The following is a 115343-nucleotide window of genomic DNA, read 5'->3' on the forward strand; positions in this document are numbered from 1 at the left end:
ACAGTATTCAAACCACCGTTGATTTGAAGGATACCAAGCCCGAGCGAAGTGGCGACTCCCATCACGGTCGCAATCACGGCCAGAATATCAATGGTGCTTTTGATTCCTTTGGCTCTCTTGCGGCGCCCAAACATGGGTGACAGGGATGTGGAAATCAAACCGTTTTCCCCTTTTCTGAATTGGAAATACGCAATGATCAGCCCCACTACTGCAAAAACGGACCATTGACTCACTCCCCAGTGAAAGAAGGAATACCCCATTGCAAGCCGGGCAGCCTCCTCTGTTTGAGCCTCCACCCCAGGAATCGGAGTCTTAAAGAAATGACTCATCGGCTCAGCGATTCCCCAGAATACAAGGCCGATCCCGAATCCTGCAGAAAACAACATGCCGATCCAGGTAAAGAACGAATATTCCGGCCTTTCATCGTCCCTGCCCAGCCGAACCTTTCCATATTTACTAATGGCAAGCACAAGTAAAAATAATACAAAAACCAATACAGATAATAAGTAGAACCATCCAAATGCATATGTAGTGAATCCGAATGCTGCCGTTGCCCCTTTAGCAAACATCTTTGGAAATATAGCTCCAAAAACCACTAAAACAGAAATGATAATGGCAGATATCCAAAAAACTTTATTCAAGGATGTCCGATTGTTTTCCATCTAAAAACTCCTCCTCTGATAGCCTTGCACCATTTAAAGCAGACTTTCCTATTATTCTCATACCCCAATCCATTAGAAGATATGCATGAACATGCAAGTATTGTGGATAAAGGGGAATTATTATAAAAATGGATGGTCTTTTGGTACAATGCTAGATAACAAAAGTTCAGGCGGATCTGATTATTGAGGGAAGCCGCCGAAGCTTGGGCAAAAGACCAAACAACAGCAGAAAAATACAGAAATGAAAGGTGACTGACGATGATCACAAGCATTACCAGCGATATGGATGGAACATTATTAAATGAACATCAAGAGGTCAGTGAAGCCAATAAAAAGGCGATTCTTAACGCTCAAAATCAAGGGATTGAATTCATGGTGGCAACTGGACGCTCTTACGAAGAAGCGCACTACGTCCTGAAGGATGCCGGTATATCCTGCGATATCATCTGTGTAAATGGCGCAGAGGTCCGAAATAAGGACGGGGAAATCATCCATCAGGCGGGGATACAGTCTGCACACGCCAAAGAAATCGCAGCAGCCCTGAACGAAACGGGCATATATTTCGAAGTCTATACAGACAAAGGCACATATACAGAAAACTATGAGATGGGGATTGAGCTGATCGTCGATATTTTCACGACAGCGAACCCGGAAGTGAGCGAAGAACAAGTAAGGCAGGCAGCACGGGAACGTTTTGAAAAAGGTCATATAAAGCTCGTCGAAGACTATGGGACACTATTCAATGACGAATCTCAGCTCGTTTATAAATTCCTCGTTTTTTCATATGAGGATGATCAGCTGAAGGCAGCGAATGAAAAACTGAAAGACATCGAGGGGATTGCGGTCAGCTCCTCAGGGAAAGAAAACCTGGAAGTGAACAGCATCGACGCGCAGAAAGGTGTGGCCTTGCAGAAGCTATTAAATGATAAAGGTCTTTCTGCGGAGCAGGCGATGGCAATGGGCGATAACCTGAATGATCTGTCCATGATGAAAGTAGTCGGCAGGCCGGTCGCCATGGGGAACGCACTAGATGAGGTCAAGGGATTCTGTGCGTACCAAACAGCCCCTAACCGTGAAGACGGCGTGGCAAAAGCAATCAGGGAGGCCCTTCGCTCACCTGTGAAATAGATTGAACGCTTCACGATTTGTCCATACTGATGAAAAAAATGAAAAGGGAGCCAGTGACCGATGAGATCAATTTTAAAAAAAAGATTGGCTGTGACAATCGGACTTCTGCTCATTCTGGCATCATGTGGAGGACAACAAGAAGAAGAAAGCGAGTCAGTCAGCAAGCGCGGTACAGAACACAAAGTGGTGGCCAAAAATCTTTCCATTCCATGGTCGATTGTAAAGGATGGGGAGGATTTCTACCTGACAGAACGGACCGGAGGCATCGTTGAAATCAAAGACGGCAAGCAGACCGAGATGAACGTGAACCTATCCAAACCGCTTGCCAGTCAGCCCGAAGCAGGATTCATGGGGCTGGTCCTTCATCCGGATTTCAAAGAAAATCAGCAGGCGTTTGCCTACTACACCTATAATGATGAAGACGGGACACCTTATAACAGGGTGGTAGTGCTCCAAAGGTCAGAGGATGCGTGGGATGAAACAGAGGTCCTCCTCGATAACATCCCAAGCGGGGCACAGTATCATCATGGGGGCCGCTTGAATATCGGGCCGGACGTGAAGCTGTATATCACCACGGGAGATGCCACCAAGAAAGAAAAAGCCCAGGAGCTCTCCTTCCTTGGCGGCAAAATCCTGCGGATAAACCTGGACGGCAGCATCCCGGGTGACAATCCGTTCAGGGACTCCCCGGTATATTCATTTGGCCACCGGAACCCTCAAGGCCTCGCCTGGAATGATGAAGGAGAATTGTATGGTACAGAGCACGGTCCGAATGGCTATGATGAAGTGAACCTCCTCCAGGCCGGGAAGAATTATGGCTGGCCGGAAATTACAGGAGACGAAACTGCCGAAGGGATGGTATCGCCCCTTGCCCATTCGGGGGAACCTTCCTGGGCGCCCTCGGGAGCGGATTTTTGGAAAGATAAGCTCTTATTTGCCGCCCTTGGCGGCCAGAGTGTCAAACTCTTTGATCCGGCAACGAGAGAGGTTGCGACTCTGATAGATGGGTTCGGCCGGATCCGGGACGTTCTGGTCGAAGGGGATACCCTCTATTTTGTGTCGAATAACACGGATGGCAGGGGAATCCCTAAGGAAAATGATGATAAGCTTTATGAAGTGGATTTGGAATCTTTGACCATGGAAGAATAGGACGATTTTTCTTTTAATAAATCTATCGCGCAGAAAGACTGGCAGACGGGCCAGTCTTTCTGCGTTTATTTGTGTTCATCTTGCTTCGAAGCATGTAGCGAGTGGATGGCAGCTTCCATTTTTTCTAGTTTCTTTTCCATTTTCACAAGTAGAAAGAGAGTGACGGCAATCGGAAATCCAAAATTCTCGAGTAATTGTACTAGAGCGCAGTAATCCATTACAGGACCTCCTCAGGTTGATTTTTTTTTATGAAATGATTGGTATGGATCAATCATTATTTCATCAAATCAAAAAGTCCAGGCACGTCATCCATTGGATATCCTCTTACATAACTGATTACCTTGATCTTTAATTCCTGCTCCAGATCTTCCCGGTTTTCATGCTTGGTCAGCTGCAGGGATTTTTTTATCTTCGGTTCGAAAGTACGGACCACGTTGGCTTCGTAACTTTTATTATCCTGAGCTTCTTTTACCATGTCGTAAAGAATATTCATAGGTTATCCATCTCCTTTCTGTAAAGCTGATTTGAGTATGCGCAGGGCTTTTCGGTGCGCCTTGGATACAGCTTGCTGAGAAACCCCGACGACTTTTGCGATCTCTGTATTGTTTAATTCATCAACATAAGCCAGATCCAGTATCTTTCTTTGCCTGATCGACAATGCTCTATACGACTTCAATAAGGTCTCGCTGCTTATGGAATCTTCAAGACTTTTTTCCTCAACGGGATCAAATGGTGCAGGGTCTTTAATCAAATCTTTAAACGTCCCGTCTTCATCCCCGCCGAGCGGCTGATCAAGAGTCAGCAGCTGCCTGCCGCGATGAAGGCGGATTTTTTTATCAAAATTGACGCTATGAAAATATAAGGATGAACTTACATAGGAAGTGAACCTGATGCCAAAATAATGGGCCTTGAATGCTTCATTCAGGCAAGCCTCTGCCGCAGCGCTTGGCGACGTCAAAAATTGTTTCAAAAGTTCCTGGTGTTCGGGCCGGGTCATAAATGATTCCACTGCTTTATTTCCTCTTAAATCCGGATAGATACGGTAAAATCTCTCTTTTAATGAATCCATTTTTTCACCACCATTAGAACGTATGTTCGGTTAAATGTTTAAAAAAAAAGCGGCGGATGCTATTCCTGCTTTTAGTATATAAAGAAACCTTCATCAAAAAAATGACAACCTCACTGATTAATATCGTTCCAATGTACTATTCATTAAACCATATAGTGATTTTTTTATGAAGGGAGGAAGGGACTAATTTTTCCTGGAAAGGGAGAAATAGCTAATATAACTTGAATATGAGGGGGAAAAGGGGTGTGTTTGGTTAATTGAAAATAAAATCGTAAAAGTTAAAAATAAATGTTGTGAAGTTGAAAATAAATCTCATGAAGTTGAAAATTAAATGCTTGATAGGGACATATTTAGAAGGAAAAATAGTAGTTTTATCTAAGTCTTGGCTCAAAATATGCACCCGCCGTTTTAAAAACGACGGGTTTTATGAGGAAAATCACCTCATCACGCTGCCGCCCGATATCTTGACCGATTCACCGACGATGTTTTCGGCAGCATCACTCAATAAAAAGATTATCGTGTTCGCCACTTCCTCAGGGGATGTCAGCCGACCGGAAGGGATGCTTTCTTTGGCAAGCTCCAACTGTTCCTCGTAGCTTCGGCCGTGACGCTCACCCTTGGATTTGATTGCGTTACGGCCCATTTCGGTGTCCACATAGCCCGGACAGATTGCATTGAGACGCACGCCATTTTCGATGGCTTCAAGGGCGAACGCCTGCGTGAAGCCGATGACCGCGAACTTGGATGCGCTGTACGCCGAGTTGCCGTGAGTGCCCCGAAGTCCGGAGAGGGAGGAAATATTGACGATCGACCCTTTCCGTTGTTCTTTCATGCCTTTATAAATGAGCTGTGTGAGCTCGACCACAGAAAAGTAGTTCAGTTCCATGATGCTTCGTAAATCGTCTTCCGACAGATTTTCAACGATATCCCCGCCGCCGATGCCAGCCGAGTTGACGAGACCGGTAATCGTGCCGAATTCGTTCGCGGCAAACTCAACCAGCTGGTCACGGGCCTGGGGCTTGGTCAGATCCGCTTTGACCGCGAATACCTTATCCTCGCCGCATTCCTTCCTCAATTCATTCAATTTTTCTTCATTTCTGCCCGTTATTGTCACTCGTGCACCGGCTGCAGCCGCTGCTTTCGCCGCCGCATATCCGATTCCGCCGGTCGCCCCGGTAACCAAAATGTGCTGTCCTTCTAACGTTTTATCATGAAATGGAAAGTTCATTTTTGTCCCTCCTCTTACTATGTAATGTATTGTACCCGTGATAATGGAGAGTAAAACGGCGACATTTTGAAGGCATTATGAAGGCCCGTCCCAGAGTGCTTTAAAGTGTGAAAGTACGTGGGTGTTCATTACCGACCGGCAGAAAACAGAGTTGTAACGGGCAGCGAAGTTTAAATGAGCCTATAAAAAAAGAGCACTGACATCATAATCAGTGCTCTTTCAAGCTGATTTATTCTTTCCCCACACCATTCAAAATCATCTGTACCGTCATCTCGATCTCTTTTTCGTCATCCCAGTCCGCTTCCGGCAGGAAAAGATAGCGAACGAGCAGTAATCCGAATATGCTGGTGGCCGAGAAGCGTACGACTGCCGGCGAAGGAAGGTCGATGATCTGGCCTTTTTCTTTATAGTGATCGACGAGAGCGGTGAATTTTTCAAAGATTTTCTGCGCGATATGTTCTTTGAATTGCTCCTTCAGTTCGGGATGAAACGGGATTTCCTGAATGAGGATTTTAAAAACCGACATATTATCCTTTAAAAACTCCTGGCGGTTCAGGATCATTGCCTTCAGGAAATCTTCATAACGTTCGTATTTGGCGTCCAATACTTTGTTGATATCCCGGATTACGAATGGAGCGATCAATTTTGCGATGGTAGGCGAAACAATCGAAAGAAGCAGGTCCTTCTTTGTTTTATAATGGCGGAAGATGGTGCCTTCCGCTACGCCTGCTTTTTTTGCGATCTGGCTCGTTGACGTCGCAGCGTAGCCTTTTTCGGCAAACATCTCGATCGCTGCTTCCACGATCTTCTGCTGCTTCTCCGTAAACGGTTCTTCCTGATTGAATAATTGTTTAAAGACATCTTTTTCTTCAGACATGCGTAAACCCCTAACGTAGTCGTTGTCCCTTATATTTTACGGTATTTTCTAAGCGCTGCAACATTTAACGTTATAAACAGCAGGGAAAAGCCGGCAAGGACTGCCAGATTGAAAAGCAGATCACTGAACTCAAAGCCTCTGATCATCACATCCCGGAGCGCCCCGGCTGCATAATAGAGCGGGGTGAACGGTCCCACCCAGCTGAGCCATTCCGAGATCGTATCCAGATTGAACAATCCGGAGAAGAAGATTTGCGGTATTACGACAATCGGAATGAACTGCATCATTTGTAACTCATTCTTGGCAAAAGCGGACAGCAATATTCCGAGCGTCAGGGCCGTAAATGAAAGCAGTACGATCACAATCAACACGTTAAAGAAGCTGCCTGCCATCATCATGTCGAGAATATAGATGGAATACCAGGAAATCAGCGCTGCCTGCAGCAGTGTCACAATCCCGAAACCAATGACATAGCTTACAACCATTTCCCAAATCTTGATCGGTGAAGCCAACAGCCTCTCAAGAGTGCCGGTTGTTCTTTCTCTTAAAAACGAAACCCCGCTTACTAAAAATACGAAAAAGAATACAAAGAATCCGAGCAGGACAGGCCCAAATGAGTCAAACATCCCCATGTCTTCGTTTCCATATAAAAATGTCACTCGATCTGATAGATTCGCAGATTGAGAAGGAAACAGAGTTTGGACCTTCTTCATCACGGCTCCGTTTACCGATGGATCGCTTCCTTCCACGACGATATTAGGTGCTGTAGTGTCCTCGAACGTCACATATCCATCCAACTCCCCATCCTTCATCGCTTCCGATGCTTTGTCTTTGTTTTCATAGGAATCAAAACCGTCAAGATCCAGCTTAGCCTCAAGCTGTTCCGGTACGGCGACGACTGCCACCTTTGCCTCATAATCCTTTGAAGAAAATACAAGTGAAAGCATCGTCAATATTAAGAGAGGGGCCATAAACATAAGGGCCAGCGTACGTTTATCCCGGAAAAGCTGTCTGATGATACGAATCACGAATCCACTAATTCTCAAGGGTGACACCTCCATTTTTCAAAAATACATCTTCAATGGAACCTACGCCGTATTGCGTTTTGATGGCATCAGGCGTGTCGCTTGATATGATTTCCCCATGCTGCAGGAGACCAAGCCTGTCGCAGCGTTCTGCTTCATCCATGACGTGTGTCGTGATGATGATCGTCCTGCCATCGTCTTTGAGCGCATGGAACCCATCCCAAATCTCCTTTCTGAGCACTGGGTCGATTCCGACGGTCGGCTCATCGAGAAAAAGAACCTCAGGGTCATGTAAAAGCGCAATGGCTAGCGATAGCCTTCTTTTCATGCCTCCTGAATATTGGTTAACCGGCTTATCGAGGTGAGGGAGGAGGTCGACCATCTCCATCACTTTTTCGATTTGGTATTTACGCTGCCCTTTTTTCAATCCGTAAAGGGAAGCAGTGAAAGCTAGATTCTCCTTCGCCGTCAGTTCTTCATAAAGGGCATCGGACTGAGCCATATAGCCGATGGACGGGTACAATTCTTTCGCTTTCAGCTTGTTTCCTTTGAATGTGACACTGCCGCCTGAAGGCAGCTCAAGGCCGATCATCATTTTGATCAGCGTCGTCTTGCCTGAACCGGACGGACCGAGCAGACCGTAGATTTCACCGGGCTGAATATCTAAAGATACATTTTTCAATACTTGCTGCGTTTTAAATGATTTGGATAGTTCGCTTATTTGAATGATTGAGCTCATGTTTCTCACACCTTTCGAGAGGTTGATATGGGTTAGTGAGTGATTACTCACTTTAAAATATAGTCTATTCGGTCGGATTTGTAAAGTGAGTAATCACTCATTTTTGTATTGAAAAATTATTCTCGCACTTTGAAATAATATCATCCAGTATTGAAAAATTATCACTCGAAACCCGGTTTTCCTGCAACAAAAAAGCATGAACCATCCATCTGATGTTCCATGCTTTAGTAAATGCGTTCAGTTTTTAAAATAGAATGGCTTTTTTGCCTCACTCCACTTTATCGTTTTCCCACTGGTAGCTCCAGAAGTTTTCGGTGGTCACCCATTTTAATGCTTCGGGATCGTTTGCTTCAATGCCTTTTTCAAGGTCTTTCAGCATCCAGGCTGTTTGTGAGATATGGGCTTTCAACGTTTCAATCTTTTGATCCCTTACCGGTGTGATATCGATGACGATATCCGGCTCGCCAAGTTCTTCCCGGCAGTTCTTTGAAAAAGCGAGGCAGTGCAGCTTGGGACGCGATCCTTTAGGAAGGCGGCGAACTGCACGGACGACTGCTCTTGCCGTCGCTTCATGGTCGGGATGTACAGAGTAGTCCGGGTAGAAGCTGATGATCAAAGAGGGATCGAGTTCTTCGATCAGTTCAGTCACCATATTCGCGAGTTTTTCGTCGTTTTCGAACTCAAGTGTTTTATCGCGGTAGCCCATCATGCGAAGGTCCGTGATACCCATCGCTTCAGCTGCCTTTTTTAATTCTTTTTTTCGGATGAGCGGTAGTGATTCACGTGTTGCAAACGGGGGATTCCCGAGATTGCGCCCCATCTCACCGAGTGTGAGGCAGGCGTACGTAACGGGGGTTCCGTTGTTTATATGAGTTGAAATCGTTCCGGACACACCGAATGCTTCATCATCCGGGTGCGGGAAGATGACAAGGACTCTTCTTTCTTTTTCCATTCTGGTCTCTCCTTTCTTAATTAAACGGAGTAGGGCTGATTTCAAGTGCTACGGCAAGCTTTCCGTCGGCACCGTGGCCGGCCATCAGCAGGCGGCCGTGTTCATCCATTTCGTAGTGGGTGAGGCCTTCGGCATAAATCCAGCCGAGCTCGATCTTCAAACCGACACGGAAAGGTCCGTCCCCTATGATTTTCCCGTGTTCGTAATTTACTTTCGCGTTGCGGATATAGGCCCCTGCGTTGAAGAAGCCTTCGTTGAAGTGAGCGGCGTATGCTCCGTTCGTCGTTTCCAAATGTATGTAGACATCCTGACGGGCAAATTGATTGATCAATCCTTGAGCGTCAGCGATCTTGATCGGTTCCATTCCATTTCCTCCTTAGGTACAGAAAATGACTCTTACGTATTATGTTCCATTTTACTAAAGTTTTTCCGTGATTGCGAAAAGTCTGTTTCGAAGGGGGGGCGGCGGATTCGGGTGGGTGAGTCCAGAGCTTCTGAGTCGGTAGATGCAGTGGGTGATGTGGGAACAAAAAAGCTATTCGTCATTTTAAAATGTTTTTGTCAAATTTTCCTTTGTTTTTCAATGAGTTATCTCAGTTTTACTGAGGAAAATGCTCTTTTTTATAAAATCCTTAACTGAGCATGCTTTGAAGACAGACCATATGACTGGAATATTAATATAGTAATATTAATTGCGCTACTTTCGAGTTTATTGCGCCGCATTCAGAATTATTACGCCGGTTATTCATTAATTGCGCCACTTTCATGATAATTGCGCAGGAATCAAATTAATTGAGCCAGTTGTCGAAAAATCTTTATTCCAAGCAAACTCCCCTTCGACCACCCACACCAAAAAAAGGTGCCAGGCACAAATCATCCAATTTGTGCCTGGCACCGCAGTCCTCGAACTTATTTTTCAACACGATTATAAGCACCGTGCATGACAGGGCCTACATATTGGTTCAGCTTAAAGCCGTGCTTAATCGCTGCTGTAACAAATTTCTTAGCGTTTTCAACGGCTTCCTTCACATCTTGTCCGTTTGCAAGGTTCGATGTGATGGCAGCTGCGAACGTACAGCCTGCGCCGTGGTTATATGACGTTTCCACTTTTTCTTCTTCTAACAGGGTGAATTCGCTGCCGTCATAGAAGAGGTCAAGTGCTTTATCATGTTCCAGCTGTTTTCCGCCTTTGATGACAACGTTTTTCGCTCCGAGGTCATGGATTTTCTTAGCGGCTTCCTTCATGCCGTCCACCGTTTTGATCGGACCGGTCTGAGCAAGCTGGCCTGCTTCAAACAGGTTCGGTGTTACAACTGTCGCGCGCTGGAGAAGGTGCTCTCTCATGGCATCCGTTGTTTCAGGATTGAGCACTTCGTCTTCCCCTTTGCACACCATAACGGGATCGATCACAACTTTATCCAAGCCGAATTGATCGATTTTTTTAGCAGCAAGCTCGATGATTTCGACCGTGCCGAGCATGCCAGTTTTCATTGCGTCGATTCCGACGGATACAACCGTCTCTAATTGGGCTTCGAGCGTATCGATTGAAAGCGGGTGAACATGATGGTGCCAGTGGTTATTCGGGTCCATCGTGACGACTGTCGTCAGGGCGGTCATTCCGTATACTCCGTGCTCCTGGAATGTTTTCAGGTCCGCCTGGATACCGGCTCCGCCGCTCGTATCGGATCCTGCGATCGTAAGGGTCTTTTTCAATGTCATGGGTGATTACCTCCTATTGTCGTGTCCAATTTAGTCTGAATAAAGAATATAATACTGCACACGGAATTACAAATGTTCTTTCTTTTCATAAAAAAGAAGGCCCGTCCCTCGCTGCTTTAACGCATCGCGGGACGGGCCTTCCACTCCATTGATTAGAACGGACTTGGGTTATTGGCTTTTGCTTCTTTGCTGGCAACGATGACCAGTTTGCCTTTGTCGAGTTCTTCTTCGTATGTGTCGGCTTCGGTTTGGTTCATGCCGGCAGCTTTCATCTTCGCACGCAGCTCGTCTCCGCGGCTTTTGAACAGATTACCCATGCTTTCGATCATTCCCTGTTCTTTTACCCCGATTGATTCGGTGCCTGTACCTTCAGTGAGATCCTCTGAACGATGTTTGTCGTGTGCGAAGACATAGATATCTTCTTTCGTAAAGCCTTCTGCTGTCAACGTCTCAATTTTTGTTTTTGCTCCCACTACATTTTCAACGACTTCTACTTTATACATACATTCTCAACCTCCTGGAAAATGATTTTCAAACACCGCAGTCTATTTCAGTGGAAGACTTCGTCTTCCACTCCAATAAACTACTGGAACTTGTTAATTAAGAAATTTTAAGTCTAACAAATGATCTTATTCGATCTTATTATTGCTTTTCCCGCTATAAACAGATTAAAACTTCCATAATCTAGTAATTGTTTTTGCGAGAATAATTGTTTCCAAGATTCGACAGATTTTCTTATAATAGAAGGAAGGAAGGTGAAGTGTTTGAGTACACAATATGAAAAGATCAGGCAGATGGAAGGGATTTTGGAAGAGTTAAAAGCGAATGAGAGAGAAGCAAGTGCCACGGCGGCTGTTGATTATAGAAGTAGGAGCAGCAGGAATTCATGGAAGCTGATGACTTCGGTTCTTTCCTTTTGGAAGAATCGGTTACTGCTCATTCTGCTTTTGATCATTGTATTGGTAGGCGGGACCGCCATCGGGATGTACGCTTGGCTGGGGGGCTCTACTTTTACAGAAGAAAAAGGGTCGTTTGTTGAACGCATTCAGGAAATGAGTTCGCTGGCGACGGCTCAAGGGTTTGTGAAAGCGGTCATTGAGCAGGAGGATAATCAGCTATTTGGAAAAGATATCAGTGCTGACATTCCGGGCACCAAACGCAAGCTGTTGATGGTGGTACCGGGGACGGTGCTCGCTGGCGTGGATTTACAGCAGATTGATAAAAGCGATATAGTGGTAGATGAAGAGAAGAAAGAGATTCAGCTGACGCTTCCACAGGCGGAGATCCTTCAGGAGCCATCCATTGATACTGAAAATATTAAAACATTTTCAGTGGAAGGGATTTTCAGAAGTGATGTCGATTGGAATGAAGGCTTTGCCCTTGCTGAAGTGGCGAAGGATCTGATCAGTCAGGAAGCGATCGAACAAGGTCTGCTTCAGGCTGCAGAAAAAAATGCCGAAAAATCCTTAAAGGGATTTTTTGAACAATTAGGCTATAAAGTGACCATCACGTACGAGAGATAGAAAGGATGTCATGCAGTGTCTTCTGCTATTTTTGAAAATGATTGGTCTGAGATTCTGGAGGATGAGCTTCAGAAAGACTATTATCTGAAATTGAGAGAGTGGCTAAAGGGAGAGTATCAATCGTCGGCCACGTATCCATCCATGTTCGATATCTTCAATGCGTTTCATCTTACACCCTATCAGGATGTGAAGGTAGTCCTGCTGGGACAGGACCCCTATCACGGGCCGAATCAGGCGGAGGGACTCAGCTTTTCGGTAAAAAAAGGCATCAAACTGCCTCCGTCCCTGCGCAACATGTATAAGGAGCTTCACGATGATATCGGATGTGACATGCCGCAGCACGGCTCGCTCGTAAAGTGGGCGGAGCAGGGTGTTCTTCTATTGAATACCGTCTTGACGGTCGAGGAGGGGAAGGCTCACTCGCACCGCGGCAAAGGCTGGGAGGAGTTTACCGACAGGGTGATCACTCTATTGAATGAACGTGAAAAGCCGATAGTGTTTCTTCTGTGGGGGAAACCGGCTCAAAGCAAGCGTGCACTGATCGATGAATCCAGGCACAAAATCATTGCCGCCCCTCATCCGAGTCCGCTTTCTGCACACCGCGGTTTTTTCGGAAGCAAGCCCTATTCGAAGGCGAATCAATTTTTAAAAGAGCAAGGCATGGAAGAAATCGACTGGTGCATTGAATAAGGAAGGTTGTTTCACGTGAAACATTCGGAACCCCTCTATTTTTTAAGAGAGGGGTTTTAGTTTTATTCATATTAATTAGAGAATTGTCTAGCTCCAGCGCATGGTTCCTCGAGACGTTTCGGTCAGCCCACTGAAGTCAAAGAGCGGCTTCACCGGTCGGACCAGGAGCGGTTACCGGGCTGAACAAGGCGCTTGCGCTTTTCTTGCAGGAGGCGAGTTTGTTGAAAAATGAAAAGCGGATCAACTGCTTTCAGTGTCGATATTTTTATACCACATGGGAACCCGTCCACCCAAGGGGCTGCAAAGGGTACGGCTTCAAGACGAAAGCGATGCCGTCCATGGTCGTCCTCCAGTCATCGGGCAGTCCGTGTTTGAAGTTTGCGCCTAAATCAAAATAAGAACATATTTGATTATTCTCCAATTTACAATTAGGATTATGATGTAGATAACGAACGCAAGCTTATTGAAGTGAAAGGAGGTCCGGGATGAATATCCCTCATCAAAGCGTCATTAAAAGAATGGAACAAGAACTCGCTAAAGCGAAATCTGCGGAAAAATCCCAGCAGATTAGAGAGCATATAAATTCGATTAAAGTGTTATGCGAAGTCCTGCTTGAAGAGAACAACCAAGGAGGGGGCTTCACTGCACCCGTTCACCCGCAGCAGACAGTCCCTTACATCGCTCAGCCCGAGCGGCCTGCCCAGAGGCCGGTTCAGGTCCAGAAGGAAGCACCGCTGGAGACGGACGACGGGGCAAACGGGGATTCATTATTTGATTTTTGATCAATGCAAGGGGATTCACGGGAAGTTACGACAATCTCCATCACAGGTGTTAAAAAAGTTTTAATATAAGCGGAGGAGTAGAACCATGAAAACATTCATTATCATCGGAGCGCTGAGTGCGTTCTTGTCAGTAGGCCTTGGTGCGTTCGGTGCCCATGCACTCGAAGGCAAGATCGAGAAGAAATACATAGATATCTGGAATACAGGTGTCCTTTATCAAATGTTTCATGCAATCGGAATCATCATCATCGGGGTCTTGATGGGAACCGTTTCCCCAACATCACTCCTGTCATGGTCGGGCTGGCTGATGCTGATCGGGACCATTCTTTTCTCAGGGAGCTTGTACGTCCTGAGCGTATCCGGCATCAAGATCCTTGGAGCGATCACACCGTTCGGAGGAGTGAGCTTCCTTGCCGGATGGATTCTGCTGGTGATTTTTGCTGCAAAGACGATGTAATGATAAGGAAGGCTGACTCTAATGGAGTCGGTCTTTTTTTAATTGGCTGTTTTTTATAAAAGAAGGCCCGTCCCTCGTCGCTTTAACGCGATGAGGGACGGGCCTTCAAAAATAAAAAGTGTTCAAAATTGGATTTTGAACACTTGAAGGTGTGGTTATCGTGGGGAATAGCTTGTCATTCCGGTTCCATTGAACGGATATTCATATTCGATTTCTTCGTCGAAGGTGATGTAGTCTAAGTAAATCATCGGGATCAGATAGCGTGTTCCGGTTTGAGGATCACTTAAGATAAGATGATCGCGGCCTGCGGCTTCAATGACTCCTTTGAAAATTTTCGCATTCCATTCTGTGTTGTTTTCAAATGTTGTATAAACGGTCGCCACTTTTCCTTTGTTCAGCCGAAGGATGTTCTCGATATAGGATTCTTCTACAGGAAGCATGCCTGGAATTTTCTGTGAAGGTGCTTGAGCACTTTGCTGCTGCGGGGGCTGCATTCCGTTATATTGAACCTGGCCTTGCTGGCCCTGCCCCTGCATTGCACCGGAATAGTATTGACGATAAGGATCATACGCTTGATACCCTTGGTAATAAGGGTTAGATTGTTGATTTGACAAGAGATATACCTCCTTGAAAAACATGATTTTTGAGAATTCGTTTAAAAAGAGCCTTGCAGGTTAATAGGCTTGTGGGCAATCTTCTCTGGTCGGGATGAAGAAACAATGTGCCTTGAAGCGGCCGGAATTTGATTGATTATACCATTTGTCTGGACAATTTCCTTCAGGCCGGAAGAACCATAACGAATTTGACGCAGGATGAAACCTTTCTCCTCTTATCGTTCTTCTGGCAAGATTGATGTCTTTCTCCCTTGCCCGCTGATAGAAATAACCCTTTTGTGTGGCTTCGAATCCGCCTGGTTTCTGATACACCATTCGTTGAATCGTATTGATATCCTTGAAGTCCAGACATCTTACCCTTACACGATTGATCCCGGTGTTTCCAACCATCAGCATCCCCAGCTGACCATCACCCTCGGCTTCGGCCCTCATCAATCGAGCGAGGAGCTTCACTTCCTTCTCGTTAAAAGGAACAACAGCCATCTTCCCACCTCACTTTAGAAGATGCTTTCTGTCTCACTATTTCATGTCTATGTCCGGTGGGAAAAAGATATTCTTATTATTGGGCAGAATAAAGAAACAACCTGCTGAAAACCTAAGAAATCAGAAGCCCGGATGAGCGAACTTCATGTATTAAACCCATTAAAATGGGCTCATCTTCATGTAACATGCCATTTTTTCAGACGTCTAATGGAGTGTAGGAAAAGTTAGGAAAAACATCAAGAGACATCATAATGGGGGACTTACTATGAAGAAGAGCAACATGTTCAAATCAGCTGCACTCGCTTTGACCATAACCGCGATGAGTGTATCCAGTGCAGGAGCGTCCGGTTTCCATCTGATCCAGAAAGGGGATACGCTTTGGAGCTTATCGAAAAAGTATGGAATGACAGTGGACCAACTCAAGGAGAGAAACAATCTGGAATCCAACTTGATTTACTCAGGTAATAAACTTCAGGTTGAAAAAGTAATCACCGTCAAAAAAGGTGACACGCTGTGGAGCCTGGCGAAAAAGTATCAAACGACAGTCGGACAATTAAAACACGTAAACGTGCTGAAATCAAATACCATTTATATCGGGCAGAAGCTTGAAATTCCAACCTTCGTATTAGTCAGGCCGGGTGATACGTTATGGGGAATCAGCCGTAAATACGGAATGACGGTAGAAGAACTAAAGAGGAGAAACGGGTTGAAAACCAGCCTAATCTTGACCGGTCAAGTCCTGAAGGTGAATAAGGTAACACCCGACAAATCATCCGGATACGATGCCGATAAGGTCATTCCGGGATTGACTCCCAACATCGGCTACTATTACACGGCGGAAGAACCGCGGAGATTCATCCTTCAATCCGCCAATGATGACTACTATTTTACAAGAGTCGAAGTGATTGATTCGGGTGCTGATATCAGTTTATTAAAGAAGCAGGCACACGATCAGCTTAAGACATTAGGCAAAGTGACCGAACTCCCAACAGAGAATTCACTGCCATTTTACAAAGGGGCTGAATTCTTGCTGCATGCCCACGATTCAAAGATGCAGACAAATGTCGCTGTAAAAAAAGTGGATGGCGTTCTATTGAAGTTTACGATTCATTATCGGAATGCGGAGGAGTCGGAAGGGATTGTTCCGGAGATGTTGAAGATGCTGAATATGATTAAAATAAAGTGAGTGGTGGAAAGTTGTATCTTTGATTAAGTAGCTTTTTATCAAGTTTCAGATTGACCTCTCCCGGTACGCATAACAAAATTTTTAGTGGACCGGGAGAAATCTTTCGGTCTATTTTTTATTGCTTTCCTCAGCCTTTGCAATCAACCATTCTATTTCTTCCACAGTGATGCGGCCTTTTTTAACACGATCCTTAATTGACTCTAGTGTAATGTTGTATTCTTCCATGTTATCCTTCTCCTCTTCATCTCGATATTTCCTGGTAACTAATAAGTCGGCGACTTTTATTAATACCCTGATTTTTTCTATTTAAATCCACTTGCAGAACCAAATATTTATATCGGAATTAATATAAAATTATTAAGTGGTCCACCGGCCGCCCGTGGAAAGCGAAGTCTTGCGAAATCAACAGCGGGGGCCTGCAAAACACAAAAAAACAGTCCAATTTGGCGCGACAGGCACCCAAAATGGACTGCTTAAATATAGGATTATACATGAAGGAACTTCGAAATTCCTTCTTCCTCTAATAGGTTACCGACATAGAATGCACCGAATTCGCCGTAGCGTGCGCTTACCTCATCAAAACGCATTTCGTATACAAGCTTCTTGAATTGAAGAACGTCATCGGCAAATAGCGTAACGCCCCACTCATAATCGTCAAAACCGACAGAACCGGTAATGATTTGCTTTACCTTGCCTGCATATTGGCGGCCGATCATGCCGTGGCTCTTCATCATTTCACGGCGGTCCTCCATCGGAAGCATGTACCAGTTGTCATTGCCCTGGCGGCGCTTGTCCATCGGATAGAAGCAGACATGCTTCGCTTTCGGAAGGATCGGGTAAATGCGCTCCTGAACATAAGGGTTGTCATAAGGGTCGCCTTCAGTCGGCATATAGTTCCCAAGCTCAACGACAGAAACGTATGAGAACGTCGGAATCGTGAATTCAGCAATTTTAAGCTTGTTGAATTCGTTTTCCAATTCGTTTAATTCTTCCATCGTCGGACGAAGGATCATCAGCATGAAGTCCGCTTTCTGCCCCACGATCGTGTAAAGGGCATGGCTTCCTTCTTTTGCAGCCTGAGTCGTGTTCAACTTATCTAAGAAACGGTGGAATTCAGCAATCGCCGTTGCTCTTTCTTCACTCGGAAGCATCTTCCATGAAGTCCAATCCATCGCACGGAAATCATGCAGTGAATACCATCCATCTAATGTTTGTGCTGGTTCTGGCATGTTCAATCACTCCTTAAGGTTCTTATTCCAATTTCACTATATCATAGTTTGGTCAAAGAGTAAGAATGAGAAACCCAAATGTCGTGAAAATGGCACAATTATAGGATAGGAAGCGTTTTTACGGAACACACTAAAAAGTGTTACATAAAGGGTTGTTTACATGGTGTACCGGGTATAGGGATGATGGATGACGAAGGGGAATTTTTTGAAAACAAAGACTTTAAAAATGTAACCGATAACATTTTCCCTTTTCCTTGAATTCCTATATGAGTAGAGTATTCTAAGAATGGATATGTATAAATCAAGGAGGTTCCTCTATTGAGTAACTTATTTACGACACTGACAGATAAAATCAAAGGCAAAGAATTGAAGATCGTTTTTCCAGAAGGTAAGGATGAACGTATTTTACGAGCGGCTTCCCGTCTGGCGAGCGATGGAGTACTGACTCCCATCGTAGTGGGGAATGTCGATGAAGTTCAAGCGGTTGCAAACCAATCAGGCGTGAAGCTTGACGGATGTGAACTGGTTGACCCTGCTTCATTTGAAGGTATGGGCGACCTTGTGAAAAGCTTCGTTGAACGCCGTAAAGGGAAAGCGACGGAAGAAGACGCGAAGAAAATCCTTCTTGACGGGAACTACTTCGGGACGATGCTTGTGTACACTGGACAAGCACACGGGCTTGTAAGCGGTGCTGCCCATTCAACGGCTGACACGGTTCGTCCTGCTCTTCAAATCATCAAGACAAAAGAAGGCATACGCAAGACATCAGGTGTGTTCATCATGGTGCGCGGAGAAGAGAAATACGTATTCGCTGACTGTGCGATCAACATTTCCCCTGACAGTCAGGACCTTGCTGAAATCGCAGTTGAAAGTGCGAAAACAGCAGAAATGTTCGACATCGACCCTCGTGTTGCGATGCTGAGCTTCTCTACAAAAGGATCTGCAAAATCCGCAGAAACAGCAAAAGTAGTCGAAGCTGTGACGATTGCAAAAGAAAAGTCTCCTGAACTTACGGTAGACGGCGAATTCCAATTTGATGCGGCATTCGTTCCATCTGTTGCAGAGAAAAAAGCTCCAGGTGCAGACATTCAAGGGAATGCGAACGTATTTGTTTTCCCGAGCCTCGAAGCTGGTAACATCGGCTACAAAATCGCTCAGCGCCTTGGGAACTTCGAAGCAGTCGGGCCGATCCTTCAAGGATTGAACGCTCCTGTGAACGACCTTTCCCGCGGGTGTAATGAGGAAGATGTGTATAAGTTGGCATTGATTACGGCTGCTCAGGCGCTGTAATGATTGTTGTCCGGAAGCTGGTCTCTTTTATGGGGGGCCGGCTTTTTTTGTGGTGTTGAGTATGTACGAGGTACAATGGCGGTGGTTTTGTACCTGGTACACTCACACCCCTCAACCGGTGGGGGTGTGCCAAATTGGGGAATCTGAGCAAGGCTCGATTTGGCCTGATTGAGCCAGGCTCGGGGACGGCGATGTGTGCCAGGCACAATCGAGGGTCATTGTACCTGGAACAATAGCAGCGGTCTGTGCCAGGAACAAAGCAGCCGTTTTGTGCCAGGCACCGGCACCGAAATAACGATCCCTCATCCAGCCTCAAAACCCGACACTATTTTATGATATAATTAACCCGCATGTTTTCAGTGAAGGAGAAGCGTTATGGATAAGGAAAAAGCATATGCACTGCTCCGTCAGGAACGGTGGAGGGTGATCGATCAGTCGAGTCTAGGGCCGATGTTTGGTGCGCTGCAGTCTTTTGCAATGGATGATACGCTTTGCACGGCTGTGGGAGCGGGCGAGTCCGATCCGGCTGCCCGTTCGTGGGTCCATCATCAGACGGTGGTGCTTGGTATACAGGATACGAAATTGCCGTTTCTTTCCGAGGCGTTAAGTGTGTTGGAGGAAGCGGGTTTTCAATATATTGTGCGGAACTCCGGAGGTTTGGCGGTCGTGCTGGATGAAGGCGTTCTGAACTTGTCTTTGGTATTCCCTGATTCGGAGAAGGGCATCGATATCAATAGAGGCTACGATGCCATGTGGCTGCTTGTTCAGGAGATGTTCAAGGATTTCGATGTAGAGATGGAAGCGAAAGAAATCACGCAGTCGTACTGTCCGGGGAGCTATGATTTGAGCATCCGTGACCGGAAGTTTGCCGGGATTTCGCAGCGACGTATCCGGAACGGTGTGGCGGTTCAAATCTATCTATGCGTCAATGGAAGCGGCTCGGAGCGGGCGGAATTGATCCGTCAGTTTTATGAAACGGGGCTAAAGGGTGAACAAACGAAATTTACGTTTCCGTCCATTCAGCCTGAGGTGATGGCTTCATTATCGGAACTGCTCGGCGTAGAACTATCTGTTCAGGATGTAATGCTCCGGTTCCTGCAGTCGTTGAAGTTCTTCAGCGGTGACATTTACTCCAGTGCCCTGCAGGGTGGGGAGTATGCGATGTATGAAACGTATTATAAAAGAGTTGTAGAGCGGAATGAGAAGGTATTGGGCGAATAAGCAGTGAGAAGATCAAATGGCCGGTTGGGGCGTTTGGTCTTTTTTTATTGCTGGTTTGTTATTTGGCGTGGGTTTCGGGTATACCTCATAGTGTATGTATAAACTGGATGTTTCTGTTTCGCACATATATTCAAAATTTCGCACATAAAATTGGAGGTTGCTTTGAAATGAGCGGCTAATACCCCTGCATAATTTCGTGAAATGAATAAAAGCCAGCACACCTTTTCTTACAAAAGGCATACTGGCTTGGGAACCCTATTAAAAGGGGGGGCTCACTACTAAATTTATTCTGCGACCTTTTCCAAATTCCCGTTGCGGTCCATTTTGAAGCGCGGTGCTTTCGCTTCGCCTTCTTCGTCAAACAGGACAAGCTTGCGGGCGCGGTTCATGATCTGCATAAGTGTTTCGTAGTCTTCCTGCATCGTGACAGAGTTTGTTTCGAGCTCGGCGACTTTCTTTTCAAGCTCTTTGTTTTCTCTTCTAATCTCAGCGATTTCGTGCTTTAATCTCTGATTCTCGATTTTTACGATATCCGAGTTTACGCTGGAATGAGCCATGTTTTGCAGGAATGCGATCACTTTTTCAAGTGTGACTTCACCGCGAAGGCCGGATGGGTTCACCATATGATTGCTGACTGGTGCCTGCGGGGCAACGGTTTGCTCTTCTTCAGCTTCGGAAACCTCCACTTCCTGCTTACCGGAGTTTTGTGAAAGCTGTTCAGTTGCAGGTACATAATCCTCGAATTGGAATTCCATTTCTTCTTCGGCTTCAGCCATTGATAGAGACATAGCATCCAGCTCTTCAAATGAAGGTGTAGGCGGCTTGTAAAGTAGCTTTTTCTTGCCTCCCTGATCTTTCCCCAGCAGTCGGTGGCGCTGTTTGCGCTGTTTTTTTGCTAGTTGAAGAGCTTTCTCGTATTGATGGCGGACCACTGCATTCCAGCGGAACCCGCAGGCTGCGGATGTGCGGTTCAGTTTATCTCCAACCTCTTCAAACGCGTTTAGCTGTGTACTGCCTTCGCGTACATGACGCAAGACGGTTTCGGCTAATAGTAAATCATTTTCATCAGTCCAGGCATCCTGTCTTGTCTTCATCATTCTCATCTCAACTCCCATAATTTACTTAAATGACTCGTTGATAAAAGGATGGGCAGATTTATAGATTTTTATACGAATATGTTAAAAATTTTTTGAAGTTGGTAGTTTCGTTGTTCATGTTTTCAATTGCCGCTTTTTGATTTCCGTGCAAGACTTCGCTTTCCGCGGGCGGACGGTGAGCCTCCTCGTCGCTGCGCTCCTGCGGGGTCTCACCAGTCTCGCTTTTCCCGCAGGAGTCTACGTCTTGCACTCCAATCAAACGCTGGGTTAGGTTAGAACCAAAGCAAACTCCATCTTTTTTATGAAACGCGGCCACCCTTCGCAACTGCATCAATAATCACCGCCTCGTCTCAAGTGAATCACCACAACCTGGAAACTACACTCTCTTGCAAATCCTTGCAGAAAACTGTATTCTATAAATCGATGTTTATTAAAATAAATGATTCAATAGATAGAAAGGGTTGTTGACAGATGGCAAACGAATTCCGGGTTTGCGATGATTGTCAGGCCGTAAACTTAAAGACCTTGATTCCTAAATTAAAAGAGATGGACCCGGACGCGCCGATCGATATCGCCTGTCAGTCCTATTGTGGTCCAGGACGTAAAAAAACATTCGCCTTTGTGAATAATCGTCCGCTAGCGGCATTGACGGAAGAAGAATTAATGGAAAAGATCCAAAAGAAACTAAAGAAATAATTAGGTATCAACAAACTTCCTATAAGGGAGTTTTTTCTTTTCCCCTTTAAACCGCTAAACGCCCGTCCCTCGATGCTTTAATGCGTTGATGGATGAGGGTTGGTTTTGGAGGTTTATGTTTGTTATTTAAAGGAAACTATTTAAGGGATAGAGAATTAGTTAAGAAGGTAAATTTTTTGTCAAGATAGTGTAAATGGCTGAAATTTTTTTGAAGCGGATGGAGTGCCCGGCATGGTTTGTTTAGGAGACATTATTATATTTTTTTCGACAAAATTCGAGATGAAGACCGGGTACAAAGTCGCTATAATAGAAATATGCTAGTTTAGGAAGAGGGTAAAAGATGGAGTATTCCAAGCAGAAATTACATGAAGAAAAAGTATTTAAAGACCCTGTTCATCGGTATGTTCATGTAAGAGATCGCGTGATTTGGGATCTGATTGGAACGAAGGAGTTCCAGCGCCTCAGAAGGGTCAGGCAGCTGGGAACCACGTATCTGACCTTCCATGGTGCGGAGCACAGCCGGTTCAACCATTCCCTCGGAGTTTATGAAATCATTCGCCGCATTGTCGATGATGTCTTTGACGGCAGGCCCGAGTGGGATCAGGAAGAGAGGCTGCTTTCCCTTTGTGCTGCACTGCTTCATGACCTTGGTCACGGACCTTTTTCACATTCGTTTGAAAAGGTGTTCCACCTGGATCATGAGCATTTCACGCAAGCGATCATTTTGGGAGACACAGAAGTGAACCAGGTTCTCTCAAAAGTCGGGAATGATTTTCCGAAGCATGTGGCAGAGGTCATCGCGAAGACGTACGAGAACAAGCTTGTCGTGAGCCTGATATCAAGTCAGATCGATGCCGACCGCATGGATTATCTGCAGCGTGATGCTTATTTTACCGGCGTGAGCTACGGCCACTTTGATATGGAACGGATCATGCGCGTGATGAGGCCGCGTGAAGATCAGGTCGTGATCAAGCAGAGCGGGATGCATGCAGTCGAGGATTACATCATGAGCCGCTATCAGATGTACTGGCAGGTTTATTTCCACCCTGTGACAAGAAGTGCAGAGGTGATACTGACGAAGATTTTACATAGAGCTAAGGAGCTTCATGAAACGGGATACTCTTTCAAGCAGAAGCCCCTTCATTTTTACTCCTTGTTCACCGGGGATGTAGCACTTCAAGACTACTTAAAGCTCGATGAATCGGTTATCATGTATTATTTTCAGATTTGGCAGGAAGAAGAGGATGATATTTTAAGGGACTTATGCGAAAGGTTCATGAACCGCAATCTCTTTAAATACGTCGAATTCGATCCGGCGAAGGAATACAAGAAGCACAGTGAGCTTGAGACTTTATTTAAAAAAGCGGGAATCGATCCTGACTATTATCTGGTCGTGGACTCATCTTCGGACCTTCCATACGATTTCTACCGGCCGGGTGAGGAAGAGGAACGCCTTCCAATCCATCTTTTAATGAAAAATGAAGAACTTCGGGAGCTCTCGAGGGAATCGGATATCGTGGATTCCATTTCGGGTAAGCGCAGAACCGATCATAAATTATACTATCCAGTGGATTTACTATACGACGAATCAACGAAGAAGAAAATAAAGAGACAGATACGTACGATTCTGGAACTATCTTAGAAGAGTGCTGTTTTTAAAGGCGCTGTTTAACGATATGTTGATTGGATGAGGCACCCCTGCGGGAAATTTTGTCCCCATAGTGAGGACGATCGGGCCTTCTTTTTTTAAAATCAACGAAATGTTAATCGGGCCAAAGCAGCCGTGACACCAAAGCCAATGGAGAATCTGCTAAATGCAATACTAGGAGTAGGAGATGACGTACATTGTTGAAAGAACATGCAAAACTGATGAGTGCCTTTTTAGCGTCCGGCGAAGTGGTGGGAAGAAAGAAGCTTCAAAAGATGATCTTCATCGCTAAGAAGCTGGCCTTTCCGTTTCAGGAAAAATTCCAATTTCATTTCTACGGCCCTTATTCAGAAGAGCTGACCCTGCGTGTGGAGGAGCTCTGCAATATGGGCTTCATCTCGGAAGTGCGCGAGAAAAAAGGCGGCTATTACCAGTATCGATACACGGTCACGAAAGAAGGGGAAGACTTCCTTTCCATCTATGAAAAGGATATTCCGTCCCTGAAGGACTGCCTGACGAATATGAACGGCCAGTCTGCACGCTTTTTGGAGCTTGTTTCAACGGTTTTATATTTTGATAACCTTACAAAAGAAGAAGTTTACGAGAAGGTATTTACGCTGAAGAGCAAGCAGAAGTATACGGAAGAAGAAATTGATGAGGCGTTTGCTTATATTGACGGGTTGAAGAAGATTAAGGTTGTTCAATAAGTGGATGAAGGGCTGCTCTTTGTGGGAAGGGCGGTCTTTTTATTTTCTAATGATCTGGAGGAAGAATATATGAATTTAGATTTTACGGAGAGAGAGCTGTTAGTGAACAAGTTAAGAGAAGAGGGGAAAACATATAGAGCCATCGGTGAAATATTGGGAGTAAGTGGCAGTAGAGTGAGTCATAATCACAGGTTATATAAGCGAAAGGAAAAATACCATTCTGTTATCCGTGATTATCAAAATGGCAAAAGTATGGAGTCTATTGCAGAAAAGCATGAATATTCAATTGACACGGTTCAATCATACATATGGTGGGAAAAAAATAAAGCCCTAAAGCGATAACTTCAGAGCCTCATGTACAGAGATTTACTGATCACTCAATCTCTTCCCGCCAACAGCGTAATGACCCTTCGTCATTTCTTCGATGAACACGACGATTTTGTCTTCTGGGGCACCGGTCGTTTCGCTGACGGCCTGTGTGACTTTTTCAACGAGGGCTTTCTTTTGGTCTTCTGAACGTCCTTCTAGCATTTTAACAGTAATGTAGGGCATTTTGATTCGCTCCTTATCTCTGATTTTGATACAATCGTGGGTAGGACCCTGCTTCTTTAATGTAATCGGAGGAGAGCGGGGAAGCAAGCTTGGAATGATGAAAGTCATGAGCAGGACTTTTTCGGTATACTATTGAATAAGAAAGTAAAACATTTTTAAAGGAGTACATATTTTGGATACTTTTCGCAGTTTGTTTGAGTCTATATCGATTTTTTCGCTGGAAGAGCTTCCGTTTGTGGTCATCGCGCTGGTACTGGCGTTTACGGTCCATGAGTTTGCCCATGCGTATGTGGCCTACAAATTCGGGGACACGACAGCGAAGGATCAGGGAAGACTGACGTTGAATCCTGTTCAGCATCTGGATCCGTTCGGGACGATCTTGATTCTGATTGCCGGCTTTGGTTGGGCCCGGCCTGTTCCGGTGATGCGTTCGCGTTTCAAGAATCCGCGGCTGGCGGGCATTCTTGTTTCCGCTGCAGGACCGCTGAGCAACTTCCTGATCGCGTTCATCGCATTCGGATTATTTTATTTCTTTGTCGGGGTGACCGGCGGAGGGATCCCTCCGTTTGCGGTCGATCTTCTTCAGATGATCGTCGAATTGAATATTCTTCTATTTGTCTTTAACTTATTGCCGTTCCCTCCGCTTGACGGGTACCGGATCATCGAGGATCTGTCGCCTGCCCATGTACGGGTGAAAATGAGCCAGTTTGAACAATACGGCATTCTGCTGTTTCTGATCCTGGTAATCACACCGCTTGATCAATATACGATCTGGCCGTTCTTGAATACCGGTATGAGTGCGACAGGTCAGGCATTCAGTACGATTTACGGAACGATTTTTTCAATCTTTAGCTAAAAGGAGTGAAAAACGATGGAAAAGAAAAAGAACATCGGATTTAATATCATAAAAAATGACCCGACTGACGGACACGGAGGCTATGGTGTCGGATCGCTCAGCCTAGATAATGTGTCTCCTGTCATGATCGATGTGGAAGAAGGAGAAGCAACGATCGAGATCGGTGCGATGCATGCGCGGAGCCCGATGGAAAGAGGGATGAAATTCACGAATAACCGGGAGGATTCAGCAGGCGGCAAGCCGTTCTGGCTGATCTGGGTGACGATTGACCGCATGGAGGACGGCCCTTATTATGCAGGGGTGACAGCATGTGAAATGGTCATGAATCGTGAAAAAAGAAGAGGCTACAAGTCGATGCCGGAGCACGTGAATCATATGGATAAATCCATCAAACGGCACATCATCGTCGACCATATGGATGAAAAGTCAAAAGGGATCCTGGCAGACTTCCTCAAAAACCATGACCAAGGTATGTGGGACCGCTCCAAGCCTGAGTTGAAAGAAGCGTTGAAAGCGGAATAAAATCGATGGTGGCCCGTCCCTCACTACGTTAAAGCAGCGAGGGACGGGCCTCCAAATTTCGACATTTGTGAACAAAGTGTGACATTTTTTTGAAAGTGACTTTCACATCTTGTACTTATCTTGGAAAAAAAGTACACTTAAATCACAGTTTGCACATAAACTAGGACATGAAAAACCTCGGGTTCGCACAAGCCCGAGGTTTTTCGTTTTTATAGATTTGTCCAGCTCCGGAGCTTAGAGCACATGTCATAAGTCAAACCGTCCAAGAAGGCAAAGAGCGCCTTCATGGCCGATTCGCCATATGCCACCCGCCTCTTTTCAAAGTCCCTCCGCCTTTCTGGGATAAGTGCTCCTTATGCCTGATCATAATAAACTTCTAATTTCTTTTTGATGGTCCGGTGGATAGGATATTAGTAAAGGCTACGGAAAAGGAGGCACTATGATGAAAGAGCAAGTAACGTTTCGAATGGCAGGAAAAGAGGATCTGGATGCAATCGTGAAAATGCTTGCGGATGATGTACTTGGGAAAGACAGGGAACAGTATACCCATCCACTTCCAGAAGGCTACCTGTTAGCCTTTCAGGCGATTGATGCCGATCCCAATAATGAACTGATTGCTGTTTGTCATGAATCCGAGATCATAGGTGTCTTGCAAATGACGTTTACACCCTATCTGACCCATCAGGGGAGCTGGAGGGCGACGATTGAGGGTGTCAGGACATCTTCATCTGTCCGTGGCCAAGGTGTCGGCACACAGATGATCAACTGGGCGGTCGAACGCGCAAAGGAACGCGGCTGCAGCCTGGTGCAGCTCACAACGGACAAACAGCGCGGTGACGCTTTGCGATTCTACCAGAAGCTTGGATTCAGCGCGACACACGAAGGAATGAAAATGAAACTTTAACGAGATAAAGGCCCGTCCCTCGCCGCTTTAAAGCGATGAGGGACGGGCCTTAAATGATAATTAGAAGATCCAATCCGTCAATTTTTTGTACCATGGTTTTTTGTCATCTTTGGATGGCGCTTTTTCTTTCGGTGTTTCGTGATTTCCGAGGTGCTCTGAACAGTATTCAGTCGGTTCGGTACCCCTTACGAAATAGGTGAAGCGCTGGACGGGGCAATCCTTCGTGGCGAGTTTGCCGTTGTGGGGATTGACCGCAACGCCGACGACGCCCTTGGTCGGTTTGAATGCTTTGACGGGTTCGTCCTTCAAGGCTTCCTCCATGAATTCCACCCATATTTTCTTCGCATAAAGTTTATCGTTTACGAGGGAGATATCTTTTCCTTTGTCGTAACCGGTCCACACCCCGGCTGTCAGCTGCGGTGAAAATCCGATCATCCAGTTGTCGGTGTTGGTTGTACCGGATTTTCCGGCATAGTGCCTTGTCGCGTCTTTTCTGATCTGGATGCCGGTGACGGTCGAGTAATCATTCAGCTTCGGATCGAATATCCCGCTCAGCATATGCGTCATGACGTATGCTGTGTCCGGATCGAGGACCTGCTCTTTTTTCACTTCTTTTTCATAGATGACGTTTCCGGACCAGTCTTCGACGCGGGTGATGAAGACCGGCTTCACCTTGTAGCCGCCGTTGGCAAACATATTGTAGGCGTTCACCATATCGATCACCCTCGCGCCTGATGTTCCGAGAGCGGATGACGGGTATTTTTTGACCGGCGTAGTGACTCCGAATTTCTCTTTTGCCGTTTTCGTCAAGGTGTCCTGACCCATGAACAGGTGGGTCTTCACGGCATAGACGTTATCGGAAAGAGCAATCGCTTGGGCCAGCGTGATATCATCGTTCGCATATTTATTGTTGTAGTTGTGCGGCGCGTATTTTTTATTTTCGTCAAACGTGAAAGCGGTGAGCTCGCTTTTCATCGTCGTTGCTGGCGTAAAACCTTGTTCAAGAGCCGAATAGTAAAGGAGCGGTTTGATTGTCGACCCTGGCTGGCGGATCGCCTGAACGGCGCGGTTGAAAGGACTTTCTTCATAGCTCCGTCCTCCGACCATCGCAGTGACATAGCCGTTCTTAGGATTCATCGCCACAAAGCCGAGCTGGATGTCGGATTCATCTTCAATTTGCTCCTCAACCACTTTCTCAGCGATTTCCTGGTGCTTTGTATTGAGCGTTGTGAAAACCTTGAGGCCTCCCATTTCAATCGTCCGTTCTTCCAGACCCAGTTCGGTGCGAAGGATGTTTTTTACGACATCCTGAAAATAAGGCGCGGTTTCCACGGTTAGATGGGCATGATGCCCGTTGATCTTGATCGGTTTTGCCTTTGTGATTTCACTTTCCGCTTTCGTGATGAAACCATCTTTCTTCATTGAATCAAGAATGAGCTCCTGCCGTTTCTTGGCGTTCTTCATCGATTCGAGAGGGGAATAGTAGGATGGTGCTTTCGGGACCCCGGCAAGCATCGCTGCTTCTTGAAGTGTCAGCCTGTCTGCATCCTTCCCGAAGTAATATTGACTGGCCGCCTGTACGCCGTAGGCACCGTGGCCATAATAGATGGTATTGAGATACCCCTCGAGAATTTCCTTCTTGCTATAGTTCATTTCGATTCGAAGAGTATAAAGTGCCTCAGAAATCTTTCGTTTCCAGGTTTTATCATGTGTTAAAAAAAGATTGCGGGCATACTGCTGGGAAATGGTGCTCGCTCCCTGAACCTTGGCCATTGCCTTGACGTCGGCGAGTGCGGCCCCGGCGATCCGCTTAATATCAAACCCGTAATGCTGGTAGAAATTCTTATCCTCTATTGAAATCGTCGCTTCGATGAGGGTCGGTGAAATTTGGTCCAGATCCACCCAGTAGCGCTTCTCCCCTGTATTCGTCTCCCCGATCACCTTTCCGTCCTCTCCATAAATGAGCGTGGACTGAGGCACCGCGAGCGGTGGAGGACCTTGAATCTTCGCGTAGGTGAGCACCCCGATCAGACCTGCCAGAACAAGGACAGAAAATAATAGAGACAGAATAACGGCCGCTCTGACATATTTTTTTGTTTTCTCCATTCCAGCACGAGTAATCAGTTCCATCCCTTTTCCCGCCTTCTTTATAAAATAGTTTTCTATGAGAATCCGTTCCCGGGTTCCCCAACGCCCGCCCCTCGATGCGTTAAAGCAATGAGGGACGGGCCTTCCCGTAGACTTCTGCTATATATAATCAGTATGAAAGGTTTGAAGAGATTTTAAACGTACTGGAGATAGAAAAAATTTCACTTGAATTTTTGCTAGATTCCACTATACTTTTTCTCATGTTTGTATTTATCATGATAGGGAAGGATAAAAATGACGTCTGTCGATGACGTTTTATTTGATTTTTTGAACCTATGATATTTAGTGTTTTTTCATTTGTAAGTCTAACCATATTTTTAAATTCTTCAGTGAATGGCTTCAGTGAAAAAATGTTTACAACTAGAATGGACTTAAAAAGTATTTTAATGGCTCTTTAAGTTTTTAGCGGATCCAGCGGTTGATTGGAGTGGAAGACGTAGACTCCTATTAGAAAAGCGGAGGGGCTTTGCTCAGAGGCGTGTGGCATAAGGCGAAGCGGCCATGAAGGCGTTCTTTGCCTTCTTGGCCGGTTTGACTTATGACATGTGCCTCTAAGCCCTGCAGCTGGACAGTTCCTCCCCAGTGAAAAAGGCAGGAGGCTCCCAGCTCGCCCGCGGAAAGCGAAGTCTTCCACGGAAATCATAAGCGGCGATAACAGAGCCTATAAAACAAAAAAGAAGGGAAGTAGAAACAATGAGTGGACTTTGGTACACAGAAAAACAAACAGATAACTTTGGAATCACGATGAAAATCAAGAAGACTTTACATACAGAGCAAACGGATTTTCAATACCTTGAAATGGCTGAAACAGAAGAATGGGGCAACATGCTCTTCCTTGACGGAATGGTCATGACAAGCCAAAAAGACGAATTCGTCTATCACGAAATGGTTGCACACGTTCCTTTATTCACGCACCCGAACCCGGAGAAGGTATTGGTTGTAGGAGGCGGGGACGGCGGTGTCATCCGTGAAGTCCTGAAGCACCCAAGCGTGAAAAAAGCTGTATTGGTCGATATCGATGGAAAAGTCATCGAGTACTCAAAGAAATACCTACCGGAAATCGCTGGCGAGCTTGAAAATGAGCGCGTCGATGTCCAGGTGGGCGACGGATTCATGCATATCGCAAAAAGTGAAAATGAATATGACGTCATCATGGTCGATTCCACTGAGCCTGTGGGACCTGCCGTAAACCTATTTACAAAAGGATTCTATGCAGGAATCTCGAAAGCTCTTAAAGAAGACGGGATCTTTGTCGCTCAATGTGATAACCCTTGGTTCAAAGCGGACCTTATCCGCCAGGTACAACGTGATGTGAAGGAAATCTTCCCTGTTACACGCCTGTACACAGCGAATATCCCGACATACCCAAGCGGCATGTGGGCATTCACGATCGGATCGAAAAAACACGACCCAATCGAAGTGCCTCAAGAGCGTTTCCACGAAATCGAAACAAAATACTACACTCCGGAACTGCACAATGCAGCATTCGTGCTTCCTAAATTCGTCAAAGACCTGACGAAATAATTGAAACCGAACCTACAATATGTCACGTTCTTTACTTCTACTTTAACACTCTAAAGGACCGAGGGACGGGCGTTTAACGGATTAATGCTTTAAACAAGCGAGGGACGGACCTGCTAGAGACCGGCCGTCCTCGATAAAGAAAGGTTGAATATGATGCGTTTTGATGAAGCTTATTCAGGTAATGTGTTTATAAAGAGCCATCCTTCTTATGAAGAGAGCTCGGTTGTGCTTTACGGAATGCCGATGGATTGGACGGTCAGCTACCGTCCGGGTTCACGTTTCGGCCCTGCACGCATTCGTGAAGTATCGATCGGACTTGAGGAATACAGTGCATATCTTGACCGTGAGCTTGAAGAAGTGAAATTCTTCGATGCCGGGGATATTCCGCTGCCGTTCGGAAATCCGCAGCGCAGCATCGATATGATCGAGGATTATATCGATCAGCTTTTAGGCGACGGGAAAATCCCGTTCGGCATGGGCGGGGAGCACCTCGTTTCTTGGCCGGTCATGAAGGCTGTTGCGAAGAAATATCCAGACTTGGCGATCATCCATATGGATGCACACACGGATCTTCGTGAAGAGTATGAGGGAGAACCTCTTTCCCACTCGACACCTATCCGCAAAATCGCTGAGCACATCGGACCTGAGAATGTGTATTCTTTCGGAATCCGCTCAGGCATGAAAGAAGAATTCCAATGGGCGAAAGAAAACGGCATGCACATCTCGAAATTCGAAGTGCTCGAGCCGCTTAAGAAAATCCTTCCGACGCTTGCTGGACGACCTGTTTACGTTACGATCGACATCGACGTACTGGATCCAGCCCACGCTCCCGGCACAGGAACCGTGGACTGCGGAGGAATCACATCCAAGGAGCTGCTTGCATCCATCCATGAGATCGCACACTCCGGCGTCAACGTAGTAGGTGCCGACCTCGTCGAAGTAGCACCAATCTACGACCCATCCGAACAAACAGCCAACACAGCCAGCAAACTCATCAGAGAAATGCTACTTGGCTGGGTGAAATAATTTTTGTGAAAATAGGATTGCCTTGTAAAGGTGATCCTATTTCTTTTATTAAAGTTTGGAAGGTATCGGGTAGAAGTTGACCTGCCCCGTCTCTTATAAAAGAAGTAGTTAGGTGAAAATGACAAGTCTGTTGAAGAAATAAATGTGAAGTATTAACCGATCCCAGCAGTTGATTGTAGTGGAAGACGAAGACTCCTGCGGGAAAAGCGAAGCAGGGGAGACCCCGCAGGAGCGCAGCGACGAGGAGGCTCCCCGCTCGCCCGCGGAAAGCGAAGTCTTCCACGGAAATCAACTGCGGTATTAAGAGGGGTAGAACTGTATTTTCAATTTGTGAAGAGATTCGACACTTACTTTCACAAACTTCCAACCCAAAACTCACCCCCATTCATTGCATTTTCACCCAATACTTCTTATACTTAATTAGTTAGAAGGAAGACCGTCCATCAAAAGGGACGGAACTATTCCGCGATCGGACCCTAAAACAGAAAAGGATGTGAGTGGTTTGACAGAATTCAATAGTGAATCCACGCCTGTCAAAATACACTTGAAAACGAATATCACGATCGGTGACGACAGCGACTCATTTGAGCTGGTTTCATTCGGCCAATACTATGAAAAAGGGGATGCCTTTTTTCTGAAGTATGATGAAGTTCAAGAAGAAGGAACCATCCATACGATCGTCAAAATCACCGACACGCAGGCACTGATCTTAAGAAGTGGTGCCGTGAAGATGAGAATGGTGTTCAACGAAGAGGAAGAGATGAACGGCTCCTATGAAAGCGAGCTCGGCACACTCTTGCTGACGACAAAAACAAAAAAACTTTCACATACGAAAAACATGTCCAAGACAGAAGGGGATTTCAACCTTTCATATGAGCTGATCATGCAGGGCAGCTCGGTCGGAGATTATGAGATGTCGATCAATTTTAAGGAGGAAGAATAGGCGCATGAATATCGTCGAAAAAGTACAAGAAAACCTGAAATCCGAAATCAAAGCAGCGGTTCTGAAAGCGAATCTGGCAACAGAGGATCAGATTCCGGACATCATCCTGGAGACACCGAAGGAAAAGTCACACGGGGATTACTCCACAAACATGGCGATGCAGCTTGCGCGTGTGGCAAAAAAAGCGCCGCGCATGATCGCGGAAGACATCATGGCAAACTTTGACCAATCAAAGGCTTCGATTGAAAAAATGGAAATTGCCGGACCGGGATTCATCAACTTCTTCATGAACAATGATTACTTAACGGACCTCATTCCAATGATTCTCGATCAGGACCACGAATATGGCGGATCCGATGCAGGGAAAGGTGAGCGCATCAACGTCGAGTTTGTTTCAGCGAACCCTACAGGTGACCTGCACCTTGGACATGCCCGCGGCGCAGCTGTCGGTGATTCCCTCTGTAATGTGCTTGAAAAGGCAGGTTACAAGGTGACTCGCGAGTACTACATCAATGACGCTGGAAATCAGATTCATAACCTTTCTAAATCAGTGGAAGCACGTTACTTCCAGGCGCTTGGCCAAGATGTGGCGATGCCTGAAGACGGATACCATGGTGCCGACATCATTGAAATCGGAAAACAGCTTGCTGAGGAATTCGGTTCTAAATATGCAGATGTTAGCGAAGATGAACGCTACAAGTTTTTCCGTGAATATGGGTTGAAGGTTGAAATGTCCAAGCTTCAGAAGGATCTTGAAATGTTCCGCGTACCGTTCAATGTGTGGTACTCTGAAACATCCCTATATGAAAATGGGAAAATCGATGCCGCCCTGGCAAAGCTTCGTGAAAACGGACATGTGTACGAAGAAGAAGGCGCGACTTGGTTCCGTTCGACCGAGCTTGGCGACGATAAAAACCGTGTGCTGATCAAGAACGACGGAACGTATACGTATCTGACCCCGGACATTTCCTACCATCAGGATAAATTCGAGCGCGGTCATGACGTGCTGATCAATATCTGGGGAGCGGACCACCACGGGTATATCCCTCGTATGAAGGCGGCGATTGAAGCACTAGGCTTTGAACGCGAGAAGCTTGAAGTAGAAGTGATTCAGCTTGTTCACCTTTATAAAAATGGTGAGAAGATGAAGATGAGTAAACGTACGGGTAAAGCCGTGACGATGCGCGAGCTTGTGGAAGAAGTCGGCCTTGATGCCGTTCGTTATTTCTTCGCGATGAGAAGTGCGGATACACATATGGATTTCGACCTTGACTTAGCAGTGTCCCAGTCAAATGAAAACCCTGTGTACTATGCGCAATATGCACATGCGCGTATCTGTTCCATCCTGCGTCAGGCAGAGGAGTCGGGTCTTGCTTCTGAGGACCGCATCGACCTGAGCCTGATTGGAACGGAAAAAGAAATAGACCTCCTGAAGAAGCTGGGAGAATTCCCGCAAATGATCGCCGATGCAGCAGAGAAGCGCACACCGCACCGTGTCGCGAACTACATCAACGATCTGGCTTCAGCGTTCCACAGCTTCTACAACGCCAACAAAGTACTGGACGCAGAAAACCGCGAGCTGACAACGGCCCGTCTGGCACTTGTTAAATCCGTGCGAGTGACGCTTCAAAACGCACTTGCCCTGATCGGTGTTGAAGCTCCTGAAAAAATGTAACCATTGAAATTCGAAGGCCCGTCCCTCGCCGCTTTAATGTGGTAAAGGACGGGCCTTCTTTTAATATTTTCTACTAGTTGACGTATAATAGTGGGTAGACAGATAGGAATCAGCTTAGGAGGATGTTCATGAAGACTGTTGTGTTGGCCATTGTCACAGGATTTTTGGTAGGATTCATCTTTGCTCTGTTCAAGCTACCGATTCCAGCGCCGCCTGCACTTGCCGGGATCGCCGGGATTGTCGGGATCTATTTGGGATTCCAAGCATTTATGGCGATTCAGCCCTGGATTGAATCGGTTTTTAAATAAGAGATCCCAGTAGAGCAAGACTACATAGAGGACCCGTTCCCCGAGTATTTTTAAGTCGGGGGACGGGTCCTTTTATCATTTTCACCATTCAAGAACACCACCGCTGATGCGCTTGACGCCGCGGATGGAAGAGAGGTCTTCGATCAGCTTCAGCATGGCGAGGTCTTTATGTTTGGCTTCGATCATGAAGTCCACGTCCTGGCCGATTTTCTTTAATGTTTTAAAGAAAGGCTTCACGAAATCCGGGTCCACATAATCGGCGTGAGAACGAAAGGCTTTTTCGGATTTTGGAGAAGAAATATGTATTTTGGGGACAAGATCCCGTCTGTCCCATGTTTTAAAGATGTCCTCAAGGTATGTTTCAAGAGGCTCGCTGCTAAGGTTTGCTTCATGATGGTGAATATCAAGCACCATCGGGATGTCTTCTTTTTGACAAGCGGCAAGCGTCTCCTCCACATTATACGTTTTATCATCGTTTTCCAGCGTCATGATTTCCTTCACCTCGGGCGGAATGGCGTTCAAACTTTCATGAAACCGTTCAAGCGCCGCTTTTTTATCCCCGTAAGTCCCGCCGATATGAAGATTGATCACCGACTCCTTTTCCACCCCCATGTATTCAAGCATCCGGTAATGATACACCATATCTTTCACCGCATTGTCGGTGACATGCTGCTTCGGGCTTGTGAATAATGTAAATTGATTCGGGTGGAAGCTCGCACGTATGCCGAACGCCTTGATCAGAGTACCGAGCTCTTTCCATTCATTTTTAAAAGGGGAATGGAAATCCCATTCGACATCAGGATGTGTCGCCAATGGGACGAGTGAGCTTGAAAGTCTGTACAGCTCGATTTCATGGGCTCTGCAATAATAAAGAAGTCGTTTTGTATGCTCCAGATTCAGCCTCGTCACTTCAATGAGTTGTTCCATGCGTTCATTTTCTGGAAGTTCGGTAAAGCGTCTGTAGGTCATCGTTTTAGATGGACTTGAATCCCACAGGGCAAGGGAATTTGCCACAAATCCCAGTCTCACTTTCATGCTGCAGACCCCCTAAAGCAGAAGTGAAATCGCCGAAGCGACCTTCTCCTTGAATTTTGTATAGAAAGATACTGACTCCAAATCACTGTAAGTCAATCGGTCGGATACCTGTATATCTTTATCGATTTCTTTTTTTGCTATTTTAATAAAATGTTTATCATAGATCAGATTATTCAGTTCAAGATTGAGATAAAAGCTTCGCTGATCAAAGTTCGCTGTTCCTATGTCACAGAAATAGTCATCGATTATAATTACTTTGCCATGATAAAAACCGTTCATGTATTGATACACATGCGCTCCTTTAGCAAGCAGCGGCCTGAAATACGGAAATGCAGCTTCCTTGACCAGCGCATGGTCCGCCTGATCCGGAACGATGATCGTCACCTTGACGCCGCGGTCAAGTGCGTTCATTAATTTATCCATAAGATGTCGGGTCGGAATGAAGTAAGGGCTCCCGATGAAGATGGATTCATCCGCTTCCTCGATGAATTCCCCGAAAAACTGTTCGATGTTGACGCCCTCCGTTGGAAAAATCCGATGCTTCATACTTCCTTTTTCGGATGGGGGGAAGTAGAGGGAATCGTTTTTCAAATTTTTCTGCGTCGCACGGTGCCAGTCGATACAGAACTCGGATTGAAGGTCGAGAACGCCTTCCCCTTCAAATCTCATATGATAATCCCTCCACGGGGACAGCTCCGGCTTGTCATTTTCATCGATGTATTCCTTCCCGACGTTGTATCCCCCGAGATAACCGACTTTTCCATCAATCACGGTGATTTTCCGGTGATTCCGCTGCTGGGAGGAAAAGAAAAGATAAGGGAATTTCACTTTTTGGCAGTATGCGACCTCCACGCCTACAGTCTTCAGCATATGGACTTTAGACCTTGGCACCTGCAGGCTTCCGATTTGATCCATTAGCAGCCGGACCTTCACACCCTGTTTGGCCTTTTCTTTTAAAAGGTCCATGAAACGGTAGCCAAGATGATCGTTCTGCACAATGTAAAAAAGAATGTGAATAGAAGATTCCGCATTTTTGATATCCGTGAACATCTTATCGAATAGTTCCGGTCCGCGTGAAATTAATGTTATATCACTATAACGATCCTCGTAAGTTCGTCTGGTGCGGGTACGGATGAATTTGCTTCGTCCCAGCTTGAAATCAATCACCATCCAGGCAAGGATGATTCCAATAAATAACAGTGTGTAAAATAACCACATTCGAATCACTCTCTCATTAATCAATAAACTTAGTATGTCCGCTAACTTGTATTGTGTTCCACTTTTTTTTATTCCCTGAAAACAGAAGGCTTGAAACCTTTTCTTCATACTTTTTGACTATGGAAGAAAAAGGGTGGAATGAACTACTATAGAGGTGTATACGAGCTGCCAGATAAGAAATGATTTGTAAGTTTCTTTATAAAAAATCGTTGACTGAATGCTCATTCATTATATAATGGACATAAGAACATTTTTCTGAATATTAATTTGGTTTGTAAAAGTTTGAACAAAGGGGGAAGTTCATTTACGAGCCGAAAAAGGGGGAGAGACTTGAGATGAATGTATTACTCATTCTCAATTGGATTGCGTTCATTTTTGTAACCGTTTACGCAGTGAGTCTGTTTGTGTATGTGGTCAAAACGAGAATTGAATATATCAAGCTTGGAAAGAAAGTCGAATTTGATAAACGATTCAAAGAACGCTTCGACAAAATCATGGTCAATGTATTCGGACAGAAAAAGCTCTTGAAGGATAAGAAAAGTGGAGCGATCCACGTCATGTTCTTCTACGGCTTTATTTTAGTACAATTCGGAGCAATCGACTTCATCATTAAAGGACTCGCACCGGGGAACCACTTGCCGCTTGGACCATTGTATCCAGGCTTCACGTTCTTCCAGGAGCTCGTTACATTGATGATTCTGGTCGCTGTCGTATGGGCGTTCCACCGACGTTATGTGGAAAAGCTCGTTCGTTTAAAAAGAGGGTTCAAATCAGGACTCGTTCTTTTATTCATCGGAGGCTTGATGCTTTCTGTCCTTGTCGGAAACGGTATGAGCCTGATCTGGCATGGAGAAGAGCTTGCCTGGACTGAGCCGGTCGCGTCACTGATTGCGGGAGCACTCGGCGCCATTGGTGAGACGGCTTCCATCGTCATTTTCTACATTGCATGGTGGATTCACCTGATTTTCTTACTTGCCTTCTTGGTGTACGTGCCGCAATCAAAGCACGCCCACTTGATCGCAGGACCTGCAAATGTATTTTTTAACCGCTTAGACAACCCTGGAAAACTCAAGCCGATCGACTTTGAAGACGAATCAGCTGAAAGCTTCGGGGTAGGTAAAATAGAAGAGTTCACTCAGCATCAAATGATCGATTTCTACGCTTGTGTGGAATGCGGACGCTGTACGAATATGTGTCCCGCAACCGGAACAGGCAAGATGCTTTCGCCAATGGATCTGATTGTGAAGCTGCGTGACCATCTGACGAATCACGGTGCAGCCGTTACGCAAAAGAAACCTTGGGTGCCGACATTCGCATTCAACGGGACGAAAGGAAACCAGATTGCGATGGCAAGTGCGACACAGGCAGCAGAAGAAGCAGCAGCCGGTGCAGCATACAGCCCGTCATTGATCGGGGACGTCATCACGGAAGAGGAAATCTGGGCGTGTACAACATGCCGTAACTGTGAGGACCAATGTCCGGTCATGAACGAGCACGTCGATAAAATCATCGACCTTCGCCGTTATCTCGTACTGACAGAAGGAAAAATGGATGCCGATGCACAGCGCGCGATGCAAAATATCGAGCGTCAAGGAAATCCATGGGGGCTTAACCGCAAAGAACGTGAAAACTGGCGTGAAGCGAGAGAGGACGTTCACATCCCGACGGTGAAAGAAATGAAAAAAGCAGGGGAAGACTTCGAATATTTATTCTGGGTCGGATCAATGGGTTCATTCGATAACCGAAGCCAAAAAATCGCGCTTTCGTTTGCCAAGCTCATGAATGAAGCAGGCGTGAAATTCGCGATCCTTGGGAACAAGGAAAAGAACTCAGGTGACACACCACGCCGCTTAGGAAATGAATTCTTATTCCAGGAGCTTGCGACGAACAATATCGCTGAGTTCGAAAAGCATGAAATCAAGAAGATCATCACGATAGACCCGCATGCTTATAATATTTTCAAAAATGAATATCCGGACTTCGGATTGGAAGCAGAGGTCTATCACCACACCGAGCTTCTTTATGACCTGGTGAAGGAAGGCCGCCTGAAGCCTCAATATGAAGTCAACGAAACGATCACGTTCCACGACTCCTGCTACCTTGGCCGTTACAATGAAGTGTACGATCCGCCTCGTGAAATCCTTAAAGCGATTTCCGGCGTGAAGCTCGTTGAAATGGAACGCAACCGCGAGAAAGGAATGTGCTGCGGTGCCGGCGGAGGACTCATGTGGATGGAAGAAGACACAGGCCACCGCGTCAACGTGTCACGTACCGAGCAGGCACTTGCCGTCAGCCCATCCGTCATCAGTTCCGGCTGCCCTTACTGCCTGACGATGCTTTCCGATGGAACGAAAGCGAAGGAAGTCGAAGAAAACGTATCAACACTGGACGTTGCCGAACTTCTTGAGAAAGCGGTTTGCGGTGATCAGAAGGATGAGGTTGTAGCTTAAGCCTTACATTTTATAAACGTTATCTGCACAAGGAGTGAAACAACATAATACACATTATGGCGTTTCACTCCTGTTTATTTTTCTAGAATAGTAATTTAAATGAAAAATAAAAACTTTCTAAAAAATCATTACGTTTTACACAAATTTGAAGTACAATGGAAATAGTGGAAAGGGACGGAATCTGTCCCTTACTCTTTTGGGATTTGGTCGAGCGAGCGTTCAGTCACAATGATAGAAGCTGGGCTTGAATGCAGATTCCATATACTGAAAGGACAGTCACCAGGACAATTCCTTGGAGAACGAAAGAACAACCTGATACTTAAAGGATTTTTTGAAAGCGTATACAAAATTGATTCTCAAACTGAAAGAAAAAGGAGAGGGATTTACATGGGAAAAACGGTCATTTTAGATGGAGCCAGAACTCCTTTCGGTAAGTTTGGAGGCGGATTGAGCAGTTTTACAGCTTCCGAACTTGGCGGTTTTGCAGTGAAGGAAGCCTTGAATAGAGCGGTGGTCAGCGGTGAAGACATCGATGAAGTGATCCTAGGTTCGGTCCTGCAGGGAGGACAGGGACAGATCCCTTCCCGCCAGGCATCGCGTCACGCAGGACTGCCTTGGAATGTGAAGACGGAAACGATCAATAAAGTGTGTGCATCAGGGATGAGAAGTGTGACAATGGCGGATCAAATCATCCGCGCCGGTGACGGAGAAGTCATCGTAGCCGGAGGAATGGAATCGATGTCGAATGCGCCATATATTCTGCCTAAAGCACGCTGGGGATTCAAGATGGGTGATTCAAGTGTGAAGGATCTGATGGTTCACGACGGCCTGACTTGCAGTTTCAACAACGTACACATGGGGACGTACGGAAACGCAACCGCGAAGGAATTCGAATTGACGCGTGATGATCAGGACCGCTGGGCGTTAAGAAGCCACGAGCTTGCGGTGAAGGCCACTGAGGAAGGGAAGCTCGGCGAAGAAATCGTGCCGGTTGAAGTTCCGCAGCGCAAAGGGGATCCGGTGATTGTCGATCGAGACGAAGCACCTCGTAAGGAAACTTCCCTTGAAGTATTGGCAAAATTAGGTCCGGTATTCGGATCAGACGGAACGATCACGGCAGGTAACGCACCGGGAGTCAATGACGGAGCGGCAGCGATGATCCTGATGAGTGAAGAACGCGCTGAAAAAGAAGGCAAAAAGCCGTTAGCGACGATCCTTGGTCATACGGCGATTGCAGTGGAAGCAAAGGATTTCCCGCAGACGCCAGGACTTGTCATCAATGAACTGTTGAAGAAAACAGGTAAAACATTAGAGGAAATCGACTTGTTTGAAATAAACGAAGCATTCGCCGCAGTAGCACTGACAAGCGGTAAGATTGCCAGTCTCGATCCTGAAAAAATCAACGTAAACGGTGGCACAGTCGCTCTTGGCCACCCAATCGGGGCAAGCGGAGCACGCATCATCCTGACACTTGCATACGAACTGAAACGCCGCGGCGGCGGAATCGGGATTGCATCGATCTGCTCCGGAGGCGGACAGGGAGATGCGGTCATGATTGAGGTGCCGAAGCAGTAGGTTTCGTAGATTGAGAGAGTTTTAGGTTTGGGTGTGGTGCCTGAGAGAAGGTGGGTGCCGCAGATGGGGCTGGCTCGATTTGGCGGTTTTGAGCCAGGCTCAAAACCGGGTCATCTGGGTCAGGCACCATTCGTAGATTTAGCGGTGCCAGGAACAATCAGGCCGTATTGTGCCAGGAACAATCAATGCACTTTGTGCCAGGCACAAAACAGGGATTCTGTGCCTGGCACTGCACCGGGCACGCCGGTGTACCAGGTACACAAAACTATAAATTTAAATATTACTAGTTCCAGGGTTGATTGAAGTGGAAGACGAAGACTCCTGCAGGAAAAGTGGCCAATGTGAGACCCCGCAGGCAAAGTCGAGGAGGCTCACGGGCTACCCGCGAAAAGTGGAGTCTTCCACGGAAACCAACTGCGGTGTAGAGGAACTATTTTTTAAACAAAGGGGAGAACACACTATGAATATCAAAAAAGTCATGGTCATCGGGGCAGGACAGATGGGCTCGGGGATTGCCCAGGTATGTGCACAGGCAGGATTTGAAGTACTTTTAAATGACCTAAAAGAAGAATTCGTTCAAAAAGGAATGGGTGTCATCACCAAGAACCTTTCCCGTTCAGTCGAAAAAGGAAGAATGAGTGAAGAAGATAAAGTAGCAACACTAAACAGACTGACGGCTTCAACGGATATCAACGACGCAAAAAACGTCGATATCGTCATCGAAGCAGCGGTTGAGAACATGGAAATCAAAACGAAGATCTTCGCTCAGCTGGATGAAATCGCTCCTGAGCATGCGATCCTTGCAACCAATACGTCTTCACTTCCGATCACGGAAATTGCAGCGGCAACGAAGCGTCCGAAGCAGGTGATCGGGATGCACTTCATGAATCCGGTGCCGGTGATGAAGCTTGTTGAAATCATCCGCGGTCTTGCTACAACGGATGAAGTATATCAATCGATCGAAGATATGACGAAATCATTGAGCAAAGTGCCTGTTGAAGTGGAAGACTTCCCTGGATTCGTATCGAACCGCATCCTGATGCCGATGATCAACGAAGCCATCTACACGCTGTATGAAGGTGTGGCAAGCAAGGAAGCAATCGATGAAGTGATGAAGCTTGGCATGAACCATCCGATGGGTCCGCTGACGCTTGCAGATTTCATCGGTCTCGACACATGCCTCTACATCATGGAAACACTCCACGAAGGCTTCGGCGACGACAAATACCGCCCATGCCCGCTTCTTAGAAAATACGTGAAAGCAGGCTGGCTCGGTAAAAAGACAGGAAGAGGTTTCTACTCTTACGAATAAATAGAGTTTGGAGTAATGTACACGAACATCCGGGAGGGGACAATCATGGAATTACGATTCACTGAAGAACAGCAGATGATGCGCAAAATGGTGCGTGATTTTGCAGAAACAGAAATACAGCCTTTTGTGGAAAAAATGGAAGAGGGGCATTTTCCACGTGAGATTTTAAATAAAATGGCAGAGCTGGGCCTAATGGGGATTACAATCCCTGAAAAATACGGCGGCTCGGAGATGGACTTTACATCTTATATCATCGCGATTCACGAGCTTTCAAAAGTAAGCGCAACCATCGGGGTGATTCTCTCGGTTCATACATCGGTCGGGACGAATCCGATTCTTTATTTCGGAAATGAAGAACAGAAGCAGAAGTACATTCCGAAGCTTGCTTCTGGTGAATATCTTGGGGCTTTCTGTTTGACGGAACCAAGTGCAGGCTCCGACGCGAAGAGCTTGAAGTCAAAAGCTGAGAAACGCGGCGACCACTACGTACTGAACGGTTCGAAGGTTTTCATTACAAACGGGGGCGAAGCGGATACATATATCGTGTTCGCTGCGACCGATCCAACAAAGGGAAGCCGCGGGGTATCGGCGTTTATCGTCGAGAAGGATACGCCTGGGCTGATCATCGGGAAAGACGAACACAAAATGGGGCTTCACGGCTCAAGAACGGTTCAGCTGACGTTCGAAGACATGAAGGTACCGGCAGAAAACCTTCTGGGTCAAGAAGGGGAAGGCTTTAAAATCGCGATGGCAAACCTCGATGTCGGCCGCATCGGAATTGCCGCTCAGGCGCTTGGTATCGCAGAAGGAGCGTTCGATTACGCAACCGCTTATGCAAAAGAACGCGTTCAATTCGGCAAGCCGATTGCTGCCCAGCAGGGAATAGGATTCAAGCTGGCCGACATGGCAACCGCCGTTGAAGGGGCAAAGCTCTTGGTCTACAGAGCGGCTGACCTCCGTGCCCAAGGCATCTCCTGCGGAAAAGAAGCCTCCATGGCCAAACTTTTCGCCTCCAAAACAGCCGTCGAAGTCACAACCGAAGCCATCCAAGTCTACGGAGGCTATGGCTACACGAAAGAATACCCAGTCGAGCGCCTGTTCCGCGACGCTAAAGTGACCGAGATTTATGAGGGTACGAGTGAGATTCAGAGAATGGTGATTGGGAAGAACCTGTTGGTTTAAGAAGGTTTTTATAGATAAGGTTTTGTGGGGAATTAGCTTTGATAAAGCTTAAGTTTGAAAATTGACTGGTTCCAGCGTTGGTTGGAGTGCAAGACGAAGACTCCTGCGGGAGAAGTGGCCAATGTGAGACTTGTCTAGCTCCGGCGGCTAGAGGCTCGAGGTCATAAGTCAAGCAAGCCAAAAAGGCAAAGAACGCCTTTCCGACTTGCTCGCCTTATGCTTGTCGCCTCTGAGCAAGCCGCCTCCGCTTTTCTGCCCGCAGGAGCGAAGCGACGAGGAGGCTAACGGGTCACCCGCGGAAAGCGAAGTCTTGCACGGAAACCAAAAGCGGAGTCTAACCCGCCAGCCTCTGCCTGAAAACTACGTTTAAAAAATACTATCAAAATAGATTCCAACAAAGATGGGAGAAGAGATCATGAATTTTAAGTTGTCTGAAGAGCATGAAATGATTCGTAAAATGGTACGCGATTTTGCACGCAATGAGGTTGCACCGACTGCTGCAGAGCGCGATGAGGAAGAACGCTTCGATATGGATATTTTCCACAAAATGGCGGAGCTCGGCTTGACAGGTATTCCTTGGCCGGAAGAATACGGCGGAATCGGAAGCGACTATCTTGCATACTGCATCGCGGTCGAGGAGCTTTCAAGAGTATGTGCATCGACGGGTGTAACATTATCTGCCCACACATCTTTGGCGGGGTGGCCGGTTTACAAATTCGGTACGGAAGAACAGAAGCAGAAGTATCTTCGTCCGATGGCACAAGGGGAGAAAATCGGTGCGTACGGCTTGACTGAGCCAGGTTCAGGTTCGGATGCAGGCGGAATGAAAACGACAGCCCGCTTAGAAGGCGATCACTACGTATTGAACGGCTCCAAGATCTTCATCACGAACGGCGGCATCGCTGATACGTACATCGTATTTGCATTGACAGATCCATCTTCCCGCCAACGTGGAACAAGTGCGTTCATCGTGGAAAAAGATTTCGAAGGCTTCTCTGTCGGGAAGAAAGAGAAGAAGCTCGGTATCCGTTCATCTCCAACGACGGAAATCGTATTTGAAGAGTGTAAGGTGCCGAAAGAAAACCTTCTTGGTAAAGAAGGGGAAGGATTCAAGATTGCGATGATGACACTTGACGGCGGCCGTAACGGAATTGCCGCGCAGGCAGTCGGGATTGCGCAAGGGGCACTTGATGCGTCCATCGACTACGCGAAAGAGCGCGAGCAGTTCGGCAAACCGATCGCTGCGAATCAGGGGATTTCTTTTAAAATCGCTGACATGGCTACATCCATCGAGGCTTCCCGTCTATTAACCTATCAAGCTGCGTGGCTTGAGTCGGAAGGTCTTCCTTACGGTAAAGAATCTGCGATGTCGAAGCTGATGGCAGGGGATACGGCAATGAAGGTAACGACAGAAGCGGTCCAAATCTTCGGCGGATACGGCTACACGAAGGATTATCCGGTGGAACGCTACATGCGTGACGCGAAGATCACTCAAATTTATGAGGGCACGCAGGAAATCCAGCGTTTGGTTATTTCTCGTATGGTGACGAAATAAATAGAAGTTTGATTGGAGTTGATGGTGCCGTCCTGCGGGGCGTTAGAAAAACTGCCCAGCTCACTGCCGGCATCTGACGTGGCAATGGCAATCAACACTCTAATCTGCGATACGTATTAAAGGGGTATGTTTCCATATATAAACCGCACGCTTCGTTGGGGGACGAAGCAGGCGGCTCTAAGAGGGGTCAATGGGAGAATGTGATAAAGGCGGTCGGTACTAGTGGATAAAAAAAGGGAAGTGCATGCTTCTGTCAAAGATGAACGGTTAGTGGAAAAAAGGCGCGATCAGATGATTCGGGGAGCCGTCTCTCTATTTAAACAGAAGGGGTTTCACCGCACCACGACGAGAGAGATTGCCAAGGCCGCCGGATTCAGCATCGGAACGCTTTATGAGTATATACGAACAAAGGAAGATGTTTTGTATTTAGTCTGTGACAGCATTTATGAGCAGGTTCGATTGGAGCTTGAGGAGCTCGATATCGGCCAGGGGACGCTGGACGGTCTCAAGCTCGGCATCGCCCATTATTTTCAGGTGATGGACCGGATGCAGGATGAAGTCCTCGTCATGTATCAGGAAGCGAAATCATTATCGAAGGACGCTTTGCCTTATGTCCTAAGAAAAGAGCTTGAAATGGTGGCAATGGTCGAGAAGCTGATCGTCCGCTGCGTCGAGACGGGCGAGCTTGAGCTTGATGACAATCAGATCCACATGCTCGCGCAGAATGTATTCGTCCAGGGGCAGATGTGGGGATTCCGCCGCTGGGCACTGCAAAAGAGGTTTTCACTCGAAGAATACATCGATCTGCAAATCGAACTGCTTTTTGCTGGTGTCATAGGTTTTGAAAAACAAAGGAGAACAGGGGGAGTAATATGAGCACGGTTGAAGTTTACAAGCCAAAGCACCATGTCCGTTTCGTGACGGCATCGAGCCTTTTCGACGGACATGATGCATCGATCAACATTATGCGTCGGATTATTCAGGCAAGCGGATCAGAGGTTATTCACTTAGGTCATAACCGCTCCGTGGAAGAAGTGGTGAACGCTGCGATCCAGGAGGACGTTCAGGGGATTGCGATTTCCTCTTATCAAGGCGGACACGTGGAATATTTTAAATATATGTATGATTTGTTAAAAGAAAAAGGGGCTTCCCACATCCGTATTTACGGCGGTGGCGGTGGGGTTATCATCCCGCGCGAAATCAAGGAGCTCCATGAGTACGGGATCGCCCGCATCTTTTCACCAGAAGACGGACGCCAGCACGGACTGCAGGGGATGATCAACCAGATGATAGAGGAATGTGATTTCCCAACGATTGAAGGAAGCGTTAATTCCGAGGTTGAAAAGCTCTCGACTGGTGACGTGAATGCCGTTTCCAAGCTGATTTCACTTGCTGAGTATCAGGTTGGGGCGAATGAAGAAGTAGCGGCAACGGCTCAGACGGTTTTCTCTGAAATTAAGACTCTTGCGAAAAAGGTTCCGGTACTCGGGATTACAGGAACCGGGGGCGCGGGGAAAAGTTCATTGACGGATGAACTGATCCGCCGTTTCATCAACGAGCTTCCTGAGAAAAAGATTGCGATTTTATCCATCGATCCGACGAAGCAGAAGACAGGCGGTGCGCTTCTTGGTGACCGTATCCGCATGAACGCGATCTTCAATCCTCGCGTTTATATGCGCAGCCTTGCCACGCGTGGTTCGAAGACTGAGCTTTCGCTTGCGATCAAGGATGCCATCAATGTGGTGAAAGCGGCAGGCTACGATCTTGTTGTCGTTGAAACGAGCGGTATCGGGCAGGGGGATGCGGAAATCGCAGAAATCTGTGATATGTCCATGTATGTGATGACAAGCGAATTCGGTGCGCCGTCACAGCTTGAGAAAATCGACATGATCGATTTTGCCGACCTGATCGTCATCAACAAATTCGAGCGAAAAGGCTCAGAGGATGCGCGCCGTCAAGTTCAGAAGCAATATCAGCGCAGCCATATGCTGTTTGATAAAGATCTTGATGACATGCCTGTGTACGGAACGATTGCGAGTCAGTTCAACGACCCGGGCACGAATGCATTATTTGCAGCGATCGTTGAAAAAGTAAATGAGAAAATGAAGCTTGACTGGAAAACAAGTTTCGGTAAAAACGTTGATGTTGAAAAACAGAACGTGATCATTCCGAACAACCGTCGCTATTATTTAAGGGAAATCGCGGATACAGTCCGTAACTATCATAAACATGCGGAAGAGCAAGTAAAGCTTGCACGCCGCCTGTTCCAACTTGAAGGTGCGATGGAAGCCCTCCGTGAAAAAGAACAGAATGATGAAGTCCTTACTTCATTGAATACGTTGAAAGCAGAAGTGGAGAACAAGCTGACTGCTGAATCCAAAGGGATTTTAGAGAAGTGGGAGAATCTGAAGGATACGTACAGCAAGGATCAATTCGTCACGAAAATCCGAGATAAGGAAATCGTGACCGAGCTGAAGACAAAGAGCTTGTCAGGACTGGATATTCCTAAGGTGGCCCTGCCTAAGTACAAGGATTACGGGGAAATTCTCAAATGGGTATACAGAGAAAACGTTCCGGGTTCATTCCCGTATACGGCCGGTGTGTTTCCTTTTAAACGAAAAGGGGAAGATCCGAAGCGCCAATTCGCGGGTGAAGGAACGCCGGAGCGTACGAACCGCCGCTTCCACTACCTGTCGAAGGATGATGATGCGAAGCGTCTGAGTACGGCGTTCGACTCGGTTACCCTGTACGGAGAAGATCCGGATCACCGCCCGGATATCTACGGAAAAGTCGGGGAAAGCGGCGTGAGCATCTGTACGCTTGATGATATGAAGAAGCTTTATGCGGGCTTTGATCTTTGTGCTCCGTCGACGTCCGTTTCAATGACAATCAACGGACCGGCACCGATCATCCTGGCGATGTACATGAACACGGCGATCGATCAGCAGATCCGTGCGAAGGAAGAAGAGCTGGGCCGTGTGCTGACAGTGGAAGAGTATGTGGAAGTGAAGGAGCAGACGCTTCAAGTCGTGCGCGGAACCGTGCAGGCAGATATTTTAAAAGAAGACCAAGGTCAGAACACATGTATCTTCTCGACTGAGTTCGCGCTTCGTATGATGGGTGATATCCAGCAGTACTTCATCGATCATAAAGTGAGAAACTACTATTCTGTATCAATTTCCGGCTATCATATCGCGGAAGCGGGAGCGAATCCGATTTCGCAGCTTGCCTTCACGCTCGCAAACGGATTCACGTATGTCGAGTACTATTTAAGCCGCGGAATGGATATCAATAAGTTCGCACCTAACCTGTCGTTCTTCTTCTCAAACGGTCTGGATCCGGAGTACACGGTGATCGGCCGCGTTGCCCGCCGTATCTGGTCGACGGTCATGAGAGATAAGTACGGTGCGGATGAGCGCAGTCAGAAGCTGAAGTATCACATCCAGACGTCCGGCCGCTCGCTGCATGCGCAGGAAATCGACTTCAACGATATCCGCACGACGCTGCAGGCATTGATGGCGCTGCAGGATAACTGTAACTCGCTTCACACGAATGCGTATGACGAAGCGATCACGACGCCGACGGAAGAATCCGTCCGCCGTGCGATGGCGATTCAGATGATCATCACGAAAGAACACGGGCTTTCTAAAAATGAAAATCCGCTTCAAGGATCGTTCATAGCAGAAGAGCTGACCGATTTAGTGGAAGAAATGGTGCTGACAGAGTTCGATCGCCTGAATGACCGCGGAGGCGTACTCGGTTCAATGGAAACCCAGTATCAGCGAGGCAAGATCCAGGAAGAATCAATGTACTATGAAATGAAAAAGCATAACGGCGAACTTCCGATCGTCGGCGTGAACACGTACCTGAATCCGAATCCTCCATCTGAAGAACAGATGGACAGCATGGAACTCGCACGTGCCACGAAGGAAGAGAAAGAAACGCAAATCAAGAATCTTCGCGACTTCCAGACGCGCAACGAAAATGAAGCCGAAGAAGCACTGGTACGCTTGAAAAAAGCGGCCGTCGACGGAGGCAACATCTTCGAGGAGCTGATGGAAACCGTCAAAGTCGCAAGCCTTGGGCAGATCACACGTGCTCTATATGAAGTCGGGGGACAATACCGCCGGAATATGTAATAGAAGATAGATGGAGACTGCTGTTGTTGTGGACGGCAGTCTTTTCTTCTTCTTTCGATTTTTGAAGGCCCGTCCCAGCGTGCGGTGAAGTGATAAAGGGAGGGAGTTCTTCTATAGCGCTTGGGCTGGGAGCAGCCATTCATAGCGCTTTTCAATCGGTGGTGACAATTTTTGAAGGCACATTATCGAAGGCCCGTCCCAGCACGCGTTAAAGCGCTAAAAGCCCGTCCCTCACTTTGCTAAAGGATTTTCTGGTTTTATGGTGATTAAAGTTTGGGGAATCGGTCTATGCTGAATATACAGAAAAGTTACAATTCTTTACCTTGTTGTGATAGATGCCGGTGTGGTTTTGCTATATAATGGGTAATGGATGAATAGACCCTGAGACGACTTGTACTGGATGTGAAATTGTGAGGACATTTTTGCGTTATGCGCTTATTGCGGCCGGTATTTATGGGGCTCTTGTTTTGTATCACTTTCAGCTGGGTGCGATCCCGTTCCTTCTCTTGTCCTTCTACTTTTTTTATGAAGCGTATAAGGTGATCCGGTACGGTGACAGGGAGGAAAGTGAAGAGAGCAGCAGCCTTCTGAATTCACAAGAATAAAAAAATAAGAGAAAAGCTAGATATATATAGCATAAAGTCTCTTATATTGTTTATAATGAATAATATGCTTAAAATGATAATGGCAGGATTATGCCATTTTTTATCGATCCTCATGTAACGGGGATCAATCTTTGGTTTTGCTATGAATGCAGTACATAGTGGTTGAAGGCCTTGCAACAGGCTTCTGTATGCTGTAGTTTTTTAGCCATCTTCGTCCGGTTCACGTCCGGGCAATATGCTTGTGCTTTAGTGACTCTCTCAGTAGAGTGTGAAATAGAGAAAGGAAGTGCGTGAAGTGAGTCTAAAACAATTATCGAAGGAAGAATTGCGACAAACATCATTTATTGAATTGGCACATGAGATCATGGTGGAAAAAAAGCAAGCCATGACATTTCAAGAAGTGTTGAATGAAATTACAAGTCTACTTGAAATCTCTGAATCAGAGGTTAAGAGCCGCATGGTTCAATTTTATACAGACCTGAACATCGACGGGCGTTTCCTTGCGCTTGGCGAAAACCGCTGGGGTCTCCGCGAATGGTATCCGGTTGATCAAATCGAAGAGGAAACCGTTCCGACGATGAAATCTACTAAAAAGAAAAAAGCGAAGAAGAAAGTCGACGAAGACCTTGATCTTGACGAATTCGATGATCTTGACGACGAAGATCTGGATGACGATCTGGATTATGATGATCTTGACGATACAGACGACGAAGATCTGACTGATGATGACGACGATGTGGATGACACAGACGAAGATCTTGACGATCTTGATGTCGATGATGACGATGAAGAATTGGAAATCGATGAGTTCGATGACGATGAAGAGGAAGAGGAAGAAGAATTAGAAGAAGATGAGGATGAAAAACTTTAATTTTTCTGTGAATTAGGAAGATTTTCTTCACCTCATTCTATGCTTGACTTCTTTCTTTTAGGAAGGTAGTATTTTATTTGGGCTCCTTAAAAAAGGACGGATAGAGTATTCAACGCTCCCCTTACCACTTGGTAAGAGGGGCGTTTTTTATTTTTTACAGGACGGCTTGTGCGAAGGATGCAGGCTGATTCACGTTTTCTCTTCCCCTTACAACTTACCATTATTTATAAAAAAGAGGCTGTCTTTTAGCTGTTTTTTGCCCATGATTTTATTTTGCGGGAATGGACTTCTCCTTCTTTGAACAAGATAACTTCATGACAAGGATACATAGGAGACACCCTCTACTTTTTTTGAACCAAATCATATCAAAAGGGGGACATATACATGACTAAGTATATTTTCGTAACAGGCGGCGTTGTGTCGTCACTTGGAAAAGGGATCACAGCAGCGTCCCTTGGAAGACTATTAAAAAACCGCGGAGTTTCGGTAACGATCCAGAAATTCGATCCATACATCAACGTGGATCCGGGAACGATGAGCCCGTATCAGCACGGTGAAGTATTCGTGACGGATGACGGTGCGGAAACGGATCTTGACTTAGGTCACTATGAGCGTTTCGTAGACATCAACCTGACAAAATACAGCTCCGTGACGACTGGTAAGATTTACTCTACAGTTCTGAAAAAAGAGCGCCGCGGAGATTATTTGGGCGGAACGGTCCAGGTCATCCCGCATATCACAAACGAAATCAAAGAACGCGTCTACCGCGCAGGCCGCGAAACGAATTCAGATGTTGTCATCACTGAGATCGGCGGAACGGTGGGGGATATCGAGTCTCTTCCATTCCTTGAGGCGATCCGCCAAATCAAGAGTGATGTAGGCCGTGATAATGTCATGTACATCCACTGTACGTTGGTGCCATACATCAAAGCTGCCGGTGAAATGAAAACAAAACCGACTCAGCACAGCGTAAAAGAGCTTCGCAGCCTTGGTATCCAGCCGAATGTCATCGTCGTTCGTACAGAAATGCCAATGACGCAGGATATGAAAGACAAGATCGCACTGTTCTGTGATATCGATAAAAATGCCGTCATCGAAGCGATGGATGCAGCGACACTTTACTCAGTGCCTCTTTCCCTTCAGGAGCAAAAGCTGGATGATATTACATGCCAGCACCTTAAACTGAATTGCCGTGAAGCGGAAATGACGGAATGGAATGAACTGGTCGAGCGTGTAACGAATCTATCCCGCAAAACGAAAATCGCACTTGTAGGGAAGTATGTTGAACTTCAGGATGCTTACATTTCAGTTGTGGAAGCTCTTCGTCATGCTGGGTACAATTTCGACAGCGACATCGAAGTGAAATGGCTGAACTCAGAGCTTGTTGATGCTGAAAATGTAGCTGAAAAGCTTGGAGACGTAGACGGAATCCTTGTACCAGGAGGCTTCGGTGACCGCGGGGTCGAAGGGAAGATCGCCGCGACTCAATATGCTCGTGAAAACAAGGTGCCTTTCCTTGGAATCTGCCTTGGTATGCAGTTGGCATCTGTAGAGTATGCGCGCAATGTCCTTGGTCTTGAAGGAGCTCACTCTGCTGAGTTGAACCCGGATACGCCATACCCGATCATCGACCTGCTCCCTGAGCAGAAGGACATCGAAGATCTTGGCGGAACACTTCGTCTCGGTTTATATCCATGTAAACTGACGAAAGGTTCAAAAGCCTACGCAGCATACGATGGAGAAGTGGTTTACGAGCGTCACCGCCACCGCTTCGAATTCAACAATCACTACCGTGAGCAAATGGAAAAAGCAGGCTTCATCTTCTCAGGTACAAGCCCTGACGGACGCCTTGTGGAGATCATCGAACTTGAGGATCACCCATGGTTCGTGGCATCCCAATTCCACCCGGAATTCACATCACGCCCGACACGTCCGCAGCCATTGTTCAGAGACTTTGTCGAAGCTAGTCTGGCTTTTGGTGAGAAGTAATAGAGTAGAATAGATTTGGTTTGGGGCCGCTCTCCTTTTTGGGGGAGCGGTTTTTTTGTGTGGTGGGGGTGGTGTGATGATGTCGAATATTGTCGTGAAATCGGCAGATCGCCCTTATATTCGATATTTCGCCCATAAAATCGAATTTGCGCCCTTATATATAAAATATCGCCCATATCTGTGCGGCAGCCGCCCTTAAAACCTGTATCTTAGTAAATTAGCAAAGGAGATGAGGGTATCCCGAGCAATCGATGAGTTGGAGATTTGACAGTTAGAGCATAAAATTAGTGATATCGAGCATAAATCCAGAATATCGAGCAAAAAACCGAGAGCTTCGAGCGAAAAACCGAGAACATCGAGCATAACCAGGTCTTAATACTCCTGCGTGTATACAGAGGAACAACCAAAGCAGAAGGCCCGTCCCTCACTGCATTAACGCATCGAGGGACGGGCTTACATATAAATTTGGCTTTCGAATTTAATCCTCGTATTCCTCCAACATCTCACGAATCACAAACCCCAGCGCAAAGTAGATATAGAGCGCTGCGATACTCGTCGGCATACAAACACGCTCACCGATTTCCTCTCCAGGAAGCATTCCTTTGATCACCTTGGTATCGAGGTGAAGGTCGGCAATTCCGGCGAGCCCATCACCATCACCTTCACCAACCAGACCGGAAATCCCTACAAACGGAATACCTTCATCCGCCAAGCTCTTCCCAAATTCAACCGCTTCTTCATCCGTCGACAAGCGGGTCACGATGAGTACACGGTCTGCTTCAGTCACCGGAATGTACTCATCAAATTTTTTAACAGAAGGCAGCGGCTCTGCCCCGTATAATGCTTCGGCCGTCACAGCTTCCATTTCTCCGTATGCTTTGATATAAATCGATCCCTGTCCGACAGCAGCCTGCGCTAAAAGCCTGGCGGCGTCTTCGATTTCAAACTCCTGCTTTTCAGAGATGCGTTTAAATAAACCCGGTAACTGGGTCGTGAACATCTTGATCATCATTCCACTCCTCCATTTGTCGAACATTAGTCTTCGACAATCTATGCTGTATCGCTTATTATAAAGGAAAATGCGTTTAAGTAAAATAATGGAGAAAAAGCAGGATTTTTCACCGCAGTAGTAGAAGTAATACAATTATGAATCTAATGACAGGAATAAAGAGATAAATACTGTCGTCAATCTATCGGATAATCTATAGAATTAAACCTATAGACAAAATACATATTTCATTTTATTTAAAAAGGGGATTAAGCCATATGAATGAAAAGATACTTATTGTAGATGATCAGTTTGGTATACGAATTCTATTAAATGAAGTCTTGCAAAAGGAAGGCTACCAAACCTTTCAAGCGGCCAATGGCGTTCAGGCACTTGAAATCGTTGATAAGCATTCCCCTGATCTGGTACTTCTGGATATGAAAATTCCTGGAATGGATGGGATCGAAATCCTGAAGCGCATGAAAAAGAAGAACCAGGATATCCGCGTGATCATCATGACCGCGTACGGGGAGCTGGACATGATCCAGGAAGCGAAGGACCTGGGAGCATTGACTCATTTTGCAAAGCCGTTTGACATCGATGATATCAGACAGGCAGTAAGGCAGTATATTCCGGTTTGACCCTGAAGTTAGAATAGTGAAAATAGTAGTATTTTTTACAAATGGCCTCTTCAGTTGGTAAAATCAATTGTGTTTTGGTATGATACAAGTGAAATTGTTAACAATGTAGGTGTGAACAAGCTAAACTTCCATTATACTTACCAAAAATGGCACACTGACTGAATAAAAGGAGGAAATTAATATGCCTTTAGTTTCAATGAAAGACATGCTTATTAAAGCAAAAGAAAACAGCTATGCTGTTGGTCAATTCAACTTGAACAACCTTGAGTTCACTCAAGCGATCCTTCAAGCTGCTGAAGAAGAGAAATCACCTGTCATCCTTGGTGTTTCTGAAGGTGCAGCACGTTACATGAGCGGTTTCAAAACAGTTGTGAAAATGGTTGAAGGTCTTATGGAAGACTTGAACATCACAGTACCTGTTGCGATCCACCTTGATCACGGTTCAAGCTATGACAAATGCAAAGAAGCAATCGATGCTGGTTTCACATCAGTCATGATCGACGCTTCTCACGGTCCTTTCGAAGAGAATATCGAAATCACTTCTAAAGTGGTTGAGTATGCTCACTCTAAAGGTGTTTCTGTTGAAGCTGAGCTTGGTACAGTCGGCGGACAGGAAGATGACGTAGTTGCAGACGGCGTTATCTATGCTGATCCTAAAGAATGTCAAGAGCTGGTTGAACGTACTGGAATCGACACTCTTGCTCCTGCCTTAGGTTCAGTGCACGGTCCTTACAAAGGTGAACCAAACCTTGGATTCAAAGAAATGGAAGAAATCGGTGCGGCAACAGGGGTGCCTTTAGTACTGCACGGTGGAACGGGTATCCCAACAAAAGATATCCAAAAAGCGATCTCTTACGGAACAGCTAAAATCAACGTAAACACTGAAAACCAAATCGCTTCTGCTAAAAAAGTACGCGAAGTACTTGCAGCGGATTCTGAAGTGTACGATCCACGTAAATACATGGGTCCTGCACGTGAAGCGATCAAATCGACAGTGATTGGTAAAATGCGTGAATTTGGTTCTTCTAACCAAGCGTAAGCGAATAGAGGTAATGTTTGGAAAGTGACTGGAATCAGATTAGATCTTTCTGAACGTGGTAGAAAAAGAATGAAGCAGTAGGAGAGGACTGGCACCAGGGGAGGTAATGCCCTTTTTGGGTCAGTCCTTTCCGTTCATTATAAAAAGATTGAAAATTTTGTCGAAAAAGGGGTAGTAAATTTGAAATTTTTTATCGATACAGCAAACATGGACGAAATCAGAGAAGCTTTTGAATGGGGAATCGTTTCAGGTGTGACAACCAACCCATCTCTTGTGGCAAAAGAAAAAGGCGTCACATTTGAAGAACGCCTGAAAGAAATCACCGAACTTGTACCTGGTTCTGTAAGTGCAGAAGTCATCGCTACAAACGCGGAAGGGATGATCAAGGAAGGAAGGGAGCTCGCTAAAATCGCTCCGAACATCACGATCAAGCTTCCGATGACTCCAGACGGATTAACGGCGGCGTCCACTTTTTCCAGAGAAGGGATCAAGACCAATGTCACGTTGATTTTTAGTGCGAATCAGGCGCTTTTAGCAGCCCGCGCCGGAGCGACGTATGTTTCGCCTTTCCTGGGAAGATTGGATGATATCGGTCATGATGGTCTTGAACTGGTTTCGAAGATTGCAGAAATCTTTGCAATCCACGGACTGGAAACAGAGATCATCGCAGCATCGACACGCCATCCTCAGCATATCACGGAAGCGGCACTTAGAGGCGCGCATATTGCAACCGTGCCGCTTAAAGTATTGAAGCAGCTATTCAACCATCCTCTGACGGATAAAGGAATAGAAGCCTTTTTAAATGACTGGAATAACAGATAATTTGTTTGAGATAAACGCTTGATGATAGGTCAAAAGGACCTGTAAGAAAAAAATCGAAAATCCTATACATGTTTTGACGAAATATGTATAAACTAGTAGACAATACACTTCTTAGATCGTCTTCATATGGAAAAATAATCCTTTTTGTTCACGTGCTGGAGAACAGGCTCTCGAAACTGAATGAGTGCCTCTCTTCACCACTGAACAGTGGAAGGGAGATTAAAATGGAAAAGCTTAAGATTGCAGGTGGTTATCCACTTGAAGGTACCATAAAAGTCAGTGGTGCGAAAAACAGTGCTGTCGCGTTGATACCGGCTACGATTCTTGCCGACTCGCCGGTTACGATTGAAGGTCTGCCGGATATTTCAGACGTGCGCACACTGCAGGACTTGCTCGAAGAAATCGGCGGAACGGTCAGTTTCGAGGATGGAGAAATGAGGGTGGACCCTAGTGAGATGGTGTCCATGCCGCTGCCGAGCGGGAAAGTCAAAAAGCTCCGTGCTTCCTATTACCTGATGGGAGCCATGCTGGGACGCTTCAAAAAAGCGGTCATCGGTCTTCCGGGGGGCTGCCATTTGGGACCTCGCCCGATCGATCAGCATATTAAAGGATTTGAAGCGCTCGGTGCCGAAGTAACGAATGAGCAGGGTGCGATTTATCTCCGCGCCGATGAATTGAAGGGTGCGCGTATTTACCTTGATGTCGTAAGTGTAGGCGCTACCATCAATATCATGCTTGCGGCCGTCCGTGCCAAAGGTCGGACCATTATCGAGAATGCAGCGAAAGAACCTGAAATCATTGACGTGGCAACGCTCTTGAGCAATATGGGAGCGAAGATCAAAGGGGCGGGAACAGATGTGATCCGCATTGACGGTGTCGATGAGCTCCATGGCTGCCGTCACACGATCATTCCTGACCGCATCGAAGCAGGTACGTTCATGATTCTTGCTGCAGCAGCAGGAAAAGGCGTCCTGATCGACAATGTCATTCCGTTACATATGGAATCAGTGATTGCGAAGCTTCGTGAAATGGGGGTTCCCGTTGAAACGAATGATGACCAGATCTTTATCGGCAGAGCGGACAAGCTGAAAGCCGTCGATATCAAGACGCTGGTTTATCCTGGATTCCCGACTGACCTGCAGCAGCCATTCACAGCGCTCCTGACTAGAGCGGAAGGTTCCGCCGTGGTAACGGATACGATTTATTCTGCCCGCTTCAAGCACATCGATGAGCTGAGACGCATGAACGCTACGATCAAAGTGGAAGGACGTTCTGCCATCGTCAATGGTCCTGTTCAGCTTCAGGGAGCGAAAGTGAAAGCGAGCGATCTTCGCGCAGGAGCGGCTCTAGTGATTGCCGGCCTGATGGCAGAAGGAATCACTGAAGTCACAGGTCTTGAACACATCGACCGAGGCTACAGCGATCTCGTCGAAAAGCTCGAAGGACTCGGCGCAACGATCTGGCGTGAAAAAATGACGGCAGAAGAACTTGAACAATTAAAATCTTAATCGTTATATGAAAAAATTCTCAGCTTTGAGAAGGATTGGTCTTGCTTTTTTTGAAAAAAGGTCTCTCTGACCCGATAAATGTGTTACAATAAATCTGTTAATATGTTATACAATTTAAATTTATTGTACGACAAGGCTGCTTTTTGATGCTTGGTTTTAGCAGATAGAAACGTGCATATTTGAATTCGCATGGATTTACTGGATTAAAATTCAACCAAGTATTTATTTAGAAAAGAGCTTTTTACAAAAGGGAATTCGGGAGGCTGTATACATGGAAAGAAGTTTATCAATGGAGCTGGTTCGCGTAACGGAAGGAGCTGCTCTTGCATCAGCTAGATGGATGGGACGCGGTAAGAAGGACGAAGCGGATGATGCCGCAACTTCTGCAATGCGTGACGTATTTGATACCGTACCAATGAAGGGAACTGTCGTAATCGGCGAAGGGGAAATGGACGAAGCTCCGATGTTGTACATCGGTGAAAAGCTTGGGACAGGATACGGCCCTCGCGTCGATGTGGCAGTGGACCCGCTTGAAGGAACGAATATCGTTGCATCCGGAGGCTGGAATGCACTTGCTGTCCTGGCGGTTGCCGATCACGGGAACCTGTTGAACGCTCCGGATATGTATATGGATAAAATTGCGGTTGGTCCGGAAGCCGTTGGTGAGATTGATATCAACGCTTCTGTAATCGATAATCTGAAAGCTGTGGCAAAAGCAAAGAACAAAGATATTGAAGACGTCGTGGCAACGGTGCTGAACCGTAAGCGTCACGAGCACATCATCCAGCAATTGAGAGAAGCGGGTGCACGCATCAAGCTGATCAATGACGGGGATGTTGCCGGCGCGATGAATACAGCATTCGATCACACGGGAGTCGATATTTTATTTGGATCGGGCGGTGCCCCTGAAGGTGTACTTGCGGCTGTAGCGCTGAAATGCCTTGGCGGTGAGATTCAAGGGAAGCTTCTTCCTCAGAACGATGCCGAGCTCCAGCGCTGTATCAGCATGGGGCTTGATGTAGATAAAATTTTACGCATGGAAGACCTGGTAACTGGCGATGATGCGATTTTCGCTGCAACAGGCGTAACCGACGGGGAACTCTTAAGAGGTGTTCAGCTGAAAGGAACATACGGATTGACTCACTCAGTCGTCATGCGTGCGAAATCAGGAACCGTCCGCTTCATCGACGGCCGTCACAGTCTTCAAAAGAAGCCGAACCTGGTTATTAAATAAACAAGTAGGCTGTGGTGAAAATATGCCACTTGATAGAAACGTGATTGTTTATCTTTAACGTTCCAGCGGTTGATTGGAGTGCAAGGCGAAGACTCCTGCGGGAAAAGTAGCTAATGTGAGACCCCGCAGGAACGCAGTGACGAGGAGGCTCACGGGCTACCCGCGGAAAGCGAAGTCTTGCACGGAAATCAATAGCGGCAATACAAAGCCTAGCAAGATAAAAGAGAAATCTTCATAAAGATAGCGGAAGGGGAGGTCAGCCTTTCCCCTCCAGCATCTTATCACCCACATCTACTCTTCACAGGTGATAATTACCTTCCTGTTTTTTCTCAAACACACAAAATTCTTCACGAAAAAAGCGAAAAGCCATGAATAGTTATCAACAGTTGAAAAGGGTACCTTGCGCTTTTTCGATAAGTATGGTTAAAATAGATAAGGTTTTTTCTTCAGCATTCTCTTTTTAATGCTTCAATACTATTTCTTCATTTTATTAACAGGGTTATTTTACATAGATTGTTTTGTCCTTCGGGAGGGTAAACAAGACAACATGCAAATCCCCTGATTTCAATTCACTCATTCAAAGCAGCAATCAAATTAATAAAGCGTGGTGTCATAATGGAAGAATTAACAATCTCCAGCTTAGAAAATATGAAGCTGAAAGAGCTTTATGAGCTGGCTAAACGATACAAAGTTTCATATTATAGTAAATTAACAAAAAAAGAACTCATTTTTGCCATTCTGAAAGTAAGAGCGGAACAGGAAGGCTTCTTCTTCATGGAAGGTGTCCTTGAAATCATCCAATCCGAAGGCTTCGGTTTCTTAAGACCGATCAATTATTCTCCAAGTTCAGAGGATATTTATATTTCTGCCTCCCAGATCCGCCGCTTCGATCTTCGTAACGGGGACAAGGTGTCCGGTAAAGTGCGGCCACCGAAAGAAAACGAGCGTTATTTTGGACTCCTGCATGTAGAAATGGTAAATGGGGAAGAGCCGGAAGCAGCGAAGGAACGTGTTCATTTCCCTGCATTGACGCCTTTATACCCGGATCGTCAAATGATGCTTGAAACAACACCGAATAAAATTTCCACACGTGTCATGGACTTGATGGCGCCGGTCGGTTTCGGTCAGCGCGGTCTGATTGTGGCACCGCCTAAAGCTGGTAAGACCATGCTTTTAAAAGAAATCGCGAATTCGATCACTACGAATCATCCGGAAGCGGAACTGATCATCCTATTAATCGATGAGCGCCCGGAGGAAGTAACTGACATCGAACGTTCAGTTGAAGCGGAAGTTGTTTCTTCAACCTTTGATGAGGTTCCTGAAAACCATATCAAAGTGGCGGAGCTCGTCCTTGAACGTGCCATGCGCCTTGTTGAACACAAGCGTGACGTCGTGATCCTGATGGACAGCATCACTCGTCTGGCCCGTGCCTATAACCTTGTGATCCCGCCAAGCGGACGTACGCTTTCAGGCGGTATCGACCCGGCTGCGTTCCACCGTCCGAAGCGTTTCTTCGGGGCAGCCCGTAACATTGAAGAAGGCGGAAGCTTGACGGTCCTTGCGACTGCACTTGTTGACACTGGTTCCCGTATGGATGACGTCATTTATGAAGAATTCAAAGGAACAGGTAACATGGAACTTCACCTTGACCGCTCACTTGCTGAAAGACGTATCTTCCCGGCAATCGATATCCGTCGTTCTGGTACGCGTAAAGAGGAACTTCTTATTCAGCAGGATCATCTTGATAAATTATGGGCAATCCGCAAAGCGATGTCCGATCAGCCCGATTTCGCAGAGAAACTTATGCGCAAGCTGAAACAATCGAAAACGAATCATGAGTTTTTCGAAGTGTTGACAGAAGAAGCGAAGAAGCGTTAATCTATTAATCGGGTTATTTTAAAAGGACAGGATTTCCATTTTATTAGGTTGCAAAACAAGCATGTCCTTGTTATAATATAATCAATGTGTTTTTAAAAATGGATGCGGTAAGGGGCTGGCTATTACTACCATGCTTATGCTCATATCGCATATATCTTCGTAATAAATTACTCTGTTTCAGATGATTCAGGGCGGAAGGAGATGAAAGTAATGAAATCAGCAATTCATCCTAAGTACAACACGATCAAAGTTAGTTGTGCATGCGGTAACGAATTTGAAACTGGTTCTGTAGCAGAAGAAATGCGCGTTGAGGTATGTTCTGAATGCCATCCATTCTACACAGGCCGTCAGAAATTCGCTGACGCAGGTGGACGTGTTGACCGTTTCAACAAAAAATACGGTCTTAAACAAAAACAACAATAATGAAGAGTCAGAAGATCAGGGATGTTCATACCGTTTATGTGCCTAGCATATGAATGGGACGGACTCTCTGAACCTTCTCTTCACTGTATAAAAACAGGCAAGGAAATTCTGCTTGCCTGTTTTTTATTGTAATATAAGATAGTATTTCTTATATTTGAGAAATGGCTAGCTCCAGCGCCTAGCCCCTCGAGACGTTTCGGTCCGCCCACTGAAGTCAAAAAACGATTTCACCGGTCGGCCCTCCAACGCTTGTCGGGGCTGAACAAGGCGCTTGCGCTTTTCTCATTAAAGACAAGATTGAGGCGGTTTTTTAATAAGAGCTGTGCCTCTTTTTTTCTGTCAAATTCACGTTTAGAGAGCATTTTTTACGTACATATAGGAATGCTTTATACTAATAGATCATCAGCGGCATGTGTCCTTTTTTAGCGATTGTGTTTACAGAAAATTGCGAAAAGGGATGCGTTGAAGGACCGCTTTTTCATAATAAGGGGTTAGAAAGGAGAGGCGCTTTCGTGTATGTCATGAAGCAAACCGGTTGGGTGGAAGTCATTTGCGGCAGCATGTTCTCAGGTAAATCAGAAGAACTTATCCGCCGAGTCAGACGCACTCAATTTGCAAAGCAGGAAATTGCTGTGTATAAGCCAAAATTAGATAATCGCTATAGCGATGAATCCGTCGTATCTCACAATGGTACCTCGGTCATTGCAAAGGCAGTTGAGGAATCGGCTGTCATCCTAGAGGATCTGAATCCACAGGTGGATGTAGTCGCTATTGACGAGGTTCAATTTTTCGACGAAGGCATTGTGGAAGTCGTGCAGAAGCTTGCGAACAGCGGTTACCGCGTGATCCTTGCGGGACTCGACCAGGATTTCCGCGGGGAACCATTCGGTCCGATGCCGGCGCTCATGTCCATTGCGGAACAAGTGACCAAGCTTCAAGCTGTATGTGCCGTCTGCGGCTCTCCGGCGAGCCGGACACAGCGCCTAATCAACGGTGAACCGGCCGGCTACGACGATCCGGTCATCCTTGTCGGTGCATCAGAAGCCTACGAACCAAGATGCCGTCATCATCATGAGGTTCCAAAAGGCCTGAGTGTATCACCTGATATGGTAAAGGAATTATAATTTATTATTTGACTTAAGTTAAACCGCTATCCGTATGGGATGGCGGTTTTTTTTGGTTCAATATTGAAGGCCGATATTGAACGTTTCAAAGGCCCGTCCCTCGGTGGTTTAATGCGGTGAAGCAGTCTGGGACGGGCCTTGAAGTTGGGTGGAACAGCCAAAATTCACCTGGTATAACGATGCTCCTGTAGGAAAACGTAATATCAGGAGGTGTTTTGGCATGATGAAGAGAATGATGCTTGCTCTGTTCTTTACGGTGGTTTTTATCATTGCGACTGCTTGCGGCACTGTGAATCAGGAGTCGGAGTATGGGGCTCATAACGATGACGGCGGGACTCAATTCATCGATAACCGCAGGCCACATATGGATAATGACCCGAGAAATGTGAAAAAAGGCGAGAGCATGAATCAGAATCCCAATTTTCCGAACCTGACGAACAATATGGAGAACACATCGACAACGATGGGCGTCTATGAAGATAAAGCGCGGGAAGTCGTGAACGAGTACTCCCATTTTGAAGCAGATGAGGTCTGGATCAATGGTGAACAAATGTGGGTGACGGCCCATACGAAAAATGAAATGACCGCCAAAGAAACGGATCGAGAAGAAGCAAAGTTAAAGAAGAAACTCGAACAAGCGCTTCCTCGATATGATGTGAATGTAAAGATTACGGAAAGATAAATAATAGCTTGAATGGGGCAAGTGGAAGATGGATTCTGCTTGCCTTTTGTTATTTTTACATAATGAAGCCTGAACCCATCATCAGGAAATCAGCCGCAATCCGAACCTTCTTGTTTTTACCCATCTCATATAATATAATTAGACTGTTATGGATTAAAATTGAGGTGAATAGCTGTGTTCGATCGTTTACAAGCAGTGGAAGATCGCTATGATAAGTTAAATGAGCTATTGAGTGATCCGGAAATTGTGAATGACCCAAAGAAGCTAAGAGAATATTCGAAAGAGCAGTCAGATATCCAAGCGACGGTAGAGGCTTACCGCGAATATAAAGACATCAGTCAGCAGTATAAAGATGCGAAAGCGATGCTGGATGAGAAGCTTGATGCTGACATGCGCGAAATGGTAAAAGAAGAAGTATCCGAGCTTGAAGAGCAGATTGATGCACTGGAAGAGCGTTTGAAAATATTATTGATTCCGAAAGACCCGAATGATGACAAGAACGTAATCATGGAGGTTCGCGGAGCAGCCGGCGGAGATGAAGCCGCTCTATTTGCGGGTGACCTATACCGCATGTACAGCCGTTATGCTGAATCCCAAGGCTGGAAAATCGAAGTCATGGAAGCGAGTTCTTCAGGTGTCGGCGGTTATAAAGAGATTATCTTTATGATCACAGGTAACGGTGCCTATTCCAAAATGAAATACGAAAATGGTGCGCACCGCGTGCAGCGTGTTCCAGAAACGGAATCCGGCGGCCGTATCCATACGTCTACTGCAACAGTTGCTTGTCTGCCGGAAGCGGAAGAAGTGGAAGTCGATATCCATGAAAAAGATATCCGCGTCGATACATTCGCGTCCAGCGGACCAGGTGGGCAATCGGTCAATACGACGATGTCTGCTGTACGTTTGACTCACATGCCAACAGGCGTAGTGGTTTCGTGTCAGGATGAAAAATCGCAGATCAAGAACAAAGAGAAAGCGATGAAAGTATTGCGTGCCCGCGTATATGATAAATTCCAACGTGAAGTCCAGGCTGAATACGATGCAAACCGTAAGTCTGCCGTTGGGACGGGTGACCGCTCTGAACGTATCCGTACGTACAACTTCCCGCAAAATCGCGTGACTGACCACCGTATCGGTCTGACGATCCAAAAGCTTGACCAGATCCTTGAAGGGAAGATGGATGAAGTCATCGATGCACTGATCATCGAAGATCAATCCAAGCTCCTTGAAAGAATGGAAGAAGTGTAAAATGACCGTGACTGTATTTGAAGCCCTTAAGTGGGCTTCTTCTTTTTTAAAAGAACATAACCGCGATGAAAATGCTGGTGAAATCTATTTGCGCCACCTGCTTGGAATGTCACGTTCTTCACTGCTTGCCGAACAGCGGAGTGAGGTCCCTCAGGAAAAATGGGAAGAGTTCCAGGAGGGGATCCGAAAGCATGCCGGCGGGGTGCCGATCCAGCATATCATCGGATATGAAGAGTTTTACGGCAGGTCATTCAAGGTGAATGAGCATGTGCTGATTCCAAGACCGGAAACGGAAGAGCTCATCTATTATGGCCTTGAGAAAATGAAGCGGCTGTTTGGTCGAGGTGATTCGCTACGTGCCGCGGATATCGGTACTGGAAGCGGAGCGATTGCGGTAACGTTGAAGCTTGAAAGTAAGGACTTTCCCCTTGAAATGGTGGCGGTAGATATCTCTGAGGAAGCGCTGGCTGTGGCAAAGGAAAACTGTCATCGGCTGGGAGCGGAGATTGATTTTTACCAAGGGGATCTGCTGCAGCCTTTGGTGGATATGGGTGTGAAGCTGGACATTATGCTTTCGAATCCCCCTTATATACCTTTGGGTGATCGTGAAACGATGTCTGAAGTGGTCGTGGACCATGAGCCGCAGCTCGCGTTGTTTGGCGGGGAAGACGGATATGATTTGTACCGGCGGTTTATGGACGAGCTGCCGGCTGTTATGAACGAAACGTTTTTGATCGGATTCGAAGTCGGTACCGGCCAGGGTGAAACTGTAGCCGACATGCTTCGGGACACATTTCCGGACGCGGAGACGGAAGTTGTATTTGATATTAACGGTAAGGACCGGATGGTTTTTTGCTGCAGGCATAATATTTGATTTAAAAGGCTCCTTTTTTGAAAAAGGAGCCTATTTTTGTTGAATTTAAAGAATTTGCCCTTCATTATATGAAAATGAGCCCGTGATCGGTGTTTTAATAGAATAATAGGCAGCAGGCTGTGGAAGCATAGCTATTTATTATCAAAAACAAGGGATTTATTATCAAAAATCCAATTATTTTATCAAAAACAGAAGGTTTATTATCAAAAACAAGAATATATTATCAAAACGAATATTTTCAGGATTAGGCATTAGCATCAAGCGTTTAGAAAAAATATCAATTTACTAGTTTAAGATTTCTCCTTCTTGTCCAGACTGTTTTACTGAGGGGAAGGTGGAGAGAAAATGAAAACAAAACACGCGGTATTATCTTATATCTTGATTCTAACTTTAGGGACAATCTTAAGTTTATATATTCCGAAACAGGAAATCGTTGCACAGGAGCCGATGGTGATTCCACAGGAAGCGATACGCCTGCGCATCCTGGCAAACAGTGACTTAGAGAAAGACCAGAACGTGAAAAGATTGGTGCGCGATGAGGTAAATAAAGAGATTACAGAATGGGTCGGCAGCCTCACATCTCAGGAAGAAGCGAAGGACATCATCAAAGCGGGACTGCCGGAACTTCAGAAGATTGCAGAAGAAGTAGTGGCAGCCCAAGGGCTGGAGCAAAGCGTTAAAATCGATTTTGGCAAGGTTGAGTTCCCGACAAAGCTTTATGGACAGTATCTGTATCCGGCTGGTGAGTATGAAGCGGTATTGATCACACTCGGAAAAGGTGAAGGGGCTAACTGGTGGTGCGTTCTGTACCCGCCGCTCTGCTTCCTGGATTTTTCAACAGGCAACGCGGTAAGAAGCCCGGGATTTGAAACGACGGTCGAAGCAAGTGGTGAAGAAATCACCGAAGTGGATCCGGAAGACGAACTCGCGGCAGAAACAGAGGAACTTGCTGAAGAAGTGGCGACTGAATTAGCTTCGAAAGATGAAATCGGGCAGGATAATCCTTCTGAAAAAATTGCTACTGAAGTAGTGGAAGAGGCAATGGAAGTTGCATCCGGAGTAGTAGAAGAGCAAGAAGCTGTTGAAGAAAGCTTGGAACGAGTAAAGTCTCAAGACACCATCGTTAAAGAAAACAGATTATTTGAAGGATTTCAGACACAAAAAGATGTGGAAAAGAAAAAACAACCAGTTAATGAACAGGTTTTTGTAGAAGAAGGAGAGCAGAAAGAAGCAGAGGTAAGGTTCTTCGTGGTTGACTTGGTTAAATCATTGTTTAAATAAGTGTTAGGCCTCATCTTTCAGATGGGGCCTTGTTACTTTGTAAAAAGAATATGATTGTTGTTTTAAGGGTGATTCCAGCTTTTGAGTGGAGTGGGAGACGAAGACTCCTGCGGGAAAAGTAGCTTATGTGAGACCACGGAGGCTCACGCGCTACCCGCGGAAAGCGAAGTCTTCCACGGAAATCAACAGCGGTGTTCAAAAGCATTCTATCGAAAATAGAAATCTACTAAATAATAGTTCTAATCTTCCCTCCCTCTCATAAATTATCAGTAAGGATGATAGAAAAAAGGGAGGAACACAAAATGACAAAAACAATCAGGCAGGCAACACATCAGGATATTTATAAAGTGATCGGATTTCTTGTTAAAGCGGGATTGAGCACTGAAGGGGTTAAGAACACGATTGACTGTTTCCTGGTGGTGGAAGATGAGGAACAGAATCTGATCGGGACGCTTGGAATCGAGATGCGGGGCGGTACCGGGCTGCTTCGTTCGCTGGTTGTCACTCCTGCCTTTGACAGTGAAGAAATTTTTACTCTTTTCCAGGAGATTTTTAAGCTGGCAAAAGAAAAAGACTTATCTAAGCTTTACTTGATTACAAATCGAAGAGCTTCATTAAATTTCTTTGAAGTATTAGGTTTTCAACAGGAACCACAGGCGTTTGTGGATGAACTGAAAGATTTCGTTCATGCCAAACAGTTATCCACAGTGGATAACCTGCTGACGATGAGCCTTCAACTGTAAGGGGAAACTCGAAGATTCGACAAACATGTGATTTAAAAACCAGGGATGTTCAATCCAAGAGACGGATCATTTTTCAACAAAATGGTCCGATTTTTTTATGAGTGGATTCGACAAAAAACGGGTGAAAGCGGGAGTTTGTCGAAATGTCTCTTTTTTCAGAATTATTCACACTCGTCCACAGGGTTATCCACAGAGGGGTGCGGTTTATGCACGTTTTGTGGATAATGCTTGAGAATTTAGTAGGTTTCTTTTATACTTTCAAATGGGTATGATTGTGGAACACTTGATAATTCAGTGTTTATCCACATTAATGTGAATAGATGTATGCTTGATTGAAAAAGGTGGACGAATGATATGATAAAACGTTGGATTGTGGAAAATGATGTGGATAAAAACGAAAGTTATCCACAAATTGTGGATGCAGCTCGGATTTTGCAACAAAATGAAGTCGTGGCATTTCCGACAGAGACGGTTTATGGGCTTGGAGCAAACGCAAAAAGTGATGAGGCCGTCGATAAAATTTTTAAAGCAAAAGGAAGGCCATCCGATAATCCACTGATTGTCCACATCTCGAATAAAGATCAATTAATAGAGTTGGTTGAAGAGATTCCGGAAGCAGCGGAAAAATTGATTTCTGCTTACTGGCCGGGACCGTTGACCCTCATTTTTCATAAAGAAGATGGAGTGCTTTCTGAAAGGGTGACGGCTGGACTCGATACGGTCGCGATCCGGATGCCGGACCATCCTGTTGCGCTTGCCATTATTGAAGAAGCTGGTTTGCCGATTGCGGCTCCAAGTGCGAATCGTTCTGGAAAACCGAGCCCGACCACGGCTCAGCACGTGATCGATGACCTTGAGGACAGAATCATCGGTGTAGTGGACGGCGGAGAGACGGGTGTTGGCGTCGAATCCACCGTTGTCGATTGTACAGGACCGGCTCCTGTCATTTTACGGCCGGGCGGAGTCACGAAGGAGCAGCTTGAGGAAGTCGTCGGGGAAGTGGGTGTCGATCCTTCATTGAAAGAAGGGAAGGGAGCGCCGAAATCACCCGGGATGAAGTACAAGCATTATGCTCCGGATGCCCCCGTCTACTTGGTCGATGGGACGCGGGATGACGTGCAGAAGCTCGTGGATGAGAAAAAGAGTGAGGGATTGAAAGCCGGTGTGTTGACCACGGATGAATTTGTGGACGATTACCGTGCCGATGTCGTGCTTTCCGTTGGACGGCGAGACGATTTGAAAACGGTCGCTCATGGGCTATACGATACACTGCGGGCATTTAATAATAGTGACGTGGATATCATATTTGCTGAGATGTTCCCTGAAGAGGGAGTAGGGCTTGCGATTATGAACCGGCTTCAGAAAGCTGCGGGGTATCGGGTGATCAAGGCTTGATCTGTTGTCACTGAGGAGTTTGAATTGGCTGGAATGGTTTTTAGCGTGAAAAACTGATATGGAGCGGATTAAACCGTATATGAACTTAAATATTTAAGTAAAAACCCCCTGCTGGTTCGTGTAGTGATAGCGAACGGCAGGGGATTTTTGTTGTAATAACGGTGTGAAAAACAGCGACCGATGCCACTGCATATTTTTGTCATTCTATTTCTTTTTGGACGTGCATAAGTTTGTCTTGAAGGCACGTCCAGAGGAGGAAAAGAAATGACAACACTTATCGGAGAATTGATTACCCTTATGTTAATGGCATTTGCACTCGGGATGGATGCCTTTTCGATCGGTATTGGTATGGGAATGTTTCAGCTTCGATTGAAGCAGATTTTTTACATAGGATTGACGGTCGGCATTTTTCACGTGTTCATGCCGCTCTTTGGAATGATGACGGGGAAATTTTTATCCGACACTTTCGGATCGTTTGCTACATACGCGGGTGGCATACTCCTGGTTGTGCTTGGCATACAGATGTTTTTCTCCAGTTTTAAAGATGAAGAAACGACACTGATTTCTCCGGTGGGCTTCGGTCTCATGTTATTTGCGCTGAGTGTAAGTTTAGACAGTTTTTCGGTCGGCTTGACCCTCGGAATTTTCGGCGCGCGGACAGCTGTGGCGCTAGTTTGCTTCGGGGTGGCTGCCACCCTCCTGACCTGGATCGGCCTCTTGCTCGGAAGAAAATTTCAAGGCGTCCTCGGCACCTACAGCGAAGCACTCGGAGGTAGCATCCTATTTGCGTTCGGGATCAAGCTGCTGCTGCCATTGTAGATTGATAGAAATGAATTTGATGAATTTGAAGGCCCGTCCCAGACTGCTTTAAAGCGCTAAAAGCCCGTCCCTCGCTGCTTTAATGTGATGGGGCGTTTTTGTGTTTTATTTGGAACGAAGAAGCTGTTCTGAAGGTATATCGTTTCTATCGTTTAGACTTAGGAGCTCGAGGAAAGCAAGTGCCTGGAGTGAAAAGGAACGGTCAGCTCCAGAAGTGACACTTTTCTTTTTGTTCAGCTCCAGGGCTTAGAGGCACATATCATTAGCCAAACCGAACAAGAAGGCAAAAAGCGCCTTCATGGCCTGTTCGTCTTATGCCACCCGCCTCTGACCAAAGCCCTTCCGCTTTTCTTTTTGTATTCTTTGTGAATGTCCTATTTAGGAATTGGAAATTATTTTATAATAGGTTAAAAGGAGGATGAGATGATGAAGATCTTGTTTGTTTGCACGGGAAATACGTGCCGCAGTCCGATGGCGGAGGCGGTATTGAGACATAGAGGGGCCGAGCGGTTTGAGGTGAAATCATCCGGTGTTTTTGCAATGGATGGAAGTGATGCTTCATTTCAGGCTAAAGAAGTTCTGAAAGAGAACGATATAAAACATGAGCACCAATCCAGCACGCTCCGAAAAAAGGACATCGACTGGGCGGACTATGTGTTTACGATGACCGCTCATCATAAATGGGCGATCATGGATCAGTATCCGGAAGCTTCCGATAAAGTGTTCACTTTAAAGGAATATGTGCTTGAGGATCCTGAAGACATGGACGTTTCCGATCCCTTCGGAGGAAGTGTGGACATCTATAGACATACATATTCAGAGTTGGATTCGCTGATCGAGCAATTGATCAACAAGCTAGAAAAAGATTGATTTTTTGAGGAGAGAAAAGGGATGGGGAAAGAGAGAAGGTATAAGTCCGGTCTTAGAAAGAAATTGGTATTCTTTATTACGATTTTGGCATTGGTCACGTATTCGACCTCGGCATTTTTCATTTATTTTATCAAACCGAATTTTGCACCGGACATGAATGAGTTTTTATTTACAAGTGTCACGTTAGGCATGGGTGTTTTCTGGTCCGCGGTGCTGGCATTTTTTGCGGCCGGTTTTATTGTAAAACCGCTGCAACGTCTGGAGCAGGCTGCCTTAAAAGCTGCTGAGGGTGACATCGCGGTTGAAGTGGAAGTGCCGAAGTCCGATGATGAAATCCGTGCGCTTGGACTCGCATTCAACCGCATGCTTCATAACCTTCGGGACATGGTGTCCAGCATCGAGGAGAATTTTACAAAAACAAATTCAAATGTAGTGGATTTATCAAAGGCGTCTGAAGTGGCTTCACAGCAGGCGGATGCGATTTCAAGGACGATCAGTGAAATATCCGCCGGCGCTGAAAGTTCAGCCATGTCCATTCAGACAACAGCTGAATCGGTTGAAGATGTCATTCAAATAGCACAAGAAGTGCAGAACCACTCAAAATCTTCAGAGCAGCTGTCTAAAAACATGGTCACAGAGCTTCAGGGCAGCAAAGAGGTCATTCATTCATTAGTGGAAGGGATCACGACGCTCGCGAAAGGAAATGAAGATTCACTTGTGGTTGTCCGCCGGTTGGAGGATAACGCGAAAAAGGTGGAGCAGATCATCCAATTGGTTGGGGATATCGCCAACCAGACGAACCTGCTTGCGCTGAATGCTTCGATTGAAGCGGCACGCGCCGGTGAGCACGGGAAAGGATTTGCCGTTGTAGCGGAGGAAGTGCGTAAGCTTGCGGATGAAAGCGGAAAAGCGGTTCAAGGGATTTCTGATCTGATCAAAAATATTCAGACGGAAGTCGGAAATGTGGTCGGGCAGATTACAAACCAGGTGACGACTGCCAATAAGGAAGCAGAAAAAGGTTCGGAAACGAATGTAGTCATCGAAACAATGACAAACACGATTCATGAAGTGGCAGACTCGGTTCAGAAAATCTCCGGTCTTGTCGACAGACAAATGGAAAGCATCCAGCTTACTTCCCAGCAATCCCAGGAAGTGGCGGCGATCGCAGAAGAAACCTCTGCAGGAGCGGAGGAAGTGTCGGAAGCGACGCGTGAACAGGCTGCCGTCATGGAAAATGTCGAAGAATTGGCGTTGAACCTGAAGAAACAGGCTGAGTCGTTGAAGGGGACGATCACCCGTTTTCATTTATAATCGTATTTGTGAATAGCATGGGCTTCCGAGTCTATGCTATTTTTTCATTTTGGATGGACTTTTTGAAGGCCCGTCCCAGCGTGCGGTGCCGCGTTAAAGTACCGAGGGACGGGCCTTCAAGATAGGGGAGGGGGGCCGTCGTAATAACGACTTTTTTCCTAAGATGAAAAACTTTATCTATTTACATGGGTATGTCAAAATAAAAGGAAACAAACACTAGTCAAAAATGGGGAGTGACGATGGATGAAAATCGCAATTGCGTCAGATCACGGCGGGGTTAATATTCGTGAAGAAATCAAATCATTAATGGAAGAACTGGGACTTGAATATGAGGATTTTGGTTGTGAATGTGGTACTTCAGTCGACTATCCGGATTATGCGGTTCCTGTTGCTGAGAAGGTGGCGAGCGGCGAGTTTGACCGCGGCATTTTGATCTGCGGAACCGGCATCGGCATGAGCATTTCCGCCAATAAGGTAAAAGGCATTCGCTGTGCGCTTGTGCACGATGTATTCAGTGCGAAAGCGACACGTGAACATAATGACAGTAACATGCTTGCAATGGGCGAACGCGTCATCGGACCTGGGCTGGCCCGCGAAATCGCAAAGACATGGCTGGGAACAGAATTCGAAGGCGGACGTCACGCCAACCGAATCGGTAAAATCACGGCATACGAAGACAAATAATAGGAAGTGGGTTTCATGGAAATCACTCAATTGCAGGAACAGCTTCGCAGCATATTAACAGAATTCAAGGAAAAGGTTTCGTTGAAAAAAGGACTGGTTTTTGTGGTGGGATGTTCGACTTCTGAAGTCATCGGTGAACGAATCGGGACAGCCGGAACATTTGATGTTGCAGAGATGATCTATGGTGAGTTGAAAGAGTTTGCGGATTCTGCCGGAGTATCGCTTGCGTTTCAATGCTGTGAGCATTTGAACCGTGCGATCGTGCTGGAACGTGAAACGGTTGAGCGGCTGCGTCTTGATGAAGTGACCGTCGTGCCTGCAAGGTCAGCTGGCGGAGCAATGGCGACCCATGCTTACCGCTCGTTTGAAGATCCCGTCATGGTGGAGTTCATCAAAGCGGATGCCGGGATCGATATCGGTGACACGTTCATCGGCATGCAGCTGAAGCACGTGGCGGTGCCGGTGAGAGTGTCTCAGAAGAGCCTTGGCGGGGCGCATGTAACGCTCGCTGTAACCCGGCCGAAGCTGATTGGCGGAGTACGGGCTGTTTATGAATGAGATAAAGGCTGGGTAAGACCTGAGGCTCGTCTTTCAATGCTTTAACGCATCGAGGGACGGGCCTTTTACTTGTGTGCGAGGTGTCCAAATCAGCCGCTGACTTTTTCTCACGCTTCCCCTAAAACACGAACATTCCAATTTACCCACACGTTATTATTTCGCGTTCTCCATAATCATGATAGAATGAGATTGAATGAATCAAGATGGCGCAGCTTAGAATGGGCCGATGAATAAAAGGGGGATATGTATGAGTAAGATTGCCAAGCAAGATCCGGAAATTTATGCAGCGATTCAAGATGAATTAGAGCGTCAACGTACGAAAATCGAGTTAATTGCATCTGAGAATTTTGTCAGTGAAGCCGTTATGGAAGCACAAGGTTCGGTCCTCACGAACAAGTATGCAGAAGGGTACCCAGGTCGTCGCTATTATGGCGGGTGCGAGCATGTCGATGTTGCGGAAAACTTAGCGCGAGATCGTGCGAAAAAGTTATTCGGAGCGGAGCATGTGAACGTGCAGCCTCACTCAGGAGCGCAAGCCAATATGGCAGTCTACTTCACAATCCTTGAGCAAGGTGACACGGTTCTTGGGATGAACCTTTCACACGGAGGACACCTGACGCACGGAAGTCCGGTCAACTTCAGTGGAATCCAGTACAACTTCGTAGAATACGGAGTCGACAAGGAAAGCCACCTGATCAATTATGAAGATGTTCGTCAAAAAGCATTGGAGAACAAGCCGAAATTGATTGTAGCGGGTGCAAGTGCGTATCCTAGAAAGATCGACTTTGCAAAATTCCGTGAAATCGCGGATGAAGTGGGAGCTTACCTAATGGTGGATATGGCTCATATCGCAGGTCTAGTGGCTGCCGGTCTTCATCAGAACCCGGTTCCTTACGCAGACTTCGTGACGACAACCACTCACAAAACATTGCGCGGTCCTCGCGGAGGGATGATCCTTTGTAAAGAAGAGTTCGGCAAGAAGATAGACAAGTCCATCTTCCCTGGACTCCAAGGCGGACCTTTGATGCATGTCATTTCTGCGAAAGCTGTATCATTCGGCGAAGCGCTGCAGGATAATTTTAAAGATTATGCTCAATCGATCATCGATAACGCAGCCCGTCTTGGTGAGAGCTTAGGAAAAGAAGGCATCGACCTCGTATCTGGCGGTTCCGACAACCACCTTCTGCTGATCGACCTTCGTTCACTTGGGTTGACTGGTAAAATCGCAGAAAAAGTCCTTGATGAGATCGGAATCACCGTCAATAAAAACACCATCCCATTCGATCCGGAAAGCCCATTCGTCACAAGCGGTATCCGTATCGGAACAGCGGCCGTCACGTCCCGTGGTTTTGAAAAAGAAGAAATGGACGAAATCGCGTCCATCATGGCCCTTACCCTCAAAAATCACGAAGACCAAACAAAGCTGGAAGAAGCCCGCAAACGTGTAACAGACCTAACAAGCAAATTTGCTTTATATCCAGAAAGATAATAAATAGTAGAAACCTCCTCGAAAGACTTGAACTTTTGGGGAGGTTTTTTTATGAGGGAAATAGATTTATAGGGATGCAGATAATTACGATTGTGGTTGCTCAGACAGGTTAGTTAGATTCTAAAAATAGATGGAAATGGAACAAGCTGGTTAAAGTAGTTCCAATTTAAAATTCTATACTATGATTCAGTTGATTTCAGCGGTTGATTGGAGTGGAAGACGAAGACTCCTGCGGGAAAAGCGAGTTAGGTGAGACCCCGCAGGAGCGCAGCGACGAGGAGGCTCACCAACCGCCCGCGGAAAGCGAAGTCTTCCACGGAAATCAAAAGCGGTATAAAGAATCCTATCTTCATTTGTGGGCTCCATACAAAATTTCACTATAAAAAATAACGATTTCATTACACCTCCCAACTTTTATTGCTCTTAAAACCTCTTTTATGTACAATAGTCAAAGGTGTAAAACAGTATCTATCAATTTTTACATAAAATCGAAATCAAAAGGAGAGAGTCGAATGGGCAAAGTATATGTATTTGATCATCCATTAATCCAGCATAAGTTAACGTTTATCCGTGATAAAAACACAGGTACGAAGGAATTCCGCGAGCTAGTTGATGAAGTGTCAACGCTGATGGCATTTGAAATCACCCGCGAATTGCCTCTTGAAGACATCGAAGTCGACACACCGGTAAGCAAAGCGAATGCAAAAACACTTACAGGGAAAAAATTAGGGATTGTTCCTATTTTACGTGCAGGTCTTGGAATGGTTGATGGGATCCTTAAATTGATTCCGGCAGCAAAAGTTGGACATGTTGGGTTATACCGTGACCCTGAGACTCTTAAACCAATCGAATACTACGTAAAGCTTCCGAGCGATGTCGAAGAGCGTGAATTCATTCTTGTTGATCCGATGCTTGCGACGGGCGGTTCTGCAGTTGAAGCAATCAACTCGTTGAAAAAACGCGGTGCGAAAAATATCACGTTCATGTGTTTAGTGGCATGTCCTGAAGGGGTCGAAGCCATTCAGGCAGAGCACCCGGATGTAGACATCTATATTGCGGCTCTTGATGAAAAGCTGAACGAAAAAGGCTATATCGTTCCTGGTTTAGGGGACGCTGGTGACCGTTTGTTTGGAACAAAATAAGGGATACACGAACCCGGCTTATCTTCGGATGATCCGGGTTTTTATATTTTTTATAACCTCTAAATCCAATTGGATATATTTACATTATATTGTAGGGTTTCTAGTAAAAAGGAACTTCTTTATAATGAAGATTGTGTGAATGGTTTTCTATGCGATGAATGTTGAGTGAAAAGTGCAATATTCACCAGTTTTCTGCAAATTATGATGAAAATGTGAACGTTTCGGGAACACGTGGCGAGGTTGTGAACTTTTTAACTTGAACGCATTGACATGGAAATGCCCCTATTGTATGCTTACAAAGGGTATAAAATGATAAGGTTTTCACAATGCTTGAACACTAGTGAAAACGGCTTTCTTTCATTTAACCAATCACTGTGTTTTTCCACTAAATAAAATGTGTGGGGATGCCAAATGCGTCAGGATAACCGACGCCCGTATCAAGCGATGGTCTTATATTCTGCTATTCTTTCCCAGCTAGTTGGGTCCATTTTAATCGGGATCTTCGGCGGAAGATGGCTTGATGGAATATGGGGTACCACACCACTTTTCTTAATCATTGGACTACTCCTTGGGCTTTCAACAGGAATCTACACCATGCTCCGAACGGTCCAACATTTCAATTCGGGAGATTAATGTAAATGCCAGAACTTCAGCAAGTGTTTAACAGGCATCGTAAGTACATATTTTTCCTCCTTTCCTTATATGTCCTCGGTTGGGGTTTTACTTCCTATCAGTCTATATTTCTTGGGCTTATTGTGGGGACAAGTATCAGTATGTTTAGCCACTGGTTAATCATGAGGAGGACCGTACGATTTGGTGATGCAGTCGCAGCTGGACAGAAGGTTCGGTCTTTGGGGACTTTTTCACGGATGGCGGGGGCCGCCTTTGCAGGGATCATTGCAATGGAATATCCTGAACATCTTCATCTCCTGAGCGTCATTTTTGGATTAATGACAATCTATGTTGTCATTATGATAGATTATTTTACCCAGCAGCTTAAATCTCATAATTAGCGGGGAAGAGAGGTGAATTTCATTGCATCATGAAAATCCTACAGCCGAGTTTTTGGGGTTAACATTTAACCTGGCGAACGTATTGATGATCACGGTGGCGAGTGCCGTTGTTTTCTTGATAGCCGTTCTGTCGACTCGGAGACTGGCCATGAAACCAACCGGAGTGCAGAACTTCATGGAGTGGGTCATGGACTTCGTCAAAAACATTGTGAAGAGTAATATGGATTGGAAGACAGGTGGTCGTTTCCATATCCTTGGACTTACTTTGCTTATGTACATTTTTGTTTCAAACATGCTTGGGCTTCCGTTTTCGGTAGTCATTGACCACGAGCTATGGTGGAAATCACCAACAGCGGATCCTGTTATCACGATGACACTGGCAGTCATGGTTGTCGCGTTAACGCATTACTATGGTATCAAGATGAAAGGCTTCGGTGAATACGGTAAAGATTTCTTCAGACCTATGTCGTTCTTATTCCCGCTGAAGATTATTGAAGAGCTTGCCAACACACTGACACTTGGTCTTCGTCTTTACGGTAACATCTATGCCGGGGAAATCCTGCTTGCATTACTGGTGGGAAGCTTGGCGCACGCCGGGGCAGCCGGACTACTGGGAGCAATCATCCCGACGATCGTTTGGCAAGGTTTCTCAATCTTTGTCGGCGCGATCCAATCATTTATTTTCGTTATGTTAACGATGGTTTATATGGCTCATAAAGTCAGCCACGACCATTAATATATACCCTGTTCAAAATTGAACAAAACTACTAACATTTTTCATACATTTAAAGGAGGAAATTTAGAATGGGTCTTTTAGCAGCAGCAATAGCAATTGGTTTAGCAGCACTTGGTGCAGGTATTGGTAACGGTCTTATTGTATCTCGTACAGTTGAAGGTATGGCTCGCCAACCGGAAGCACGTGGTATGCTTCAAACAACAATGTTCATCGGGGTTGCACTAGTAGAGGCGATTCCTATCATCGCGGTAGTTATCGCATTCATCGTAATGGGTCAATAATAGCAAGTCTTGAGTTCAAAATGGCGAAGTCCTTCCAAAAGAACCTTCGCCATTCCTTTTATGTCCATGTCTAATGGACGACTGATCTTGAATGTCCAGGCAAGAACTTGCCGTTAGATTACATGCTTTTCAAAAGAAAGTATTGACTCTTGAAGGGAGTGAAATCGCGTGCTAACAAACGCATTTGTCCTTGGAGCTGGTGGCGGCTTCAACGGTGGAGATATCCTTTTCCAGCTTGTCATGTTTTTGATTTTACTTGCGCTTTTAAAGAAGTTTGCTTGGGGTCCTTTGATGGGCATCATGCAGGAGCGTGAGAATCATATTGCAGGCGAAATCGAAGCGGCTGAACAGAGCCGTGCTGAAGCAAGCAAGCACTTAGAAGAACAACGTCAGCTTCTTAAAGAGGCTCGTCAAGAAGCGCAAACGCTGATTGAAAACTCTAAGAAGCAGGGCGATTTGCAGCGTGAAGAGATCATTCTTGCCGCTCGTCAAGAAGGTGAGCGCCTGAAAGAATCTGCTAAACGTGAAATCGAAACTCAGAAAGAGCAGGCAATGACTGCTCTGCGTGAGCAAGTTGCTTCATTATCCGTGATGATCGCTTCTAAAGTGATCGAGAAGGAACTTTCAGCAGCAGATCAACAGAAATTAATCAATGACTACATTAAAGAGGCAGGAGAAGAGCGATGAGCAACTCTACAGTCGCAAAACGCTATGCGTTAGCTCTTTTCGAAATTGCCAAAGAACAGAACCAATTAGAAGCGATTGAACAAGAGCTTCGCGTAGTGAAATCTGTTTTTACACAAAACAAAGAACTTAACATCCTTCTCAGCAATCCAAAGCTTTCTTTGGATAAAAAGAAGGGACTTATAAAGGAAGCATTCTCATCCGCTTCTGCAGCAGTTCTGAATACCCTTTTACTTCTGACTGATCGTCATCGTATCAATCAGGTGGAAGGTGTTGCAAATGAGTTCATCGAACTTTCGAATGCAGAAAGAGGAATCGCAGAAGCAATGGTCTATTCAGTACGTCCATTAACAGAAGATGAGAGAGAAGCCGTTTCCGCATCATTTGCCAAAAAAGTAGGCAAACAATCATTAAGAATTGAGAATGTGACAGACGAGAACTTACTTGGCGGACTTAAGGTCCAAATCGGCAACCGTATTTTTGACGGAAGCCTTGCAGGGAAGTTGAATCGTCTTGAACGTGAACTAGTTCGTTAACTTTCGTATAAATGAGGGGTGAAATTCATGAGCATCAAGGCGGAAGAAATCAGCGCGCTGATAAAAAAGCAAATTGAAAACTATCAGTCTGAGATGAAAGTAAGCGATGTAGGTACAGTTATCCAAATCGGTGACGGTATCGCTCGTGCTCATGGCCTCGACAATGTCATGGCTGGAGAGCTTGTTGAATTTTCTAACGGTGTCATGGGTATGGCACAAAACTTAGAGGAAAACAACGTTGGTATCATCATTCTCGGACCATACACTGACATTCGTGAAGGCGATGAGGTTCGTCGTACTGGACGTATCATGGAAGTTCCAGTAGGAGAAGAACTGGTAGGTCGTGTAGTAAACTCACTTGGACAACCAGTCGACGGTTTAGGCCCAATTGCTACAACTAAGACTCGTCCAATTGAAAGTGGAGCACCTGGTGTTATGGATCGTAAATCCGTACACGAGCCGCTTCAAACTGGTATCAAAGCGATTGACGCTTTAGTACCGATCGGTCGTGGTCAACGTGAATTAATCATCGGAGACCGTCAAACAGGTAAAACATCTGTTGCGATCGACTCTATCTTAAATCAAAAAGACCAAGACATGATCTGTATCTATGTTGCGATCGGTCAAAAAGAATCTACTGTACGTAACGCAGTAGAAACATTACGTAAGCACGGTGCTCTTGATTACACAATCGTTGTAACCGCATCCGCTGCTTCACCGGCTCCAATGCTATTCTTGGCACCTTATGCCGGTATCACAATGGGTGAAGACTTCATGCATAACGGCAAGCACGTTCTTGTTGTGTATGATGATCTTTCCAAGCAGGCTTCTGCTTACCGTGAGCTTTCCCTATTACTACGCCGTCCTCCAGGCCGTGAAGCATTCCCTGGTGACGTATTCTACTTGCACTCCCGTTTACTTGAGCGTGCAGCGAAATTAAGCGATGCAAAAGGCGGCGGTTCCATCACGGCACTGCCATTCGTTGAGACACAAGCAGGAGATATCTCTGCTTATATCCCGACAAACGTTATCTCCATCACTGACGGACAGATCTTCTTACAATCTGACCTGTTCTTCTCCGGTGTTCGTCCGGCGATCAACGCAGGTTTATCCGTATCCCGTGTTGGTGGATCCGCACAAATCAAAGCGATGAAAAAGGTATCTGGTACACTGCGTCTTGACTTAGCCGCTTACCGTGAGCTTGAAGCATTCGCTCAGTTCGGATCAGATCTTGATGCAGCAACGCAGGCGAAACTGAACCGCGGTGCTCGTACAGTAGAAGTACTGAAACAGGATCTTAACAAACCACTTAAAGTCGAAAAACAAGTTATGATCCTTTATGCATTGACTAAAGGTCATTTAGATGATATTCCGGTAACGGACGTTCGCCGTTTCGAAGGTGAATTCCTAAGCTGGTTAGATCACAACCACACTGAACTGTTAGATCATATCCGTACGACAAAAGGTCTTCCTGAAGACGCTGCAATGGTTGCAGCGATCACAGAATTCAAGAAGACATTTGCTAAGTCTGAGTAATCGCTTATAGGTCGGTGTTTCTTTTAAAAAAGGACACCGGCTTCAATAAGTGATGACCATGATCGTTCAATCTGATGGCTAACATTTTAAAAGGGTGGTGAGAACCAGTGGCATCGTTACGCGACATTAAAACTCGTATTACGTCTACGAAGAAAACAAGTCAAATTACGAAAGCAATGGAAATGGTATCTGCTGCGAAATTGAACCGTGCGGAAACGAACGCTAAGTCCTTCGTTCCTTACATGGAAAAAATTCAAGAAGTAGTCGCATCTATTTCCCTGGGCAGCACTGATGCAACACATCCGATGCTAGTCTCCCGCCCCGTAAAGAAAACCGGCTACTTGGTCATTACGTCTGACCGCGGTTTGGCGGGGGCTTATAACAGCAGTGTCATTCGTGCTGTAAGTAATGCGATTAAAGAGCGTCACAGCTCAGAAGACGAATTTGCGATTATTGCACTTGGTCGTGTCGGAAAAGACTTTTTCCAAAAGCGCGGCTATAACGTCGTAGAAGGTATTGTAGGTTTACCGGATCAGCCTAACTTTGCAGATATCAAGGAGATTGCCAACAAAGCAGTGAGCATGTTCTCTGATGGTGCTTATGATGAGCTGTACATGTACTACAACCACTACGTGAGTGCGATTCAACAAGATGTAACAGAGAAAAAGGTTCTGCCTTTGACAAACCTTGAATCTGAAGCTTCTTCCAGCAGTCTGACTTCATATGAGTTTGAACCGAATGCTGAAGAAATTCTTGAAGTGTTGCTTCCTCAATACGCCGAGAGCTTGATTTACGGAGCTTTACTTGATGGTAAAGCGAGTGAACACGCAGCTCGTATGACAGCAATGAAGAATGCAACCGATAACGCAAAAGACATCATTAATAACCTTACACTTTCATATAACCGTGCACGTCAGGCTGCGATTACCCAAGAAATTACGGAGATCGTCGGCGGAGCAGCTGCACTGGAATAGAAACGTATCCGGTTAATTCCGGTAAAACCATAGTTTTGTCGTCAAAAGCTAGTTAGGAGGGAAAGAGATGAACAAAGGACACGTTCTTCAAGTAATGGGTCCCGTTGTTGATGTCAAGTTCGCCAATGGCCAACTTCCTGATATCTACAACTCATTAAAGGTCCAAATTGCAGATAGAGCTGAACTTACATTAGAGGTTGCCCTTCACCTAGGTGATGATTCTGTACGTACGATCGCGATGGCTTCTACGGACGGTTTACAACGTGGAGCCGAAGTACTAGATACAGGAGCGCCAATCTCTGTACCAGTAGGGGATGTAACGTTAGGTCGTGTATTTAACGTCCTTGGTGAATCAATCGATTTAGACGAGCCGCTTACAGCAGGTATCCGTCGCGATCCGATTCACAGACAAGCACCTACATTCGATCAACTTTCTACAGAAGTAGAAATTCTTGAAACAGGTATCAAAGTAGTAGACTTACTTGCTCCATACATCAAGGGTGGTAAGATCGGTCTATTCGGTGGTGCCGGTGTTGGTAAAACCGTATTAATCCAGGAGCTTATCAACAACATCGCTCAAGAGCACGGCGGTATCTCGGTATTCGCAGGTGTAGGAGAGCGTACGCGTGAAGGTAATGACCTTTACCACGAGATGAGCGACTCTGGCGTTATCAAGAAAACAGCGATGGTATTCGGACAGATGAACGAGCCGCCTGGTGCACGTATGCGTGTTGCCTTGACGGGGCTTACAATGGCTGAATACTTCCGTGATGAGCAAGGTCAAGACGTACTTCTGTTCATCGATAATATCTTCCGATTCACGCAAGCAGGTTCAGAGGTTTCTGCCCTACTAGGCCGTATGCCATCTGCCGTTGGTTACCAGCCGACACTTGCTACTGAAATGGGTCAACTGCAAGAGCGTATCACGTCTACGAACGTTGGTTCCGTTACATCGATCCAAGCGATCTATGTACCTGCCGATGACTACACGGATCCGGCTCCTGCAACAACTTTCGCTCACTTGGATGCAACAACGAACCTTGAGCGTAAGCTTTCTGAGATGGGTATCTACCCTGCGGTGGATCCATTGGCTTCAACTTCCCGTGCACTTTCTCCTGAAATTGTTGGAGAAGAGCACTACACAATTGCACGTAATGTTCAACAAACATTACAGCGCTATAGAGAATTACAAGATATCATTGCCATCCTTGGTATGGATGAGCTTTCTGATGATGATAAGCTGACAGTGGCACGCGCTCGCCGTGTACAATTCTTCTTATCTCAAAACTTCCACGTTGCAGAACAGTTCACAGGCCAAAAAGGTTCTTACGTACAAGTGAAGGACACTGTAAAAGGATTCAAAGATATTCTTGACGGTAAATACGACCACATTCCAGAAGATGCATTCCGTCTAGTAGGTCCGATCGAGGACGTATTGGCTGCAGCTAAAGAAATGGGCGTAGAGGTATAATTAGGGACCAGGAGGGAAGAAAATGAAGACATTAAAAGTCAATATTGTCACTCCCGATGGCCCAGTGTACGATTCAGAAGTGGAAATGGTGAGCACGAAAGCTCAAAGCGGTGAGCTTGGGATCTTACCTGGACACATTCCGATGGTTGCTCCACTACAAATCGGTGCGGTACGCCTGAATAAAGGCGGTAACACTGAGCTTGTAGCTGTCAGTGGCGGATTCTTAGAAGTACGTCCTGAACAAGTGACAATTCTAGCACAGACTGCTGAAACAGCAGAAGCTATCGATGTACAACGCGCGAAAGAAGCAAAAGGCCGTGCTGAAAGCCGCATGCAGGCACAGCAGGATGACGTCGACTTCCGTCGTGCCGAACTTGCCCTTAAGCGTGCCATGAACAGAATTAACGTTTCCGAACGTAACTTCTAATAAAGAAAACACCCTCTCCTGGTTGGAGAGGGTATTTTTTGATTTAGGGCATGAGTTTTATGAGAATGAAGGCCCGTCCCAGCGTGCTTTAAAGCGCTGAAAGCCCGTCCCGTACCGCTTTACAGTGCTGAAAGCCCGTCCCGTACCGCTTCACAGCGCTAAAAGCCCGTCCCAGCGTGCGCTGATGCGTTAAAGGACATACTTATTTTCAAGCACACATATAATAAGTAGATACTCGGAATTTTTGAAGAAATCCGGGCGGTGGACAGGGGAATGAAAAAATTCCGTCATTTGCTACAATTTCATTATCCCGTATCGGCGTGTGTATGATAAAATGGGCTATGTGCGTGGAATTTTTATTGATTGGAGAGAAACAGTATGGTGGACAGCTTCAGCCAACAGGCATTGATCAGTATGCTCGTGCATTTATTTGTGTTCGCGGTAACATTCTGGTCGCTGCAGGCAATTCAGCTTGATAAATTACTGAAAAAGAATCGTGTCGCTCAAGGCAGGCTTTTATTCATCCTGCTGACAATCGCGATCGGGTCAGCCGTCAGCCGATTCCTGCTGGATTATTATCTGTGGTCACAGCAGCTGCCAGCGTTCTTTCAATAAGGCTTTTTTCGCAGTATAAAGCCGATCAAGACCTGTGTTTAAGGAGAAAGATAGGATAGAGCATAACAGATTAAAAAATCAATACAATTCTTTTACAAAAAATAGGACTTCCTGCATGTTTTCTTTCAGGCATGTTTTGAGTAAGATTAATTTTGTATTTGCATGTTTGTGAAAAAGTTTCAAGTTGAATCCGTTTTCATAGATGGCCGGTAGAGATGAGCCGGAGGTGTAAAGAACATCGTTTTCTCCTCTGACATAATAATGCTCTCTGCGTCATATTGTGAAAAAGGTTCAAACCTCTTCTCACGCAAAATCATCTGTAAATTCTTCACACGATGCAGATCAACTTCAATTGCATACAGATAGTGCCCAAACAAAAAATTGTAAAAAGATGACGACATTTTCGAAGTATGTTCTCTCCCGTATAGGAAAGACTTTTACCTAAGGGGAGGAATGTAAAATGGGACGGTATTTTTACATTTTGTTAATATTTTTTGTTGGATTAGGTTTCCTGCCTATCATAAATGGGAAGAACACTATCGAAGCCAATCAATTATTAGACATCGAAAAGCTTGATCACGCTATCTCTCAAACGAACGGTGAAGTAACTGAATGGTCTCTATATGCAAGAGAAAACGTAAAAAGCTTCACGAATAAAGGATTTGCCCAATATAGTAAGAATATGCAAGAAACTTTTTCTGATTTTGAATGGGTCACAGAAGATAAGGGCGAAGAAATAATTGTTGTGGGGACTCGCAAGACTTCTCACGGGGAAGAAACAATTAAACTTCAACATACCCCAGGAAGTGAGCATTCGATTTCGTACATTATGTATGAGATCCGAGGAAATCAGGAATCATTGGGAGAAAAAACATCACGATATCTCAAGAGACATTATATCCCAAACATGGAAATCATTTTTACTACTAAACCTTTGATTTTCTCTTGTATAAAAGGCGAATTCAATGATACGCTTGAGAAAGTTTTGTCGAATCAGGCTGTCGAAGTGATGTCGATTCTTGACGCAACCGAAACGGAATCACTGAAAGAAGAAGACTTTCATTCCGTTTCCGCCTACTCGAAGCAAATGTCACGGTCAATACCAACAAAAAATAGCGAAATGAATATACAACTGGGTCTACGGAAAAGTGGAATGGGCACCAAGACAACCTTTGTTCTTGGCACACCCATCCTGACGATTGAATATTAATATAGAGAAATTGGACGCGGAGGGGAATACTCTTGGAAAAAATTATCGTCCGCGGCGGTCAGCGTTTAAGCGGTACTGTGCAAGTTGAAGGAGCAAAGAATGCCGTTTTACCTGTTCTCGCTGCTACATTATTAGCTAGTGAAGGAAAAAGCAAAATTACAAATGTACCACCACTCTCCGATGTATATACGATTAATCAAGTATTACGTCATTTAAATACAGATGTTGAGTTCCATAATGATGAAGTTGTCGTTAATGCATCAAGGGAGTTATTTGTAGAAGCCCCATTCGAATATGTTCGTAAGATGCGTGCATCCGTTCTTGTAATGGGATCTCTTCTAGGGCGTACCGGGAAAGCACGTGTGGCACTGCCAGGCGGATGTGCCATCGGTTCAAGACCAATTGACCAGCACTTGAAAGGCTTCGAAGCAATGGGAGCCAAAGTAAAGGTCGGTAACGGATTCATCGAAGCAGAAGTCGACGGAAGATTGAAAGGTGCAAAGGTCTATCTGGACTTCCCAAGCGTGGGTGCCACTGAGAACATCATGATGGCAGCAGCCCTGGCTGACGGGACGACAATCCTTGAGAACGTTGCAAAAGAACCTGAAATCGTCGACTTAGCAAACTTTATCAATAAAATGGGTGGAAACGTAGTAGGCGCAGGAACTGGAACGATCCGCATCGAGGGTGTTGAACGCCTTTACGGTGTCGAACATAGCATCATTCCTGACCGTGTCGAAGCGGGAACATTCATGGTGGCTGCGGCCATCACAAAAGGGAATGTCCTTGTAAAAGGTGCGATTCCTGAACATTTATCATCTTTAGTTGCAAAAATGGAAGAAATGGGCGTAACCATCATTGACGAAGGAGAAGGTCTGCGTGTCATCGGTCCAGATAAACTGAAATCTGTCGATATCAAAACAATGCCTCATCCTGGTTTCCCAACGGATATGCAGTCTCAAATGATGGCTCTTCTTCTTGCAGCGGAGGGTACAAGTGTACTCACAGAGACAGTCTTCGAAAACCGTTTCATGCACGTGGAAGAATTCCGCCGCATGGGAGCAGACATCAAGATTGAAGGCCGTTCTGTGATCATGCAGGGACCAACTGCGCTTCAAGGAGCAGAAGTAGCTGCCACAGATCTTCGAGCAGCAGCAGCTTTATCTATCGCTGGTCTTGTAGCTGACGGCTACACACGCGTAACCGAACTGAAGCACCTGGATCGCGGCTATGTAAACTTCCACCAGAAACTTGCGGGCATCGGTGCAGACATCGAGCGCGTCAAGGAAATCGAAGAAACAGATGCAGCTGCTTCAGAACAAAGCATGCTGAAAGACGCATAACATATAGGTTTAAAAATGGTAAGCTTTCTTTATTGGGGAGCTTGCCTTTTTTTGTTTTGTGTGGCCTGGGATTGTGGAGTTGGTTCCAGCTTGAGTTTTGGCGGCGGAACGACGGGTAGAGTGGCTGGTACAGGTGCTGAGGCCGAGTATAAGCAGGCGGCAGCCTGGATGTTAGGTCGGAAATGCGGTGTATAAGGGTTTTGATAATATAATCGGATTTTTGATAATAAGTTACTGGGTTTTGATAATATATTTGTGTTTTTGATAATAAAAGGTTCTTTTTTGATAATAAAACTGTTCTTGGTGTTTGTTGAGGATCTGTGACCGTATGATTTTAGGGTTTGGGGTGCAATAATGAGTGTAGGCAGAGGTTGTTTTGGAAAAATAATGCTAATTTTTGAAAAATAAAAAGCTTTTTTTGATAAAAAAACGTGTTTTTTGAAAAAAAGATCCTGGTTTTTGAAAAATAATCGTCTGGGAGGCGCTTGGTCCTGGCCTAAAGCACGATTTAAGGGATACATAAGAATGGATATTTTCAACTTTACCGGTTTATCGATCAACTTTGACCGTTTTATTTTCAACTTTTCACGTTTTACGATCAACTTTCATCCTTTTATTTTCAACTCTCCATCCGCAACGCAAACTGACTGTGGTGTCCATAAAAACAAAGCAATCTTTAAACAAATTTCAATCATAAAAGCTTGTCCACTACCATACATATGAAAAGGAATGGAGTAGTGTGCGCAGGCACTCTCCTATTTAATCTTTCATTGGAGGCAGCGAACATGACGCATTTAAAACCAGTACTGATCGTCTTCTCAATCTTCATTTGCATCATCTTTATCGTACCCACTCTGCTTGTGCTCCCATTTTCATCGGACAAAGAACAAACCAACTTAAATGAGAAACTGGAGGGCGCTCCCGGAATCGAGGAGCTCGCGGATTCAGTCGAGGTGGCTGTCTACCGGTCAGGCAAGGAAGTGATCGAGAAGCTGCCATTAGAGCAGTACGTAGTAGGGGTACTGGCTGGTGAAATGCCTGCAGATTTTGAAAAAGAAGCGTTGAAGGCACAGGCGCTCGCGGCAAGGACATTCATTGTGAACAAAATGATGACGGAAGACCCATCCCTTCCAAAGGGAGCGGATGTCACCGATACGATTGACCACCAAGTATTCAAGAATCCATCGGAGCTCGCTGGCCTTTGGGGAGCAGACGCTGAATGGAAGCTCGAAAAGATCTCGGAAGCGGTCCTGGAGACTAAGGGGCAGGTCCTGACATTCGAAGGCAAACCGATCACAGCTGCGTTCTTCTCGACGAGCAACGGATACACGGAAAACTCAGAAGCCTACTGGCAAAATGAAATTCCATATCTTCGGAGTGTGAAAAGCCCATGGGATGAGAACTCACCGAAGTTCACGGATCAAAAAATCATCCCGATAACGGAATTTGAGCAAAAACTGGGTGTGAAATTATCGAAGGACGGCTCTGTCGGCACGATCACTTCCCGGACGGAAGGAAAACGAGTAGCAAATGTCGATATAAACGGCAAGTCATTCACTGGCCGTCAAATAAGAGATATGCTCGGACTGAAGTCTTCTGACTTCTCCTGGTACCTGAAAGACAACCATATCGTCATCTCGACAAAAGGCTACGGCCATGGAGTCGGCATGAGCCAGTATGGTGCCAATGGGATGGCGAAGGAAGGCAAGGATTATAAAGAGATCGTGACCCACTATTATAAAGGAGTGGAAATCACGACTTCAGATAAGCTGCTGCAGAAGGTGACGGCGCAGCGATAGGATCTAGTCGAGGGATTGTTCTGATCCTCTGGTGCCAGGCACAGATTGGCAGTTTTGAGCCAGGCACAGATCGATGGTTTTGTGCCTGGCACAACTAGCCCGGTTTGTACCAGGCACCTAACAGTGATACTGAGCCAGGCACCAAAAGCCGGAATTGTACCAGGCACAAATAGCCAAATTTGTACCTGGTACACGCCCCAAATCCAACCCAAAGAAAAAGATGGATTCCCCAAACTTGCGGGAAATCCATCTTTTTTTATGCGGTAAAATACCCTTCAATCCTCTTCATATATCTCGTCACCACATGACCTGTACTCCTGAAATACGTCCGGTTCACAACCCAGAACAGAATCGTCACCCCGATCAAATCCTTCGCTGCATCAATCATCGTAGCCGAACGGTACGGAACGAACGATTGATGGATTTCATCGACGAATCCATAAAAGATCGCGATCAACGCCACAGTGAAATTGAATGAGTAGCGAAGCATCCCGTTTGCAAGCAGTGCCAGCACAAACAACCCATAAAGAATCGCAAACTCAATTAAATGGAGGGACTCTTTTATCAACCGGTCCCAATCGTTATCAGGAAAACGGATGACCGCATCATCCGGGTTGCTGGACAGAATCCAGATCAGTATCATATATAGAAAAGGCGCAGCTGTAAGAGCGTATTTAAGCAATGTTTTCACAGTCTATCGTCCTTTCAATTCATGTAAATTATAAAAATACTTACTCATTGTATCATGTGAAAAGGTACAGCCACCCTATAAATATTGCAGTTCTATGAAGATTTGAGAAAAAAGTTTCTGATTCCATACATATTTCATTAGGGTTTGTCGAAAGATAAGAATTAAAAAATTTTTTTGGACTTGTGTATATATTTTCAGAATTCTGTTCAGAATGATTGCTGAGGTGATGAAAATGAGAGAGGAAGAAAAGAAATACACTTCTCCAAAATTTTTGAAAAGACGTTGGGCATACCCAGCAATCTATCTAGCAAGTGCAGCAATCATTATCACAGGAATTCTGTGGTACCAAGCAGGAAATGATGCGAACGAAAATGCCGAGGATTACAGCTATGATGTTCCTACTGATAACGAGTTCAATCAGCCTGCTGAAGAAGTCAACCGTTCACTGGAAAACTTCGTAATGCCTGTTTCAAGTCCGGAAGACACAGTCATCGAAAAAAACTTCTACGATGCTGAAGCTTCTGCCGAAGAACAGGAAGCCGCTTTAGTCGTGTATGGCAACATGTACTATCCAAACCAAGGGATCGATATCTCGAAGGATGGAAAAGAATTCGACGTACTTGCTGCCATGAGTGGAACAGTCACAAAGGTTCAGGAAGATTCATTACTGGGCAACACAATCGAAATCGAACACAGTAAGGGTATTGTCACTCGTTACCAATCAGTCAAAGATTTTGAAGTAGCTGTCGGGGATGTCGTGGATCAAGGTCAAGCAATTGCAAAAGCTGGAAAATCTTTATTCAATGAAGATGCAGGTGTACACGTACACTTTGAAATCCGCAAAGACAATGTAGCAGTCAATCCAATCAACTATTTCAATAAATCTCTTGCCACTCTTCAAGAAGCAAAGCTTGATGAGCAGAAGGTTTCCGGCGATCAGCCAGAAGCGGCACAAGAGGATGCAGCGAAAGAAGATGCAGCAGCAGAAGAAAATGCTGAAGGTGGAGCGGCTGAAGAAAAGCAGAACGCGAACCCATCTGACGCAGAGCAAAATGACGCAGAGTCTAATGCAGATGCAGAAGATCAAGATGCTGAATCAAACGCTGATACAAGTAAAGAAGAACAAGAATAATAAACGGACTGACCGGCAGATGCTGGTCAGTTTTTTTGCGTTTAAGTTTTTTCTAAAAAAGATTCTCGAGTAAGTGAAGATGATTACAAAACAACAGATACAACCGTAGTATGTTATCGGTTCGAGCGGTTGATTGGAGTGCAAGACGAAGACTCCTGCAGGAGATGTGACTAAGTGAGACCCCGCAGGAGCGCAGCGACGAGGAGGCTCATTGGTCACCCGCGGAAAGCGAAGTCTTGCACAGAAATCATAAGCGGTGATTAAAAGCGATAACTAAAAAAAGTTTCGACTAAAATCGACATACCTACATTATGTCAGTAGAATATTCTAACCAGGCGTTTAACAATATAACGTAAAACCTTTATTAAAATTCTTATATTTATAAAATAGTTGAAGAATTTTTTATCCTAATTTAGGAGTCCTTGTCGGAAGTTCTTTATTGAAAAAGCTTTTCCACATAAATGATAATGAGGTCACGAATAAAATTTCAGAAAATTTAATATTTATTTATGGCAGCGTTTACACAATGGGAGGTGAAAGATTGCTTTATTTCATCGTGTTGCTCCTGATCACAGGGGCCAGCATCGTTTTCGCAGTAAAGAAAAAGAGGGCCGTTTTTTTAGTATTGCCGTTCTTATCCATGTTTGTTTATTTTATTGTTCAGATCGCACTTGTCCCAATGCCGTTTTTTGAAACAGTGAAGTTTATCTTCAGTCTTAGATAAATCAGATTTTATAGATGTCTGATTTTTCGTAGGTCAAATAGAATTCTTAACTTAGTGTGGACACGTGCTCTTTTCGAATTCGATTTTTAAAAAAATTGGTTTGAACCGAGTGTGTAAAGCTACAACGTTTGCGAAAAGAGCCTTGATAAAAAAGGGGGATATTTATGAAGAAAATTGACCGTGCTAAAGCGGATCAGTATTTCAAAGAGAAAAATCGTTTTATGGCCCTATACCTTGTCATTTGGTTCATCAGCTCATTTGTCATGGTGTTCTTTGCTGAAAGCTTATCTTCGTTTACGATCAATGGGTTTCCATTCCACTATTTCATGGGGGCTCAAGGATCGATCCTGATTTTTATCATCCTGCTTTATGTGAATGCCGTCGTATCTGACCGCATCGATCGGAAATATGGGATTGATGAAAGCAAGAATGAGCAAGTGAGTTATGGGAAGACGCTTGATCATTAATATGAATGAGAACTTTATAGAATCTATTTTTAAAGATAGGCTCTGTTAAACGATTAATTGATAGCGGAAGCATGAAGGTCCTGCCAATTCGTTCGCAGAAACGGCTTACTCCGTGATTGCTTATTTAAAAAAAGAAATAGCAGACAGAAGGGGGAAATCGGTTAATGGATGTACAGTTTATTGTGTCAACGGCTATTATTCTTGCAACGTTTGCATTATATATCGGGATAGCAGTTTATAACAAAGCGAAAGCGACATCGGATTTCTACGTTGCCGGACGCGGTGTGCCACCGGTCTTCAACGGGATGGCCATCGGAGCCGACTGGATGAGTGCAGCTTCATTCATCGGGCTTGCCGGTACGGTCATGATCCTTGGTTATGATGGACTAGCTTACATAATGGGGTGGACAGGCGGTTACTTATTACTGACATTCCTGCTGGCACCGCAGCTTCGTAAATATGGGCGATATACGGTTCCAGAATTTATCGGGGACCGCTACAACAGTCATACGGCTCGCGTCATTGCCGCACTTTGTACAATCATCATCAGTTTCACCTATTCGATTGGGCAGCTTTCCGGTTCGGGAGTCGTTATCGGACGCCTATTTGAAATCGACGCCAAAGTCGGAACGCTGATCGGGGTCGTGCTTATCGCCTTTTATTCTGCCTTCGGCGGTATGAAGGGGATTACGTGGACTCAGGTTGCACAGTATATCGTCCTGATTATTGCTTATTTGATTCCGATCATTTTCATGTCTCTTCAGATTACGGGGAATCCGGCTCCATGGATTTCATACGGTGAACTGGTCGGGAAGATCGGGGAGCTTGATCGGGAACTGGGAGTCTCAGAGTATTTTGCCCCGTTTACGAACGGGACGAAGTGGCAGTTCCTGGCGCTTATGTTTACATTGATGGCCGGTACGGCGGGTCTTCCGCACGTCATCGTCCGTTTCTATACGGTATCCACGATGAAGGCGGCTCGCTGGTCCGGGGCATGGGCACTTCTTTTCATCGGACTGCTTTATCTATCGGCACCTGCTTATGCAGCCTTCTCGCGCTTTATCCTAATGACGAAGGTTGCAGGCAGTAAAATTAGTGAACTGCCGGCCTGGACGGCTTCCTGGGTGGATACAGGAAAACTTCAGGTAGCGGATACGAATGCTGACGGCATTTTGCAATGGAAAGAAATCGTCATTTCGAATGATATCGTCGTCATGGCGACGCCTGAAATCGCAAATCTTGGCGTATTCGTCATCGGACTTGTTGCAGCGGGTGCGATGGCAGCGGCATTATCGACTGCCGGCGGATTGATGATCGCGATTTCGTCTTCATTCGCTCATGATATTTATTACCGTGTATTCAGACCGAATGCGACGGAGAAGAATCGTCTCGCTGTAGCCCGCTGGACGATTGTACTTGCAACGCTTGCTGCCGGATTAGTGGCGCTGAATCCTCCGGGTGTTATTACCCAGATCGTTGCGTGGGCCTTTGCGCTCGCGTCCGGAACTTTCTTCCCGGCTCTCATCCTTGGGGTTTGGTGGAAACGTTCGAACGCACAAGGGGTTATTGCAGGGCTGCTTGTCGGATTAGGCGTTACGCTCACGTATATTTTCATGGCAAGGGCAGGAGTCAACGTATTCGGCATCATCGATACAGGAGCGGGTGTATTCGGAGCTACAGCCGGATTCCTTGCGAATATCATTGTATCGCTAATGACGAAGGCGCCAGACCAAAAGCTTCAGGATGAAGTGACGGATCTTCGTTATCCGGAGCAAATGACATTCAAAAACGGGGATATTTGGGTGGACGATGATGTCAACTTCAAATCCTGATCATACTTTTCAAGAAGCTGTACTGCTTCATCCCTTCTTTAAGGGGATGGAGCGTAGTACAGCTCTTTCCCTTTTTTACCGTTGTAAAAAAACGGCCGCTGGCAAGGGCCAGACGCTTCTGAAAAGCTATGAAAATCGCAGCGGCCTCTACCTTGTCATTGATGGAGAAGTAGAGGTGAACGTCCCGAAAGAAATGGATGGAAAGGAAGAAGTGCTGGAAGTCATTTCAGCAGGAGGAATCGTCGGACTTTCCTCGCTCTACTCTTTTATGGAAAAAGAAGAAGTGGATGAAGGCGTCTATGCATCCGTTGAGGTCAAAGCAAAAGAAGACAGCCTGCTTTGCCTCGTCCCATACAGCAGCTTGAAAGGCTACTGGGAAGATCCGCACCTGAAGCGCTTTTTATTGAATGAAACGTCTAAGCGGCTCCAGGATATCTATTACTCTCTATCGAAGCAGGTTGGCGCATCCTATGGCCTTCAAGAACGCTCCACCATTTTAAAAAGAGTGAAAGATATCATGATTGATAACGTGATCACTGTAGACAGCGGAGCCTCGCTTAAGGAAGCGGCGCATATCATGGGTGCATATCGGGTGAGTTCGGTTGTGGTGCTTGAAAATAAAAGGATTGCGGGCATCCTTACTGAACGGGATATCGTCTCCCGATACATCGCAGGGAACATTCCCCTGACCAGTGGGGTGAAGGAAGGGATGACATCGGATCCTGTTGTGATCGGTCAGGATGCATACCTGTACGAAGCACTGGCTGCGATGCTGGACCATTCAATAAAGCATCTTCCTGTAATAAAGAAAGACAAGCTGGTGGGGATCGTCACCCTGTACGATGTGATGAAGGCGAATCATACCGGTGCGTTGACGAGCACTCATAAGATTGAAGATCAAGGTTTCCCCCTCGATAAAATAAAGCCCACGATCGAATCGGTCTTTCATCATTTATGGAAAGCGCATGCCCCTGTCTTTCATATACTTGATTTTATGTCGGGGCTCTTAGATCGCTTGTATCGAAGAGTGCTGAAAGAAGCAGAAGACGAGTTGAATGATGAGGGAAGGACCAAGCCATGCAGCTTTGCCTTTTATGTAATGGGCTCTGTGGGAAGGAAAGAACAGTTCATGCTGACCGACCAGGATCATTTCCTTGTTTATGAAAAGGAAGGAAAGGAGTCCGAGGAGTATTTCAAGCTGTTTACAGAAAAAGTAGTGAAAAAGCTTGAGGAAGCCGGATTGAGACGCTGTGACGGGAAGATGATGGCCTCTGAGGCCGCGTGGAGGGGCAGTCTGGATCAGTGGGAGGAAAGAGTGAGGCGGTGGTCTGTCCGCTCTTCTGAAGAGACCTTGTTAAAGGCTCAAAATTTCTTTTCATTCAGGTTCACAGAGGGGGATGGAAAGCTTCATGAAGCTTTCACTAGTGCCCTTGACCGCCAATTAAAGAACTCGAAAATTCTGCTGGCAAGGATGGCTCAGGTTGAAAAGACAAAACCTGTACCCGTCCTGCATTCATCGATCCGCTCTTTGCTTGGGATGCAGCGAAAGGAATTTTCTATGAAAAAAGAGATCCTTTTCCCGTTTCATCATGCACTGCAAATCCTGAATCTCGCTCATGGGAATCTGTCAGGATCCACATTGGAGAAAATAGCGTTCCTGGCGGAAAAAGGGGCGATTTCCCCTGGATTTGGCGATGACTTGACGGAAGCGTTCGAGGAAGTGATGAAGCTCTACATGGAGCTGAAGCGCAATAAACAGGGAGATACCGTACAGCTTTCCACCCTCTCAACAAGGGAAAAAGAAAACCTTTACAACAGCGTAAAAACGATCAGGGAATTCCAGAACATGATGCTCGCCCATTACTCACTAGCATAGAAGGGAAGTGACTCCATTCATTTTTTCTAAAAAGAAAATGACGTGTCCCTTGAAATATGATTCAATCCCGATGAACCGGGCAATCGAGGATATCACTTTCATCGTCTTCGATACAGAAACAACTGGCTTCCGTGTCAACGCTGGAGACCGGCTGCTTGAAATCGGGGCAGTCAGAGTCGAGGGATATAACGTAAAAGACAAGATGATCTTTCAAACATTCTCTAATCCGAATCGACTTATTTCTCAGGAAATATCCGATTTAACGGGAATTGACACGAAGGATGTCGAATGTGCTCCCTCAGCTGGCGATGCGATACGTGATTTCTTTGATTTCCTGCGTGGAAATCATGCAGACTGCCTGGCGGGACACTACGTTAGCTTTGATGAGCTCGTGCTGAAGAGCGAACTGAAACGAACAGGATCCCACCTTTACATGGCGCCGAGCATCGATACGCTGAACCTCATCGGCTATCTGGCGCCTTCCTATGACATGCGGGACCTGGAGAGGTATGCTCAGCTTTTCGGCACCCGGATGTACCCGCGGCATCGTGCCGTCAACGATGCACTGACGACGGCTTATTTGTTTGTGGAGCTGCTGGAGCTTTTGCGTGATCGGAAGGTCGATACGTGGGGCGAGCTGCTTAGGGTCAGCAGGGGGCGGAGTTGAAGGGTGTTGCAGCTTTTTGATTTGGTTTGAGGTGTTGGTGTGAATAGGCGGATGTGTGTGTTGTAAATTGAGCCTGGTTCAAAACGGCGCAATCGATCCTGGCTCAAAGCCCTATAAATGAGCCAGGCTCAGGCGAGGCACGCGTTACATGACCTAGACCATGTTCGATTTGCCTCCTCTGAAATATGTGGGAGTCATCCTGAAAATAAGTAACATACATTCATTTTCAGAAAATTCATTCCAAACCTTGTCCTTATTGTCTTTTTTGTGCATATATGGAGACCTCGGCTAATAAAATGATACAAACCTATCAAAATAGAGAGTGTTTGAGGTGAGGAATCGTTTCAACCTACTATTTCACAAAGCCGAGAAATTTGTTCATACGTTGTAAGATCAGGAAGCCGCAGCTTTAAATAAAGCTTTCTGCCGCCGATTGCGGTCTGTACTATTTCATTGATGATATAGCGAGTCTCATTTCACACTTCTCACATCCAATTTAGGGAGGTCGAGTGGTGTGCACGATTACATCAAAGAGAGAACAATCAAGATTGGCAAGTATATCGTGGAGACGAAGAAAACTGTTCGTGTCATTGCGAAGGAGTTTGGCGTGTCCAAAAGTACTGTTCATAAGGATCTAACAGAACGACTGCCGGAAATTAATCCAGAGCTCGCAAATGAAGTGAAAACGATACTTGATTATCATAAATCAATTCGTCATCTACGAGGTGGAGAAGCCACAAAGCAAAAGTACAAAAAAGAAGAGCTCCACAGCTGATCAAAATACGCCAAGCTACGCATTGTTGCGCTTGGTGTATTTTTAATTTGTGGGGTGAAAAGTTTGTTGGTTCTACATAAAGATCTGTGCCAGGAACAAAACTGCAGATTTGTTCCTGGCACAGATCTTTATGTAGAAGTGTTATTTGACCGATCGCTCAGTCAACAATTGAAGATGGAGGTAAAATTGTATTTAAACCCTTCACCAGCAGTTGATAGGAGTGCAGGACGAAGACTCCTGCGGGAAAAGCGTGTTAGGTAAGACCCCGCAGGAGCGTAGCGACGAGGAGGCTTACCAACCGCCCGCGGAAAGCGAAGTCTCGCACGGAAATCAACTGCGGTGTCCAGTAGGACCATTTAATTTTTACACTCCTGTAACAAAACACACCTAACCAAAATAATTTTTCAAATAAATAACAATTTTAATGCATTTTTTTGACAAAGAATACGTTCTTTCGACATATTTGTGGTAAAATAATATATTGGGTGCAAGTTTTACCTTATCGTAAAAACGTAATTACATACTGACAATTAACTGACATATAAATGACTGGAATTGAAGAAGGGAGTAACACGAAATGTTTGCGAAAGATATCGGTATTGACCTTGGGACGGCGAATGTCCTGATCCATGTAAAAGGAAAAGGGATCGTTTTAAATGAGCCTTCTGTTGTGGCTCTTGATAAAAATACAAATAAAGTATTGGCGGTCGGTGAAGAAGCACGCCGCATGGTGGGGCGTACACCTGGAAACATCGTCGCGATCCGTCCCTTGAAGGATGGGGTCATTGCGGACTTTGACGTAACGGAAGCAATGCTGAAGCATTTCATCAATAAATTGAATGTAAAGGGTTTCTTGTCGAAGCCTAGAATCTTGATTTGCTGCCCGACAAACATTACAAGCGTTGAGCAGAAAGCGATCAGGGAAGCGGCAGAGAAGAGCGGCGGAAAGAAAATATATCTTGAAGAAGAGCCAAAGGTTGCTGCGATCGGTGCAGGAATGGACATTTTCAATCCTACCGGAAACATGGTTGTCGATATCGGTGGCGGAACAACGGATGTTGCCGTCCTTTCAATGGGAGATATCGTGACAGCCCAGTCCATCAAGATGGCCGGGGATAAATTTGATCATGAAATCCTGAACTATATCAAGAAAGAGTACAAGCTTCTGATCGGGGAACGCACAGCAGAAGATATCAAAATCAATATCGGTACGGTTTTCTCAAGCAAGCGCGAAGAGGGAGAAGAGTTTATGAACGAGATGAACATCCGCGGCCGTGACATGGTATCCGGATTACCTCGTACAATCACCGTTACTTCCAAGGAAATTGAAGGAGCTCTTAAAGAATCAGTTGCTGTCATTGTTCAAGCAGCTAAGAATGTTCTTGAAAAAACGCCTCCTGAGCTGTCTGCTGATATCATCGACCGAGGAGTAATCATTACAGGCGGAGGCGCTCTATTACACGGTATGGATCAACTTCTTGCAGAAGAATTGAGGGTTCCCGTCTTTAAAGCAGAAAACCCTATGGACTGTGTGGCAGTCGGTACTGGATTGATGCTTGAGAACATCGATAAAATCTCACGCAGAAAAATCGGCTGACATTAAAGGAACTTTCTGGAATAACACAGCTCAGATAAAAAGTAGTTCAAACAATCCGATAGTAAGATGGAAGAGCAAAAACGTAAAGAGGTGTAAGTATGTTTCGTGGTTTTTATACAGTGGCATCCGGGATGCTTGCGCAGCAGCGCAAAACAGAAATGCTGACAAATAATATGGCGAACGCGAATACTCCTGGTTACAAAGCTGATCAGGCTTCAATGCGGGCTTTTCCAGAAATGCTATTGGAGCGTCTGGACTCGGCTCGAGTGCCTACCGAGAAGGGGCTGACGATTCCTTTTAACCAAACGGTCGGCAAAATGAATACTGGTGTATATTTGCAGGAAACGACACCGAACTTTTTACAGGGAGATATACAGGAAACCGGCAGGAATGCTGATATCGCCCTGGTGAACGGTAATATGCCGCTTGATGAAGACACAGGCGCGTTAGGATCTGTATTTTTAACAGTGGAAGGCGCGGATGGACCTAGGTACACCCGTAACGGGAATCTGACTGTGAATGGAAACGGCTTTTTGACAACGAACAGCGGTCACTTTGTATTGGATGACGAAGGAGAGCGGATCCAGCTGGGAACGGATAATTTCAAGGTTGGTGAAACGGGACAGATCCTTGTTGAAGATGCAGTTGCAGCACGGTTGGGTGTCGGTTTTTCGCAAAATCCCAATCAACTGATCAAGCAGGGAGACGGCTTGTTTGCAACAGAAAACAATGATCCGCTTCAGAATGCTTATGAAACAGAAAGAGTCATTTTTTCGACAAAGCAAGGGTTCCTTGAACGTTCAAACGTAGATGCTTCCCGTACGATGACAGACATGATGACCGCTTACCGGGCATTCGAGGCGAACCAGAAAGTGCTTCAAGCCTATGACCGCAGCATGGAAAAGGCAGCAAATGAAATTGGGCGGGTAAATGGCTAGTCATCCTTTTGAAATAGAAATTCCAAGTGAAATACCTTATAATAAAGGGGAATTGACATGAACCGGACAATGATTACAGCGACGAATACGCTGGGCCAATTGCAGAAACAAATGGATATGATCGGTCATAATCTGTCGAATGCTGAAACATATGGCTACAAACGCCGGGAAGCGGCTTTCGCCGAATTGATGGTTCAGAACGTCCGAAATCAAGAGAATACTGACAAAGAAACCGGCAGGCTTACACCGCTTGGGATCCGATCAGGCGTGGGGGCGAAGCTGGGGCAGGCTCAATTGATCCTCTCACAGGGGCAGCTAAAATCCACTGGACGGTCGCTGGACTTTGCACTAACAAATGAAAGACAGTTCTTCAAGGTACTTGCACAGGATGATGATGCGAATGCTGTCCGCTACACGAGAGATGGTGCGTTCTTCGTCAGTCCGATGGGGAACGGTGAATCGATGCTGGTAAATGGGAATGGCTATCCTGTTCTGGATGAGAACGATAATTACATTACGTTCTCTGATGAAGCAACAGGTTTCGAATTAGGCAATAACGGGGTCCTCACGATTTCCGGACCAAACGGTACAGAGGAGCAAGTGAATTTAGGAATAGTTTCCATTGAAAAACCTCAATTTCTCAGTCAATATGGAAGTAACCTTGTGGGTCTTCCCGAGAATATGGACCAGTTGGATGTAGGTGCGGACGAAGTGCTGACCAATTTGACTGGCGGTGCAAGAACGGATATTTCAATGGTCCAGAGTTCTCTTGAAGCCTCAAATGTTGATATCGGAAAAGAAATGACAGATATGCTGAATGTTCAACGGTCCTATCAGTTCCAGGCGCGTTCAATCTCGCTTGCGGATCAAATGATGGGTCTCGTTAATGGTATACGCTAAAAGGAGTCTTAAGCTATGAGTGAAAAAGAACTGGTACAAGAAGCGAAAACAAGAGAATCAGTGAAAGCTGAGAAAAAGGTCAAGCAAAAGAAAGAAGCAAAACCGAAGCGCTGGGTGCGCGTCCGGATGCTTCCCATCTGGCTGCGGATCCTTCTGGTCATTCTCCTTCTTGCTGCCAGTCTCGCTTTAGGAGCTATGGTTGGCTACGGCGTCATAGGAGACGGCAATCCAACGGACGTATTCAAAAAAGCAACCTGGCAGCATATTGTGGATATAGTAACTGAAAAGTAACTTTTGAAGGCCCGTCCCTCGTTGCGTTAAAGCGCTGAGGGACGGGCCTTTTCCGGCTATTCCATTCTCCCTGTGATTTATGTACAATGGAGGAAGGTTGTATATTACAGGAGGTACATAACAAATGCTTGATATTAATGAAATCAAAGACATCATCCCGCATCGCTATCCGTTTTTGCTGGTCGACCGCATTTTAGAGGTTGAGGAAGGCAAGAAAGCCGTCGGCATCAAAAACGTAACGGCAAATGAAGAGTTCTTCAATGGACATTTCCCTGGTTACCCTGTCATGCCTGGCGTTTTGATTGTTGAGGCACTTGCACAGGTCGGCGCTGTGGCAATGCTTAAAAAAGAAGAAAACCGAGGCCGCCTGGCATTCTTTACCGGGATCGATAAATGCCGCTTCAAGCGTCAAGTAAAGCCTGGCGATCAGCTCAAGCTAGAAGTTGAGATGATCCGCTTTAAAGGTGTGATCGGTAAAGGTAAAGGCGTCGCAACGGTTGATGGAGATGTAGCCTGTGAACTGGAAATGATGTTTGCGCTTGGTGAGAAGGAAGAATAGAATATTGGGAACCGGTTCTGAGGTGATTTTGAGTCACTGAGGGGCCGGTTTTTTTGCTTTTTTAATGAAATTGGGTTATTTTGTGGATTCATATCTGATTTTTCGATTATTACCTTGATGCGTTGAAAATCCTTCATTTTAACCGGTTCCAGCGGTTGATTGGAGTGCAAGACGAAGACTCCTGCGGGAGAAGTGACTAATGTGAGACCCCGCAGGCGAAGCCGAGGAGGCTCACGAGTCACCCGCGGAAAGCGAAGTCTTGCACGGAAATCAACAGCGGTATTCAAAGGCGCATTTTTTTATTTATAAATTCCAAAAAACCATGCAAGTAAATCAAATTTCAGGGAAAGCTAACCACGAAAGACCACAAATATAGGTCTTACAACAAACAATCCATACGTGTAGAAAGGAGTCATACATCATGAACAAAAAATTAGTATCGATCCTTAGTGGGTCAGCATTGGCGGCCATGCTTCTTGTTGGGTGTAATATGAACGATCAGGAGCCTCCTCCGGAAGATAATGGCGTTGAAGAGAATGGAGACGTTAACGAAAATGGCGACATGAATGACGGCATGGACGATAACACGGAGCCTGAATCACAAGACAAAAACACTCCAAATGACAAAGATCCACAAAAAGATCAAAACACGCCTGAAGAAGAAGCTATTGAAGATGACATCGATATGCAGGATGCGGATAATAAGGACGAGTAATAAAAATGCGTAGAGGCTCTTGTGCTTCTACGCTTAATTTATTCTCCGGGCATTGATAATGTATCTTTCTTCTGTGCTAGAGAGGAATTCGAAGGGGTAGCAAGTTGAAAGAGTCAATATTTCATTTGGTGACGTTGACTCCAGAACGGATAAATCTGTTTCTTTAACCACGAACATTTCAAATACCTCATATTGATGTTGACCTGTGCTTAATTGTACCTCCAATAGATCACCCTTTTCGATTTCCCCCATGCTTTTAAAAACGGTATCTCGATGTCCTGCTAGAAAAATTCGATCTTTTTGTCCTGGCAACTTGGAATCTGAATAATGGCCTACCCCTTTTTCCAACTCCTCCTCCTCTGTACCTTCAATAATTGGCAGTTCCTTTTTTAATTTGGGGATTGTGAGGATACCCACTACATCACCTTGCAAAAATGAATAGGTAATTTCACTTGAATGATCTGTCTTATCATTTCCAATTGCCTTTACGATGTTAAGTGCATCTCCCAATGCTTTCTTTTCCTGTAGCTCTTGATTTATTATTTGATATCCGGAAATCCCCAATAACGCCCCGCCGCCAATCAGTAAGACAACACTTAAAAATTTTAAAAAATGAATTTTCACATGCTTTGCTCCTTTTTAAATTGGATAAATCGGATATAATCCAGAAAGTCTTGTTTGGTAAGCCCTTCTTCTATAGCTTTTTTAACTAACTGCAGCCATTCTTCATCGATAGAAAGACTTTCCGATTTGAATTCAAGTAATTGGCTGAGTGATATATTCAAGGTCTCAGCTAATTTTTGAAGAACCTGTATGCTGGGGTTTTTTTGCAATCCTCTCTCAATTGAGCTTATGTAGGACTTAGAGATTCCTGCTAAATGTGAGAGCTCATTGATCGTCATCCCCCTTTCTTCCCTGTAATGTTTTAAGACCTCACCTACCAATGCACTCAGCCCTTTCATAAATCAGATATATTCATTATATAGAACAAAGTGTAATTTATAAAAAACGAAAAAGTGAGCATTTAAGAGTTAATTCTATATAAAGAACGAAATAGTAGTAGAAAATCAATAAAATAAAGAAATTTAATCCTTTAAAAATAGAATCTAGTTTAATATACTGAAATCATAAGTTCTTTAAAAAGAACAATCGGAGAAATGCAGGAGGAAAAACATAATCAAAGGAGACTTAATATGAAGAAATTTAATAAAATCATTAGTATTTTTATCATTTTTTTGTTTTTGTTTACTCCTGATAATTTACAAGCAGAAGAGAACAGTAAAGTACAAGGAGATATAGATATCTCTATTAGTCCATCACCGGTTTTGTTCAATCTTACAAATGTTAAACCGGGGGATAAAATATCAAGAAAAATAACAATATCAAATAACGGGAAACAGGATTTCCGTTATCTTTTTTCTAACACATTTTTAAGAGGATCTGAAAAGTTCTACAATGAATTAATCTTGGAAATCAGTGATATGAAGGAAATTTTGGTAAAAGGAAAAGTTAAGGATTTCAAAACACTAGATCTTCGAGCTTTAGAAAGTAGTTCTTCTGAAACATTAGGAATTACCATAGAAATACCATATGAGCTTGGGAATGAATTTCAAGGGTTATCGACAGAATTTCAGTTCAGTTTTCTGGTGGAAGGACCCGATGGTGCAGTTACTCCAGTCGCTGGAGGAAATATCTTACCTGATACAGCAACTGAATATTTCAAATATTTATTGATGGGAAGTGTACTATTTATATTGGGAATATGCTTATACATGTTTACAAGGAGAAAGTTTGTATCAACAAAAATTAAACTCCCTGAAATTTCCCTTAAAGAAAGGAAAGAAGTATAGTATGTATAAAAAAATATGTACTCGCTGTAAAAGAGCATCCTTCAGCAGTTCGGAAACCGGTCAATGGATCTGTCCATCCTGTGGACATGATTTGACTAACCACTCTTTTTATAACTCCAACACTTTCCATAATATTAATGATAAAGTCCTTCCTTTGAAGAAAAAATTAGAAGCTTACCAAAATCAACTAAGTAGTAATTATTCGCAGTAATTCGACATAAGTATTCGTCGTTTCTTTTAACAAATAGCACATTATAGATAAAGTCGTTAAACTCCTGTCAAAAAACAACAAACTATGTAGGAAAAAAGTGTAAAAATAATTGTCAGAAAAGACAAAAAACAACAGTTTTAAAGGTTCATCGTTAGTATAATGGGTATAGTTCTAAGGGGCTAGTCAGACAAAGGCAAACCTATTGAAAAGTAGGGACGCAAAGTCACGGGTCTAAGGTAAGAAGATGTGAACAAATTGAAATCAACCTACATAGAAAAAATGCACATTGGACGACTAAGATGGCTGGATTGCCTGAAATACATATATGTATTTTGGGAGGAATGGTATTGATGAAGCGTGAACTTGATCTGGAATGGATTGAACTAGTGAAGCAGGCACTTGATGCAGGGATTTCAAAGAATGATATTAGAGAATATTTACAAAATCATAGCAAAAATGCAGCTGAAGAATATAAAATCGTATAATGTGAAAAGTCTTGCAGAGACTGCAAGACTTTATTTATTTCCTAATTTCCATTTATTAAATTCAATAAACTCACGGAACTGTTCCTTTGTAATACCAGAATCCATCGCTTCCTCAGCAATTTTGATCCATTCGCGATCGACTGCTGTGTTTTCGGATTCATCGTGTAATAATGCGTCCATCGAGATTCCCAAAGCGGCAGAAACCTTTTCTAAAAACTGTATGGATGGGTTTTGTTGAATGTTGCGCTCAATGGAGCTCAAATATGACTTGGCAACCCCAGCTTTTTCGGCCAGCTCTGTCATAGACATTCTCTTTTCCTGTCTATACTTTTTCACTCTCTCCCCAATCATTGTGGACACCTACCTATTGAATCGTATCGATAATCTTATTATAACAAACCGTCAACATCTACTCTATAAGAAGTTTACATATTCTCGTAAAATTAGACGCTCGGTTTTGATGTAACTGGAATGCGCGGCTTGGACACCATCTTCTCGCGGAATTCTTTCATCAATTCTTCACCGGAATATCCTTTTTGCAGCAAGTCGTCCAACAGTAGCTCGGCATACTCGTTGCGCTGCTTCTTTAATTTTCCTTCAAATAAAATACTCATCCGGCCGTTCATTTTCTTGATGCAGCGTATGGACGTCATGAAAGCGGCAGGATCATTGGCTTTATGGGAGATGACGACCTGGATTTCCAAATCCCCCTTTTGCTGCTGGGCCTTTTGAAAAAATTCAATGTGTTCTTGTGACATATACGTTTCGACAAGCCACGTACTCTTCTCATCCTCTTTATTGATGATCAAACCGTCCTCAATATCAAAATCCTGGAGTTCATCATTATCAACTACCTGCAGTGAAATCACTTTAAAAGTTTTCATGAACGAACATCTCCTATAAATAGGTTATTATTAAAAATTATATCACAGCGTAAAAAGAATCCATAATATCAAATTGTGTTAAAAAAGTCTGATTTCTGATATTTGGGCTTATTTTGCGTTGAAAATCGGAAATCTCCCTAGGCGAATTTGCCAAATTTGAGGCTGCTTAGGCTCTGAAATTCAGAAATTAACGATTTTACAAGCTTAGGAGGGGAGGGTAAGATGAAATTATTCCAAAGAGAAAGGAGTGAAGAACAAAGGTGATCAATCAAGTAACCCTGGTGGGAAGGCTGACCAAGGATCCCGAAGCGAGGAAAACGATGGAAGGCAGGTCGGTCCTCAATGTAACGGTTGCCGTCAACCGCCAGTTTAAAAACCAGCAGGGACAGGTGGAGACGGATTTCGTCATGTGCAAGATATGGAACAAGGCGGCCGATAACACGGAGAAATATTGCCGCAAAGGCTCGGTCGTCGGCATCACCGGCCGCATTCAAACCCGCAATTATGAAAATGATCAAGGAAAAAGGATCTATGTCACCGAGGTAGTGGCTGATTCGATACGATTCATGGATTCAAAGCCGCAGCCTGACAGAGAACAGCAGCCGGCGAAAGAACCGGTCGAACTGCCATTTTAAAAGAAGGGAGGGGCACATATGGCAACCCTGCAATCGCTGGAACAACGAATCGATCGACTAGAAAAACTGAATGAAGACCTGATCAAGAAAGTAGCACGTGCCAACGTCGAGAATTTCTACCTCTCACAACGGGTAACCGCACTCGAGCAAGGATATGAACACCCGAGTGCCATTCTGCAGACTACATCTTAAGGAACCTCGATTTCTCTCCAACTTAGAACCCTTCAAACGTACATCCTATTCGTAAATAATTTCTGTCCAACCTATAAGTGTTTGTCTCAAAGTCCAATTGTCATCATGTCACCGCGTCATCCCTCTAACATACCTCGTTAGAAATAGAATATCGTAAGGAAGTAGTGAAGTAGTTTTGTAAGTTCCCCAATATGTCTTCATGTAGGGTCGGTTTCCATTGGAGCCGGCTGTTTTTTTGTGGTTTTACAGAGAGAGGAGGAGAAAAGTTGGAGCTTGCTAGTTCAAAGACAAGGAAAAAGCAGCCTAGCCTCCATATATGAGCCATTCTGGGGAAATATGATCCATTTCCAGGATTTATGGTCCATTTTCCAACTTTATGATCCATTCGACAAAAAATACGTTCCATTTTAGAAGTATATGATCTTCTGAGAATTATTCTAATTTAGGAGGGGGATAGCAGAAACATCATTGACTCTGCTGATCACCGCTGTTGATTTCCGTGGAAGACTTCGCTTTCCGCGGGTGACCCGTGAGCCTCCTCAGCTTCGCCTCCGGGGTCTCACATTGGCCACTTCTCCCGCAGGAGTCTACGTCTTCCACTCCAATCAACAGCTGGAACAGGCTATATCCACAAAAATGGTGAGCTACTCCAAAAAACTATTTTTACACTAGCTGGATTGCAAATAGAAAAACCCCCTCTCCAAAAGGAAAGGGGTCTACCACCAAAATCTATTCCAACACCAACAACGACTGCAAATCCTGATCTGACAACTCAGTAACCCACTGATCGCTTCTAATGATTTCATCGTTCAACGCTTGCTTCTTCTCAAGCATCGCATCAATTTTCTCTTCAAGTGTCCCTGATGACACAAGCTTATGAACATGAACAAACCTACTCTGCCCAATGCGGTAAGCACGGTCGGTCGCCTGATTCTCGACTGCTGGATTCCACCAGCGGTCGTAGTGGACGACGTGGTTGGCAGCGGTCAGATTCAATCCGGTACCGCCTGCCTTCAAGGAAAGAAGAAAGACTGGGAATTCACCGTTTTGGAAGCTTTCCACTAGTTCATCACGCTTCCCTTTGGCCATGCTTCCATTCAAAAATGGCACATCGACAGCGAATTCTTTCTTCATGACTTCCTGGATCATCTCACCCATGGAAATGTATTGAGTGAAAATCAATGTAGCCTCTCCTGATTCGAGAGCGGCTTCCACAATGTCTTTCAGCTTCTGCATTTTTTCCGAACGGGTCAGGATAGATCTAGGAGTTGGCTCTTTTAGATAAAGAGCAGGATGGTTACAAAGCTGCTTCAATTGATTCAACATTTGTAAAATCAATCCTTTACGCTCGAACCCGCTCAGTGTCTCGACTTTCATCAACGTTTCCTGCACAAGCTGCTCATAGAGTGCCGCCTGCTCAGCGGTCAAGCTGCAGTACTCTTTTTGCTCAATCTTCTCGGGAAGATTAAGCTCGACTTCGGGATCCTTCTTCGTTCTCCGCAGCAGAAACGGTTTGATTTTTGCCTGAAGCTCGCGTACTTTTTCCTGAGATTCGTCTTTTTCAATCGGAGCGATATAGTTCTTCTGATACTGCGTGAATCCACCGAGATATCCGTGGTTCAAGAAATCAAAGATGGACCAAAGCTCGGATAGGCGGTTCTCCATCGGCGTTCCAGTCAGCGCGATGTGATGCTTTCCGTTCAGCTTACGGATGGCACGGGATTGCTTCGTGTTCGCATTCTTGATGTTTTGCGCTTCATCGAGGGAAATGGAGCTCCATTCCACATCAGACAGCTCATCAAAATCAATATGCGACAACCCATAAGAAGTCAGCACGATATCCATACCCGCAATCCGCTCAGTAAATTTCTCCTCTTTCGCACGGGAAGAACCATAATGAAGATGGACCTTCAAATCGGGGGCGAACTTCTCGATTTCACGCTGCCAGTTGCCGAGCACCGAGGTAGGCGCAATGATCAAAGCCGGCGTCTCCGGTTTCTCGGTCTCTTTCACATGTAGTAAGTAGGTGATGAGCTGCACCGTTTTCCCAAGTCCCATGTCGTCGGCCAGGCAAGCACCGAACCCGAACCGCCGTAAAAAAAGCATCCAGCTCATACCGAGCTGCTGATACGGGCGAAGCTCCCCGTGGAAGGCACCTGGCGTTTCCACTAAAGGAATCGACGATACATTCGTCAGCTGACTCACCAGTTTTTTCAGAGACCGGTTCAGCTCCAACTGAATCCTGGCATATTTATACGGATCATACTCGTCATCCGGTTCCAACCCGTCATCATCTTCATCCCGGGGTACAAGCTCCTGTTCCAGCATATCCTGAATCGAAATGCCTTCCTGCTTCGCTTTCGTCATCATCTGCTGGATGCGGCGAATCATCGCAGGGTCGAGCTTCATCCACTGCCCGCGGATCTTCACCAGCCTTCTCTGGTCATCTACCAGCTTATTAAAATCCTCTTCCGATAAATTGACCCCGTTCATAGATAAACGCCAGTCGAAGTCGAGCATCGCGTTTAAGCCGACAAAAGAAGGGCGGTAGCTCGTGTCTGTGTTCTTCAGCTTTGCCTTCACCAGCACCTGTGCATCCTTCATCGCTTCCCACCAGGACGGAAGAAGGATTTCGATATCAAGATCGATCAGCTTTTCACTCAAAACAGACAAGAAATCCCATGCGTCGTGCTCGCTGAGGGAATTGGTCAGCGCCCCGTCGCTGTCACGCAGCATCGGTATCATCTTCAGCCAGCGCTCCTGCTCTTCCCGTACTTGGGGAAGATGCGGTTTCCAAGCAGCCGGAACAGTATCTTCCGCCAACGATATCACACGCTTTTCTTTTTTGCGGTCGCGCAAAATCGTCTCAAGCTGCCACGTTTCATCCTCATCCAGCGGCTCTGATATCCGAAGCCCGATCGAAAACGGAAGCTCGTCATCCTCCTCACCGCGAATCCACTCACTCCATCGTTTCTCGTCAAAATAAGCATGCAGCTCCTCCGAAGTCAGCGTACTCTCCTTCAGCTTCTGTATCCTTTTCATCGCATCGGAACCACCGGCAGCCATCGCCTCATTCAACGACCCTTCAAACCACTGCTGCGTTAAAGCGGCGAGGGACGGGCCTTCAGGGAGGTCCTGATGCCAGAAATCTTCATTGAAGTTTTCCCAAACTTCATCGGGAATATGGAACTGCAGCCCAGATTCCTGCCATTCATCGAAGCGGGGGAGCCAGCGTCCGTCTTCGATTGCTTCATAAAGGACGGGGGCGATGGCGTTGCACGCCTGACCCGTTTCGTCCCAGTCCCAATCCACCATTCCGCTGAAATGCTCCTGTGCAAGCAGGGTGAGGAGCTGCCACTGGGATACGACGATCCCCTCGTTCACAATCACATCATTAAGAAGCGTCCCGTAATGGGTATCTTCATGCCAAAGAAACAGCTGGCTTTTCCACTCTGAAGGCTGCAGCAGATCTCCATCACCGTTTTCCGCAGTCAGAAAGAAGCGGTCTCCATATTTAGTTGCGTCTACATTGATTTTCACGGAAGACAGTTTAAGCATCAATCAACTTACCCTTTCTGCATTCTTCTTGAAACGCACGTAATCGCTTATATTTTTCTAAGGTGTACTCTAAATAAGTATCCCATTTATCTGTTTGCTTCAGCTTCTTATAAATCGTCCGGATCTTCTTCATATAGCGGACAGCATACTTGTAGCTGTCGCGGTTTTTCTGCTCAATCATATCAATCACACCGTTATAATAAACTGGCAATGCAAGCTCTGGGGACTCTTTATATACCTGTCTAAGGCCAATATTCTCCATCTCGGAGACCGAGTAGCCCATGTATTTCTGCAGCTCCACCCACTCGCGGTAGGATTTTGTGTTAAGCAGAAATTCACTGTAGCTGTAATAGCTGAAAGGAAGCATGGACAGCAGCAGCTCTCTTAAGAACGCAGGATCCCGTTCCATCAGCCATTCAGTCGGAAGCTTGCGGACGAACCAGCGTACAAAACTTGAAGCTTCATAATGACCCTTTTCTTCGATGTATGAAGGGAGTCTTACTAAAATCGCCTTTAAAAGAAGCAGCAGCCCTTCATATCGTTTTGAAAGAACGAATTTCACCAGCCAGAACTCAGAATAAGCGACGAGTTCAGTCCCGATCCTTTCCATGGTTTCCTCTGCCTTTTCCATCTCTTCAAGCAGCAGATATTGATGGAGAAGGGCAATCTTTATGAACGGATCGTCCTGCGTTTCATTAGCTTCCAACCGTTTAACTTCATCACGGCGCCATGCTTTTTGCTTAAAAAGGTAATACCAGATGAACCGATACACCTCGGCTTTGATTTCAGTGCTGTGTTTAGGATCCTCACTCATCTCGGCAGACTTTTCTTTTAAGAAGGCAATGAACGGATCGAAGCTGAACGGCATCGCATGCACCGAAAGCTTCTCGACCGCATCCTCCATTTCATCCAGCAGAAAATCGAACAGAGCATACTGCTCACGGTTCAACGCGATGTCCCTTCTTTGTAAAAATAGATCGACTTTCAGCGTCAAGAAGAAGGTTGCGAATAGCTGATAAAGAGGCTTCCATTCACGTTCGAATGGGGCTTCTTTGTTAAACCGTTTGTAGATGTTCTGGATGATTACATCCATTAAATAGGGCTGTCTTTCGAGGAGCTGCAGGTCTTCTCTTTGTAAAAGCGTCTCGAAAAACTGCCACCATTCATCTGGTGTATTTCCACGTGTTTTCCGTTCTTGTAGTAAGTCACTGGCTTTACGAAGGGCACCGGAATTGCAGTGTTTCTTCAATAATTCATCCAGTGAAGACTTATCATCTGTTACCGAAGCGGGAGAGCTTTCCTGGCTGCGCCAGTCCTGGATCCATTCGCTGACTCTGGCCACTTTGTTGTAAATCATGAAAAAAACGGCCATCTGGTGGCGGCACCAGCCGGAGTATGGACATGAGCATTTGCTTAACAATGGAAACTGAAGGTCCAGGCGCACCGAAACAGGCGTCACATCCTGAACGTCTGCGCTTGCTTCCTCATCACGGACCTTTACGTTCGACACCAGGTTCTGACGAAACAAAAGAAGCCCTTTTGAGACAATATTTCTTCCTTCGTCGGTACCCGGGTTCAGCTCGCCCTGTATCGCCCGACTCATCGGAATTAATTTATCCTTCAATTCTTCAATTCGAATCGCCATCGAACAATCTCTCCCATCTATAAAATCGCATTCTTTTATTATAACGTATATCGGGTAGCAAATGGAATATAAGAGGGAAAAGTGCGGAAGTTGGGGAAGGATGGGGGAGATATTTCTCGGGAAATGTCGAAGGGTTGGGAGTGGGAGAGGGTGTGAGACTGCCTTTATTTTGGTGCCTAGTACAAATAATGGGGGATGTACCAGGTACACCACCCTAGAATTGTACCAGGAACAGATCGAACTTTTGTACCTGGTACAAAACCAACATATTGTGCCAGGCACAAATCACCTCATCTGTGCCTGGCACACACCATGGCACCACAACAAACGAAGCCCAGCCACCGCCAAAACCTACTCCTCCAAATGAATATAAAAAGTCCCGCCGCTATGAACATTCACACTCTTCAACTCCACTGCCTCACCATCCCTCATATAATAATTCTTATTCTCAGGAAAACGAAGCTCCTCTTCACCGCGGTTAACGACAAGTTCAGGATTCTTTGTATCCCGCTTATCAATCAGAACCTTGTATCCTTTCTTCTTAAAAAATCTCTTCCCGTCCACATACCAATCTGAAAAACTGTCTAAAGAAAAACCAAGATAGCGGGCAAACACCTTTGGCAGTTCTGTATTTTCAATCAATCCCGCAGGCTTACCGGGTCCATATCCATAAAGAAACACATCCTCACCAGTATGGCCATGAGTGGAGAACCCTATATTCGCTCGCTTCGCCAGCAGCTTGACCATTTCATTCTCCAAGTCCTCGACATCTTTAGCTTCTTTCATCAAACAGTATTCTTTCTTGCTCAATCCAGACAGCCCGTAAGACTGCAGCACATCTTTCAAATTCGAATGGTCATCCTTCAATTGGGAAGTAGCACCCTTCACCGTAAATTCGGCTTTTTTCAACGGTTCTATGAATGTTTCAATAGGCTGATTCTTATACGTTTTATCAGTATCTCGATTACCAAGGGTCAACCCGCTGTTCCCGTGATCCGTAACCGCAACGACCATGGTATTTCCATCTCGCTCCGCATATTCCAACGCTTCACCTACGGCCAGGTCAAAGCTCAACACCTCACTGATCATCCCGACAGGATCATTCTTATGCGCCGCCCAATCCACCTTGCTGCCTTCCACCATCAGAAAAAAACCTTTCTCATTAACTGATAATCGTTCAATTGCCGCCTTCGTCATCTCAGCAAGCGTCGGTTCATCCGGCTTCAGCGCCTTTCGGTCAAAATCATAAGCCAGATCCTCCTCGGCAAACGCCCCCCACAGCTTATCGGCTCCAAGACTTTTTGAAAGCCCGTCCCTCGTTGCGGTGAAGGAGTAAAGGGGGTTGGATTTTATCTTAGTAACAAGGTTTTCGCCGTCTTCGCGGGAGATTTGTTTGGTTTTGAGCATGCCGTCGTCATTTTTGACTGAGTTTTTGGATTTTGGTTTGAGCCAGGCAGCACCGCCGCCGAGGATGACGTCGAGGTTCTGGTAGACCTGCTGTTCACCGATGTCCCCGAATTCATCGCGGTTCAGCACATGGGCAGTGAAGGCAGCAGGAGTTGCGTGCTGAACAGGGGAGGTCGCCACGATTCCCCCTGCATAGCCGGACAGCTTGGCTGCCTCCAACACGGTCAGAACCGGTTTACCGTCAGCGTTCATGCCGATATAGTCCGCCTTTGTTTTCTCCCCGATCGACATTGCGGTTCCTGCAGCCGCAGAATCCGTGATGGCAGATTCCCCGGAATAGGTTCGTACGCCTCCGACAAGGATTTTATCAAGGTTGAGTCCGGAACCTTTATACCATCTTGAAAGTGTGACGATATCGGAATTTGTGCCGTCCATGATCATGAAGATGACATTTTTCTTGGGAGGGGTGGCGGCAAATCCGCAGGTGGAAGGGAAAGAGAATGCAAGCAGGGACAGAAGGATGATGACAATGAGTGCAGATTTGAAGGTTTTCATGGAATCGTCTCCTTTAAATGAGTGTCAGATACACTTAGTATCAACACTCATAAAGAGACTATGTATAAAAGAGACCCGCTCCAAATCAGGGCGGGTCTCCTCGAAACATTATTTTCTTTCTAATATTCCTAACAACAGATTTTCCAAAACAGTCGGCCGGTCCATTTTCTTCAAATCTCTCAACTTGATTTTATCCCAATCGAGAGCGGTAATGAATGAAGCGCCATTTCTCAAAGCAGGGATTTCATCAGGGTTTACGATGAAATATTCGCCGGCTTTTACGCCGGATTTGATTTGCACCTTGCCGTCTACCTGCAGTCCGGTTTCAACGGTTTTCTTTTTCACTACACCTTTATCCGTCAGCACCCAGACATGTTTTTTTGAGCCTGATTTTTCAACAGCCGTCACCGGTACGACCAGAGTGTTCTTTACTTCATCGGTGATCACTGACACTAGTACATGGTGGCCAGGCAGCAGTTTGTTGTCTTCGTCCTCAAGCTGAATTTTTATCGGATACATGCTGTCCGTTTCTATGTGAGGATCTCTTTTAGGAAGGGAAGAGACATCAGTAACAATCCCTTTTTGAGTTTTCTTCTCTACTTCGGACTGTACTTTTGCGTTCATGTTTTCTTCAACGTCCATGATTTCTTTTTCCGTTAAGTCAGTCGTAATCACCGTAGCTTCAGAAGCGATTGTGATCAATGGATTCTGGACAGAGTGGGAAAGGTTTTTGACGATACCATCCCCGCTGCTTTCGACTGTCAGTGTCGTTTCATATGATTGAAGGTCTGAAATTTGACGCTCTAGGCTGTCGATTTGATTTTCCAGTCGGTCAATTTCAAGTTCCCGAGAGGCGATTTCCTTCTTAATGTCATATTCTGTTTCAAGGGCACTTGCTTCGAGCGGCATCTCCTCTTCATCATAAGAAGAAGGGAGTGAGTTCTCGAGCCGTTCCAAATCCGAGATATTGTCTTCGATGCTGTCGATTTCATCTTCGAGCTGGTCGACTTCTGATTCGAGGACGTCTTTCTGCCCTGTAAAATCAGTGACTTCGTACTCATATAGAGGCGTTCCTGATTTCACTTCGTCGCCTTCTTTAACGAGGAACTTCTTGAAGGAGCCGAATTCATCGTTGAAATAAAGGTAGGTTTCTTCTGCAGATGTGGCGACACCGGATTTAGAGAGCTCTTTTTGTAAGTCGTCTTTATCGAATGCGTCCCACTCTTCAATCCGGACTTCCCGGTCGACTTTGCTCTTTGCTTTTTCAATTAGATAAGCATTCGTCCCTACAAATAGGAGAGACAAAGAGAGACCGGTGTATAATAGTTTTCGTTTATTCATAAATGATCCCAGCCTTTAGACGTTAAATTAATGTTGAAAAATCGATATAGGCTAAAAATGCAGTGATGGCCCAGAAGAATAGATTCGTTAGTAAGATGACTGTCCAAATCAGCCAGTTTTTTTGTTCGGTAAGACGTTTAAGCCCTTTGTATTGGATGTAGAAAATCCAGATTTTAAATAAGGAAAAGCTGCCTAAGAAATAAATGACCCAAGGTTTCGCTGTTATGTACTGGGCGATGACTCCGAGTGATAGTGGAGACGAAAACCAATCCAGTGAGAAGAATAGAGATAATGGGATGTAGGTCAATCTCTCAAGTAATAAGATAAGCAGTACTAATCCTTGAACAATGACGAGTTTTCGGTATTCACCTTTCTCGGAAATCGTCCAGAAAATGATACTTGGAATAAATATAATAATGATGGAATAGAATATCCCGTTAAGGATCCTTCCTGCGAAAAACAGGAACTTCTCTAATTCAAGTAAAGCAGGGGTAAGTTTGTTCAACTCTTTTGAAAGTGGATCCATTCCTATACCGAAAGAGGAAATCAAACCAAAAGTTAAGGCGGATAACAGAATCATACGAAATATGTTCTTTAGGTACCCCTTTGGATTTTCCGTGGTTGACAGGTCATAGAAAAAGAAAGAAGGGCTTTTTAGTCCCTTAAATATATTTATTTCTTTTAGCATAGCGGTTTCCTCCAAGTAGTATAGGCTGCATCTAATATTCTATCGAAAAAACGAGAACTTTTCCATATATTGTAGAATAATAGAAGAAACCAATAAAAAAAAGCGTCAAAAGACGCCTTTTTTAGAAACCATATGTGAGAAGTGTGGTTCCTGCTATTACGATACCAGTTACGGTGAAAATTCCTATGTACATCATAATTTTTCTTTTTTTCTTTTTAATCATTATCTCTTCTGGTGTTAAAAACGACAAATTTATCACTCCTTGGTTTTGGTAGCTGGCTGGCGTTGGATAGCCCCTATAGCTTTGCGTCATCACCTTTCGATGATTTTGCCTTTAGTCAGAACCTTACAATATAGTGTATCATTTTCCCTCCTCTATATCGGAATAAACATAAAAGATAAAAATAGGAAAAAAGTCATTATTCTTAAAAGTATTCCTTTTGTTATGTGTATAAATCTGGTAATATATCTATTAATTGATGTTTGAACTTTCGACAACTAGTGTAATAAAGTAGTAGAAACTGTTTTTAATTGTAGGAGGTTGTCTTTTTGAGCAAGAAAGTCAGCAAAGAGCAGCATGTTCTCTCTGTCATGCAAAAAGCATTCGACAAAGGACAGCAGGGAAACATGGATGCAAATAAAATGTTAAATTGGCTAAAACAAGAACTTCAAAGTGAATATACATTACAAAATGAAAAAGCACTCTAAAACAAATTGTTTTAGAGTGCTTTTTCACGTTAAAGTAACGAGGGACGGGCCTTTAGCGAGCTAAAGGCCCGTCCCTACAATT

The 115343-nt window shown here is 45.4% G+C and carries 118 protein-coding genes and 2 riboswitches (1 of these 120 running past the window's edge); of the genes, 85 read left to right on the forward strand and 33 right to left on the reverse strand.

Annotation, left to right across the window (positions count from 1 at the left end; translation table 11 throughout):
* Positions 1–662 carry the beginning of a BCCT family transporter gene (locus tag ACXAFV_RS02565; protein WP_475124245.1) on the reverse strand. 859 nt of this gene lie to the left of the window's left edge, so 662 of the gene's 1521 nt are visible here — the first part of the coding sequence; the start codon lies at positions 660–662; its stop codon lies beyond the left edge, outside the window.
* 258 nt (positions 663–920) lie between these two features.
* Here ACXAFV_RS02565 and ACXAFV_RS02570 point away from each other — a divergent pair, with 258 nt between their 5' ends.
* A complete protein-coding gene (locus ACXAFV_RS02570) occupies positions 921–1790 on the forward strand; it encodes an HAD family hydrolase (protein WP_475124247.1) in 870 nt (289 codons plus the stop codon).
* A 60-nt stretch (positions 1791–1850) separates the two neighbouring features.
* On the forward strand, positions 1851–2939 hold the full coding sequence (locus ACXAFV_RS02575; protein WP_475124248.1) for a PQQ-dependent sugar dehydrogenase: 1089 nt from the start codon (positions 1851–1853) through the stop codon (positions 2937–2939).
* A 65-nt stretch (positions 2940–3004) separates the two neighbouring features.
* Here the strand turns inward: ACXAFV_RS02575 and ACXAFV_RS02580 are convergent, their stop codons facing one another.
* From ACXAFV_RS02580 to ACXAFV_RS02630, 11 genes are all read right to left on the reverse strand, one after another.
* Entirely contained in the window at positions 3005–3157 is a 153-nt protein-coding gene (locus ACXAFV_RS02580) for a YvrJ family protein (RefSeq protein WP_475124249.1), read from the reverse strand.
* 56 nt (positions 3158–3213) lie between these two features.
* Complete coding sequence (locus ACXAFV_RS02585) at positions 3214–3432, reverse strand: hypothetical protein (RefSeq protein ID WP_475124251.1); 219 nt, start codon at positions 3430–3432, stop codon at positions 3214–3216.
* Between the two features lie 3 nt (positions 3433–3435).
* Positions 3436–4008: a sigma-70 family RNA polymerase sigma factor gene (locus ACXAFV_RS02590; RefSeq protein ID WP_475124252.1), complete on the reverse strand. Its 573-nt coding sequence runs from the start codon at positions 4006–4008 to the stop codon at positions 3436–3438.
* Positions 4009–4444: 436 nt separating this feature from the next.
* A complete protein-coding gene (locus tag ACXAFV_RS02595; protein ID WP_475124253.1) occupies positions 4445–5236 on the reverse strand; it encodes an SDR family NAD(P)-dependent oxidoreductase in 792 nt (263 codons plus the stop codon).
* A gap of 229 nt (positions 5237–5465) precedes the next feature.
* Positions 5466–6113, reverse strand: coding sequence for a TetR/AcrR family transcriptional regulator (locus ACXAFV_RS02600; protein ID WP_475124255.1), 648 nt, complete (start codon positions 6111–6113; stop codon positions 5466–5468).
* 29 nt (positions 6114–6142) lie between these two features.
* Positions 6143–7159 (reverse strand): ABC transporter permease, encoded by a 1017-nt coding sequence (locus tag ACXAFV_RS02605; RefSeq protein ID WP_475124256.1) that lies wholly within the window; start codon positions 7157–7159, stop codon positions 6143–6145.
* Positions 7149–7877: an ABC transporter ATP-binding protein gene (locus ACXAFV_RS02610; RefSeq protein WP_475124257.1), complete on the reverse strand. Its 729-nt coding sequence runs from the start codon at positions 7875–7877 to the stop codon at positions 7149–7151. The genes ACXAFV_RS02605 and ACXAFV_RS02610 overlap by 11 nt, the downstream gene beginning before the upstream one ends.
* Before the next feature lie 268 nt (positions 7878–8145).
* Complete coding sequence (gene bshB2, locus ACXAFV_RS02615; RefSeq protein WP_475124259.1) at positions 8146–8829, reverse strand: bacillithiol biosynthesis deacetylase BshB2; 684 nt, start codon at positions 8827–8829, stop codon at positions 8146–8148.
* A 16-nt stretch (positions 8830–8845) separates the two neighbouring features.
* Positions 8846–9193: a YojF family protein gene (locus ACXAFV_RS02620; RefSeq protein ID WP_475124260.1), complete on the reverse strand. Its 348-nt coding sequence runs from the start codon at positions 9191–9193 to the stop codon at positions 8846–8848.
* A gap of 545 nt (positions 9194–9738) precedes the next feature.
* Complete coding sequence (gene pdxK, locus ACXAFV_RS02625) at positions 9739–10548, reverse strand: pyridoxine/pyridoxal/pyridoxamine kinase (protein WP_475124262.1); 810 nt, start codon at positions 10546–10548, stop codon at positions 9739–9741.
* Between the two features lie 152 nt (positions 10549–10700).
* Positions 10701–11051, reverse strand: a complete 351-nt coding sequence (locus ACXAFV_RS02630; protein ID WP_475124263.1) for a YflT domain-containing protein — start codon at positions 11049–11051, stop codon at positions 10701–10703.
* A 261-nt stretch (positions 11052–11312) separates the two neighbouring features.
* On the opposite strand from ACXAFV_RS02630, the gene ACXAFV_RS02635 reads away from it, so the two are divergent.
* From ACXAFV_RS02635 to ACXAFV_RS02655, 5 genes are all read left to right on the forward strand, one after another.
* Positions 11313–12071: a DUF4230 domain-containing protein gene (locus ACXAFV_RS02635; protein WP_475124265.1), complete on the forward strand. Its 759-nt coding sequence runs from the start codon at positions 11313–11315 to the stop codon at positions 12069–12071.
* Between the two features lie 15 nt (positions 12072–12086).
* Positions 12087–12761, forward strand: coding sequence for a uracil-DNA glycosylase (locus ACXAFV_RS02640; RefSeq protein ID WP_475124266.1), 675 nt, complete (start codon positions 12087–12089; stop codon positions 12759–12761).
* A 221-nt stretch (positions 12762–12982) separates the two neighbouring features.
* Complete coding sequence (locus ACXAFV_RS02645) at positions 12983–13159, forward strand: uracil-DNA glycosylase (protein WP_475124267.1); 177 nt, start codon at positions 12983–12985, stop codon at positions 13157–13159.
* An 87-nt stretch (positions 13160–13246) separates the two neighbouring features.
* Positions 13247–13543, forward strand: a complete 297-nt coding sequence (locus ACXAFV_RS02650) for a YwdI family protein (protein ID WP_475124268.1) — start codon at positions 13247–13249, stop codon at positions 13541–13543.
* An 85-nt stretch (positions 13544–13628) separates the two neighbouring features.
* Positions 13629–14000 carry a DUF423 domain-containing protein gene (locus ACXAFV_RS02655; protein WP_475124269.1) on the forward strand — a complete coding sequence of 124 codons (372 nt, stop codon included), beginning with the start codon at positions 13629–13631 and terminating at the stop codon, positions 13998–14000.
* 155 nt (positions 14001–14155) lie between these two features.
* Here the strand turns inward: ACXAFV_RS02655 and gerQ are convergent, their stop codons facing one another.
* Positions 14156–14638: a spore coat protein GerQ gene (gerQ, locus tag ACXAFV_RS02660; RefSeq protein ID WP_475124271.1), complete on the reverse strand. Its 483-nt coding sequence runs from the start codon at positions 14636–14638 to the stop codon at positions 14156–14158.
* Positions 14639–14674: 36 nt separating this feature from the next.
* Positions 14675–15097 (reverse strand): cell wall hydrolase, encoded by a 423-nt coding sequence (locus ACXAFV_RS02665; RefSeq protein ID WP_475124272.1) that lies wholly within the window; start codon positions 15095–15097, stop codon positions 14675–14677.
* A 265-nt stretch (positions 15098–15362) separates the two neighbouring features.
* Between ACXAFV_RS02665 and ACXAFV_RS02670 the strand changes: the two genes are divergently transcribed.
* A complete protein-coding gene (locus ACXAFV_RS02670; RefSeq protein ID WP_475124273.1) occupies positions 15363–16283 on the forward strand; it encodes a LysM peptidoglycan-binding domain-containing protein in 921 nt (306 codons plus the stop codon).
* Between the two features lie 485 nt (positions 16284–16768).
* Here the strand turns inward: ACXAFV_RS02670 and hemQ are convergent, their stop codons facing one another.
* Positions 16769–17512, reverse strand: a complete 744-nt coding sequence (gene hemQ / locus ACXAFV_RS02675) for a hydrogen peroxide-dependent heme synthase (RefSeq protein ID WP_475124275.1) — start codon at positions 17510–17512, stop codon at positions 16769–16771.
* A gap of 318 nt (positions 17513–17830) precedes the next feature.
* Here hemQ and pta point away from each other — a divergent pair, with 318 nt between their 5' ends.
* Both pta and lipL read left to right on the forward strand, forming a co-directional pair.
* Positions 17831–18802 carry a phosphate acetyltransferase gene (gene pta, locus ACXAFV_RS02680; protein ID WP_475124276.1) on the forward strand — a complete coding sequence of 324 codons (972 nt, stop codon included), beginning with the start codon at positions 17831–17833 and terminating at the stop codon, positions 18800–18802.
* A gap of 375 nt (positions 18803–19177) precedes the next feature.
* On the forward strand, positions 19178–20023 hold the full coding sequence (gene lipL / locus ACXAFV_RS02685; protein WP_475124278.1) for an octanoyl-[GcvH]:protein N-octanoyltransferase: 846 nt from the start codon (positions 19178–19180) through the stop codon (positions 20021–20023).
* A gap of 284 nt (positions 20024–20307) precedes the next feature.
* On the opposite strand, the gene ACXAFV_RS02690 is transcribed toward lipL, so the two are convergent.
* Together ACXAFV_RS02690 and ACXAFV_RS02695 are read right to left on the reverse strand one after the other, a co-directional pair.
* Positions 20308–21117: an RsfA family transcriptional regulator gene (locus tag ACXAFV_RS02690; protein WP_475126045.1), complete on the reverse strand. Its 810-nt coding sequence runs from the start codon at positions 21115–21117 to the stop codon at positions 20308–20310.
* 61 nt (positions 21118–21178) lie between these two features.
* Positions 21179–21454 carry a hypothetical protein gene (locus tag ACXAFV_RS02695; RefSeq protein ID WP_475126121.1) on the reverse strand — a complete coding sequence of 92 codons (276 nt, stop codon included), beginning with the start codon at positions 21452–21454 and terminating at the stop codon, positions 21179–21181.
* A 137-nt stretch (positions 21455–21591) separates the two neighbouring features.
* Between ACXAFV_RS02695 and ACXAFV_RS02700 the strand changes: the two genes are divergently transcribed.
* The 4 genes from ACXAFV_RS02700 to ACXAFV_RS02715 all read left to right on the forward strand — a co-directional run bounded on the left by ACXAFV_RS02700 (position 21592) and on the right by ACXAFV_RS02715 (position 24513).
* Positions 21592–21816: a YuzB family protein gene (locus ACXAFV_RS02700; RefSeq protein WP_446244700.1), complete on the forward strand. Its 225-nt coding sequence runs from the start codon at positions 21592–21594 to the stop codon at positions 21814–21816.
* A 340-nt stretch (positions 21817–22156) separates the two neighbouring features.
* Complete coding sequence (locus ACXAFV_RS02705; RefSeq protein ID WP_475124279.1) at positions 22157–23458, forward strand: HD domain-containing protein; 1302 nt, start codon at positions 22157–22159, stop codon at positions 23456–23458.
* Positions 23459–23661: 203 nt separating this feature from the next.
* Positions 23662–24171, forward strand: a complete 510-nt coding sequence (locus ACXAFV_RS02710) for a YwgA family protein (protein ID WP_475124280.1) — start codon at positions 23662–23664, stop codon at positions 24169–24171.
* Positions 24172–24240: 69 nt separating this feature from the next.
* Positions 24241–24513 carry a hypothetical protein gene (locus ACXAFV_RS02715; protein WP_475124282.1) on the forward strand — a complete coding sequence of 91 codons (273 nt, stop codon included), beginning with the start codon at positions 24241–24243 and terminating at the stop codon, positions 24511–24513.
* A 24-nt stretch (positions 24514–24537) separates the two neighbouring features.
* Here the strand turns inward: ACXAFV_RS02715 and ACXAFV_RS02720 are convergent, their stop codons facing one another.
* Positions 24538–24723: a 2-hydroxymuconate tautomerase gene (locus ACXAFV_RS02720; protein WP_475124283.1), complete on the reverse strand. Its 186-nt coding sequence runs from the start codon at positions 24721–24723 to the stop codon at positions 24538–24540.
* Between the two features lie 172 nt (positions 24724–24895).
* On the opposite strand from ACXAFV_RS02720, the gene ACXAFV_RS02725 reads away from it, so the two are divergent.
* From ACXAFV_RS02725 to ACXAFV_RS02735, 3 genes are all read left to right on the forward strand, one after another.
* Positions 24896–25579 carry a site-2 protease family protein gene (locus tag ACXAFV_RS02725; RefSeq protein WP_254871147.1) on the forward strand — a complete coding sequence of 228 codons (684 nt, stop codon included), beginning with the start codon at positions 24896–24898 and terminating at the stop codon, positions 25577–25579.
* Between the two features lie 15 nt (positions 25580–25594).
* On the forward strand, positions 25595–26101 hold the full coding sequence (locus ACXAFV_RS02730; RefSeq protein WP_475124284.1) for a YwhD family protein: 507 nt from the start codon (positions 25595–25597) through the stop codon (positions 26099–26101).
* Positions 26102–26543: 442 nt separating this feature from the next.
* Complete coding sequence (locus ACXAFV_RS02735; RefSeq protein WP_475124286.1) at positions 26544–27005, forward strand: GNAT family N-acetyltransferase; 462 nt, start codon at positions 26544–26546, stop codon at positions 27003–27005.
* Positions 27006–27065: 60 nt separating this feature from the next.
* Here the strand turns inward: ACXAFV_RS02735 and ACXAFV_RS02740 are convergent, their stop codons facing one another.
* On the reverse strand, positions 27066–29135 hold the full coding sequence (locus tag ACXAFV_RS02740; RefSeq protein ID WP_475124288.1) for a transglycosylase domain-containing protein: 2070 nt from the start codon (positions 29133–29135) through the stop codon (positions 27066–27068).
* 711 nt (positions 29136–29846) lie between these two features.
* On the opposite strand from ACXAFV_RS02740, the gene speE reads away from it, so the two are divergent.
* The 5 genes from speE to ACXAFV_RS02765 all read left to right on the forward strand — a co-directional run bounded on the left by speE (position 29847) and on the right by ACXAFV_RS02765 (position 34629).
* Positions 29847–30677, forward strand: a complete 831-nt coding sequence (speE, locus tag ACXAFV_RS02745; RefSeq protein ID WP_475124289.1) for a spermidine synthase — start codon at positions 29847–29849, stop codon at positions 30675–30677.
* 153 nt (positions 30678–30830) lie between these two features.
* Complete coding sequence (gene speB, locus ACXAFV_RS02750) at positions 30831–31703, forward strand: agmatinase (protein ID WP_475126046.1); 873 nt, start codon at positions 30831–30833, stop codon at positions 31701–31703.
* Positions 31704–32205: 502 nt separating this feature from the next.
* Positions 32206–32646, forward strand: a complete 441-nt coding sequence (locus tag ACXAFV_RS02755) for a YwiB family protein (RefSeq protein ID WP_475124291.1) — start codon at positions 32206–32208, stop codon at positions 32644–32646.
* A gap of 4 nt (positions 32647–32650) precedes the next feature.
* On the forward strand, positions 32651–34321 hold the full coding sequence (gene argS / locus ACXAFV_RS02760; protein ID WP_475124293.1) for an arginine--tRNA ligase: 1671 nt from the start codon (positions 32651–32653) through the stop codon (positions 34319–34321).
* A 128-nt stretch (positions 34322–34449) separates the two neighbouring features.
* Complete coding sequence (locus ACXAFV_RS02765; RefSeq protein WP_475124295.1) at positions 34450–34629, forward strand: XapX domain-containing protein; 180 nt, start codon at positions 34450–34452, stop codon at positions 34627–34629.
* Positions 34630–34710: 81 nt separating this feature from the next.
* Here ACXAFV_RS02765 and uvsE read toward each other — a convergent pair whose 3' ends face one another.
* Both uvsE and cls read right to left on the reverse strand, forming a co-directional pair.
* A complete protein-coding gene (gene uvsE, locus ACXAFV_RS02770; protein ID WP_475124297.1) occupies positions 34711–35664 on the reverse strand; it encodes a UV DNA damage repair endonuclease UvsE in 954 nt (317 codons plus the stop codon).
* A 12-nt stretch (positions 35665–35676) separates the two neighbouring features.
* Positions 35677–36882 carry a cardiolipin synthase gene (cls, locus tag ACXAFV_RS02775; protein WP_475124298.1) on the reverse strand — a complete coding sequence of 402 codons (1206 nt, stop codon included), beginning with the start codon at positions 36880–36882 and terminating at the stop codon, positions 35677–35679.
* Positions 36883–37217: 335 nt separating this feature from the next.
* Between cls and ACXAFV_RS02780 the strand changes: the two genes are divergently transcribed.
* The 10 genes from ACXAFV_RS02780 (at position 37218) to ACXAFV_RS02825 (ending at position 52560) form a co-directional block, all read left to right on the forward strand.
* A complete protein-coding gene (locus ACXAFV_RS02780) occupies positions 37218–39332 on the forward strand; it encodes a 4Fe-4S dicluster domain-containing protein (RefSeq protein WP_475124299.1) in 2115 nt (704 codons plus the stop codon).
* A 387-nt stretch (positions 39333–39719) separates the two neighbouring features.
* Complete coding sequence (locus ACXAFV_RS02785; RefSeq protein WP_475124301.1) at positions 39720–40907, forward strand: acetyl-CoA C-acetyltransferase; 1188 nt, start codon at positions 39720–39722, stop codon at positions 40905–40907.
* A gap of 460 nt (positions 40908–41367) precedes the next feature.
* A complete protein-coding gene (locus ACXAFV_RS02790; protein WP_475124303.1) occupies positions 41368–42219 on the forward strand; it encodes a 3-hydroxybutyryl-CoA dehydrogenase in 852 nt (283 codons plus the stop codon).
* Positions 42220–42264: 45 nt separating this feature from the next.
* Positions 42265–43401, forward strand: a complete 1137-nt coding sequence (locus tag ACXAFV_RS02795) for an acyl-CoA dehydrogenase (RefSeq protein WP_475124304.1) — start codon at positions 42265–42267, stop codon at positions 43399–43401.
* Between the two features lie 415 nt (positions 43402–43816).
* Positions 43817–44956, forward strand: coding sequence for an acyl-CoA dehydrogenase (locus ACXAFV_RS02800; protein WP_475124306.1), 1140 nt, complete (start codon positions 43817–43819; stop codon positions 44954–44956).
* Between the two features lie 222 nt (positions 44957–45178).
* A complete protein-coding gene (locus ACXAFV_RS02805; RefSeq protein ID WP_475124308.1) occupies positions 45179–45832 on the forward strand; it encodes a TetR/AcrR family transcriptional regulator in 654 nt (217 codons plus the stop codon).
* On the forward strand, positions 45829–49095 hold the full coding sequence (gene icmF / locus ACXAFV_RS02810; protein WP_475124310.1) for a fused isobutyryl-CoA mutase/GTPase IcmF: 3267 nt from the start codon (positions 45829–45831) through the stop codon (positions 49093–49095). Before ACXAFV_RS02805 ends, icmF begins: the two co-directional genes overlap by 4 nt.
* A 410-nt stretch (positions 49096–49505) precedes the next feature.
* Positions 49506–49700, forward strand: a complete 195-nt coding sequence (locus ACXAFV_RS02815) for a hypothetical protein (protein ID WP_475124312.1) — start codon at positions 49506–49508, stop codon at positions 49698–49700.
* 295 nt (positions 49701–49995) lie between these two features.
* Entirely contained in the window at positions 49996–50571 is a 576-nt protein-coding gene (gene rpoE / locus ACXAFV_RS02820; protein WP_475124313.1) for a DNA-directed RNA polymerase subunit delta, read from the forward strand.
* 384 nt (positions 50572–50955) lie between these two features.
* Entirely contained in the window at positions 50956–52560 is a 1605-nt protein-coding gene (locus ACXAFV_RS02825; RefSeq protein ID WP_475124315.1) for a CTP synthase, read from the forward strand.
* Between the two features lie 478 nt (positions 52561–53038).
* Here the strand turns inward: ACXAFV_RS02825 and ACXAFV_RS02830 are convergent, their stop codons facing one another.
* Positions 53039–53572: a DUF2529 domain-containing protein gene (locus tag ACXAFV_RS02830; protein WP_475124316.1), complete on the reverse strand. Its 534-nt coding sequence runs from the start codon at positions 53570–53572 to the stop codon at positions 53039–53041.
* Positions 53573–53826: 254 nt separating this feature from the next.
* On the opposite strand from ACXAFV_RS02830, the gene ACXAFV_RS02835 reads away from it, so the two are divergent.
* The 34 genes from ACXAFV_RS02835 (at position 53827) to murA (ending at position 86139) form a co-directional block, all read left to right on the forward strand.
* The gene (locus ACXAFV_RS02835) at positions 53827–54189 is read left to right on the forward strand and encodes a response regulator (protein WP_175989997.1); all 363 of its coding nucleotides are present in this window, start codon (positions 53827–53829) and stop codon (positions 54187–54189) included.
* A gap of 181 nt (positions 54190–54370) precedes the next feature.
* Positions 54371–55228 carry a class IIb fructose-bisphosphate aldolase FdaB gene (fdaB, locus tag ACXAFV_RS02840; protein ID WP_475124318.1) on the forward strand — a complete coding sequence of 286 codons (858 nt, stop codon included), beginning with the start codon at positions 54371–54373 and terminating at the stop codon, positions 55226–55228.
* A gap of 180 nt (positions 55229–55408) precedes the next feature.
* Complete coding sequence (gene fsa / locus ACXAFV_RS02845) at positions 55409–56050, forward strand: fructose-6-phosphate aldolase (RefSeq protein WP_475124319.1); 642 nt, start codon at positions 55409–55411, stop codon at positions 56048–56050.
* A 224-nt stretch (positions 56051–56274) separates the two neighbouring features.
* Positions 56275–57558, forward strand: coding sequence for a UDP-N-acetylglucosamine 1-carboxyvinyltransferase (locus ACXAFV_RS02850; protein ID WP_475124320.1), 1284 nt, complete (start codon positions 56275–56277; stop codon positions 57556–57558).
* Between the two features lie 271 nt (positions 57559–57829).
* Positions 57830–58792: a class II fructose-bisphosphatase gene (gene glpX, locus ACXAFV_RS02855; protein ID WP_475124322.1), complete on the forward strand. Its 963-nt coding sequence runs from the start codon at positions 57830–57832 to the stop codon at positions 58790–58792.
* Positions 58793–59407: 615 nt separating this feature from the next.
* Positions 59408–60670, forward strand: a complete 1263-nt coding sequence (gene rho, locus ACXAFV_RS02860; RefSeq protein WP_475124323.1) for a transcription termination factor Rho — start codon at positions 59408–59410, stop codon at positions 60668–60670.
* A gap of 210 nt (positions 60671–60880) precedes the next feature.
* Complete coding sequence (rpmE, locus tag ACXAFV_RS02865) at positions 60881–61093, forward strand: 50S ribosomal protein L31 (RefSeq protein WP_175990003.1); 213 nt, start codon at positions 60881–60883, stop codon at positions 61091–61093.
* A gap of 512 nt (positions 61094–61605) precedes the next feature.
* Positions 61606–62217, forward strand: coding sequence for a thymidine kinase (locus ACXAFV_RS02870; RefSeq protein WP_475124325.1), 612 nt, complete (start codon positions 61606–61608; stop codon positions 62215–62217).
* Between the two features lie 220 nt (positions 62218–62437).
* The gene (locus tag ACXAFV_RS02875) at positions 62438–62899 is read left to right on the forward strand and encodes a hypothetical protein (RefSeq protein ID WP_475124327.1); all 462 of its coding nucleotides are present in this window, start codon (positions 62438–62440) and stop codon (positions 62897–62899) included.
* A gap of 174 nt (positions 62900–63073) precedes the next feature.
* Positions 63074–64147, forward strand: coding sequence for a peptide chain release factor 1 (gene prfA, locus ACXAFV_RS02880; RefSeq protein WP_475124328.1), 1074 nt, complete (start codon positions 63074–63076; stop codon positions 64145–64147).
* A 1-nt stretch (position 64148) separates the two neighbouring features.
* On the forward strand, positions 64149–65021 hold the full coding sequence (gene prmC / locus ACXAFV_RS02885; RefSeq protein WP_475124330.1) for a peptide chain release factor N(5)-glutamine methyltransferase: 873 nt from the start codon (positions 64149–64151) through the stop codon (positions 65019–65021).
* 345 nt (positions 65022–65366) lie between these two features.
* Entirely contained in the window at positions 65367–66302 is a 936-nt protein-coding gene (spoIIR, locus tag ACXAFV_RS02890; RefSeq protein ID WP_475124332.1) for a stage II sporulation protein R, read from the forward strand.
* A gap of 302 nt (positions 66303–66604) precedes the next feature.
* A complete protein-coding gene (locus tag ACXAFV_RS02895; protein WP_475124334.1) occupies positions 66605–67045 on the forward strand; it encodes a GNAT family N-acetyltransferase in 441 nt (146 codons plus the stop codon).
* A gap of 354 nt (positions 67046–67399) precedes the next feature.
* Positions 67400–68440, forward strand: a complete 1041-nt coding sequence (locus ACXAFV_RS02900; RefSeq protein WP_475124336.1) for an L-threonylcarbamoyladenylate synthase — start codon at positions 67400–67402, stop codon at positions 68438–68440.
* Positions 68441–68704: 264 nt separating this feature from the next.
* Positions 68705–69259: a manganese efflux pump MntP gene (locus ACXAFV_RS02905; RefSeq protein ID WP_475124337.1), complete on the forward strand. Its 555-nt coding sequence runs from the start codon at positions 68705–68707 to the stop codon at positions 69257–69259.
* Between the two features lie 426 nt (positions 69260–69685).
* Positions 69686–70129 (forward strand): low molecular weight protein arginine phosphatase, encoded by a 444-nt coding sequence (locus ACXAFV_RS02910; protein ID WP_475124338.1) that lies wholly within the window; start codon positions 69686–69688, stop codon positions 70127–70129.
* A gap of 21 nt (positions 70130–70150) precedes the next feature.
* The gene (locus tag ACXAFV_RS02915; protein ID WP_475124340.1) at positions 70151–71440 is read left to right on the forward strand and encodes a methyl-accepting chemotaxis protein; all 1290 of its coding nucleotides are present in this window, start codon (positions 70151–70153) and stop codon (positions 71438–71440) included.
* A gap of 243 nt (positions 71441–71683) precedes the next feature.
* Entirely contained in the window at positions 71684–72124 is a 441-nt protein-coding gene (gene rpiB / locus ACXAFV_RS02920) for a ribose 5-phosphate isomerase B (protein WP_475124341.1), read from the forward strand.
* Positions 72125–72139: 15 nt separating this feature from the next.
* A complete protein-coding gene (locus ACXAFV_RS02925; RefSeq protein WP_475124343.1) occupies positions 72140–72682 on the forward strand; it encodes a TIGR01440 family protein in 543 nt (180 codons plus the stop codon).
* Positions 72683–72929: 247 nt separating this feature from the next.
* The gene (locus ACXAFV_RS02930) at positions 72930–74171 is read left to right on the forward strand and encodes a serine hydroxymethyltransferase (protein WP_475124344.1); all 1242 of its coding nucleotides are present in this window, start codon (positions 72930–72932) and stop codon (positions 74169–74171) included.
* 512 nt (positions 74172–74683) lie between these two features.
* Entirely contained in the window at positions 74684–75313 is a 630-nt protein-coding gene (gene upp, locus ACXAFV_RS02935) for a uracil phosphoribosyltransferase (protein WP_172253784.1), read from the forward strand.
* Between the two features lie 411 nt (positions 75314–75724).
* Positions 75725–75946 (forward strand): AtpZ/AtpI family protein, encoded by a 222-nt coding sequence (locus ACXAFV_RS02940; protein ID WP_475124346.1) that lies wholly within the window; start codon positions 75725–75727, stop codon positions 75944–75946.
* A gap of 5 nt (positions 75947–75951) precedes the next feature.
* Positions 75952–76326, forward strand: coding sequence for an ATP synthase subunit I (locus ACXAFV_RS02945; protein WP_475124347.1), 375 nt, complete (start codon positions 75952–75954; stop codon positions 76324–76326).
* A 22-nt stretch (positions 76327–76348) separates the two neighbouring features.
* The gene (atpB, locus tag ACXAFV_RS02950) at positions 76349–77062 is read left to right on the forward strand and encodes a F0F1 ATP synthase subunit A (RefSeq protein WP_475124349.1); all 714 of its coding nucleotides are present in this window, start codon (positions 76349–76351) and stop codon (positions 77060–77062) included.
* Between the two features lie 68 nt (positions 77063–77130).
* Positions 77131–77343 carry a F0F1 ATP synthase subunit C gene (gene atpE, locus ACXAFV_RS02955; protein ID WP_044339990.1) on the forward strand — a complete coding sequence of 71 codons (213 nt, stop codon included), beginning with the start codon at positions 77131–77133 and terminating at the stop codon, positions 77341–77343.
* A 168-nt stretch (positions 77344–77511) separates the two neighbouring features.
* Positions 77512–78030: a F0F1 ATP synthase subunit B gene (locus ACXAFV_RS02960; RefSeq protein WP_475124351.1), complete on the forward strand. Its 519-nt coding sequence runs from the start codon at positions 77512–77514 to the stop codon at positions 78028–78030.
* The gene (locus ACXAFV_RS02965; protein WP_475124352.1) at positions 78027–78563 is read left to right on the forward strand and encodes a F0F1 ATP synthase subunit delta; all 537 of its coding nucleotides are present in this window, start codon (positions 78027–78029) and stop codon (positions 78561–78563) included. Before ACXAFV_RS02960 ends, ACXAFV_RS02965 begins: the two co-directional genes overlap by 4 nt.
* A 27-nt stretch (positions 78564–78590) precedes the next feature.
* Positions 78591–80099 carry a F0F1 ATP synthase subunit alpha gene (atpA, locus tag ACXAFV_RS02970; RefSeq protein WP_475124353.1) on the forward strand — a complete coding sequence of 503 codons (1509 nt, stop codon included), beginning with the start codon at positions 78591–78593 and terminating at the stop codon, positions 80097–80099.
* A gap of 107 nt (positions 80100–80206) precedes the next feature.
* Positions 80207–81073 carry a F0F1 ATP synthase subunit gamma gene (locus ACXAFV_RS02975; RefSeq protein ID WP_475124355.1) on the forward strand — a complete coding sequence of 289 codons (867 nt, stop codon included), beginning with the start codon at positions 80207–80209 and terminating at the stop codon, positions 81071–81073.
* A 67-nt stretch (positions 81074–81140) separates the two neighbouring features.
* Positions 81141–82544: a F0F1 ATP synthase subunit beta gene (atpD, locus tag ACXAFV_RS02980; protein WP_175990024.1), complete on the forward strand. Its 1404-nt coding sequence runs from the start codon at positions 81141–81143 to the stop codon at positions 82542–82544.
* Positions 82545–82566: 22 nt separating this feature from the next.
* Complete coding sequence (locus ACXAFV_RS02985; protein WP_475124357.1) at positions 82567–82971, forward strand: F0F1 ATP synthase subunit epsilon; 405 nt, start codon at positions 82567–82569, stop codon at positions 82969–82971.
* 378 nt (positions 82972–83349) lie between these two features.
* On the forward strand, positions 83350–83586 hold the full coding sequence (locus ACXAFV_RS02990) for a DUF1146 family protein (RefSeq protein WP_475126047.1): 237 nt from the start codon (positions 83350–83352) through the stop codon (positions 83584–83586).
* A gap of 460 nt (positions 83587–84046) precedes the next feature.
* Positions 84047–84796: a YwmB family TATA-box binding protein gene (locus tag ACXAFV_RS02995; RefSeq protein WP_475124358.1), complete on the forward strand. Its 750-nt coding sequence runs from the start codon at positions 84047–84049 to the stop codon at positions 84794–84796.
* Between the two features lie 32 nt (positions 84797–84828).
* Entirely contained in the window at positions 84829–86139 is a 1311-nt protein-coding gene (gene murA, locus ACXAFV_RS03000; RefSeq protein WP_446244641.1) for a UDP-N-acetylglucosamine 1-carboxyvinyltransferase, read from the forward strand.
* Positions 86140–86168: 29 nt separating this feature from the next.
* Here the strand turns inward: murA and ACXAFV_RS03005 are convergent, their stop codons facing one another.
* Positions 86169–86741 carry a hypothetical protein gene (locus ACXAFV_RS03005; protein ID WP_475124360.1) on the reverse strand — a complete coding sequence of 191 codons (573 nt, stop codon included), beginning with the start codon at positions 86739–86741 and terminating at the stop codon, positions 86169–86171.
* Between the two features lie 183 nt (positions 86742–86924).
* On the opposite strand from ACXAFV_RS03005, the gene spoIID reads away from it, so the two are divergent.
* Positions 86925–87938 (forward strand): stage II sporulation protein D, encoded by a 1014-nt coding sequence (gene spoIID / locus ACXAFV_RS03010; RefSeq protein ID WP_475124362.1) that lies wholly within the window; start codon positions 86925–86927, stop codon positions 87936–87938.
* A gap of 256 nt (positions 87939–88194) precedes the next feature.
* Here the strand turns inward: spoIID and ACXAFV_RS03015 are convergent, their stop codons facing one another.
* Positions 88195–88629, reverse strand: coding sequence for a VanZ family protein (locus ACXAFV_RS03015; RefSeq protein WP_475124363.1), 435 nt, complete (start codon positions 88627–88629; stop codon positions 88195–88197).
* Positions 88630–88861: 232 nt separating this feature from the next.
* Here ACXAFV_RS03015 and ACXAFV_RS03020 point away from each other — a divergent pair, with 232 nt between their 5' ends.
* The 13 genes from ACXAFV_RS03020 to ACXAFV_RS03080 all read left to right on the forward strand — a co-directional run bounded on the left by ACXAFV_RS03020 (position 88862) and on the right by ACXAFV_RS03080 (position 101102).
* Positions 88862–89761: a peptidoglycan DD-metalloendopeptidase family protein gene (locus ACXAFV_RS03020; protein ID WP_475124364.1), complete on the forward strand. Its 900-nt coding sequence runs from the start codon at positions 88862–88864 to the stop codon at positions 89759–89761.
* A gap of 541 nt (positions 89762–90302) precedes the next feature.
* Positions 90303–90485 (forward strand): hypothetical protein, encoded by a 183-nt coding sequence (locus ACXAFV_RS03025; RefSeq protein WP_475124366.1) that lies wholly within the window; start codon positions 90303–90305, stop codon positions 90483–90485.
* A 164-nt stretch (positions 90486–90649) separates the two neighbouring features.
* Positions 90650–90952 carry a DUF4212 domain-containing protein gene (locus tag ACXAFV_RS03030; protein WP_446244635.1) on the forward strand — a complete coding sequence of 101 codons (303 nt, stop codon included), beginning with the start codon at positions 90650–90652 and terminating at the stop codon, positions 90950–90952.
* A gap of 164 nt (positions 90953–91116) precedes the next feature.
* Complete coding sequence (locus tag ACXAFV_RS03035; RefSeq protein ID WP_475124368.1) at positions 91117–92784, forward strand: sodium:solute symporter family protein; 1668 nt, start codon at positions 91117–91119, stop codon at positions 92782–92784.
* Positions 92765–94660, forward strand: a complete 1896-nt coding sequence (locus tag ACXAFV_RS03040) for a DUF294 nucleotidyltransferase-like domain-containing protein (RefSeq protein WP_475124370.1) — start codon at positions 92765–92767, stop codon at positions 94658–94660. Before ACXAFV_RS03035 ends, ACXAFV_RS03040 begins: the two co-directional genes overlap by 20 nt.
* A gap of 37 nt (positions 94661–94697) precedes the next feature.
* On the forward strand, positions 94698–95327 hold the full coding sequence (locus tag ACXAFV_RS03045) for a 3'-5' exonuclease (protein WP_475126049.1): 630 nt from the start codon (positions 94698–94700) through the stop codon (positions 95325–95327).
* A gap of 514 nt (positions 95328–95841) precedes the next feature.
* The gene (spoIIID, locus tag ACXAFV_RS03050) at positions 95842–96102 is read left to right on the forward strand and encodes a sporulation transcriptional regulator SpoIIID (RefSeq protein WP_032086905.1); all 261 of its coding nucleotides are present in this window, start codon (positions 95842–95844) and stop codon (positions 96100–96102) included.
* Between the two features lie 577 nt (positions 96103–96679).
* Positions 96680–97699: a rod shape-determining protein MreB gene (gene mreB, locus ACXAFV_RS03055; RefSeq protein ID WP_475124371.1), complete on the forward strand. Its 1020-nt coding sequence runs from the start codon at positions 96680–96682 to the stop codon at positions 97697–97699.
* Between the two features lie 98 nt (positions 97700–97797).
* On the forward strand, positions 97798–98637 hold the full coding sequence (locus ACXAFV_RS03060) for a flagellar hook-basal body protein (RefSeq protein WP_475124373.1): 840 nt from the start codon (positions 97798–97800) through the stop codon (positions 98635–98637).
* A 57-nt stretch (positions 98638–98694) separates the two neighbouring features.
* Entirely contained in the window at positions 98695–99537 is an 843-nt protein-coding gene (locus ACXAFV_RS03065; protein ID WP_475124374.1) for a flagellar hook-basal body protein, read from the forward strand.
* Between the two features lie 15 nt (positions 99538–99552).
* Positions 99553–99828, forward strand: a complete 276-nt coding sequence (locus ACXAFV_RS03070) for a DNA-directed RNA polymerase subunit beta (RefSeq protein WP_475124375.1) — start codon at positions 99553–99555, stop codon at positions 99826–99828.
* A 124-nt stretch (positions 99829–99952) separates the two neighbouring features.
* Positions 99953–100387, forward strand: a complete 435-nt coding sequence (gene fabZ, locus ACXAFV_RS03075; protein ID WP_475124376.1) for a 3-hydroxyacyl-ACP dehydratase FabZ — start codon at positions 99953–99955, stop codon at positions 100385–100387.
* A 421-nt stretch (positions 100388–100808) separates the two neighbouring features.
* Positions 100809–101102, forward strand: coding sequence for a hypothetical protein (locus ACXAFV_RS03080; protein WP_475124377.1), 294 nt, complete (start codon positions 100809–100811; stop codon positions 101100–101102).
* A gap of 33 nt (positions 101103–101135) precedes the next feature.
* On the opposite strand, the gene ACXAFV_RS03085 is transcribed toward ACXAFV_RS03080, so the two are convergent.
* Positions 101136–101726, reverse strand: coding sequence for a class D sortase (locus ACXAFV_RS03085; protein WP_475124379.1), 591 nt, complete (start codon positions 101724–101726; stop codon positions 101136–101138).
* Positions 101723–102064: a helix-turn-helix domain-containing protein gene (locus ACXAFV_RS03090; RefSeq protein ID WP_475124380.1), complete on the reverse strand. Its 342-nt coding sequence runs from the start codon at positions 102062–102064 to the stop codon at positions 101723–101725. Before ACXAFV_RS03090 ends, ACXAFV_RS03085 begins: the two co-directional genes overlap by 4 nt.
* A gap of 231 nt (positions 102065–102295) precedes the next feature.
* Between ACXAFV_RS03090 and ACXAFV_RS03095 the strand changes: the two genes are divergently transcribed.
* Both ACXAFV_RS03095 and ACXAFV_RS03100 read left to right on the forward strand, forming a co-directional pair.
* Positions 102296–102952 carry a TasA family protein gene (locus tag ACXAFV_RS03095; protein ID WP_475124382.1) on the forward strand — a complete coding sequence of 219 codons (657 nt, stop codon included), beginning with the start codon at positions 102296–102298 and terminating at the stop codon, positions 102950–102952.
* 393 nt (positions 102953–103345) lie between these two features.
* Positions 103346–103479, forward strand: a riboswitch (cyclic di-GMP riboswitch).
* Positions 103480–103513: 34 nt separating this feature from the next.
* Positions 103514–103648: an anti-repressor SinI family protein gene (locus ACXAFV_RS03100; protein ID WP_475126051.1), complete on the forward strand. Its 135-nt coding sequence runs from the start codon at positions 103514–103516 to the stop codon at positions 103646–103648.
* A 30-nt stretch (positions 103649–103678) separates the two neighbouring features.
* Here the strand turns inward: ACXAFV_RS03100 and ACXAFV_RS03105 are convergent, their stop codons facing one another.
* Both ACXAFV_RS03105 and ACXAFV_RS03110 read right to left on the reverse strand, forming a co-directional pair.
* Complete coding sequence (locus ACXAFV_RS03105) at positions 103679–103999, reverse strand: helix-turn-helix domain-containing protein (protein WP_175990045.1); 321 nt, start codon at positions 103997–103999, stop codon at positions 103679–103681.
* Positions 104000–104091: 92 nt separating this feature from the next.
* On the reverse strand, positions 104092–104532 hold the full coding sequence (locus ACXAFV_RS03110; RefSeq protein WP_475124384.1) for a YwpF-like family protein: 441 nt from the start codon (positions 104530–104532) through the stop codon (positions 104092–104094).
* 260 nt (positions 104533–104792) lie between these two features.
* On the opposite strand from ACXAFV_RS03110, the gene ACXAFV_RS03115 reads away from it, so the two are divergent.
* Both ACXAFV_RS03115 and ACXAFV_RS03120 read left to right on the forward strand, forming a co-directional pair.
* Positions 104793–105167: a single-stranded DNA-binding protein gene (locus ACXAFV_RS03115; protein ID WP_475124386.1), complete on the forward strand. Its 375-nt coding sequence runs from the start codon at positions 104793–104795 to the stop codon at positions 105165–105167.
* 18 nt (positions 105168–105185) lie between these two features.
* The gene (locus tag ACXAFV_RS03120) at positions 105186–105359 is read left to right on the forward strand and encodes a hypothetical protein (RefSeq protein WP_475124387.1); all 174 of its coding nucleotides are present in this window, start codon (positions 105186–105188) and stop codon (positions 105357–105359) included.
* Between the two features lie 729 nt (positions 105360–106088).
* Here ACXAFV_RS03120 and ACXAFV_RS03125 read toward each other — a convergent pair.
* From ACXAFV_RS03125 to ACXAFV_RS03145, 5 genes are all read right to left on the reverse strand, one after another.
* On the reverse strand, positions 106089–108917 hold the full coding sequence (locus ACXAFV_RS03125; RefSeq protein ID WP_475126053.1) for a DEAD/DEAH box helicase: 2829 nt from the start codon (positions 108915–108917) through the stop codon (positions 106089–106091).
* On the reverse strand, positions 108910–110562 hold the full coding sequence (locus tag ACXAFV_RS03130; protein ID WP_475124388.1) for an SWIM zinc finger family protein: 1653 nt from the start codon (positions 110560–110562) through the stop codon (positions 108910–108912). Before ACXAFV_RS03130 ends, ACXAFV_RS03125 begins: the two co-directional genes overlap by 8 nt.
* Before the next feature lie 351 nt (positions 110563–110913).
* Positions 110914–112524 carry an alkaline phosphatase gene (locus ACXAFV_RS03135; RefSeq protein ID WP_475124390.1) on the reverse strand — a complete coding sequence of 537 codons (1611 nt, stop codon included), beginning with the start codon at positions 112522–112524 and terminating at the stop codon, positions 110914–110916.
* A gap of 108 nt (positions 112525–112632) precedes the next feature.
* Positions 112633–113865: an efflux RND transporter periplasmic adaptor subunit gene (locus tag ACXAFV_RS03140; RefSeq protein WP_475124391.1), complete on the reverse strand. Its 1233-nt coding sequence runs from the start codon at positions 113863–113865 to the stop codon at positions 112633–112635.
* 22 nt (positions 113866–113887) lie between these two features.
* A complete protein-coding gene (locus ACXAFV_RS03145) occupies positions 113888–114553 on the reverse strand; it encodes a hypothetical protein (RefSeq protein WP_475124392.1) in 666 nt (221 codons plus the stop codon).
* 267 nt (positions 114554–114820) lie between these two features.
* Positions 114821–114896: riboswitch (cyclic di-GMP riboswitch) on the reverse strand.
* Positions 114897–115102: 206 nt separating this feature from the next.
* Here ACXAFV_RS03145 and ACXAFV_RS03150 point away from each other — a divergent pair.
* Positions 115103–115261, forward strand: a complete 159-nt coding sequence (locus ACXAFV_RS03150) for a YwzD family small protein (RefSeq protein ID WP_475124394.1) — start codon at positions 115103–115105, stop codon at positions 115259–115261.
* The last annotated feature ends 82 nt before the right edge of the window (positions 115262–115343 follow it).

It is taken from the genome of Rossellomorea sp. ABR4_012 (assembly GCF_056159545.1).

Bases quoted from the DNA above. Each gene is read 5' to 3' on its own strand.
- ACXAFV_RS03140 (WP_475124391.1), bottom strand. From the start codon at position 113,865: ATGAATAAACGAAAACTATTATACACCGGTCTCTCTTTGTCTCTCCTA.
- ACXAFV_RS03020 (WP_475124364.1), top strand. From the start codon at position 88,862: ATGAGAGAGGAAGAAAAGAAATACACTTCTCCAAAATTTTTGAAAAGA.
- gerQ (WP_475124271.1), bottom strand. From the start codon at position 14,638: ATGTTTTTCAAGGAGGTATATCTCTTGTCAAATCAACAATCTAACCCT.
- ACXAFV_RS02895 (WP_475124334.1), top strand. From the start codon at position 66,605: ATGACAAAAACAATCAGGCAGGCAACACATCAGGATATTTATAAAGTG.
- ACXAFV_RS02580 (WP_475124249.1), bottom strand. From the start codon at position 3,157: ATGGATTACTGCGCTCTAGTACAATTACTCGAGAATTTTGGATTTCCG.
- ACXAFV_RS02940 (WP_475124346.1), top strand. From the start codon at position 75,725: ATGCGTCAGGATAACCGACGCCCGTATCAAGCGATGGTCTTATATTCT.
- atpA (WP_475124353.1), top strand. From the start codon at position 78,591: ATGAGCATCAAGGCGGAAGAAATCAGCGCGCTGATAAAAAAGCAAATT.
- rho (WP_475124323.1), top strand. From the start codon at position 59,408: ATGGAAGAATTAACAATCTCCAGCTTAGAAAATATGAAGCTGAAAGAG.
- icmF (WP_475124310.1), top strand. From the start codon at position 45,829: ATGAGCACGGTTGAAGTTTACAAGCCAAAGCACCATGTCCGTTTCGTG.
- ACXAFV_RS03045 (WP_475126049.1), top strand. From the start codon at position 94,698: ATGACGTGTCCCTTGAAATATGATTCAATCCCGATGAACCGGGCAATC.
- ACXAFV_RS02990 (WP_475126047.1), top strand. From the start codon at position 83,350: ATGGTGGACAGCTTCAGCCAACAGGCATTGATCAGTATGCTCGTGCAT.
- hemQ (WP_475124275.1), bottom strand. From the start codon at position 17,512: ATGCCAGAACCAGCACAAACATTAGATGGATGGTATTCACTGCATGAT.
- ACXAFV_RS02715 (WP_475124282.1), top strand. From the start codon at position 24,241: ATGAATTTAGATTTTACGGAGAGAGAGCTGTTAGTGAACAAGTTAAGA.
- prmC (WP_475124330.1), top strand. From the start codon at position 64,149: ATGACCGTGACTGTATTTGAAGCCCTTAAGTGGGCTTCTTCTTTTTTA.
- ACXAFV_RS02780 (WP_475124299.1), top strand. From the start codon at position 37,218: ATGAATGTATTACTCATTCTCAATTGGATTGCGTTCATTTTTGTAACC.
- ACXAFV_RS03060 (WP_475124373.1), top strand. From the start codon at position 97,798: ATGTTTCGTGGTTTTTATACAGTGGCATCCGGGATGCTTGCGCAGCAG.
- rpmE (WP_175990003.1), top strand. From the start codon at position 60,881: ATGAAATCAGCAATTCATCCTAAGTACAACACGATCAAAGTTAGTTGT.
- ACXAFV_RS03040 (WP_475124370.1), top strand. From the start codon at position 92,765: ATGTCAACTTCAAATCCTGATCATACTTTTCAAGAAGCTGTACTGCTT.
- glpX (WP_475124322.1), top strand. From the start codon at position 57,830: ATGGAAAGAAGTTTATCAATGGAGCTGGTTCGCGTAACGGAAGGAGCT.
- mreB (WP_475124371.1), top strand. From the start codon at position 96,680: ATGTTTGCGAAAGATATCGGTATTGACCTTGGGACGGCGAATGTCCTG.
- ACXAFV_RS02965 (WP_475124352.1), top strand. From the start codon at position 78,027: ATGAGCAACTCTACAGTCGCAAAACGCTATGCGTTAGCTCTTTTCGAA.
- ACXAFV_RS02740 (WP_475124288.1), bottom strand. From the start codon at position 29,135: ATGGAACTGATTACTCGTGCTGGAATGGAGAAAACAAAAAAATATGTC.
- speE (WP_475124289.1), top strand. From the start codon at position 29,847: ATGAGTGGACTTTGGTACACAGAAAAACAAACAGATAACTTTGGAATC.
- ACXAFV_RS03090 (WP_475124380.1), bottom strand. From the start codon at position 102,064: ATGAAAGGGCTGAGTGCATTGGTAGGTGAGGTCTTAAAACATTACAGG.
- ACXAFV_RS03080 (WP_475124377.1), top strand. From the start codon at position 100,809: ATGAACAAAAAATTAGTATCGATCCTTAGTGGGTCAGCATTGGCGGCC.
- ACXAFV_RS03030 (WP_446244635.1), top strand. From the start codon at position 90,650: ATGAAGAAAATTGACCGTGCTAAAGCGGATCAGTATTTCAAAGAGAAA.
- ACXAFV_RS02925 (WP_475124343.1), top strand. From the start codon at position 72,140: ATGGAAATCACTCAATTGCAGGAACAGCTTCGCAGCATATTAACAGAA.
- ACXAFV_RS02720 (WP_475124283.1), bottom strand. From the start codon at position 24,723: ATGCCCTACATTACTGTTAAAATGCTAGAAGGACGTTCAGAAGACCAA.
- ACXAFV_RS02765 (WP_475124295.1), top strand. From the start codon at position 34,450: ATGAAGACTGTTGTGTTGGCCATTGTCACAGGATTTTTGGTAGGATTC.
- ACXAFV_RS03110 (WP_475124384.1), bottom strand. From the start codon at position 104,532: ATGAAAACTTTTAAAGTGATTTCACTGCAGGTAGTTGATAATGATGAA.
- fabZ (WP_475124376.1), top strand. From the start codon at position 99,953: ATGCTTGATATTAATGAAATCAAAGACATCATCCCGCATCGCTATCCG.
- ACXAFV_RS02875 (WP_475124327.1), top strand. From the start codon at position 62,438: ATGATGAAGAGAATGATGCTTGCTCTGTTCTTTACGGTGGTTTTTATC.
- ACXAFV_RS03035 (WP_475124368.1), top strand. From the start codon at position 91,117: ATGGATGTACAGTTTATTGTGTCAACGGCTATTATTCTTGCAACGTTT.
- ACXAFV_RS03105 (WP_175990045.1), bottom strand. From the start codon at position 103,999: ATGATTGGGGAGAGAGTGAAAAAGTATAGACAGGAAAAGAGAATGTCT.
- ACXAFV_RS03130 (WP_475124388.1), bottom strand. From the start codon at position 110,562: ATGGCGATTCGAATTGAAGAATTGAAGGATAAATTAATTCCGATGAGT.
- ACXAFV_RS02900 (WP_475124336.1), top strand. From the start codon at position 67,400: ATGATAAAACGTTGGATTGTGGAAAATGATGTGGATAAAAACGAAAGT.
- ACXAFV_RS02785 (WP_475124301.1), top strand. From the start codon at position 39,720: ATGGGAAAAACGGTCATTTTAGATGGAGCCAGAACTCCTTTCGGTAAG.
- fdaB (WP_475124318.1), top strand. From the start codon at position 54,371: ATGCCTTTAGTTTCAATGAAAGACATGCTTATTAAAGCAAAAGAAAAC.
- ACXAFV_RS02665 (WP_475124272.1), bottom strand. From the start codon at position 15,097: ATGGCTGTTGTTCCTTTTAACGAGAAGGAAGTGAAGCTCCTCGCTCGA.
- ACXAFV_RS02700 (WP_446244700.1), top strand. From the start codon at position 21,592: ATGGCAAACGAATTCCGGGTTTGCGATGATTGTCAGGCCGTAAACTTA.
- ACXAFV_RS03135 (WP_475124390.1), bottom strand. From the start codon at position 112,524: ATGAAAACCTTCAAATCTGCACTCATTGTCATCATCCTTCTGTCCCTG.
- ACXAFV_RS02690 (WP_475126045.1), bottom strand. From the start codon at position 21,117: ATGAAGACAAGACAGGATGCCTGGACTGATGAAAATGATTTACTATTA.
- ACXAFV_RS02670 (WP_475124273.1), top strand. From the start codon at position 15,363: ATGAAGAAGAGCAACATGTTCAAATCAGCTGCACTCGCTTTGACCATA.
- ACXAFV_RS02600 (WP_475124255.1), bottom strand. From the start codon at position 6,113: ATGTCTGAAGAAAAAGATGTCTTTAAACAATTATTCAATCAGGAAGAA.
- ACXAFV_RS02830 (WP_475124316.1), bottom strand. From the start codon at position 53,572: ATGATGATCAAGATGTTCACGACCCAGTTACCGGGTTTATTTAAACGC.
- ACXAFV_RS02945 (WP_475124347.1), top strand. From the start codon at position 75,952: ATGCCAGAACTTCAGCAAGTGTTTAACAGGCATCGTAAGTACATATTT.
- ACXAFV_RS02995 (WP_475124358.1), top strand. From the start codon at position 84,047: ATGGGACGGTATTTTTACATTTTGTTAATATTTTTTGTTGGATTAGGT.
- ACXAFV_RS02800 (WP_475124306.1), top strand. From the start codon at position 43,817: ATGAATTTTAAGTTGTCTGAAGAGCATGAAATGATTCGTAAAATGGTA.
- atpD (WP_175990024.1), top strand. From the start codon at position 81,141: ATGAACAAAGGACACGTTCTTCAAGTAATGGGTCCCGTTGTTGATGTC.
- ACXAFV_RS02650 (WP_475124268.1), top strand. From the start codon at position 13,247: ATGAATATCCCTCATCAAAGCGTCATTAAAAGAATGGAACAAGAACTC.
- bshB2 (WP_475124259.1), bottom strand. From the start codon at position 8,829: ATGGAAAAAGAAAGAAGAGTCCTTGTCATCTTCCCGCACCCGGATGAT.
- ACXAFV_RS02905 (WP_475124337.1), top strand. From the start codon at position 68,705: ATGACAACACTTATCGGAGAATTGATTACCCTTATGTTAATGGCATTT.
- rpiB (WP_475124341.1), top strand. From the start codon at position 71,684: ATGAAAATCGCAATTGCGTCAGATCACGGCGGGGTTAATATTCGTGAA.
- ACXAFV_RS02630 (WP_475124263.1), bottom strand. From the start codon at position 11,051: ATGTATAAAGTAGAAGTCGTTGAAAATGTAGTGGGAGCAAAAACAAAA.
- ACXAFV_RS02575 (WP_475124248.1), top strand. From the start codon at position 1,851: ATGAGATCAATTTTAAAAAAAAGATTGGCTGTGACAATCGGACTTCTG.
- ACXAFV_RS02610 (WP_475124257.1), bottom strand. From the start codon at position 7,877: ATGAGCTCAATCATTCAAATAAGCGAACTATCCAAATCATTTAAAACG.
- ACXAFV_RS03100 (WP_475126051.1), top strand. From the start codon at position 103,514: ATGAAGCGTGAACTTGATCTGGAATGGATTGAACTAGTGAAGCAGGCA.
- ACXAFV_RS02620 (WP_475124260.1), bottom strand. From the start codon at position 9,193: ATGGAACCGATCAAGATCGCTGACGCTCAAGGATTGATCAATCAATTT.
- atpE (WP_044339990.1), top strand. From the start codon at position 77,131: ATGGGTCTTTTAGCAGCAGCAATAGCAATTGGTTTAGCAGCACTTGGT.
- ACXAFV_RS02590 (WP_475124252.1), bottom strand. From the start codon at position 4,008: ATGGATTCATTAAAAGAGAGATTTTACCGTATCTATCCGGATTTAAGA.
- upp (WP_172253784.1), top strand. From the start codon at position 74,684: ATGGGCAAAGTATATGTATTTGATCATCCATTAATCCAGCATAAGTTA.
- ACXAFV_RS02735 (WP_475124286.1), top strand. From the start codon at position 26,544: ATGAAAGAGCAAGTAACGTTTCGAATGGCAGGAAAAGAGGATCTGGAT.
- ACXAFV_RS03125 (WP_475126053.1), bottom strand. From the start codon at position 108,917: ATGCTTAAACTGTCTTCCGTGAAAATCAATGTAGACGCAACTAAATAT.
- ACXAFV_RS02585 (WP_475124251.1), bottom strand. From the start codon at position 3,432: ATGAATATTCTTTACGACATGGTAAAAGAAGCTCAGGATAATAAAAGT.
- uvsE (WP_475124297.1), bottom strand. From the start codon at position 35,664: ATGAAAGTGAGACTGGGATTTGTGGCAAATTCCCTTGCCCTGTGGGAT.
- lipL (WP_475124278.1), top strand. From the start codon at position 19,178: ATGGATAAGGAAAAAGCATATGCACTGCTCCGTCAGGAACGGTGGAGG.
- ACXAFV_RS02985 (WP_475124357.1), top strand. From the start codon at position 82,567: ATGAAGACATTAAAAGTCAATATTGTCACTCCCGATGGCCCAGTGTAC.
- ACXAFV_RS02595 (WP_475124253.1), bottom strand. From the start codon at position 5,236: ATGAACTTTCCATTTCATGATAAAACGTTAGAAGGACAGCACATTTTG.
- ACXAFV_RS03095 (WP_475124382.1), top strand. From the start codon at position 102,296: ATGAAGAAATTTAATAAAATCATTAGTATTTTTATCATTTTTTTGTTT.
- ACXAFV_RS02910 (WP_475124338.1), top strand. From the start codon at position 69,686: ATGAAGATCTTGTTTGTTTGCACGGGAAATACGTGCCGCAGTCCGATG.
- ACXAFV_RS02825 (WP_475124315.1), top strand. From the start codon at position 50,956: ATGACTAAGTATATTTTCGTAACAGGCGGCGTTGTGTCGTCACTTGGA.
- speB (WP_475126046.1), top strand. From the start codon at position 30,831: ATGCGTTTTGATGAAGCTTATTCAGGTAATGTGTTTATAAAGAGCCAT.
- ACXAFV_RS02705 (WP_475124279.1), top strand. From the start codon at position 22,157: ATGGAGTATTCCAAGCAGAAATTACATGAAGAAAAAGTATTTAAAGAC.
- ACXAFV_RS02835 (WP_175989997.1), top strand. From the start codon at position 53,827: ATGAATGAAAAGATACTTATTGTAGATGATCAGTTTGGTATACGAATT.
- spoIID (WP_475124362.1), top strand. From the start codon at position 86,925: ATGACGCATTTAAAACCAGTACTGATCGTCTTCTCAATCTTCATTTGC.
- ACXAFV_RS02655 (WP_475124269.1), top strand. From the start codon at position 13,629: ATGAAAACATTCATTATCATCGGAGCGCTGAGTGCGTTCTTGTCAGTA.
- ACXAFV_RS03120 (WP_475124387.1), top strand. From the start codon at position 105,186: ATGGCAACCCTGCAATCGCTGGAACAACGAATCGATCGACTAGAAAAA.
- ACXAFV_RS02915 (WP_475124340.1), top strand. From the start codon at position 70,151: ATGGGGAAAGAGAGAAGGTATAAGTCCGGTCTTAGAAAGAAATTGGTA.
- ACXAFV_RS02790 (WP_475124303.1), top strand. From the start codon at position 41,368: ATGAATATCAAAAAAGTCATGGTCATCGGGGCAGGACAGATGGGCTCG.
- ACXAFV_RS02570 (WP_475124247.1), top strand. From the start codon at position 921: ATGATCACAAGCATTACCAGCGATATGGATGGAACATTATTAAATGAA.
- cls (WP_475124298.1), bottom strand. From the start codon at position 36,882: ATGTGGTTATTTTACACACTGTTATTTATTGGAATCATCCTTGCCTGG.
- pdxK (WP_475124262.1), bottom strand. From the start codon at position 10,548: ATGACATTGAAAAAGACCCTTACGATCGCAGGATCCGATACGAGCGGC.
- ACXAFV_RS02850 (WP_475124320.1), top strand. From the start codon at position 56,275: ATGGAAAAGCTTAAGATTGCAGGTGGTTATCCACTTGAAGGTACCATA.
- argS (WP_475124293.1), top strand. From the start codon at position 32,651: ATGAATATCGTCGAAAAAGTACAAGAAAACCTGAAATCCGAAATCAAA.
- ACXAFV_RS03065 (WP_475124374.1), top strand. From the start codon at position 98,695: ATGAACCGGACAATGATTACAGCGACGAATACGCTGGGCCAATTGCAG.
- ACXAFV_RS02930 (WP_475124344.1), top strand. From the start codon at position 72,930: ATGAGTAAGATTGCCAAGCAAGATCCGGAAATTTATGCAGCGATTCAA.
- ACXAFV_RS03070 (WP_475124375.1), top strand. From the start codon at position 99,553: ATGAGTGAAAAAGAACTGGTACAAGAAGCGAAAACAAGAGAATCAGTG.
- ACXAFV_RS03145 (WP_475124392.1), bottom strand. From the start codon at position 114,553: ATGCTAAAAGAAATAAATATATTTAAGGGACTAAAAAGCCCTTCTTTC.
- ACXAFV_RS02795 (WP_475124304.1), top strand. From the start codon at position 42,265: ATGGAATTACGATTCACTGAAGAACAGCAGATGATGCGCAAAATGGTG.
- ACXAFV_RS02730 (WP_475124284.1), top strand. From the start codon at position 25,595: ATGGAAAAGAAAAAGAACATCGGATTTAATATCATAAAAAATGACCCG.
- spoIIR (WP_475124332.1), top strand. From the start codon at position 65,367: ATGAAAACAAAACACGCGGTATTATCTTATATCTTGATTCTAACTTTA.